General features: G+C 70.6%; 97 protein-coding genes, 5 tRNA genes, 6 pseudogenes and 1 riboswitch (2 of these 109 only partly in view). Of the genes and pseudogenes, 26 read left to right on the top strand and 82 right to left on the bottom strand.

Features of this window, described 5'->3' with window-relative positions:
• Together dxr and ACIP6N_RS23170 are read right to left on the bottom strand one after the other, a co-directional pair.
• Positions 1-891 carry the 5' portion of a 1-deoxy-D-xylulose-5-phosphate reductoisomerase gene (gene dxr, locus ACIP6N_RS23175; protein WP_401818273.1) on the bottom strand. The gene continues 375 nt to the left of window position 1, outside the view, so the window shows 891 of its 1,266 coding nt (coding positions 1-891); its start codon is at positions 889-891; the stop codon falls past the left edge of the window.
• 69 nt (positions 892-960) lie between these two features.
• The gene (locus tag ACIP6N_RS23170; RefSeq protein WP_401818270.1) at positions 961-1,647 is read right to left on the bottom strand and encodes a DUF2848 domain-containing protein; all 687 of its coding nucleotides are present in this window, start codon (positions 1,645-1,647) and stop codon (positions 961-963) included.
• A gap of 159 nt (positions 1,648-1,806) precedes the next feature.
• Here ACIP6N_RS23170 and ACIP6N_RS23165 point away from each other — a divergent pair, with 159 nt between their 5' ends.
• The 3 genes from ACIP6N_RS23165 to ACIP6N_RS23155 are packed head-to-tail and all read left to right on the top strand — an operon-like array spanning position 1,807 to position 4,354.
• Complete coding sequence (locus ACIP6N_RS23165) at positions 1,807-3,174, top strand: MFS transporter (RefSeq protein WP_401818267.1); 1,368 nt, start codon at positions 1,807-1,809, stop codon at positions 3,172-3,174.
• A gap of 29 nt (positions 3,175-3,203) precedes the next feature.
• A complete protein-coding gene (locus ACIP6N_RS23160) occupies positions 3,204-4,007 on the top strand; it encodes a carbon-nitrogen hydrolase family protein (RefSeq protein WP_401818264.1) in 804 nt (267 codons plus the stop codon).
• On the top strand, positions 4,004-4,354 hold the full coding sequence (locus tag ACIP6N_RS23155; RefSeq protein ID WP_401818262.1) for a cupin domain-containing protein: 351 nt from the start codon (positions 4,004-4,006) through the stop codon (positions 4,352-4,354). The genes ACIP6N_RS23160 and ACIP6N_RS23155 overlap by 4 nt, the downstream gene beginning before the upstream one ends.
• Before the next feature lie 106 nt (positions 4,355-4,460).
• Here ACIP6N_RS23155 and ACIP6N_RS23150 read toward each other — a convergent pair whose 3' ends face one another.
• From ACIP6N_RS23150 to ACIP6N_RS23125, 6 genes are all read right to left on the bottom strand, one after another.
• Positions 4,461-5,087 (bottom strand): GntR family transcriptional regulator, encoded by a 627-nt coding sequence (locus ACIP6N_RS23150; RefSeq protein ID WP_401818379.1) that lies wholly within the window; start codon positions 5,085-5,087, stop codon positions 4,461-4,463.
• A gap of 88 nt (positions 5,088-5,175) precedes the next feature.
• Complete coding sequence (locus ACIP6N_RS23145; protein ID WP_401818260.1) at positions 5,176-5,661, bottom strand: nucleotidyltransferase domain-containing protein; 486 nt, start codon at positions 5,659-5,661, stop codon at positions 5,176-5,178.
• Positions 5,662-5,792: 131 nt separating this feature from the next.
• Positions 5,793-7,748 (bottom strand): acyl-CoA dehydrogenase family protein, encoded by a 1,956-nt coding sequence (locus ACIP6N_RS23140; protein WP_401818258.1) that lies wholly within the window; start codon positions 7,746-7,748, stop codon positions 5,793-5,795.
• A 177-nt stretch (positions 7,749-7,925) separates the two neighbouring features.
• The gene (locus ACIP6N_RS23135; protein ID WP_401818256.1) at positions 7,926-9,371 is read right to left on the bottom strand and encodes an aldehyde dehydrogenase family protein; all 1,446 of its coding nucleotides are present in this window, start codon (positions 9,369-9,371) and stop codon (positions 7,926-7,928) included.
• Positions 9,372-10,078: 707 nt separating this feature from the next.
• Positions 10,079-11,689 carry a PucR family transcriptional regulator gene (locus ACIP6N_RS23130; RefSeq protein WP_401818253.1) on the bottom strand — a complete coding sequence of 537 codons (1,611 nt, stop codon included), beginning with the start codon at positions 11,687-11,689 and terminating at the stop codon, positions 10,079-10,081.
• A 301-nt stretch (positions 11,690-11,990) separates the two neighbouring features.
• Positions 11,991-14,177, bottom strand: coding sequence for an ATP-binding protein (locus ACIP6N_RS23125; protein WP_401818250.1), 2,187 nt, complete (start codon positions 14,175-14,177; stop codon positions 11,991-11,993).
• Between the two features lie 259 nt (positions 14,178-14,436).
• Here ACIP6N_RS23125 and gabT point away from each other — a divergent pair, with 259 nt between their 5' ends.
• Positions 14,437-15,771, top strand: a complete 1,335-nt coding sequence (gene gabT / locus ACIP6N_RS23120) for a 4-aminobutyrate--2-oxoglutarate transaminase (protein ID WP_401818247.1) — start codon at positions 14,437-14,439, stop codon at positions 15,769-15,771.
• A gap of 165 nt (positions 15,772-15,936) precedes the next feature.
• Here the strand turns inward: gabT and ACIP6N_RS23115 are convergent, their stop codons facing one another.
• Entirely contained in the window at positions 15,937-16,464 is a 528-nt protein-coding gene (locus ACIP6N_RS23115; RefSeq protein ID WP_401818244.1) for a hypothetical protein, read from the bottom strand.
• Positions 16,465-17,087: 623 nt separating this feature from the next.
• Between ACIP6N_RS23115 and ACIP6N_RS23110 the strand changes: the two genes are divergently transcribed.
• Positions 17,088-17,936: a phosphatase PAP2 family protein gene (locus ACIP6N_RS23110; protein ID WP_401818243.1), complete on the top strand. Its 849-nt coding sequence runs from the start codon at positions 17,088-17,090 to the stop codon at positions 17,934-17,936.
• A gap of 10 nt (positions 17,937-17,946) precedes the next feature.
• Here the strand turns inward: ACIP6N_RS23110 and ACIP6N_RS23105 are convergent, their stop codons facing one another.
• From ACIP6N_RS23105 to ACIP6N_RS23075, 7 genes are all read right to left on the bottom strand, one after another.
• Positions 17,947-18,423 carry a hypothetical protein gene (locus tag ACIP6N_RS23105; RefSeq protein ID WP_401818241.1) on the bottom strand — a complete coding sequence of 159 codons (477 nt, stop codon included), beginning with the start codon at positions 18,421-18,423 and terminating at the stop codon, positions 17,947-17,949.
• A gap of 124 nt (positions 18,424-18,547) precedes the next feature.
• A complete protein-coding gene (locus ACIP6N_RS23100) occupies positions 18,548-19,975 on the bottom strand; it encodes an NAD(P)/FAD-dependent oxidoreductase (protein WP_401818238.1) in 1,428 nt (475 codons plus the stop codon).
• A gap of 48 nt (positions 19,976-20,023) precedes the next feature.
• Complete coding sequence (locus ACIP6N_RS23095) at positions 20,024-20,827, bottom strand: ABC transporter permease (RefSeq protein ID WP_401818236.1); 804 nt, start codon at positions 20,825-20,827, stop codon at positions 20,024-20,026.
• Entirely contained in the window at positions 20,827-21,759 is a 933-nt protein-coding gene (locus ACIP6N_RS23090) for an ABC transporter permease (protein ID WP_401818233.1), read from the bottom strand. Before ACIP6N_RS23090 ends, ACIP6N_RS23095 begins: the two co-directional genes overlap by 1 nt.
• Positions 21,756-22,931 (bottom strand): ABC transporter ATP-binding protein, encoded by a 1,176-nt coding sequence (locus tag ACIP6N_RS23085; protein ID WP_401818230.1) that lies wholly within the window; start codon positions 22,929-22,931, stop codon positions 21,756-21,758. The genes ACIP6N_RS23090 and ACIP6N_RS23085 overlap by 4 nt, the downstream gene beginning before the upstream one ends.
• A gap of 110 nt (positions 22,932-23,041) precedes the next feature.
• Positions 23,042-24,289, bottom strand: coding sequence for a PotD/PotF family extracellular solute-binding protein (locus ACIP6N_RS23080; protein ID WP_401818228.1), 1,248 nt, complete (start codon positions 24,287-24,289; stop codon positions 23,042-23,044).
• A 74-nt stretch (positions 24,290-24,363) separates the two neighbouring features.
• Positions 24,364-25,881, bottom strand: coding sequence for a gamma-aminobutyraldehyde dehydrogenase (locus ACIP6N_RS23075; RefSeq protein WP_401818225.1), 1,518 nt, complete (start codon positions 25,879-25,881; stop codon positions 24,364-24,366).
• Between the two features lie 180 nt (positions 25,882-26,061).
• Between ACIP6N_RS23075 and ACIP6N_RS23070 the strand changes: the two genes are divergently transcribed.
• Positions 26,062-26,580, top strand: coding sequence for an NADAR family protein (locus ACIP6N_RS23070; RefSeq protein ID WP_401818222.1), 519 nt, complete (start codon positions 26,062-26,064; stop codon positions 26,578-26,580).
• Here ACIP6N_RS23070 and ACIP6N_RS23065 read toward each other — a convergent pair.
• A complete protein-coding gene (locus ACIP6N_RS23065) occupies positions 26,570-27,400 on the bottom strand; it encodes a DUF4190 domain-containing protein (protein ID WP_401818220.1) in 831 nt (276 codons plus the stop codon). The two genes, ACIP6N_RS23070 and ACIP6N_RS23065, sit on opposite strands and share 11 nt — an antisense overlap.
• Positions 27,401-27,565: 165 nt before the next feature.
• On the opposite strand from ACIP6N_RS23065, the gene ACIP6N_RS23060 reads away from it, so the two are divergent.
• Positions 27,566-28,591: an adenosine deaminase gene (locus ACIP6N_RS23060; protein ID WP_401818217.1), complete on the top strand. Its 1,026-nt coding sequence runs from the start codon at positions 27,566-27,568 to the stop codon at positions 28,589-28,591.
• Complete coding sequence (locus ACIP6N_RS23055) at positions 28,591-29,304, top strand: glycerophosphodiester phosphodiesterase (RefSeq protein WP_401818215.1); 714 nt, start codon at positions 28,591-28,593, stop codon at positions 29,302-29,304. The genes ACIP6N_RS23060 and ACIP6N_RS23055 overlap by 1 nt, the downstream gene beginning before the upstream one ends.
• A 110-nt stretch (positions 29,305-29,414) precedes the next feature.
• Here the strand turns inward: ACIP6N_RS23055 and ACIP6N_RS23050 are convergent, their stop codons facing one another.
• Positions 29,415-30,854 carry a gamma-aminobutyraldehyde dehydrogenase gene (locus ACIP6N_RS23050; protein WP_401818378.1) on the bottom strand — a complete coding sequence of 480 codons (1,440 nt, stop codon included), beginning with the start codon at positions 30,852-30,854 and terminating at the stop codon, positions 29,415-29,417.
• A gap of 178 nt (positions 30,855-31,032) precedes the next feature.
• Between ACIP6N_RS23050 and ACIP6N_RS23045 the strand changes: the two genes are divergently transcribed.
• From ACIP6N_RS23045 to ACIP6N_RS23025, 5 genes are all read left to right on the top strand, one after another.
• Positions 31,033-31,524, top strand: a complete 492-nt coding sequence (locus ACIP6N_RS23045) for an Lrp/AsnC family transcriptional regulator (protein WP_401818214.1) — start codon at positions 31,033-31,035, stop codon at positions 31,522-31,524.
• Positions 31,509-32,888, top strand: a complete 1,380-nt coding sequence (locus tag ACIP6N_RS23040; RefSeq protein WP_401818212.1) for an aspartate aminotransferase family protein — start codon at positions 31,509-31,511, stop codon at positions 32,886-32,888. Before ACIP6N_RS23045 ends, ACIP6N_RS23040 begins: the two co-directional genes overlap by 16 nt.
• A gap of 223 nt (positions 32,889-33,111) precedes the next feature.
• Positions 33,112-33,843, top strand: coding sequence for an ABC transporter ATP-binding protein (locus ACIP6N_RS23035; protein WP_401818211.1), 732 nt, complete (start codon positions 33,112-33,114; stop codon positions 33,841-33,843).
• Entirely contained in the window at positions 33,825-35,000 is a 1,176-nt protein-coding gene (locus ACIP6N_RS23030; RefSeq protein WP_401818209.1) for a hypothetical protein, read from the top strand. Before ACIP6N_RS23035 ends, ACIP6N_RS23030 begins: the two co-directional genes overlap by 19 nt.
• Positions 35,001-35,150: 150 nt before the next feature.
• The gene (locus ACIP6N_RS23025) at positions 35,151-36,269 is read left to right on the top strand and encodes an LOG family protein (RefSeq protein ID WP_401818206.1); all 1,119 of its coding nucleotides are present in this window, start codon (positions 35,151-35,153) and stop codon (positions 36,267-36,269) included.
• A 25-nt stretch (positions 36,270-36,294) separates the two neighbouring features.
• On the opposite strand, the gene ACIP6N_RS23020 is transcribed toward ACIP6N_RS23025, so the two are convergent.
• From ACIP6N_RS23020 to rpsB, 9 genes are all read right to left on the bottom strand, one after another.
• Entirely contained in the window at positions 36,295-37,359 is a 1,065-nt protein-coding gene (locus ACIP6N_RS23020) for an ABC transporter ATP-binding protein (protein WP_401818377.1), read from the bottom strand.
• A 5-nt stretch (positions 37,360-37,364) separates the two neighbouring features.
• The gene (locus tag ACIP6N_RS23015) at positions 37,365-38,975 is read right to left on the bottom strand and encodes an ABC transporter permease (protein WP_401818203.1); all 1,611 of its coding nucleotides are present in this window, start codon (positions 38,973-38,975) and stop codon (positions 37,365-37,367) included.
• 95 nt (positions 38,976-39,070) lie between these two features.
• Positions 39,071-40,171, bottom strand: coding sequence for a thiamine ABC transporter substrate binding subunit (locus ACIP6N_RS23010; RefSeq protein ID WP_401818202.1), 1,101 nt, complete (start codon positions 40,169-40,171; stop codon positions 39,071-39,073).
• Positions 40,172-40,259: 88 nt separating this feature from the next.
• Positions 40,260-40,385, bottom strand: a riboswitch (TPP riboswitch).
• An 84-nt stretch (positions 40,386-40,469) separates the two neighbouring features.
• A complete protein-coding gene (gene rlmN, locus ACIP6N_RS23005) occupies positions 40,470-41,576 on the bottom strand; it encodes a 23S rRNA (adenine(2503)-C(2))-methyltransferase RlmN (RefSeq protein WP_401818201.1) in 1,107 nt (368 codons plus the stop codon).
• Positions 41,577-41,734: 158 nt separating this feature from the next.
• Positions 41,735-42,808: a phosphatidate cytidylyltransferase gene (locus tag ACIP6N_RS23000; RefSeq protein ID WP_401818199.1), complete on the bottom strand. Its 1,074-nt coding sequence runs from the start codon at positions 42,806-42,808 to the stop codon at positions 41,735-41,737.
• A complete protein-coding gene (frr, locus tag ACIP6N_RS22995; RefSeq protein ID WP_401818197.1) occupies positions 42,808-43,365 on the bottom strand; it encodes a ribosome recycling factor in 558 nt (185 codons plus the stop codon). Before frr ends, ACIP6N_RS23000 begins: the two co-directional genes overlap by 1 nt.
• A gap of 127 nt (positions 43,366-43,492) precedes the next feature.
• Positions 43,493-44,272, bottom strand: a complete 780-nt coding sequence (pyrH, locus tag ACIP6N_RS22990) for a UMP kinase (RefSeq protein ID WP_401818196.1) — start codon at positions 44,270-44,272, stop codon at positions 43,493-43,495.
• 168 nt (positions 44,273-44,440) lie between these two features.
• Positions 44,441-45,283 (bottom strand): translation elongation factor Ts, encoded by an 843-nt coding sequence (gene tsf, locus ACIP6N_RS22985; protein WP_401818193.1) that lies wholly within the window; start codon positions 45,281-45,283, stop codon positions 44,441-44,443.
• Between the two features lie 104 nt (positions 45,284-45,387).
• Positions 45,388-46,308, bottom strand: coding sequence for a 30S ribosomal protein S2 (rpsB, locus tag ACIP6N_RS22980; RefSeq protein WP_401818191.1), 921 nt, complete (start codon positions 46,306-46,308; stop codon positions 45,388-45,390).
• Between the two features lie 341 nt (positions 46,309-46,649).
• Between rpsB and ACIP6N_RS22975 the strand changes: the two are divergent.
• Positions 46,650-47,150, top strand: a pseudogene (locus tag ACIP6N_RS22975) (peptidoglycan DD-metalloendopeptidase family protein); the annotation flags it as partial.
• A 343-nt stretch (positions 47,151-47,493) separates the two neighbouring features.
• On the opposite strand, the gene ACIP6N_RS22970 reads toward ACIP6N_RS22975, so the two are convergent.
• The 18 genes and pseudogenes from ACIP6N_RS22970 to proS all read right to left on the bottom strand — a co-directional run bounded on the left by ACIP6N_RS22970 (position 47,494) and on the right by proS (position 62,504).
• Entirely contained in the window at positions 47,494-48,033 is a 540-nt protein-coding gene (locus tag ACIP6N_RS22970; RefSeq protein WP_401818376.1) for a TetR/AcrR family transcriptional regulator, read from the bottom strand.
• Positions 48,034-48,123: 90 nt separating this feature from the next.
• Positions 48,124-48,960, bottom strand: a complete 837-nt coding sequence (gene whiG / locus ACIP6N_RS22965; protein ID WP_401818188.1) for an RNA polymerase sigma factor WhiG — start codon at positions 48,958-48,960, stop codon at positions 48,124-48,126.
• Between the two features lie 425 nt (positions 48,961-49,385).
• Positions 49,386-50,555 carry a DNA-processing protein DprA gene (dprA, locus tag ACIP6N_RS22960; RefSeq protein WP_401818186.1) on the bottom strand — a complete coding sequence of 390 codons (1,170 nt, stop codon included), beginning with the start codon at positions 50,553-50,555 and terminating at the stop codon, positions 49,386-49,388.
• Positions 50,552-52,180 (bottom strand): YifB family Mg chelatase-like AAA ATPase, encoded by a 1,629-nt coding sequence (locus ACIP6N_RS22955; protein ID WP_401818184.1) that lies wholly within the window; start codon positions 52,178-52,180, stop codon positions 50,552-50,554. Before ACIP6N_RS22955 ends, dprA begins: the two co-directional genes overlap by 4 nt.
• 1 nt (position 52,181) lies before the next feature.
• Positions 52,182-52,550: a YraN family protein gene (locus tag ACIP6N_RS22950; protein ID WP_401818182.1), complete on the bottom strand. Its 369-nt coding sequence runs from the start codon at positions 52,548-52,550 to the stop codon at positions 52,182-52,184.
• Positions 52,551-52,810: 260 nt separating this feature from the next.
• The gene (locus ACIP6N_RS22945) at positions 52,811-53,119 is read right to left on the bottom strand and encodes a DUF2469 domain-containing protein (protein WP_018544766.1); all 309 of its coding nucleotides are present in this window, start codon (positions 53,117-53,119) and stop codon (positions 52,811-52,813) included.
• Between the two features lie 13 nt (positions 53,120-53,132).
• Positions 53,133-53,679, bottom strand: a pseudogene (locus tag ACIP6N_RS22940) (NUDIX hydrolase).
• Between the two features lie 91 nt (positions 53,680-53,770).
• A complete protein-coding gene (gene lepB, locus ACIP6N_RS22935; protein ID WP_401818179.1) occupies positions 53,771-54,541 on the bottom strand; it encodes a signal peptidase I in 771 nt (256 codons plus the stop codon).
• A 61-nt stretch (positions 54,542-54,602) separates the two neighbouring features.
• On the bottom strand, positions 54,603-55,532 hold the full coding sequence (gene lepB / locus ACIP6N_RS22930) for a signal peptidase I (protein WP_401818373.1): 930 nt from the start codon (positions 55,530-55,532) through the stop codon (positions 54,603-54,605).
• Positions 55,501-56,519: pseudogene (gene lepB / locus ACIP6N_RS22925) on the bottom strand (signal peptidase I). Before lepB (ACIP6N_RS22925) ends, lepB (ACIP6N_RS22930) begins: the two are co-directional and overlap by 32 nt.
• Complete coding sequence (gene lepB, locus ACIP6N_RS22920; RefSeq protein ID WP_401818177.1) at positions 56,512-57,267, bottom strand: signal peptidase I; 756 nt, start codon at positions 57,265-57,267, stop codon at positions 56,512-56,514. Before lepB (ACIP6N_RS22920) ends, lepB (ACIP6N_RS22925) begins: the two are co-directional and overlap by 8 nt.
• 57 nt (positions 57,268-57,324) lie before the next feature.
• The gene (gene rplS, locus ACIP6N_RS22915; RefSeq protein WP_401818176.1) at positions 57,325-57,675 is read right to left on the bottom strand and encodes a 50S ribosomal protein L19; all 351 of its coding nucleotides are present in this window, start codon (positions 57,673-57,675) and stop codon (positions 57,325-57,327) included.
• Between the two features lie 133 nt (positions 57,676-57,808).
• Positions 57,809-58,630 (bottom strand): tRNA (guanosine(37)-N1)-methyltransferase TrmD, encoded by an 822-nt coding sequence (trmD, locus tag ACIP6N_RS22910; RefSeq protein ID WP_401818173.1) that lies wholly within the window; start codon positions 58,628-58,630, stop codon positions 57,809-57,811.
• Positions 58,630-59,211, bottom strand: coding sequence for a ribosome maturation factor RimM (gene rimM, locus ACIP6N_RS22905; protein ID WP_401818170.1), 582 nt, complete (start codon positions 59,209-59,211; stop codon positions 58,630-58,632). Before rimM ends, trmD begins: the two co-directional genes overlap by 1 nt.
• Positions 59,212-59,308: 97 nt before the next feature.
• Entirely contained in the window at positions 59,309-59,548 is a 240-nt protein-coding gene (locus ACIP6N_RS22900; protein ID WP_401818169.1) for an RNA-binding protein, read from the bottom strand.
• A 2-nt stretch (positions 59,549-59,550) separates the two neighbouring features.
• Positions 59,551-59,997: a 30S ribosomal protein S16 gene (gene rpsP / locus ACIP6N_RS22895; protein ID WP_401818166.1), complete on the bottom strand. Its 447-nt coding sequence runs from the start codon at positions 59,995-59,997 to the stop codon at positions 59,551-59,553.
• Between the two features lie 232 nt (positions 59,998-60,229).
• Positions 60,230-60,823, bottom strand: coding sequence for a hypothetical protein (locus tag ACIP6N_RS22890; RefSeq protein WP_401818164.1), 594 nt, complete (start codon positions 60,821-60,823; stop codon positions 60,230-60,232).
• 265 nt (positions 60,824-61,088) lie between these two features.
• On the bottom strand, positions 61,089-62,504 hold the full coding sequence (proS, locus tag ACIP6N_RS22885) for a proline--tRNA ligase (protein WP_401818162.1): 1,416 nt from the start codon (positions 62,502-62,504) through the stop codon (positions 61,089-61,091).
• Between the two features lie 223 nt (positions 62,505-62,727).
• On the opposite strand from proS, the gene ACIP6N_RS22880 reads away from it, so the two are divergent.
• Together ACIP6N_RS22880 and ACIP6N_RS22875 are read left to right on the top strand one after the other, a co-directional pair.
• The gene (locus tag ACIP6N_RS22880; protein ID WP_401818160.1) at positions 62,728-63,606 is read left to right on the top strand and encodes a methyltransferase domain-containing protein; all 879 of its coding nucleotides are present in this window, start codon (positions 62,728-62,730) and stop codon (positions 63,604-63,606) included.
• Between the two features lie 319 nt (positions 63,607-63,925).
• Positions 63,926-64,300: a transcriptional antiterminator gene (locus ACIP6N_RS22875; RefSeq protein WP_401818158.1), complete on the top strand. Its 375-nt coding sequence runs from the start codon at positions 63,926-63,928 to the stop codon at positions 64,298-64,300.
• A 79-nt stretch (positions 64,301-64,379) separates the two neighbouring features.
• Here ACIP6N_RS22875 and ffh read toward each other — a convergent pair whose 3' ends face one another.
• The 5 genes from ffh to ACIP6N_RS22850 all read right to left on the bottom strand — a co-directional run bounded on the left by ffh (position 64,380) and on the right by ACIP6N_RS22850 (position 71,916).
• Positions 64,380-65,933, bottom strand: coding sequence for a signal recognition particle protein (gene ffh, locus ACIP6N_RS22870; RefSeq protein ID WP_401818157.1), 1,554 nt, complete (start codon positions 65,931-65,933; stop codon positions 64,380-64,382).
• Positions 65,934-66,049: 116 nt separating this feature from the next.
• A complete protein-coding gene (locus tag ACIP6N_RS22865; protein ID WP_401818155.1) occupies positions 66,050-68,518 on the bottom strand; it encodes a [protein-PII] uridylyltransferase in 2,469 nt (822 codons plus the stop codon).
• A 17-nt stretch (positions 68,519-68,535) separates the two neighbouring features.
• Positions 68,536-68,874 carry a P-II family nitrogen regulator gene (locus tag ACIP6N_RS22860; protein ID WP_037689863.1) on the bottom strand — a complete coding sequence of 113 codons (339 nt, stop codon included), beginning with the start codon at positions 68,872-68,874 and terminating at the stop codon, positions 68,536-68,538.
• The gene (locus tag ACIP6N_RS22855) at positions 68,871-70,154 is read right to left on the bottom strand and encodes an ammonium transporter (protein WP_401818370.1); all 1,284 of its coding nucleotides are present in this window, start codon (positions 70,152-70,154) and stop codon (positions 68,871-68,873) included. Before ACIP6N_RS22855 ends, ACIP6N_RS22860 begins: the two co-directional genes overlap by 4 nt.
• Before the next feature lie 286 nt (positions 70,155-70,440).
• Positions 70,441-71,916, bottom strand: coding sequence for a hypothetical protein (locus ACIP6N_RS22850; protein ID WP_401818152.1), 1,476 nt, complete (start codon positions 71,914-71,916; stop codon positions 70,441-70,443).
• A gap of 426 nt (positions 71,917-72,342) precedes the next feature.
• Between ACIP6N_RS22850 and ACIP6N_RS22845 the strand changes: the two genes are divergently transcribed.
• Positions 72,343-72,948 (top strand): DNA primase, encoded by a 606-nt coding sequence (locus tag ACIP6N_RS22845; protein ID WP_401818150.1) that lies wholly within the window; start codon positions 72,343-72,345, stop codon positions 72,946-72,948.
• 138 nt (positions 72,949-73,086) lie between these two features.
• On the opposite strand, the gene ftsY is transcribed toward ACIP6N_RS22845, so the two are convergent.
• A complete protein-coding gene (gene ftsY, locus ACIP6N_RS22840) occupies positions 73,087-74,310 on the bottom strand; it encodes a signal recognition particle-docking protein FtsY (protein ID WP_401818148.1) in 1,224 nt (407 codons plus the stop codon).
• Positions 74,311-75,052: 742 nt separating this feature from the next.
• On the opposite strand from ftsY, the pseudogene ACIP6N_RS22835 reads away from it, so the two are divergent.
• A pseudogene (locus ACIP6N_RS22835) lies at positions 75,053-76,444 on the top strand (purine-cytosine permease family protein); the annotation flags it as partial.
• Between the two features lie 48 nt (positions 76,445-76,492).
• On the opposite strand, the gene ACIP6N_RS22830 reads toward ACIP6N_RS22835, so the two are convergent.
• From ACIP6N_RS22830 to ACIP6N_RS22815, 4 genes are all read right to left on the bottom strand, one after another.
• Entirely contained in the window at positions 76,493-77,911 is a 1,419-nt protein-coding gene (locus ACIP6N_RS22830; protein WP_401818145.1) for a sugar porter family MFS transporter, read from the bottom strand.
• Between the two features lie 146 nt (positions 77,912-78,057).
• Positions 78,058-81,774 carry a chromosome segregation SMC family protein gene (locus ACIP6N_RS22825; RefSeq protein ID WP_401818143.1) on the bottom strand — a complete coding sequence of 1,239 codons (3,717 nt, stop codon included), beginning with the start codon at positions 81,772-81,774 and terminating at the stop codon, positions 78,058-78,060.
• 197 nt (positions 81,775-81,971) lie between these two features.
• The gene (locus ACIP6N_RS22820) at positions 81,972-82,190 is read right to left on the bottom strand and encodes a hypothetical protein (protein WP_401818139.1); all 219 of its coding nucleotides are present in this window, start codon (positions 82,188-82,190) and stop codon (positions 81,972-81,974) included.
• 383 nt (positions 82,191-82,573) lie between these two features.
• Entirely contained in the window at positions 82,574-82,855 is a 282-nt protein-coding gene (locus ACIP6N_RS22815) for an acylphosphatase (protein WP_401818138.1), read from the bottom strand.
• A gap of 140 nt (positions 82,856-82,995) precedes the next feature.
• Between ACIP6N_RS22815 and ACIP6N_RS22810 the strand changes: the two genes are divergently transcribed.
• Entirely contained in the window at positions 82,996-83,895 is a 900-nt protein-coding gene (locus ACIP6N_RS22810; RefSeq protein WP_401818136.1) for a CAP domain-containing protein, read from the top strand.
• A gap of 46 nt (positions 83,896-83,941) precedes the next feature.
• On the opposite strand, the gene mutM is transcribed toward ACIP6N_RS22810, so the two are convergent.
• From mutM to ACIP6N_RS22765, 9 genes are all read right to left on the bottom strand, one after another.
• Positions 83,942-84,802 carry a bifunctional DNA-formamidopyrimidine glycosylase/DNA-(apurinic or apyrimidinic site) lyase gene (gene mutM, locus ACIP6N_RS22805; protein WP_401818133.1) on the bottom strand — a complete coding sequence of 287 codons (861 nt, stop codon included), beginning with the start codon at positions 84,800-84,802 and terminating at the stop codon, positions 83,942-83,944.
• 118 nt (positions 84,803-84,920) lie between these two features.
• Positions 84,921-85,745 (bottom strand): ribonuclease III, encoded by an 825-nt coding sequence (gene rnc, locus ACIP6N_RS22800; protein WP_401818131.1) that lies wholly within the window; start codon positions 85,743-85,745, stop codon positions 84,921-84,923.
• A 19-nt stretch (positions 85,746-85,764) separates the two neighbouring features.
• Positions 85,765-85,938: a 50S ribosomal protein L32 gene (gene rpmF, locus ACIP6N_RS22795; RefSeq protein ID WP_030753522.1), complete on the bottom strand. Its 174-nt coding sequence runs from the start codon at positions 85,936-85,938 to the stop codon at positions 85,765-85,767.
• Positions 85,939-85,940: 2 nt separating this feature from the next.
• The gene (locus ACIP6N_RS22790) at positions 85,941-86,543 is read right to left on the bottom strand and encodes a YceD family protein (protein WP_401818129.1); all 603 of its coding nucleotides are present in this window, start codon (positions 86,541-86,543) and stop codon (positions 85,941-85,943) included.
• A 233-nt stretch (positions 86,544-86,776) separates the two neighbouring features.
• A complete protein-coding gene (locus tag ACIP6N_RS22785) occupies positions 86,777-87,985 on the bottom strand; it encodes an ATP synthase F0 subunit B (protein WP_401818127.1) in 1,209 nt (402 codons plus the stop codon).
• A gap of 98 nt (positions 87,986-88,083) precedes the next feature.
• On the bottom strand, positions 88,084-88,563 hold the full coding sequence (gene coaD / locus ACIP6N_RS22780; protein WP_401818368.1) for a pantetheine-phosphate adenylyltransferase: 480 nt from the start codon (positions 88,561-88,563) through the stop codon (positions 88,084-88,086).
• Between the two features lie 26 nt (positions 88,564-88,589).
• A complete protein-coding gene (gene rsmD / locus ACIP6N_RS22775) occupies positions 88,590-89,174 on the bottom strand; it encodes a 16S rRNA (guanine(966)-N(2))-methyltransferase RsmD (protein WP_401818124.1) in 585 nt (194 codons plus the stop codon).
• Positions 89,175-89,360: 186 nt separating this feature from the next.
• Entirely contained in the window at positions 89,361-91,580 is a 2,220-nt protein-coding gene (recG, locus tag ACIP6N_RS22770) for an ATP-dependent DNA helicase RecG (RefSeq protein WP_401818122.1), read from the bottom strand.
• Between the two features lie 25 nt (positions 91,581-91,605).
• Positions 91,606-93,237, bottom strand: a complete 1,632-nt coding sequence (locus ACIP6N_RS22765; RefSeq protein WP_401818119.1) for a DAK2 domain-containing protein — start codon at positions 93,235-93,237, stop codon at positions 91,606-91,608.
• Positions 93,238-93,491: 254 nt separating this feature from the next.
• Here ACIP6N_RS22765 and rpmB point away from each other — a divergent pair, with 254 nt between their 5' ends.
• A complete protein-coding gene (gene rpmB, locus ACIP6N_RS22760; RefSeq protein ID WP_078877327.1) occupies positions 93,492-93,677 on the top strand; it encodes a 50S ribosomal protein L28 in 186 nt (61 codons plus the stop codon).
• A 125-nt stretch (positions 93,678-93,802) separates the two neighbouring features.
• Here the strand turns inward: rpmB and thiD are convergent, their stop codons facing one another.
• Together thiD and ACIP6N_RS22750 are read right to left on the bottom strand one after the other, a co-directional pair.
• On the bottom strand, positions 93,803-94,627 hold the full coding sequence (thiD, locus tag ACIP6N_RS22755) for a bifunctional hydroxymethylpyrimidine kinase/phosphomethylpyrimidine kinase (RefSeq protein WP_401818117.1): 825 nt from the start codon (positions 94,625-94,627) through the stop codon (positions 93,803-93,805).
• Positions 94,628-94,637: 10 nt separating this feature from the next.
• Positions 94,638-95,609: a thiamine-phosphate kinase gene (locus tag ACIP6N_RS22750; protein WP_401818114.1), complete on the bottom strand. Its 972-nt coding sequence runs from the start codon at positions 95,607-95,609 to the stop codon at positions 94,638-94,640.
• A 173-nt stretch (positions 95,610-95,782) separates the two neighbouring features.
• Between ACIP6N_RS22750 and ACIP6N_RS22745 the strand changes: the two genes are divergently transcribed.
• Both ACIP6N_RS22745 and ACIP6N_RS22740 read left to right on the top strand, forming a co-directional pair.
• Complete coding sequence (locus ACIP6N_RS22745; protein WP_401818111.1) at positions 95,783-96,016, top strand: Lrp/AsnC family transcriptional regulator; 234 nt, start codon at positions 95,783-95,785, stop codon at positions 96,014-96,016.
• Between the two features lie 80 nt (positions 96,017-96,096).
• On the top strand, positions 96,097-96,537 hold the full coding sequence (locus ACIP6N_RS22740) for a DUF3515 domain-containing protein (RefSeq protein WP_401818366.1): 441 nt from the start codon (positions 96,097-96,099) through the stop codon (positions 96,535-96,537).
• A gap of 46 nt (positions 96,538-96,583) precedes the next feature.
• Here ACIP6N_RS22740 and ACIP6N_RS22735 read toward each other — a convergent pair whose 3' ends face one another.
• The 3 genes from ACIP6N_RS22735 to ACIP6N_RS22725 are packed head-to-tail and all read right to left on the bottom strand — an operon-like array spanning position 96,584 to position 99,557.
• Entirely contained in the window at positions 96,584-97,756 is a 1,173-nt protein-coding gene (locus tag ACIP6N_RS22735) for a D-alanine--D-alanine ligase family protein (protein ID WP_401818109.1), read from the bottom strand.
• Positions 97,757-97,812: 56 nt separating this feature from the next.
• Positions 97,813-98,814 (bottom strand): NAD(P)H-dependent glycerol-3-phosphate dehydrogenase, encoded by a 1,002-nt coding sequence (locus ACIP6N_RS22730; RefSeq protein WP_401818106.1) that lies wholly within the window; start codon positions 98,812-98,814, stop codon positions 97,813-97,815.
• Entirely contained in the window at positions 98,811-99,557 is a 747-nt protein-coding gene (locus tag ACIP6N_RS22725; RefSeq protein WP_401818104.1) for a lysophospholipid acyltransferase family protein, read from the bottom strand. The genes ACIP6N_RS22730 and ACIP6N_RS22725 overlap by 4 nt, the downstream gene beginning before the upstream one ends.
• Before the next feature lie 155 nt (positions 99,558-99,712).
• On the opposite strand from ACIP6N_RS22725, the pseudogene cofC reads away from it, so the two are divergent.
• Positions 99,713-100,366 (top strand): annotated as a pseudogene (gene cofC / locus ACIP6N_RS22720) (2-phospho-L-lactate guanylyltransferase); the annotation flags it as partial.
• Between the two features lie 472 nt (positions 100,367-100,838).
• On the opposite strand, the gene ACIP6N_RS22715 reads toward cofC, so the two are convergent.
• The 4 genes and pseudogenes from ACIP6N_RS22715 to leuC all read right to left on the bottom strand — a co-directional run bounded on the left by ACIP6N_RS22715 (position 100,839) and on the right by leuC (position 104,016).
• Positions 100,839-101,498, bottom strand: coding sequence for an HU family DNA-binding protein (locus tag ACIP6N_RS22715; protein WP_401818101.1), 660 nt, complete (start codon positions 101,496-101,498; stop codon positions 100,839-100,841).
• A gap of 142 nt (positions 101,499-101,640) precedes the next feature.
• A pseudogene (locus ACIP6N_RS22710) lies at positions 101,641-101,867 on the bottom strand (hypothetical protein).
• A 104-nt stretch (positions 101,868-101,971) separates the two neighbouring features.
• A complete protein-coding gene (leuD, locus tag ACIP6N_RS22705) occupies positions 101,972-102,580 on the bottom strand; it encodes a 3-isopropylmalate dehydratase small subunit (RefSeq protein ID WP_401818099.1) in 609 nt (202 codons plus the stop codon).
• A gap of 2 nt (positions 102,581-102,582) precedes the next feature.
• Complete coding sequence (leuC, locus tag ACIP6N_RS22700; RefSeq protein ID WP_401818097.1) at positions 102,583-104,016, bottom strand: 3-isopropylmalate dehydratase large subunit; 1,434 nt, start codon at positions 104,014-104,016, stop codon at positions 102,583-102,585.
• Positions 104,017-104,163: 147 nt separating this feature from the next.
• Here leuC and ndgR point away from each other — a divergent pair, with 147 nt between their 5' ends.
• A complete protein-coding gene (gene ndgR, locus ACIP6N_RS22695; RefSeq protein WP_030361934.1) occupies positions 104,164-104,880 on the top strand; it encodes an IclR family transcriptional regulator NdgR in 717 nt (238 codons plus the stop codon).
• A gap of 143 nt (positions 104,881-105,023) precedes the next feature.
• Here the strand turns inward: ndgR and ACIP6N_RS22690 are convergent, their stop codons facing one another.
• A complete protein-coding gene (locus ACIP6N_RS22690) occupies positions 105,024-105,506 on the bottom strand; it encodes a DUF4188 domain-containing protein (RefSeq protein WP_401818095.1) in 483 nt (160 codons plus the stop codon).
• Positions 105,507-105,590: 84 nt separating this feature from the next.
• Here ACIP6N_RS22690 and ACIP6N_RS22685 point away from each other — a divergent pair, with 84 nt between their 5' ends.
• On the top strand, positions 105,591-106,247 hold the full coding sequence (locus tag ACIP6N_RS22685; RefSeq protein WP_401818092.1) for a MerR family transcriptional regulator: 657 nt from the start codon (positions 105,591-105,593) through the stop codon (positions 106,245-106,247).
• A 40-nt stretch (positions 106,248-106,287) separates the two neighbouring features.
• Here ACIP6N_RS22685 and ACIP6N_RS22680 read toward each other — a convergent pair.
• The 8 genes from ACIP6N_RS22680 to ACIP6N_RS22645 all read right to left on the bottom strand — a co-directional run bounded on the left by ACIP6N_RS22680 (position 106,288) and on the right by ACIP6N_RS22645 (position 109,568).
• Positions 106,288-106,360, bottom strand: a tRNA-Glu gene (locus tag ACIP6N_RS22680).
• An 18-nt stretch (positions 106,361-106,378) separates the two neighbouring features.
• Positions 106,379-106,450, bottom strand: a tRNA-Gln gene (locus tag ACIP6N_RS22675).
• A 15-nt stretch (positions 106,451-106,465) separates the two neighbouring features.
• Positions 106,466-106,538 (bottom strand) — tRNA-Glu (locus ACIP6N_RS22670).
• Between the two features lie 61 nt (positions 106,539-106,599).
• Positions 106,600-106,672, bottom strand: a tRNA-Glu gene (locus ACIP6N_RS22665).
• Positions 106,673-106,692: 20 nt separating this feature from the next.
• A tRNA-Gln gene (locus tag ACIP6N_RS22660) sits at positions 106,693-106,764 on the bottom strand.
• Positions 106,765-106,966: 202 nt separating this feature from the next.
• Entirely contained in the window at positions 106,967-108,439 is a 1,473-nt protein-coding gene (gene gltX, locus ACIP6N_RS22655) for a glutamate--tRNA ligase (RefSeq protein ID WP_401818090.1), read from the bottom strand.
• Complete coding sequence (locus ACIP6N_RS22650) at positions 108,432-109,217, bottom strand: fumarylacetoacetate hydrolase family protein (RefSeq protein ID WP_401818089.1); 786 nt, start codon at positions 109,215-109,217, stop codon at positions 108,432-108,434. The genes gltX and ACIP6N_RS22650 overlap by 8 nt, the downstream gene beginning before the upstream one ends.
• Before the next feature lie 174 nt (positions 109,218-109,391).
• Entirely contained in the window at positions 109,392-109,568 is a 177-nt protein-coding gene (locus ACIP6N_RS22645; protein WP_401818087.1) for a hypothetical protein, read from the bottom strand.
• A 572-nt stretch (positions 109,569-110,140) separates the two neighbouring features.
• Here ACIP6N_RS22645 and ACIP6N_RS22640 point away from each other — a divergent pair.
• Positions 110,141-114,138 carry the 5' portion of a nitrate- and nitrite sensing domain-containing protein gene (locus ACIP6N_RS22640; protein WP_401818084.1) on the top strand. Its footprint extends 100 nt past the window's final position, so 3,998 of the gene's 4,098 nt are visible here — the first part of the coding sequence; the start codon lies at positions 110,141-110,143; its stop codon lies off the right edge, out of view.

Genomic DNA, 114,138 nt, shown 5'->3' with positions numbered 1-114,138 from the left:
GCCGAGGCCGATGGCGATGGGACCGCGCATGTCGGGCGGGGTGGCCTGCGCGAGGGTGGAACCGTCGTTGAACTCCACCATCGAGTGGACGTACGACTGCGGGTGTACGACGACCTCGATGCGCTCGAAGGGGATGTCGTACAGCAGGTGCGCCTCGATCACTTCGAGGCCCTTGTTGACGAGGGTCGCGGAGTTGATCGTGATGACCGGGCCCATCGCCCAGGTCGGGTGCGCGAGGGCGGCTTCCGGGGTGACGCCGGCCAGCTCGGCCCTCGTACGGCCGCGGAACGGGCCGCCCGAGGCGGTGACGACGAGCTTGCGGACCTCCGCGCGGGTACCGGCGGCCAGCCCCTGGAAGAGCGCGGCGTGCTCGGAGTCGACGGGGATGATCTGGCCGGGCGCGGCGGCCGCCTTGACCAGCGGGCCGCCGACGATCAGCGATTCCTTGTTGGCCAGGGCGAGTGTCCTGCCGGCGTCGAGCGCGGCGAGGGTGGGAGCGAGGCCGATGGATCCGGTGATGCCGTTGAGAACCGTGTGGCAGTCGGAGGCGGCCAGTTCGGTGGCCGCCTCCGGTCCCGCGAGGATCTCCGGGAGCGGTTCGCCCGCCCCGTACTCCGCCCGCAGCGCCTCGCGCAGCGCGGGAACGGCGGCCTCACGGGCCACGGCGACCGTCCGGACCCGCAGCCGCCGCGCCTGCTCCGCGAGGAGCGCCACCCGGCCGCCCGCGGCGGACAGCGCGGTGACGCGGAAGCGGTCGGGGTTGCGCAGGACCAGGTCGACGGCCTGGGTGCCGATGGAGCCGGTCGACCCGAGGACGACGACGTCCCTGCGGCCGTCGGCCGGGTCGAAGGCGATGTGCGGGTCCGCGAGAGGGGCTGGGCTGTCGCTCATGGCCCCATTCTTGCCCCATCGGCCGCGCGCGAGGACATCGCGTCCCCGTACACCACTCGTTCCGGCGGTTCAGCCGACCGGTTCGGCCATCCGCACCACGTCGTAGGCCAGTGCGATCGTGTCACCGGTGGCCGGGTCGCCCAGCTCCACGCGCCAGCCCTCGGCGAACTGGTTGACGTCCTCGGCCATCGGGATCGTGCCGGAGATCAGCACGGTGCCCGGCACCAGCTCGCCGCGCTCCTCGAGCACTCCGGCCCAGTAGGCGGGCGTGAGGAGTTCGCCGCAGGTGCCGTTCTGGATCCGGCTCTCCTCGCCGTCATGGGTGACCCACGCCCTGAGGGTCAGCGCGTCCGTGCCGCCCTGGATGTCGTCCAGCCGCCACGCGCGGGTGGCCAGGACGTCGGGGCCCGCGTTCTTGCTCCAGGCCACGCCGTGCACTTCGAGATCCCGGTCGGTGTGGTCGCAGGCCGCCGTCAGCAGCAGCTCGCCGCCGGCGGCCACGACCAGGGCCCATTCGGCCTCGCCGGACGTACGTCCGTGCTGGACGCTGACCCGGCCCGTCTGCTGAGCCAGATAGGGGGAAACCGGGTAGAGGGCGGGGGTCGTGGCGGGGGCCGGGACGCCGAGCGCGGCCAGTTCGGCGACGTGGGCGGCCACCTCGTCCTGACTGCGCCCCGCGTACCCGGCGTTCAGCACCTGGGTCACGACCACGCTGCGGGTCGAGCCGTCGGGAAGTTCGAATATCAGCGTGTTCACGGATCCTCCGAGCGGATGAGGGTGATTCTTCCTGTCCGGTACAGGCGCTTTCGTCTGCTTCGAAGCATGCGACTTCCCGCAGACCCTTGCGCATACGACTGGTATACAGCAAGTATGCCAATGGTTCGAGACCCCTCCCCCCGGACAGGGATGACACGCATGCAGAGCACCAACACGCGGCCGCAGGACCAGCCCGCGGGCAGGAACCCGGTGGGCCGCGCCTTCTTCGCCAGCCTCACCGGCACCGCGCTGGAGTGGTACGACTTCGCCGTCTACTCCGCGGCCGCCGCACTGGTCTTCGGGGATCTCTTCTTCCCCTCGGAGAACCCCTTCACCGGGACGATCCTGGCGTTCTCGACGTATGCCGTCGGGTATCTCTCCCGGCCGCTCGGCGGATTCGTGTTCGGCCGCCTCGGAGACGTCATCGGCCGCAAGAAAGTCCTGATGGCCACGCTGGTGCTGATCGGCGCGGCGACGCTGCTGATCGGCCTGCTGCCGGCCTACGGCACCGTCGGCATCGCCGCCCCCATCGGCCTGGTGGTGCTGCGCTTCGCGCAGGGCGTCGGGGTCGGCGGCGAGTGGGGCGGCGCGGTGCTGCTCTCCAGCGAATTCGGTGACCCGAAACGGCGCGGCTTCTACGCCTCGGCCGCCCAGATCGGACCGCCCGCCGGAAACCTGCTGGCCAACGGTGTTCTGGCGGCGCTCGGTGCCTGGCTCAGCGAGGAGCAGTTCCTCTCCTGGGGCTGGCGGGTCGCCTTCCTGCTCTCCGGCGTCCTGGTCGCCTTCGGCCTCTGGATCCGCACGCAGCTGGAGGAGACCCCGGTCTTCCAGGCCATCGAAGCGGCCCAGAACCGCCCCGAGGCCCCGGTCCGCGAGGTCTTCCGCGACCAGCCGAGGGCGCTCGTCTCCGCGATCCTCAGCCGGGTCGCCCCCGACGTGCTCTACGCGATGTTCACCGTCTTCGTCCTGACGTACGCGACCGGCGAACTGGGCATGTCACGCGGTTCCGCCCTGACCGCCGTCCTCATCGGGTCCTCCCTCCAGATCTTCCTGATCCCGCTGGCCGGCGCCCTGTCGGACCGGATCAACCGGCGCCGCCTGTACGGCTGGTCGGCGGTGGCGGCCGGGATCTGGCCGTTCGTGTTCTTCCCGATGGTCGACGGCGGCAACTGGGGGCTGCTCACGCTCGGCGTGATCGGCGGTCTGGTGATTCACTCGCTCATGTACGGACCGCAAGCGGCGTTCGTGGCCGAGCAGTTCGCGCCCCGGCTGCGCTACACCGGCTCGTCGCTCGCGTACACCCTGGCCGGGCTGATCGGCGGTGCGGTCGCTCCGGTGCTCTTCACCGCGCTGCTCGGCGCGTACGACGCGTGGGTACCGCTCGCGCTGTACATCGCGGTCACCGCGGTGCTCACCGTGACCGGTGTCCGGCTGGGCAGGGACGCCGATCACACGGAGGACGAGGAGTTCGAGCAGGGCAACAAACTCCGCGCGGAGGCCGCCATCCCGTCATCACACCCGTCGTGACAAACGAAGCAGGAAAGGAAGCAGGCAGCGTGCGTATCGCACTCAGTCAGATCACCGCGGACCCCGAGCCCGCGAAGAACCTGGAAACCGTACGGGAGCAGGCGCTGCGCGCCGCCGGGGCGGGGGCCCGGATCGCCGTCTTCCCCGAGGCCACGATGGCGCGCTTCGGCACGCCGCTGGGCCCGCTCGCCGAACCCCTGGACGGCCCCTGGGCCGACGGGGTGCGGAGCATCGCCGAGGAGGCGGGGCTCGTGATCGTGGCCGGCATGTTCACCCCCGCGCCGGACGGCCGCGTGACCAACACGCTGCTGGCGACCGGAGCCGGGGTCGAGGCCGCCTACGACAAGATCCATCTGTACGACGCCTTCGGCTTCGCCGAGTCCGACACGGTCGCGCCGGGCTCCGAGGTGGTCACCATCTCCGTCGACGGCGTCACGATCGGGCTGGCGACCTGTTACGACGTCCGCTTCCCGGAGCTGTTCCGGGCGCACGCGGACGCCGGAGCGGCGCTGTCGCTGCTGCCGGCGTCCTGGGGCGCCGGTCCCGGCAAGCGCGAGCAGTGGGAGCTGCTGGTCCGCGCGCGGGCGCTGGACGCGACCGTGTGGCTGGCCGCGGTGGACCAGGCGGACCCTGCGTCGGTCCCCGGGGGCCCGCCCGCGACCACGGCTCCCACCGGCATCGGCCACAGCGCCGTGGTGGGCCCCGACGGCTCCGTACGGGAGCGGCTGGGCGCGGAGCCCGGCCTGCTGACGGCGGACATCGACGTCGAGGAGGTCGCCGCGGTGCGGCAGAAGGTGTCGGTGCTCGCCAACCGGAGGCTGGGGCGCGCATGAGCAAGCCGGAACTGGAATTCCACGCCCCCTCGGGCCCGTGGGAGAAGCCCCCGGGATCCGCGCCCGGAATCCGGGAGCGCACCCTCGCCGCCGACGCGGACGGCGCTCACCGCACGGCGCTCGTGCGCTGGGCACCGGGAACCGACACCTCGGCGTCGGGCGTGGCGGTGCACGAGCACTGGGAGGAGGTCTACGTCCTCGACGGCGACCTGCACGACCTGACGCTGGGAGAGACGTTCGCGAAGGACACGTACGCGTGCCGGCCGCCGGGGATGCCGCACGGGCCCTGGACCTCGGACGCGGGCGTCACGATGCTCGTGGTCACCTATCCGGATCCGGCCGTCTGACGGCCGTGCGGCCGGCCCGACGGGGCGTGCGGTCCCGACGGGCGCGTGCTCCCGACGGGGCGTCCGGTCCCGACGGGGACGCTCGGACCTACCGGGGCCGGGCCGGTCAGCCGGAGAGCAGGACCTTCAGCGTCGTCTCCAGGTGGCCGCTGATCGCCGCGCACGCGGCCTCGGCGTCACCGGAGGCCAGGGCGTCCAGGATCGCCTGATGCTCATGGAGCACGGCGTCCTGGCGCCCCGCCCTGTTGTACAGGGCCACGATGCCCGCGCGGATCTGCCGGCTGCGGAGCCCTTCGTAGTGCCGGTCGAGAAGTCCGTTGCCGACGGCGGAGACCAGCGTGGAGTGGAAGAGGTGGTCCGCGGCGATGAACTCCTTCGCGTCCTCCTGGCCCTTGAGGCCACGCTGCCGCTCCAGAAGCCCGGCCAGCGCCTCGACGGGCACGGCGTCCGCGCCGATCGTCTGCTGGGCCGCGTAACGCTCGACGATCCCGCGCAGTTCCATGAGTTCGGTGATCTCACGGCCGGACAGTGGTGCGATGTGCGCGCCGCGCTTCGGTACGAGCTGGATCAGATCCTCGGCGGCGAGCATGAGCAGCGCCTCGCGGATCGGAGTGCGGGAGACGCCGATGCGGTCGGCGATCTCCTGCTCGGTGAGGAACCTCCCCTGCATGGCGGGGTCCACCAGCACGATGTCCTTGAGATACGCGTACGCCTTGTCACGGCCCGACAGCACAAGATCCCCCACAGCTCTCGCTCGCATACAACTGGTATACAAAAATTACCACGCGGCGCGGCCCTCCGGCGGGCGCTCGGCGGCGGAGTCAGAAGTGCGTGGCGATCCCGAACGTCTCGCGCAGCAGCGCCATGTCGTGCCGGTCGTGGCCGGCCGGCTCGTACCCCTGATGGAAGGCGACCTGCTGCGCGGCCGAGAGGCACGGCACCCGCTCGCCCCCGATGGTGCCGGCCGTGAAGCAGTCAGCCGGGTAGCGGAAGGGCTCGTCCGGGTCGTGCGAGGACTGGACGGCGGAGCCGTCAGGAGCGAAGACGAGCGGATGCAGGTCGACCGACTCACCGCTCGGACGGGCCATCACGAACCGCACCGGCCGCTGGTCCAGAGTCTCCGTGAACCCGGCCGCCGCCAGCGCCTCGATCACTCGCGGCTCGTGGTCCGCGCGGTGGGCGAGGTCGAGATCGCGGTGCGGCCTGGTCTGCTTGCCCACCAGCGCGTCGATGCCCCAGCCGCCCGCGATCCAGACGTCGGCGCCACGCAGCAGGGTGAGCACGGCCAGCGCGCCGTCAGCTGTCATCACCCGGGGACAGTACGCGCCGGTGCCCGCGGCTCACCACCGGAACAGCGCGTCCGCCCGGATGCTGAGCGGCCGGGCGCGCCCGCCGCGTCCGTACCGTTGACGCGGCGGGCGGGACAACGGCGGCGCTCTCAGGGGATCTTGCGGTGGACGTTCTCCCGTCGCGAGGGGCCCGGGGTCGCGTCCGCGATCCAGGCGCCTTCGCCGCTGGCGTCGATCACACCCTCCTCCAGCCAGGAGTACGTACCGGCCAGGACACCGTTCACCACCCTGTGGTCGATGTCGTCCGTGTTGGACCACAGCCGCCCGAACAGCTCCTCGACCCGGATCCTGGCCTGCCGGCAGAAGGCGTCGGCCAGTTGGTACGCCTCGCGGCCGTGCTCGCCGCTCGTCCGCAGCATCTCGGCCCGTACACACGCGGCGCTCATCGCGAACAGCTCGGCGCCGATGTCGACGATCCGGCCGAGGAAGCCCTGCTTGGTCTCCATCTTTCCCTGCCAGCGCGACATGGCGTAGAAGGTGGAGCGGGCGAGCTTGCGGGAGCCCCGCTCGACGTACCGCAGGTGCGACGAGAGGTCCGTATGGCCCGCCGGGTGGAAGTCGGCGTAAGAGGAAGGCAGTTGGCCCGGGCCCGCGACCAGTTTGGGCAGCCAGCCCGCGTAGAACCGGCCCGCCCGCGCGCCCGCTTTCGCCTTGTCCGAGAGGGACGTGTCCGGGTCGATGATGTCGCCGGCCACCGCGAGGTGGGCATCGACGGCCTCGCGGGCGATCAGCAGATGCATGATCTCCGTCGAGCCCTCGAAGATCCGGTTGATGCGCATGTCGCGGAGCATCTGCTCGGCCGGCACGGCCCGTTCGCCCCGGGCGGCCAGCGAGTCCGCCGTCTCGAAGCCGCGGCCGCCCCGGATCTGGACCAGCTCGTCCGCCATCCGCCAGCCCATCTCGGAGCCGTACAGCTTCGCCAGCGCGGCTTCGATCCGGATGTCGTTGCGGTCCTCGTCGGCCATCTGCGACGACAGGTCCACGACCGCTTCCAGTGCGAACGTCGTCGCGGCGATGAACGAGATCTTCTCGCCCACGGCCTCGTGCCTGGCGACCGGCCTGCCCCACTGCTCGCGCTCCGCCGACCACTCGCGGGCGATCTTCAGGCACCACTTGCCCGCGCCCACGCACATCGCGGGCAGCGAGAGACGCCCGGTGTTGAGCGTCGTCAGCGCGATCTTGAGACCCTCGCCCTCGGCGCCGACGCGGTTCGCCACCGGGACCCGGACCTGGTGGAAGCGCGTCACCCCGTTCTCCAGGCCGCGCAGGCCCATGAACGCGTTGCGGTTCTCGACCGTGATGCCCGGGGAGTCCGCCTCGACCACGAAGGCGGTGATGCCGCCCTTGCGGTCTGCGGTCTTCGGCACGCGCGCCATCACGACGAGCAGATCGGCGACCACGCCGTTGGTCGTCCACAGCTTCACGCCGTCCAGGACGTACGCGTCGCCGTCGGGCACGGCAGTGGTCGCCAGCCGGGCGGGGTCGGAGCCCACGTCCGGCTCGGTGAGGAGGAACGCCGAGATGTCGGTGCGGGCCACCCGGGGCAGGAACCTGTCCTTCTGCTCCTGGCTGCCGAAAAGTTTGAGCGGCTGCGGTACGCCGATCGACTGATGGGCGGAGAGCAGCGCGCCGACGGCCGGGCTCGCCGAGCCGACCAGCGACAGGGCCTTGTTGTAGTACACCTGGGTGAGACCGAGACCGCCGTACTTGGTGTCGATCTTCATCCCGAGGGCGCCCAGCTCCTTGAGGCCGCGCACCACGTCGTCGGGGATCCGGGCCTCGCGCTCGATGAGCGGGCCGTCGATCCGGCTCTCGCAGAACTCCCTGAGCTTGGTCAGGAAGGCCTCGCCCCGCCGGACGTCCTCCGGGGCGGGAAGGGGATGCGGGTGGATGAGATCGAGCCGGAAGCGGCCGAGGAACATCTCCTTGGCGAAGCTCGGTTTGCGCCAGCCCTGCTCGCGGGCGGCCTCGGCGACCTGCCGCGCCTCCCGCTCGGACACCTTGGGCCTGTCCTGCGATGCGGATGCTGTGGATGGGGCGGACATGAAGGACTCACCTCGCCGCGAAATCGGGGACAGAGACGGATGTACCGTCCGGTACTACTCGTCCGTATCTACCCGATTCCGCGGAGCCGCACCACTGGTGGGCCGGCCGATCACTTCTGACGGCCGGCCCGCGTGCGGGCTGCGAGGCGAGAGTCGTGCGGCCCGCGAGTCGCGCGCCTACAGAGCGAGTCCGGTGAGCACCATGACCCGCTCGTAGGTGTAGTCCTCCATGGCGAACCGCACGCCCTCGCGGCCGACACCGGACTGCTTGACGCCGCCGTACGGCATCTGGTCGGCGCGGTAGGAGGGGACGTCGCCGACGATCACACCGCCGACCTCCAGGGCGCGGTGCGCGCGGAAGGCGGCCTGCAGGTCGTTGGTGAACAGCCCTGCCTGGAGGCCGTACTTGGAGTCGTTCACCGCAGCGAAGGCCTCGGCCTCGCCGTCGACCCGGCGGAGCGTCAGTACGGGCCCGAAGACCTCCTCGTGGGAGAGCGTGGCGTCCGCGGGGACGTCGGCGAGCACGGTGGGCGCGTAGCTCGCGCCGTCCCGCTTGCCGCCGGCGAGCAGCTGGGCGCCGCCCTGGACAGCCTCGTCGACCCATGTCTCGACCCGCTTGGCGGCGTCCTCGCTGACCAGCGGTCCCACATCGGTGGCGTCGTCGGACGGGTCTCCGGTGACCTGCGCCCCGACCGCGGCGAGGATCTTGGGCACGAGCCGTTCGTACACGGAGGTGTCGGCGATGACGCGCTGCACCGAGATGCAGGACTGGCCGCCCTGGTAGTTCGCGAACGTGGCGATGCGGGTCGCCGCCCAGTCCAGGTCCTTCTCGCTCGCGTAGTCGGCGAGGACGACGGCGGCGCCGTTGCCGCCGAGTTCGAGCGTGCAGCGCTTGCGCGGGACCGAGTCCATGATCGCGAAGCCGACCTTGTCGGATCCGGTGAACGAGATCACCGGCAGCCGCTCGTCCTGCACGAGGGCGGGCATCCGGTCGTTCGCCACCGGCAGCACGGACCAGCTGCCTTCGGGCAGCTGCGTCTCGGCGAGCAGCTCACCGAGCAGCAGGCCGGACAGCGGGGTCGCGGGAGCGGGCTTGAGGATGATCGGGGCGCCGGCGGCGATGGCCGGGGCGATCTTGTGGGCGCACAGGTTGAGCGGGAAGTTGAACGGCGCGATCCCGAGGACGGCGCCACGGGGGAAGCGCCGCGTCAGCGCGAGGCGGCCGGCGCCGCCCGCGTCGGTGTCGAGGCGCTGTGCCTCGCCGCTGTTGAACCGCCGGGCCTCCTCGGCGGCGAACCGGAACACGGAGACAGCGCGGCCGACCTCACCGCGCGCCCACTTGAGCGGCTTGCCGTTCTCGGCGGAGATGAGCGCGGCGATCTCCTCGGTGCGCTCGATGAGGCGGTGCCAGACGTGGTCGAGCGCGGCGGCGCGTACGTGTGCGGGCGTCGCGGAGAACTCGTCGACGACGGCGTGCGCGGCCGCGACGGCCTGTTCGACCTGTTCGTCGGTCGGCACGGCGACGGTACCGACAAGCCGGCCGTCCCAGGGGGAGGTGACGTCGAACGTGTCCTCGCCGGTGGCCTGGCGGCCGGCGAGCCAGAAGGCGTGGGTGGAAGTCATTGCGTGCCCGGCCCTTCGGTTAGTCGGGGTGTCTGCTGTCCACCGTAGGGGCGCGGAGGCGGAGGGTCGCTTGTCCGGGGTGGAGTGGTGACCTCGGCACGGTGCGCCGCTTTGTCGGGTACGGCGGGGCGGATTCACTCCGCGTCGTACGAAAACGAGCGCCCGGCGTTCGCGGGAGGCGAAATGCGGGCGCCGGAAGCCGGGAGGCCCGCGAGGACGCGCGACCGGCGGGCGGACGGGGCCCGAACCGGCGGAGGCCGAGCAGCAGGCCCTGGCGCGGCTCGACGCACTCAGAACTCAGATCATCCGGTTCCCCGGTCCGAAGGCCGGGCGGCAGGCGAGGGCCGGCACGGTCCCCGGGGCACCGGACCCCGCGCCCGGGCCTCGCCGCGCGCCGCTCTGTGCCGTGCGGCCGGGGCCACCATCCACGCCGCACAGAAACGGGGCCCGTAGAACTCCGGGCCTCCGGGACCCGGGCGACCGGATCCGGCCGCGCGACCAGGCGGGACTGCGCGACCGGCGGGACTGCGGGACGCGCGAGGCCTGTACTCGGGGCGCCCCCGGCCGCAGGCCCTCGCGGGATTCGCGATCAGGTCGTACGGCTGCCACTCCCTGGGTCACCCGACCGGCGCGCCTGCGAGGCCTGCGGTCCCGGACTCGCGGCAACCCGAGCAGCCCATGTCCCCGCAAGGTGCGTCACACTCAGGTCAACTGGAGCCCGGACCTCCCGGGCCTGTCGTCTTCAGGGACAGCCACAGTTCCATCCGCACGTCCGGGTCGTCCAGCGACCGCCCCAGGATCTCCTCCACCCGCCGCATCCGGTAGCGCAGCGTGTGCCGGTGTACGCCCAGGTCCGCCGCAGCCGCGTCCCACTGGCCGTGACGGGACAGCCACGCGCGCAGCGAGGCCACCAGGTCTCCCCGGCCCTTCGCGTCGTGCTCGTACAGCGGGCGCAGCATGCCGTCCGCGAAGGCACGCACGGCGTCGTCGCCGAGCAGGGGGAGGATCGAGCCCGCCGCCAGTTCCTCGTGTTCCACCAGGGCGCGCCCGCGCCTGCGGGCCACCGAGAGAGCCTGTTCGGCCTGTTTGTACGCGCCCGCCGCGGCGATCGGGCCGGCGGGCGCCGACAGGCCGACCACGACCCCCACCTCTACCGCGTCCCGCTCCGCGTAGTCCCCGGCAGCCGTGACCACCGCTCCGTCGTCCGCGGCCAGTACCACGAGCCGTCTCCCGCCGTCCGGTACGGCCAGCACCGATTCGCCGGCCCGCGCGCCCGCCGCCTCCAGCGCCTCGGCCAGTGAATCCAGCGTTTCGAGCGGGGAGCCGTCCGCCGGTTCCGACGTCCCGGCCGGCGACCCGCTCGACGACCCCGCCGACGATTCCGCCGGCTCCGCGATCAGCAGCCTGAACGGCGCGTCCAGGAGGGCCCCGTACAGGTCGCCCGCCACCGCCCGCGCGTGGTCCGTCTGTCCCGACAGCAGCATCCTCAGCACGGCGGAGCCCACCCGCCGCTCGGCCTCCTGAAGCGCCCGGGACCGTTCTGTCGTCAGCGTCAGCAGCGCGACCGCCGAGTGGACGGCGTACCGCTCCGCGGTGCCCAGCGCGGAGCCTGTGCCCACCGCCAGCGCGCCGCGTGCCCGGCGGCCCGTGCCCAGTGACTGGAGTTCCACCCGGTCGTCCGCGCCGCCCACCACGGTGCTCGCGGGGGCGGGCCGCTCGCCCAGTCTGGCGACGTCAGCGGCCAGCCGTGCCGCGCGCCGCGCGGCCCACTCGGGCTGGGCCGCGACGACCGCGCCGGAGGCGTCGTACAGCGCGGCCCAGCCGTCGACGTACCCCGCCAGCCGGCCGAGCAGCGCCGAGGAGCCTTCACTCAGCGCCGCGCGGGTCAGCTCGCGCTGGGCCTCGAACCCGGCCGTCACCGACCGGTACTGGTCGGCGGCCACCGCCTTGGAGACCGCCTTGCTGATGGCGAGGAACGGGGTCGGGCGCGGCACCTCCAGCAGCGGCAGTCCCTCCGCGCGGGCCGCCTCGACCAGTTCCTCCGGGACATCCGGGTACGTGACGCCCACCGCGAAGCCGAGCCCGACGACCCCGGCGCACACCAGCCTCCGTACATAGCGCCGCATCGCCTCGGAATCCTCGGCGTCCAGCGTCGTCGCGGTGATGAGCAGCAGTTCGCCGCCCTCCATGTACGGCACGGGGTCGGCCAGCTCGCTGGCGTGCACCCAGCGCACGGGCGTCCCGAGCCGGTCCTCCCCGGCGCGCACGGTGAGCTTGAGCGCCGAGTGCTGGACGAGCGCGGCGAGCGTGAGCGGCATGGTGGGAACCGTGGCCTTCGGCAGCGGACGGGGAACGGGGCGGTGTACCGGACAGGAGGGGCACGAGCGGGGACGGAGAGGGGGGCACGGCGGTACGCCGGACACGTACGCCGCCATGTCCTCACAGAGGACCCCAATTCTGCCACTCTGGCACGCCGGGGCGGCAGACCCGTGCGGGGATCCGTACGCCGGACACGCCGGACACGCCGGACACGTACACGGGAGCCGTACACCGGACACGTACGCCGGAGCCGCCCGGCGGTCCGTGCGCCGGAGCCGCCCCACGCGTTCGTTACGCCGGTCAGTCCCGCAGGTCCACCAGCACCGGCGGCGCGTGCTCTCCGCCCACCGTCCGTACCGACAGCACCGCGTGCCCGGCCGGTACCGAGTGCGCCAGCTCGGAAGCCGACCACCGCTCGCGCTCGACCTGCCGAACGGTCACCGCGTCCGTCGTGACCGCCTTGCCGGTGACCAGCTTCCTGAACGAGTGGATGGCCCGGGTCAGCGGCTGGTCGGCGAAGACCGTGCGCTGGGTGACGTCCCGCGTCTCCACCCACTCCGTGCCCCACGCCTCCGCGAAGCGCTTACCGTCCCAGGTCGTGATCCCGGCGAACGCCATCCGGCACCCGACGGCGCCCAGCAGCGCCGCGTGCAGCGCCTCCGGTACGTCGTCCAGGCTGCGCAGCGTGAGCACCGCCCCGGCGTTCACGGACCGCAGCCGCTGCACTCCGCGCAGCGTCTCGGGGGTGAGGGTGCGCGTCGCGTCGTCCAGGACCAGGCACGCGAAGAGCGAACGGTCCGCGCGGACCGCCGCGTTCGCCGTGAACTGCGCGAGCAGGAGCCGGGCGAGCATCCGGGACGCCTCGGCGTGCCCGCGCTCCGGCAGGTCGATACGGACCCGCAGCGGGTGCTCCAGGGTGCGCAGCGAGAACGGCCGGGTGCGGCCGGTCGTGTCGAAGAACCCGGCGAACGCGGGCCGGTCGAGGAGCGCGATCCGGTCGGCGAGCGCACGGCCGGGGTCGCCGGGCGCGCCCTGCTGGCGTTCACGGACGTCGAGTTCGCGCCGCATGGCGTACTGGCCCTCGGCGTCAAGGCCCTCGCGCAGCGCGGCGAGCGCCGTGGGTGTTCCGTCGAGGAGTTCGCGCAGCTCGGGTACGGAGGGCAGGCGGCCGTGCGCGGCCCGGAACGGGCCGAGCAGCTGGGCGAGCACGGTGGTGGCGCGCCGGCTGTCGGTGTCCGGGAGGTCTCCGACCAGCCCCTCGGCGAGTACGGCGGCGGCCTCGTCCGGGTCGCTGGTCCCGCCGTACAGGTCGAGGTCGTAGACCGAGTCCGGGTCGCCGATCCTGACGACCACGTCGTACGCGTCGTCGGGGCCCAGCCGGGTGCCGGCCGCGCAGACGGCGATGACGGCGGCCTGTCCGGCGAGCGCCTGGAGCGAGAGCGATTCGACGACGGGCCTGACGACGGCGTGCGTCTTGCCCGCTCCGGGCGGTCCTACGGCCAGCAGGGACGTGCCGAGCAGGGCCGGTTCCAGGGCGAGACCGGAGCCGCGCCGCGCGTAGGGGTTCCGCTCGCCGTCGTGGACCGTGCCGATCCTGACCTGCTGGACGAGCAGGTCGTGCCGGGCCGCGCGCACGGGCAGGTCACGCCTGCCGGAGGGGTGGACGCAGGCGCCCGCGCCCTGGGTCCGTACGGCTTCCGCGAAGGCGGGCAGCCGGGAGGGGTCGGCCCGTACGGTCTGCCAGGCGCGCCGGATGCGGGCGTAGTCGACGTCGTTCATCCGTCCGTCCCGTACCTCGGCCGCGAGCCGCGCGGCGCTCTCGCCCTGGCCGGCCGCCCGTAGCTCGGGCCACTCGGCGAGGTCGTCCTCGGGTTCGGGGTGCGCGGGCAGGACGGCGGCCGCCTCGGCCGTGTGGCGGTCGAGGCCGAGGATCCGGCGGGCCAGTTCGGTCCAGCGGCCGAGCCGGCCGAAGACGACGATCAGCACGGCGGCCATGAGGACGTAGTAGACGTTCAGGGCCGTCGTCCCGGTCTCCGTACCGGGCCAGGAGTCGGGGGTGAGGACCAGGAGCGGCCAGACCCAGAAGCTGCCGAGGTAGCCGTTGCGGATCAGGGACCAGAGCAGCAGCCCGGCGAGGAACGAGATCAGCGCGCCGGTGACGAGCTGGCGCAGCGGCGTGCGCTCCGGTTCCACCGCGGCCCGTGCCACATGCCCGTACGCCCAGGTGCCCGGCGCCGCCGCGGCCCGCGGGATGTGCAGCCAGTCGCGCAGTGTGGGCCCGGTGGTGGGCGGGTGGCCGGGCGCGGGAGGAAGACCGGCCGCTCCCGGGTAGCCGCTCGCTTCTGGGTAACTGCCCGCTTCCTGGTACGGGGGCGGCCCCGCCGGCGCCGAGTGCGGCGCGGCCGCCGGCATGGGTGGTGGCCCTGCCGGGCGTGGCACGGGGTTGGCGCGTGTACCCCGCGGGTCCTGCGTGCCGTCGGTCTCCATCTGCCCCTGCCCCCTGACCAGCCAAGTCCGCTCCGTACGCGCCCCAATGTATTGCCACTGCAATACATCGGGGGGAAGTTCAGCGTTCCACAATGGCTCGGTGTCGCCCGCCCCGCGTCCGCGACGATCACGGCGCTTGTCCGCAGCGGACAACGACACACCCCGCAACACTCCCGAACGGTGCATGCCCGGCCCGCTCCCCCGCCCCTAGCCTGCGAAGAAGAGACCAGCGTCCGCGCCCACCCCTCAGGAGCCCCTCATGACCGCAATCCCGCAGGAGCGCCGCCTCGTCACCGCCATCCCCGGCCCCAAGTCGCAGGAGTTGCAGGCCCGCCGCAGCGCCGCCGTCGCCGGTGGCGTGGGGTCCGTGATGCCCGTCTTCGCCGCCCGCGCCGGCGGCGGTGTCCTGGAGGACGTGGACGGCAACCGGCTGATCGACTTCGGTTCCGGTATCGCCGTGACCACGGTGGGCAACAGCGCCGAGGCCGTCGTGCGCCGGGCCTCCGCCCAGCTCGCGGACTTCACCCACACCTGTTTCATGGTCACCCCGTACGAGGGGTACGTGGAGGTCTGCGAGCAGCTGGCCGAGCTGACCCCCGGTGACCACGCCAAGAAGTCGGCGCTGTTCAACTCGGGCGCCGAGGCCGTCGAGAACGCCGTGAAGATCGCCCGGATCCACACCAAGCGCCAGGCGATCGTCGTGTTCGACCACGGCTACCACGGCCGTACGAACCTGACCATGGCCCTGACCTCGAAGAACATGCCGTACAAGAACGGCTTCGGACCGTTCGCGCCGGAGATCTACCGCGTGCCCGTCGCGTACGGCTACCGCTGGCCGACCGGTCCCGAGAACTGCGGTCCTGAGGCATCCGCCCAGGCCATCGACCAGATCAACAAGCAGATCGGTGCCGAGAACGTCGCGGCGATCGTCATCGAGCCGCTTCTCGGCGAGGGTGGCTTCATCGAGCCGGCCAAGGGCTTCCTGCCCGCGCTGGCGAAGTTCGCCAAGGACAACGGCATCGTGTTCGTGGCGGACGAGATCCAGTCCGGTTTCTGCCGTACCGGCCAGTGGTTCGCCTGTGAGGACGAGGGCATCGTCCCCGACCTGATCACCACGGCGAAGGGCATCGCGGGCGGCCTGCCGCTGGCCGCCGTCACCGGCCGCGCCGAGATCATGGACGCCGCGCACTCCGGCGGCCTCGGTGGCACGTACGGCGGCAACCCGGTGGCCTGCGCCGCCGCGCTCGGCGCCATCGAGACGATGAAGGAGCTGGACCTCCCCGCCAAGGCCAGGCGCGTCGAGGAGATCATGAAGGGCCGGCTCTCCGCGATGCAGGAGAAGTTCGACATCATCGGTGATGTGCGCGGGCGCGGCGGAATGCTCGCGCTCGAACTGGTGAAGGACCGGGAGACCAAGGAGCCCAACCCGGAGGGGACGGCCGCGCTCGCCAAGGCGTGCCACTCCGAGGGTCTGCTGGTCCTGACCACCGGCACCTACAGCAACGTGCTGCGGTTCCTGCCGCCGCTGGTGATCGGCGAGGACCTGCTGAACGAGGGCCTGGACATCCTGGAGCAGGCGTTCACCACGGTCTGAGACCGCCGGGGCGCTTCGTGTCGCGCTTCCCGCCGGTCGGCGCTTCCGTGTGTGCCGGTGTCCTGCGCCTGAAACCCTGCTCTCGACTCGTCAGGGTTTCAGGCGCGGGCGACCAGATCCCGGATCTTTCCGTTCCGTGCTCTTACTCCTCGCAGGCCAGGGAAATCACTTGCGGACCCGGCCCCACGGCTTGAAGACCGAGATCACCATGGCGAAGCTCAGGAAGCTCATGGCGGTGGCGGCGAGGAACGAGACGAACCAGATGTCCTCCAGCGGCTGTTCGCCCGAGGCGAGTTCGGTGAAGGGGCCCAGGAATGCCAGCATCATCGCGAGGGCTGCGACATTGAGGACCAGCTTCACCGCGACCCACCAGTAGCGCACGAGTCCCCACTTGGTCGCCATCCCCAGCAGGAGACCGGTGACGAGGCAGATCGCCCCCGCTATGAGAGCCGCCACCAGGAGGGGGACGACGAAGTAGTCCGCGAGCGCCCGGTAGGCGGAGGTACGGGCCTCGCCCTCGCGCACCCAGCCGATCGCCACCGTAATGATCGAGACGACATCGATGCCGATCCAGATTCCCGCCGACGCGACGTGCGTGACCAGGATGCTCTTGCGCAGTCGGGCCGGGATGCTCCAGCGGATCCGGTTGGCCCGGGGCGGCGGGGTGGTTCGGGGCGTGGAAAGAGTGGTCATGGCTGTCCTGTCTGTGGATCGTCTCGGGTACGGGTCGGCAGCCGGAGCCTCTGACGGGGCTCACCCTGGGGGGCGAAGCGGCTGTGCACTGCCGTCCCGCCGATTCCGCTTGCCGTCCAGGTGGGTGACGGTGCCCGGCCATGGCACTTTCCCTGGATTCCATTGAAAGCGGGGCGACTTGGGCGCTGCCCCGTCCCCGCACCTCGACGTTAGAAGCGTCGACCATTAACAACAAGTGCATGGTTGTTACTTGTACAGTTACCGCCACGCAACTGGAATCGAATCCGCTCGCCGCCCCGGACGCACTCAGGACGCACTGCCGAAGGGGGCGGCGCGCCCGGCGGCGCGGTACGCCTCCCGAACCGCCGCCGAAGTACTGTTCGCTCGTGGACGGAGCCGGCGCGCCGGTGCCGCGAGCGCGCCGCCCCGGCCCGGAGTTCTCCGGGCCGCCACGCGACCCCTTCTTCCATGAGGTGACGTATGCGGGGCCAAGCCGTACCGGACGCTTCGGACCGGCCCTCGTGCGTCCGTCCGAGTCACGCTGTGAAGAAGGTGTGCGAGGGCGATGGCGGGGTCCGTTTCCCGCTGTCGGTCCCCTCGCCGCTGACGTACGGTTTCCGCAGATGAGAGAAACACCCCGTCCGCAGGGGACTGCGGACGATTCCGGAGCGGAGCGTCCCCAGCGCCGTTCTGGCCGTGCCATCGCGCACACCACCGGGGCCTCGGGCTCCGGAACTCCTCACCGGTCGGATGGCCGCCCGCTCCACACCCCCCGGGGCGAGCGGCACACCGATCTTGTCGGCCGTCCCGGAACCATCCCCCCCGTTCCGGGACGGCCGAACCTCCTCTCCCGGGCCTTCGCGCTCTGCGTGGTCCTCCTCGCGCTCTTCGCGCTCGTGACGTGGCAGGCCGCTGCCGGTGGTCCGCTGCGTACGGCCGACGAACGGCTGGACCGCGCGCTCGTCGGGCACGGCCCGCGCGCCCTGACGGAAGCACTCGCCGACCTCGGCAGCATGCCGGTCGCCCTGCCCGTGCTGGCCCTGGCCGCCGGGTACGCGCTGTGGCGCGGGCAGCGCGCCCGCGCGCTGGCGGCCGCCGTCACGATGGCCGTGGTCCCCGCGCTCGTCGTACCGCTCAAGATCTGGACCGACCGGCCGGGTCCGCTCACCGACGCGACCGGCTACTACCCGTCGGGGCACACGGCGACGGCGATGGTGGCGTACGGCGCCGCCGCGCTGCTGCTCACCCCGTACGCGGGGGCGCGCGGAACGGCGCCCGCCGCCGCGGTGCTCACGGTCGCGACGGGCACCGGTCTGATCCTGCGCGGCTACCACTGGCCGCTGGACGTCCTCGGCAGTCTGCTGCTGTGCGGGATCCTGCTGCTCCTGCTGGCGCTCGTCCTGAACCGCATCGGCCCGGACGGCGCCGGCCGGCGTACGCGGCGCGGTACGCCGGGAACGCCGGCCGGCTGACGGCCCTGCGTCACGGCCCGTCGTCCCCGCTCGCGCCGCCCGGGGCCGCGAGCCCGGCCGCCGCCTCGTGCATCGCCAGCTCCAGCAGCGACGGGTCGGTGAGCGTGCCCGACCCGTCCGGCGGGACCAGCCAGCGCGTTCCGACACCGGTGCGCCCCGGGTACGGCACGACGATCCAGGTACCGCTCCCCGCGCCCCGCACCCCCGTGCCGAGCCAGTGCGAGACCGTGCCGGGCGGTACGAAGAAGCCCATGCGGGCGTCTCCGAAGCCCGCCAGTACCGGGCCCGTCCGCTGGATCAGTCTGGTCAGTACGTCGAGTGTGGGATAGCCGAGGCCGGCCGTCAGGATCAGGACATCCCAGCGTTTACCGGCGGGAAGGAGCGCCACCCCGTAGGGGTTGCGCTCCCACTCCCACCGGCAGACACCGGGATCCGGCGCCACCGATGCCAGCCATTCCACCGCTCTGTTCGCCCCCGCGCCCGTCATCCGCCCGGCCTCCATCCGTGTCGGCAGACTTTCTGTCCACAAGAGGAGAAGGCGTTCGGGCCGAACTATGACGAGACTTCGGACCACGAAAACGGAGAGAGCGGTCGAGGGAGAAGGGCGGCGCTCAGCTGTCGAAGCCGAGTCCCAGGCTGTCCATCGTCCGCAGCCACATGTTGCGCTTGCCGCCCCGCGCGTCGGCGCGGGCCAGTGACCACTTGGTCAGACCGATACCGGCCCAGGCCACCGGCTCCGGCGGGAACGGCAGCGGCTTGCTGCGGACCATCTCCAGCGCGGTGCGTTCGGTGCGCTCGGCCGCCAGCAGGTCGAGCATCACGTCCCCGCCGAAGCGGGTCGCCCCGACGCCGAGCCCGGTGTACCCGGCTGCGTAGGCGACCCGGCCCTCGTACGCCGTACCGAAGAAGGGCGAGAAGCGGGAACAGGTGTCGATCGCACCGCCCCAGGCATGGCTGAACCGCACGCCTTCCAGTTGCGGGAAGCAGCGCAGGAAGTGGGTCGCGAGCTTCAGGTACGTCTCCGGGCGGTGGTCGAGACCGGCGCTGAGCCGGCCGCCGTACGGATAGACCGCGTCGTAACCGCCCCACAGGACACGGTGGTCGGCGGTGATCCGGAAGTAGTGGAACTGATTCGCGGTGTCGCTGAGCCCCTGCCGGTTGCGCCACCCGATCGCGGCCAGTTGCTCGTCCGTCAGCGGCTCGGTCGTCAGGGCGTAGTCGTAGACCGGCACGGTGTACGGGCGCACCCGCTTGACCAGCGAGGGGAAGACGTTCGTGCCGAGGGCGACCCGGCGCGCGAAGACCCTGCCGTACGGCGTACGGACGGCCATGCCCGCGCCCGACCTGGCCAGCTCCAGACCGCGCGTGTGCTCGTAGATCCGTACACCGAGGTCGAGGCAGGCCCGCTTGAGGCCCCAGGCCAGCTTGGCCGGGTGGAGCATGGCCACACCGCGACGGTCCTGGAGGCCGCCGAGGAACGTCGGTGAGTCGACCTCGGCACGGACCTCGTCACGGTCGAGCAGTTCGAGTCCGCCGAAGCCGAGCTTCGCCGCCTCGTCCCGCAGCTCGCGAAGCGCGTCGAGCTGGTGCGGTTCTGTGGCGACGTCGATCTCGCCGCTGCGCTCGAAGTCGCAGTCGAGGGAGTACCGGGCGACGGTCGCCTCGATGGCGTCGAGGTTGCGCGCGCCCAGGTCCTCCAGCGCCGCCAACTCGTCCGGCCAGCGGGCGAGGCCGTTGCTGAATCCGTGCGTCAGGGAGGCGGCGCAGAAGCCGCCGTTGCGGCCGGAGGCCGCCCAGCCCACCTCGTGGCCCTCGATCAGTACGACGTCCCGTGCGGGATCGCGTTCCTTGGCGAGCAGCGCGGTCCACAGTCCGCTGTAGCCGCCTCCGACGACGAGCAGATCGGTGCGCTCGTCCCCGGTGAGGGCGGGCAGGGCCTTGGGCCTGCCCGGGGCGTCCAGCCAGAAGGAGCCCCGCTGGACGTCGTTGAGCGACGCCGCGGCCGCCGCGGCGGTGGTGCGCATGGCGCTTGCGGCCATGTCTTCCAACTCCTTCAGTTCGTGTCCGGCTCGTACTCAGGGCGGTTGTCAGGGGGTGGCGGTCTTCTTCCGCCGGTTGCTGACCAGTTGTGCCGCCACGACCACGGCTACGGCAATGATGAACATCGCTGTCCCGATGACGTTGATCTGCACCGGCGTGCCGCGCTGCGCGGAGCCCCAGACGAACATCGGGAAGGTCACGGTCGATCCCGCGTTGAAGTTGGTGATGATGAAGTCGTCGAAGGACAGGGCGAAGGCCAGCAGCGCGCCGGCCGCGATGCCCGGCAGCGCGATCGGGAACGTGACGCGCAGGAAGGTCTGCACGGGACCCGCGTAGAGGTCGCGCGCCGCTTCCTCGAGCCGCGGGTCCATGGACATGACCCGCGCCTTGACGGCGGTCACGACGAAGCTGAGGCAGAACATGATGTGCGCGATCAGAATGGTCCAGAAGCCCAGCCGCGCGCCGAGGTTGAGGAAGAGCGTGAGCAGCGAGGCGGCCATCACGACCTCGGGCATCGCCATCGGCAGGAAGATCAGCGAGTTGATCGGGCCGCGCGCCCGGAAGCGGTAGCGGACGAGCGCGAAGGCGATCATCGTGCCGAGCGCGGTGGCGGCGAGGGTGGCCCAGGCGGCGATCTGGAGCGAGAGCCCCAGCGAGCCGCAGAGGTCGGCGACGCCGCAGGGGTCCTTCCAGGCGTCGAGGGAGAAGCGCTGCCAGGAGTAGTTGAAGCGCCCGGCGGGCTTGTTGAAGGAGAAGACCATGACGACGACGTTCGGCACGATCATGTAGCCGAGCGTCAGCAGTCCGGCGACGACGACCAGGTTGCGGCGGATCCAGCGCGTCACACTCATCAGACCAGCTCCTCCGTTCCCGCTCGGCGGATGTAGAACGTGACCATCAGCAGGACGACGGCCATCAGGATGAAGGAGAGCGCGGCTGCCGTCGGGTAGTCGAGGACCCGCAGGAACTGCGTCTGGATGACGCTTCCCACCATCTTGGTGTCGGTGGAGCCGAGCAGTTCGGCGTTGACGTAGTCGCCGCTCGCCGGGATGAACGTGAGCAGCGTGCCGGAGACGACCCCCGGGAGCGACAGGGGGAACGTCACACGGCGGAAGGTGGTCAGGGGCCTCGCGTACAGGTCGCCCGCGGCCTCGTGCAGCCGGCGGTCGATGCGCTCCAGCGAGGTGTAGAGCGGCAGGATCATGAACGGCAGGAAGTTGTACGTCAGTCCGCAGACCACGGCCATGGGCGTGGCGAGGACGCGGTCGCCCTCGGTCCAGCCGATCCAGCTGGTCACGTCGAGGATGTGCAGGCCGTTGAGTACGGAGACGACCGGGCCGCCGTCCGCGAGGATCGTCTTCCACGCGAGCGTACGGATCAGGAAGCTGGTGAAGAACGGCGCGATGACCAGGACGAGCAGCAGATTGCGCCACCGGCCTGCCCGGAAGGCGATGAGATAGGCGAGCGGGTAACCGACCAGCAGGCACAGGATCGTGGCCGTACCGGCGTACAGCAGGGAGCGCACGAACTGCGGGTAGTACTCCTGGAGCGCGTCCCAGTAGGTCTGGAAGTGCCAGGTGACCTGGAATCCGTCTTCGAGGGACCCGGTCTGCACGGAGGTCGACGCCTGGTAGACGAGCGGCAGCGCGAAGAAGACGAGCAGCCAGAGGATGCCGGGCAGCAGCAGCCAGTACGGTACGAGCCGCCGGCGCGCGGAGGGCCTGCGCGGCGGGAGACCGGTCTCTTCCTGGGCCGGGACGGGCGGTGCCTGCGTGGCGGTCATGACACCTCCTCGTCCACCGCGCCGACACCCACGGTCCCGGCGAGCGGCGACTGTTCGGCGTCGAGGCCGAAGCTGTGCGCCGGGTTCCAGTGCAGGACGACCTCGGCGCCGGGAACCAGCCGCGTGTCGCGTTCGATGTTCTGCGCGTACACCTCGAGGCCGGGGCCGACCGGGCTGTCGATCACGTACTGCGTCGAGACGCCGATGAAGCTGGAGTCGGCGATCCGCCCGGTGACCCGGTTGCGGCCGGCGGGGATCACGCCGGCGTCGTCGGCGTGGGTCAGGGAGATCTTCTCGGGGCGTACGCCGATCAGCAGCTTTCCGCCGCTCGCGGTGGGCGCCGCGCACCGGCCGGCGGGGAGCAGCAGCTTGGCGCCGCCCGCGGTGACCACCACGTCGTCCCCGTGCTTCCCGGCGATCTCGGCCTCGATGAGGTTGGAGGTGCCGAGGAAGTTGGCGACGAAGGTGGTCTTCGGGTTCTCGTACAGATCGGCGGGGGCGCCCAGTTGCTCCACCCGGCCCGCGTTCATCACCGCGACGGTGTCGGCCATCGTCATGGCCTCCTCCTGGTCGTGGGTGACATGGACGAAGGTGATGCCCACCTCGGTCTGGATGCGCTTGAGTTCCAGCTGCATCTGCCGGCGCAGCTTGAGGTCGAGGGCGCCGAGCGGTTCGTCGAGCAGCAGCACCTGCGGGCGGTTGATCAGCGCCCGGGCGACGGCGACGCGCTGCTGCTGGCCGCCGGAGAGCTGGTGCGGCTTGCGCTTGGCGAAGTCGCCGAGCTGGACGAGGTCGAGCATCGCGCCGACGTCCTCGCGGACGGACTTGATGCCCCGGCGGCGCAGGCCGAAGGCGACGTTCTCGTAGATGTCGAGGTGCGGGAAGAGCGCGTAGCTCTGGAAGACGGTGTTGACCGGGCGCTTGTAGGGCGGCAGATCGGTGACGTCCTTGTCACCCAGGTGGACCGTGCCGGTGGTCGGGTCCTCCAGACCCGCGATCATCCGCAGGGTCGTGGTCTTGCCGCAGCCCGACGCGCCGAGGAGTGCGAAGAACGAGCCCTGCGGCACGGTGAGATCGAGCGGCCGGACGGCCTGGAAGGAGCCGTATGTCTTGCTGATCCCGGTGAGGCGGACGTCGCCGCCGCCCCGGCTGGTGGATGCGGTCTCTGTCATGGGTAACGGTCCCGGGGGCTGGAGAGATGTGGACGGGCGTGCGGATCGGGCGGCGGAGGGATTCCGGCACCGCGCGGATCGTGCATCGCGCGGGCCGGGCGCCGCGCGGGTCAGGCGCCGATGAGCTTGGCGAACTTCGCTTCGTACGCCGTCTCTTCCTTGCTGCTGAGGGAGCGGAAGGCGTGTGACGTGGCGGCCATTTCCGCGTCCGGGATGATGAGCGGGTTGTCCGCCATCGTCTTGTCGATCTTCGCGAGCTCCGGACGCACTCCGTCGACGGGACAGACGTAGTTGATGTACGCGGCCAGCTCGGCGGCGATCGGCGGCCGGTAGTAGTGGTCGATCAGCATCTCGGCGTTGGTCTTGTGCCGCGCCTGCGCCGGGACCAGCAGATTGTCGCTGGAGATCATGTAACCGGTCTTCGGGAGCGTGTACTTGATGTTCGGGTTGTCCGCCTGCAACTGGACGATGTCCCCGGCCCAGGCCAGACACGCGGCGATGTCGCCCTTGTCGAGGTCCGCCGTGTAGTCGTTGCCGGTGAAGCGGCGTATCTGACCGGTGTCGGCGCCCTTCTGGAGCCGCGCGATCGCGGCGTCGAAGTCGTCGTCGGTGAAGTCCGCCGGGTCCTTGCCGAGGTCGAGCAGGGTCATGCCGACGCTGTCGCGCATCTCGGTGAGGAAGGAGGTGCGTCCCTTGAGCCTGGGGTCCTCCAGCAGCTGGGAGACGGAGGTGACCGCGCGTCCGCCGGTCGCCTTGGCGTTGTAGGCGATGACGGTGGGGATGCCCGTCCACGGGTACGAGTAGGCACGGCCGGGGTCCCAGTCGGGCATCCGGAACTGCTCGGCCAGGTTCGCGAACGCGTGCGGCAGATTCGACGGGTCGAGCTTCTGCGCGTAGCCGAGCCTGATCATGCGGGCGGCGAGCCAGTCGGTGACGCAGATGAGGTCACGGCCGGTGTCCTGCCCGGCCGCGAGCTGCGGCTGGATCTTGCCGAAGAACTCGACGTTGTCGTTGATGTCCGCCGTGTACTTCACCGTGATCCCGGTGCGTTTCGTGAACGCCTCCAGGGACGGATAGTGCTTCTCGTCCTCGCTGGTGTCCATGTACTCGGTCCAGTTGGAGAAGACGATCCGCTTCTCCTTCGCCGAGTCGTCGATGGACGCGGGCCCGTTCTCGTCCCGTTTCGCGGGCGGGATCCCGCAGCCGCTCAGACCGGCCAGTCCGCCGATCGCGAGCGCGCCGGCACCGGAGGCGCGCAGCATCGAGCGGCGGGTGAGGGCGCCCCTGCCGCTGGTCACGCTGCGCCGCATCGCGGCCAGTTGGGCCCCGGACAGACGGCCGGGCTCGTACTGCTCCATGCGCTGTGCCCTTTCGGGTGGGTGATCAGGGCCGAGGGTGTTTTCTGGGGAGTGTGCCTCGATGACCTGTGCCGTCAGGAACGGTCCCCGAAGATCGTGCGGTGCCAGTCCTTCCTGGCCTCCGCGGTGTTGTCGTACATCACGTGCTTGAGCTGTGTGTACTCCTCGAACGAGTACGCCGACATGTCTTTTCCGAAGCCGCTGGCCTTGTAGCCGCCGTGCGGCATCTCGCTGATGATCGGAATGTGGTCGTTGACCCAGACGCAGCCCGCCTTGATCTCGCGCGTCGCCCGTCCTGTCCGGTAGACGTCACGGCTCCAGACCGAGGCGGCGAGGCCGTACGGGGTGTCGTTGGCAAGGCGCAGGCCCTCGTCGTCGGAGTCGAAGGGCAGCACGACCAGCACCGGGCCGAAGATCTCGGACTGGACGATCTCACTGTCCTGTGCGGCGCCGGTGATGAGCGTGGGCAGGTAGTACGCGCCTGCCGCGAGGTCACCGCCGGGCGCGGCGCCTCCCGTGACGACCCGGGCGTAGCCGCGGGCCCGGTCCACGAAGCCCGCGACCCGGTCGCGCTGGACGTGCGAGATCAGCGGTCCGAGGTCGGTGGCCGGGTCGAAGGGGTCGCCAAGACGTACGGTCTCCATCAGCTCGGCGACACCGCTCACGAAGGCGTCGTACAGCGGGCGCTGGACGTAGGCGCGGGTGGCGGCGGTGCAGTCCTGGCCGGAGTTGATGAGCGAGGCGGCGACCGCGCCGTGGACGGCGGCTTCCGGGTCGGCGTCGTCGAAGACCAGGAAGGGCGCTTTGCCGCCGAGTTCGAGGTGCAGGCGGGTGACGGTCGCGGCGGCGATCCCGGCGACGCGCTTGCCGACGGAGGTGGAGCCGGTGAAGGAGGTCATCACGACGTCGGGGTGGCCGACCAGGTGTTCGCCCGCGTCCGGGCCCGCGCCGTTGACGATGTTGATGACACCGTCCGGGATTCCGGCCTCCTGGGCGGCCTGGGCGAACATCAGCGAGGTGAACGGGGTGATCTCGGCGGGCTTGAGCACGATGGTGTTGCCCGCGGCGACCGCCGGGAGGATCTTCCAGGCGGCCATCTGGAGCGGGTAGTTCCACGGTGCGATGGAGCCGACGACCCCGATCGGCTCCCTGCGCACGCAGGAGGTGTGGTCGCCGCTGTACTCACCGGCGGAGACACCTTCGAGGTGGCGGGCGGCGCCGGCGAAGAACGCCGCGTTGTCCACCGTCCCCGGTACGTCGAACTCGGTGGAGAGCTTGATGGGCTTGCCGCACTGGAGCGATTCGGCGTACGCGAAGTCGGCGGCCTGCCCGGCCAGTACGGTCGCGAAGCGGTGCAGGGCGTCGGAACGCTCGCCGGGTGTCGCGCCCGCCCAGCCGGGGAAGGCCTCGCGCGCGGCGGCGACGGCCGCGTCGACATCGGCCGTGCCCGCGAGTTCGTACGTATGGATCGGCTCGCCGGTGGCCGGATCCACCACGTCCTGCGTGCGTCCCGAGGTGCCGGCCCGCAGCTGTCCGCCGATGAACTGCGCACCGGCCGCGAAGCGGTCCCGTACCTGGAAGCCGTTGCCCATACCGCTCTCCGTTGCTCCAGCTGTGATTGAGTGCCGATCCTGACAGAGCAGCTTGCCCCCAACAAGTGATTCCGTTGTTGCCTTTTGGTTACGCGACGGAATCGGTGGACCATGTGTCCAGTTGGCGCGCGGTTCGGTTCGGCAGACGGGCTGTCAGTGGTGGCTGCCAGAATCGCGTGCATGAGAGAGAAGTATCTGTACTTCTGGGGACACACACCGGCTCGGGACGGCGCTCTCGGGCCGCACTGTCTGAGCCAGTGGTGGTCCGCGCCGTTCACGGTCGACGGCGTCCGGTACGCCACGGCCGAACACTGGATGATGGCCGCCAAGGCACGGCTTTTCGGCGACGGGGAGGCGGAGCGCAACGCCGTCGGGGCGGCGCACCCCTCGCTGGCCAAGAAGGCGGGGCGGCTGGTGCGTGATTTCGACGCGGCCGTGTGGGAGCGCGAGCGGTTCGGCATAGTGGTCGAGGGCAGCGTCCACAAGTTCGGCCAGGACCCCGGACTGCGCGGCTATCTGCTGGCCACCGGCGACCGGATACTCGTCGAGGCCAGCCCGATGGACCGGATCTGGGGCATCGGACTGGCCGCGGGCGACGAGCGGGCGCAGGACCCCGCGCGCTGGCGCGGGCTCAATCTGCTCGGGTACGCCCTGGTGGAGGCGCGCAAGCAACTGCGGGCGGAGGTCGCTACCGGCTGACGCCGTGTACGACGAGCGAGGTCTCGTACGAGTCGTCATACACGGTCGAGTCGTAGCCGTCGTCGTGGTTCGCCGTCCAGAGGATCAGGGCGAGGAAGGCCGCACTCGCCACGACGCCGATGGGCCCGAGGATGACGCCCGCGAGCGCCACACCGCTGTTGCTCGCCTCGCCGCGGCGGGCCTTGCGCAGGCCGACGGCTCCGAAGATCAGCGCGAGGATGCCGAGGACGATGCCCAGCCCGACGAACCAGAACAGCACCACGGACAGGATGCCGAGCACCATCGCGGTGACGCCCAGGCCGTTCGACTGGCCTTGAGGAGCCGGCGGCCATCCGCTGTTGCCGTAGGCGGGGTAACCGCCACTCGGATATTCCGAACCGGGGTAGCCGGTCCCGGCGTAACCCGTCCCGGGATAACCGGGCGCGGCGGGCGGCGGCCCATAGGTGGCGCCGGGGGCGTAGGGATCGGGGTACGGCGGGACGCCGGAAGGCGCGGTCTGTGGCGCGCCCGGGTAGCCGTACGGTCCGGGAGCGGGCTGGGCCGGTCCCCCCGGCGCGACCGGCGGCGGCGGTACGGCGCCGGACGCGGGGCCCTTGCCGGGATCCGGGCTGGGTATTCCGACGACCGTCGGCTGGTCGTGCACCGATCCGGGAGGCGGTGGAGCCTGCGGCGGATACGGCTGGGGCGCTTGCCACTGCGGCTGCTGACCCGGCCGGGGCGGCTGTGACGCGGATGCGTCCTGCGCCTGCCCGCGCCCGGGCGGAGCCCAGGGATCGTGCGGCTCGTAGCCGCTCGGCGGCTGCTCGCTCTTCTCAGACATGGTCCTCCCCCATCATGATCCCGTCATGCTACGGCCTCGGCTCCGTGCCGATCCGGCCCGGCCTACGATGATCCCCGACCCCGGGCGGCCCCGGGCAGGGGGCGACCCGGCGCCCTGCCGACCACGCTCCACCGGGCGCCATGCCCCAGCACCGGAGGACCTCACATGACCGATCTGCACCCCTTCATCGCGGGGCTGCCCAAGGCCGAACTGCATGTGCACCATGTCGGCTCCGCGTCCCCGCGCATCGTGTCCGAACTGGCCGCGCGGCACCCGGACTCCAAGGTGCCCACCGACCCCGAGGCCCTGGTCGACTACTTCACCTTCACGGACTTCGCGCACTTCATCGAGGTCTATCTCTCGGTCGTGGACCTGATCCGCACCCCGGAGGACGTCCGGCTGCTGACTTACGAGGTCGCCCGTGACATGGCGCGGCAGAACATCCGCTATGCGGAGCTGACGGTCACGCCGTTCAGCTCCACCAGCCGGGGCATCGCCGGAGAGGCGTTCATGGAGGCGATCGAGGACGCGAGGAAGGCCGCGGAGTCCGAACTGGGCGTCGTCCTGCGCTGGTGCTTCGACATCCCGGGCGAGGCGGGACTGCTCTCCGCGGCGGAGACCACGCGGCTCGCGCTGGACCTGCGCCCCGAGGGCCTGGTCTCCTTCGGGCTCGGCGGTCCCGAGATCGGTGTGCCCCGGCCGCAGTTCAAGCCGTACTTCGACCGGGCGATCGACGCGGGCCTGCATTCCGTGCCGCACGCCGGGGAGACCACGGGCCCCGAGACCATCTGGGACGCGCTCACGTCGCTGCGCGCGGAGCGCATCGGCCACGGCACCAGCTCCGTCCAGGACCCGAAACTGCTGGCGCACCTCGCCGAGCACCGCATCCCGCTGGAGGTCTGCCCCACCTCGAACATCGCTACGCGCGCGGTGCGGGACCTCGATGAGCACCCGATCAAGCAGATGGTCGCCGCGGGGGTGCTCGTGACGGTGAACAGCGACGACCCGCCGATGTTCGGCACGGACCTCAATCAGGAGTACGGCGTCGCGGCCCGGCTGCTGGGCCTGGACGAGCGGGGTATCGCCGATCTCGCCAAGAACGGCGTGGAGGCGTCCTTCCTCGACGAGGCCGGCAAGACGCGCATCGCGGCGGAGATCGACGCGTACACCACCGACTGGCTTGCCGGGTAATGGCGTTCACCGGCCTCCGGGGCCCCGCGCGCACCGTTGTCGCCGTCGGCCACCGCGGTGATCCCTACCGCGTCCGCGAGAACACCCTCGCCTCACTCCGCTCCGCGCTGGAACGGGGCGCCGACGCGGTCGAGACCGATGTCAGGCTCACCCGGGACGGCGTGCCCGTGCTGCTGCACGACGCCTCGCTGAAGCGGCTCTGGGGGCATGAACGGCTCCTCGCGGAGGTGACCCACGACGAGTTGCGCGAGCTGACCGGCGGCGGCGTGCCCACACTGCGGGAAGCGCTCGCGGCCATGGCGTCCACCCGCGTGATGATCGATCTGCCCGGCGCCACTCGGGAGGCGGTCCGTGAGGTGGTCGGCACCGTCCGCGCGTGCGGCGCGGCCGAACGCGTCTACTACTGCGCCTCGCCCACCACGATGCTCGCCGTCCGCGAGACGGACCGGGACGCCGAGATCGCGATGACGTGGACGACCGTCGCGCCGCCGCGCCCCGAGCTGCTTGCTGCCGTGCGGCCGCGCTGGCTCAACTACCGCTTCGGCCTGGTCGGTAGCGAGCTGACGGACCGCAACCACCGCGACGGCCTGCTGGTCTCCGCCTGGACGGTGGACACCGGTCGCTCCATGCGCCGGCTGATCAGGGACGGGGTCGACTCGATCACCACCAACCGGATCGACGTCCTGTCCCGCGTGCGGGGACCGAGGCCCTGACGTACGGGCACCGAAGCGCCGACGGCGCGCGTCTCCGGTGCGCGGACGGGCGGTGGACACCAGGTCCACCGCCCGTCGCTCTGTTCATCAGCCCGCTCGCGGACGCTCCGTCAGCCGTCGAGCGACGTCATCACGTGCTTGATGCGCGTGTAGTCGTCGAAGCCGTACGCCGAGAGGTCCTTGCCGTAACCGGACTGCTTGAAGCCGCCGTGCGGCATCTCCGCGACCAGCGCGATGTGGGTGTTGATCCACACGCAGCCGAAGTCCAGCGACCTCGACATCCGCATCGCGCGTCCGTGGTCCTTCGTCCACACGGAGGAGGCGAGGGCATAGGGGACGTCGTTCGCGTACGCCAGGGCCTGCGCCTCGTCCGTGAAGGACTGGACGGTGATGACCGGGCCGAAGACCTCGTGCTGGATGATCTCGTCGTCCTGCTTGAGTCCTGAGACGACCGTCGGCGCGTAGAAGTAGCCCTGGTCACCGACCTGGTGGCCGCCCGCCTCGACCCGGGCGTGGGCAGGCAGGCGCTCGATGAAGCCCGAGACGTGCTTGAGCTGCGTCGCGTTGTTGAGCGGGCCGTACAGCACGTCCTCGTCGTCGGCGGCGCCGGTCTTCGTCTCCTCGGCGGCCTTCGCGAGCGCCGCCACGAACTCGTCGTGGATGGACTCGTGCACGAGGACCCGGCAGGCGGCCGTACAGTCCTGGCCCGCGTTGAAGTACCCCGCCACGGAGATCTCCTCGACGGCCTTGGCGATGTCGACATCCTCGAACACGACGACGGGCGCCTTGCCGCCCAGCTCCAGGTGGACCCGCTTGAGGTCCTTCGCCGCGGACTCCGCGACCTGCATCCCGGCGCGTACGGAGCCGGTGATGGACGCCATCGCGGGCGTGGGGTGCTCGACCATCGCGCGGCCGGTGTCGCGGTCGCCGCAGATGACGTTGAAGACGCCCTTGGGCGCGATCGCACCGATGATCTCGGCCATCAGGACCGTCGAGGCGGGGGTGGTGTCCGACGGCTTCAGCACGACGGTGTTGCCCGCGGCGAGCGCAGGAGCGAACTTCCACACGCCCATCATCATCGGGTAGTTCCACGGCGCGACCTGCGCGCAGACGCCGATCGGCTCGCGCCGGACGATGGAGGTGAGCCCTTCCATGTACTCGCCGGCCGAGCGTCCTTCGAGCATCCGGGCCGCGCCCGCGAAGAAGCGGATCTGGTCCACCATCGGCGGGATCTCTTCGGTACGGGTGAGCCCCAGCGGCTTGCCGGTGTTCTCCGACTCGGCGGCGATCAGGTCCTCGGCGCGCTCCTCGAAGGCGTCCGCGATCTTGAGCAGAACCTTCTGGCGCTCGGCCGGGGTCGTGTCGCGCCAGGCGGGGAAGGCGGCCTCGGCGGCCTGCATCGCGGCGTCGACGTCGGCCTGGCGCGAGAGCGGTGATGTGGCGTACACCTCGCCCGTGGCCGGGTTGACCACGTCGATGGTCCGCCCGTCGGCCGCGTCCCTGAACTCCCCGTTGATGTAGTTACGCAGACGGCGCAGCTCGGTGGTCACTGCCACCCCTCCTGTCAGATGTCCGATGGGTGAGACACCCACCATAAGGGCTCAGTCGACGCTTTCGACAGACCCGACGCTCGGCAACTGCGGATTCGGTTATATTTGAGTCCCAGAACAACGAATTTCATCGGTGCGGGGTTGCGTGACAGACGAGTCGCAGGGCACAGTGAAACGTGTGGCCAGTCGCAGCGCAGATTCCAGGACCGGAAACGGACCCTCCTCGTCGATCGATGCCGTCTCCCTCGCCATCATCGAGCAGCTCCAGGAGGACGGCCGGCGCCCGTACGCCGCGATCGGCAAGGCCGTGGGCCTCTCCGAAGCGGCCGTGCGCCAGCGCGTCCAGAAGCTGCTCGACCAGGGCGTGATGCAGATCGTCGCCGTCACCGACCCGCTCACCGTGGGGTTCCGGCGCCAGGCGATGATCGGCATCAATGTCGAGGGCGACATGGACGCGGTCGCCGACGCGCTGACGGCCATGGACGAATGCGAGTACGTGGTGATGACCGCGGGCTCCTTCGACCTGATGGTGGAGGTCGTCTGCGAGGACGACGACCACCTGCTGGAAGTGATCAACAAACGGATCCGCGCACTCCCCGGCGTGCGCTCCACCGAGAGCTTCGTCTACCTCAAGCTGAAGAAGCAGACCTATATGTGGGGAACCCGATAGCCGTGAGCAAGGACCTCTCCAAAACCGCGTACGACCACTTGTGGATGCACTTCACCCGCATGTCGGACTACGAGAACGCGCCCGTGCCCACCATCGTGCGTGGCGAGGGCACTTACATCTACGACGACAAGGGCAAGCGTTACCTCGACGGCCTCTCGGGCCTGTTCGTGGTCAACGCCGGTCACGGCAGGCACGAACTCGCCGAGACCGCCTACAAGCAGGGCCAGGAACTGGCCTTCTTCCCGGTGTGGTCCTACGCCCACCCCAACGCGGTCGAGCTGGCGGAGCGGCTGGCGCACTACGCGCCCGGCGACCTCAACAAGGTCTTCTTCACCACCGGCGGCGGCGAGGCGGTCGAGACCGCCTGGAAGCTCGCGAAGCAGTACTTCAAGCTCACCGGCAAGCCCACGAAGTACAAGGTCATCTCGCGTGCGGTCGCCTACCACGGCACTCCGCAGGGAGCCCTGTCGATCACCGGCCTGCCGGCCCTGAAGGCGCCCTTCGAGCCGCTGGTCCCCGGCGCGCACAAGGTCCCGAACACCAACATCTACCGCGCGCCGATCCACGGCGACGACCCTGAGGCGTACGGCCGCTGGTGCGCGGACCAGATCGAGCAGGAGATCCTTTTCGAAGGCCCGGAGACGGTCGCCGCGGTCTTCCTGGAGCCGGTGCAGAACGCGGGCGGCTGCTTCCCGCCCCCGCCCGGTTACTTCCAGCGGGTCCGCGAGATCTGCGACGAGTACGACGTCCTGCTGGTCTCCGACGAGGTCATCTGCGCGTTCGGCCGGCTGGGCACGATGTTCGCGTGCGACAAGTTCGGCTACGTACCGGACATGATCACCTGTGCCAAGGGCATGACGTCGGGTTACTCCCCGATAGGCGCGTGCATCGTCTCCGACCGGCTGGCCGAGCCGTTCTACCAGGGGGACAACACCTTCCTGCACGGCTACACCTTCGGCGGCCACCCGGTCTCCGCGGCCGTGGGCCTCGCCAACCTCGACATCTTCGAGCGCGAGGGCCTGAACCAGCACGTCCTCGACAACGAGGGCGCCTTCTTCGACACGCTGAAGAAGCTGCACGACCTGCCGATCGTGGGCGACGTCCGCGGCAACGGCTTCTTCTACGGCATCGAGCTGGTGAAGGACAAGGCCACCAAGGAGACCTTCACGGACGAGGAGACGGAGCGCGTGCTGTACGGCTTCCTCTCCAAGGAGCTGTACGAGAACGGCCTGTACTGCCGGGCCGACGACCGCGGCGACCCCGTCGTCCAGCTGGCGCCGCCGCTGATCTCCGACCAGTCGACGTTCGACGAGATCGAGGGAATCCTCCGGTCGGTGCTGACGGAAGCCTGGACGAAGCTGTAGGCAGCGTCGCGGAGCCGGAAGCCGGAATGCGGAGGACGAAACGCGGAGGCCGGAAGCCGGAACGCGGAAGGCTCCCTCCGCACGCTTGTTTTCCACCCGGCCCGGGTGCCCTCTTTCGAGTGAGAAGGAGGCCGCCCGGGCCGTGTGCTGTACCCACACCCGGCGCGCGTTGCCTAGCGTGCCCAGGGACCGGTTCGATCGGATCCGAGGTGAGGTGTACGCGATGGTGGCCCCGCCGGACAACGACGTGCTCTGGGCGCGTTCCCTGCACTACTCCCACTGCGGCTCGCCCGCCCTCACCGGCGTCTCGCTCGGCGTGCGCGAGGGCGAGATCCTGGCCGTGAACGGCGCCCGTGGCAGCGGCAAGACGACCCTGCTGCGCTGCCTGTCGGGCCAACTGGTTCCGCGCGAGGGCGAGGTCTGGTTCAACAGCTCCCCCGTCCACACCCTGAGCGCACAGGGGCGGGAGCGGCTGCGCCGCGACCGCTTCGGCTGGATCGACGCCGCACCCGCGCTCGTCCCCGAGCTGACGGCGTGGGAGAACGCGGCCCTGCCGATGCTCCTGCGCGGCACCCCGCGCCGGGCCGCCAAGACCGCCGCGCTGGAGTGGCTGGAACGGCTCGACATCGGCGCCTGCGCCCGCAAGCGTCCGCACGCCATGCTCCACTCCGAGCGGCAGCGCGTCGCCGTCGCCCGCGCTCTGGTCACCACCCCCACCGTGCTCTTCGCCGACGAGCCGACCGCCGCGCTGCACGAGAAGGAGCGCGCGCAGGTCCTCCGTACGATCACCACGGCGGCCCGCTCACACGCCATCACCGTCGTCCTCGCGACCCTGGATCCAGAGGCCGCGGCGCTCGCCGACCGTACGGTGTCACTGGTCGACGGCCGCCGCACGGGCGCGCTGCGGCCGTTCGAGGCGGAAGGCCGGGCCGCCGCGTGCTCGCTCTCCGTCTAGCCCGCGGGTCCCGTCCGCTCGTCCTGCTGCGCCGGCTGCTCGTCGCGGTGGCGTCCGCGGGCGCCGGTTTTCTGCTGCTGTGCACGCTCGGCTCCGCGATGGGCCATCCGGACGGATCCCTCGTGCGGCTGCTGTGGTGCCTGATCCCGGTGGCGGCGACGACGCAGTTCGCGGTCGCGGTGGCCCGTACGGATCCGGGAACCCGGCCGCGGCACGGTCTGTCGGCGATCGGCTACGGCCCCGCCCGGCTGGCCGCGGTGGCCGCCACGTCGACGGCGGTGTCCTGCGCCGTCGGCAGCGCGGTGGCGCTGCTCGTCTTCCTGCGGCTGCGCGGCGGGCTGTCCGGCAGGGCGCCCGACGGCGCCGCGGAACTCCTGGCCGCGGACCGGCCGCTGCCGCTCGGCGCGGCGCTGACGCTGCTGGCGGTCGTGCCCGCGCTGGCGTCGGGCGCCGCCGCGCTCGCGCTGCGCCCGCGCCGCCGGGCGGCGGCCCCCGAGGCCGTCGCTCCCCCCGGCGAGCCGGAACGCCCCGACGCGTTCGCGGAGGCGCCCGCGCCGACCGGGCTGCCGTGGGGCGTCGCCCTCACGGCGGCGGGTCTCGCCGTCGAGACGTACGCGAGCCGGGGCGGCGGCGGTTCGCCGGTGCCGCTGCCCGGCGGCTTCGGCGGCAGCCAGGCCGGTGTGCTGGCCGGCTGGTCGCTGACCGCGCTGGGGCTCGCCCTGGCCGGCCCGGGCCTCACCCACCTGAGCGGCCGGCTGCTCCAGGCCGTGCGCCCGGGCACGATCCGCCTCCTCGCGGGACGCATCCTGATGACCGAGGCGCGCGGCATCGGCCGCCCGCTGGGCGTGCTGTGCGCGGTGATCGCCGGGATCTTCGCGGCGACGGCCCTGTACGGCTCCGGCGGCGCGCGCCCGTACGGTCTCCTGACCGGTCTCGGCGCGACGCTGGTCATCGGCTGTACGGCGGCGACGCTGCTGACGGCGACGCTGGAATCGAGGCAGGCCCGCGCGGACACGATGGCGACCCTGGCCCATCTGGGCGCTCCGGCCGGGACGCTCCGTACGGCGGCGGCGGTGCGGGCGACAGCGCTGCTCGCTGTCTTCATCCCCCTGACGTGGGCCGTCTCGGCGCTGGCCGCTATCCCGCTGTCCGCCTGACAGGCGGATACGCGGGATACGCGGGCGGCTCGACGGGAGCGGTCCCGGCGGCGGGCGGGGTCTGCGGCGGGCAGGGCCCGCGCCGGGCTGGGCCCGCGCCGGGCGGGGCCTGCGGGATCAACTCCCTTGGCCAGGGCCTATCGTGACCGCATGGCGAATAGCGAGCAGATACCCGCGGACGACGACCGCGAGATCGAGTCCCTTGACGAGTTCGACGTGACGGTCCGGCGCGGAGGGCTCGGCGGATTCCGCCTCCAGTCCGTCGACCTGACCGGCCGTACGTCCGTCCTGCTCGACACCGACACCACCGGCGCCGTCTTCCTCGGCTGCCCGATGGAGCCCGAGGGCCTCGCCAAGGTGCGGGCGGACGGCGCCCTGGTCTTCCCGCCCGTGCCGGACCTGCCCTTCGATCCGTACCGGGGGCTGCTCTACTCCCCCGACCAGCTCTTCGACGGCCTCGCGGACGGGTACGAGACGACCCCGGACGCCCTCGCCTACGAGTGGTTCCGGCGGACCAGGTCCGACGGCGACATCTTCGCGTCCATGCTGCGCTCCATCCACGACGACGCGATCTCCGACGCCCTGGACGAACTCCTCGTCGGCGCACGGGTCGTGGGGGTCATGGGCGGCCACGCGATGGCGCGCGGCACCGACGCGTACACCGGGGCGGCCCGGCTCGGCCGGTCCCTGGCGCGCACGGGACTGACGGTCGCGACCGGCGGCGGCCCCGGCGCCATGGAGGCCGCCAATCTCGGCGCGTACGCCGCGCCCCACCCGGACGAGATGCTGGACGAGGCGCTGGAACTCCTCGGCAGGACACCGTCGTTCGACCCGTCCATCGCCGACTGGGCGCGCGCCGCGTTCGATGTGCGGGCCAAGTGGCCGCAGGGCGGCGCGTCCGTGGGCATACCCACCTGGTTCTACGGCCACGAGCCGCCCAACGCGTTCGCGGAACACATCGCGAAGTACTTCGCGAACGCGACCCGCGAGGACGGCCTGCTGGCCCGCTCCAACGCCGGCGTGATCTTCCTGCCGGGCGCCGCGGGCACCGTCCAGGAGATCTTCGACAACGCCACGCCGAACTACTACCAGTCGCACGGCGAACCGACCCCGATGGTCCTCGTCGACCGCGAACACTGGACGCGGAAGCTGCCCACCTGGCCGCTGCTCCAGGCGCTGGCGAAGGAGCGTCCGATGGAGGCACGTATCGCGCTGGTCGACACGGTCGAGGAAGCCCCCGGCGCGCTGGCCCGGCTGACCGCCGCCTGACGGCCGGACCCGGCGAGCGGGGCGTTCAACTCGCGCCCCGCTCGCCCTCCTCTCGCGGCAGTACCACCACGTCCTCCACGCCGAAGGTGACCCCGACCGCGGCCCCTTCCTCGGGCGCCTCGTGCAGACCGCACTCCGCCTCCAGCACCGGGCCGCTGTCGGGGCGCAGCAGTACGGCGACCCGGCTGCCGCGGAACGTACGGGCCTCCACCGTGCAGCGCAGTCCGCCGGCGGCCTGCGCCGGCGCGACCAGCCGCACCCCCGCCGGGCGTACCAGCAGCGTCTGTTCGCCCTGCGGGGAGCCCGCGGGCACCGGAATTCTGCCCCAGACCGTGTGGGCGGCCGCGCCGCCGACGGTCGCGGCCACGACGTTGTCGAAGCCGAGGAAGCGCGCGACGAAGGCGGACGCGGGACGCTGCCAGACCTCCAACGGGGCGCCGGACTGGGCGATCTGGCCGTCGCGCATCACCACCACCCGGTCGGCCAGCGCGAAGGCCTCGCCCTGGTCGTGCGTGACGGCCAGCACGGTCGTACCCAACCGGCCGAACAGCAGGCGAAGTTCGACCACCAGCCGTTCGCGCAGACCGCGGTCGAGCTGGCCGAGCGGTTCGTCGAGCATCAGCAGCCTGGGCCGGGGCGCGAGCGCCCTGGCCAGCGCGACCCGCTGCTGCTCACCGCCCGACAGCGCGGCGACGGCCCGCCGACGGGCGCCGGGGAGGCCCACGAGGTCAAGCAACTCCTCGACCCTGCGCCGCTGTTCGTCTCGCGGCACTCCGTGCATACGCAGTCCGAAGGCGACGTTGCCGCCGACGTCGCGCTGGGGGAAGAGCTGGTGGTCCTGAAACATCAGGCCGACCCCGCGCCGGTGCACGGGTACACCGGCCTGGTCGGCTCCGTCCAGCAACACCCGTCCCCCGTCGAGAGGTTGCAGCCCTGCGACGACCCGCAGCAGTGTCGATTTGCCGCTGCCGCTCGGTCCCAGCACGCAGACGATCTCGTGCTCGGCGACCTCCAGGTCCACCGCGTGGAGCGCGGTACGCGCGTCCTTGCGCTCTCCGAACCGTACGGTGACGTCCGCCAGGGTCAGCAAGGCCATCAGAACTCTCCGGTGCGGTCGGTGCGGATACGTTCGAGGACCAGGAGCGACGCGGCGCACACGATCATCAGGACCGTGCTCAGCGCCATCGCCTGGCCGTAGTTCATCTCGCCGGGCCGTCCGAGCAGCCGGGCCACGGCGACCGGAAGCGTCGGACTGTCGGCGCGCGCGATGAAGACCGTCGCGCCGAATTCGCCCAGCGACACGGCGAAAGCGAACCCCGCCGCGACGAGCAACGCCCGCCGCACGAAAGGCAGATCAACCTCGCGCCAGGCGCGCAGCGGCGAAGCGCCGAGCACCGAGGCCGCCTCGCGCAGCCGTCCGTCCACCGCGCGCAGCACCGGCAGCATGGTCCGCACCACGAACGGCACGCCGACCAGCGCCTGCGCGAGCGGCACCAGGATCCATGACGTACGCAGGTCCAGCGGGGGCTTGTCGAGCGTGATCAGGAAGCCGAAGCCGACGGTCACCGCGGAGACGCCGAGCGGCAGCATCAGCAGCGCGTCGAAGCCCCGTACGAACCGGCCGGCCCTGCGGGTGAGCGCCGCCGCCGCGAGCCCGCCCACCAGCAGGGCGATGGCCGTCGCGACCACGGCGTAGCGCAGTGAGTTCCACACCGCGTCGATCGGCGGTACGGGGAAGGTACCGCTCGTGTCGACGGAGACGAGCGCCCGGTAGAACGCGAGGCCGTACCCGCCGGGCCCTTCGAAGGACCGCTCGACCAGCACGCCGAGCGGCAGCAGGATCAGCAGCGTCACGCTCACGAGGACGCCGCCGAACAGCGTCCACTGGCCGGCGCCGCGCGGCCTGCCCGCGGTGGTCGCGGGGTCGACCAGCCTCAGAGCGGTTTCCCGGCGCCGTACGGTCCACGCGTGCAGGGCGAGGATCGCGCCGACGGCGGCGAACTGGACGAGTGTCAGCACGGCCGCTTCCGGCAGGGCGAGCAGCTGTGCGGTCTGCCGGTAGATCTCCACCTCCAGGGTGGAGTACGCGGGACCGCCCAGGATCTGTACGACGCCGAAGGAGGTGAAGGTGAAAAGGAAGACCATCAGGGCGGCGGCCGCGACGGCCGGGCCGAGGGCGGGCAGCGTCACCCGGCGCCAGGCGGTGAACCGTCCGGCGCCCAGTACCCGCGCGGCCTCTTCCTGCCGCGGATCGAGCTGGGACCACAGGCCGCCCACGGTCCGTACGACCACCGCGTAGTTGAAGAAGACATGCGCGAGCAGGATCGCCCAGACCGTGGTGTCGAGCCGTACGCCCCACAGCTCGTCCAGCAGCCCGCCCCGGCCGAGCAGCGCGAGGAAGGCCGTACCGGCGACGACGGTCGGCAGGACGAACGGCACGGTGACCACGGCGCGCAGCAGCTGCTTGCCGGGGAACTCGAAGCGCGCGAAGACATACGCTCCGGGCAGCGCGATCAGCAGGGTGAGGGCGGTGGAGGCGAAGGCCTGCCAGGTGGTGAACCACAGGACGTGCTGGATGTCGGGGCGGCCGAGCACGTCCCCGATCCGGCCGAACTGCCAGGCGCCGCCGGTCTTCAGCCCGCGGCCGACGATCGCGGCCACCGGATAGGCGAAGAAGACCGCGAAGAACACGAGCGGGCCGGCCATCAGCCCCAGCCGCACGGCGTTCGCGCGAACGGCCGCCCGGGAACGGGCGGCTGTCCGGGCGTCCGGGGACGGCTGGGGACCGGTGGGCGGTCCGGTTACTTCACGACGAGTGAGGTCCACGACTGGATCCACTGTTCACGCCCGGCCGCGATCCTGTCCGGAGTCACGGTCCACGGCTTGTCGACGCTCGCGCCGAACTCGGTGAAGACGTCCGGCAGCTTCACTCCCCTGACCACCGGGTCCACGAACATGTTGAGCGGCATGTCCGCCTGGAACTCCTTGCTGATCATGAAGTCGATCAGCGCCTTGCCGCCCGCCTCGTTCTTCGCGCCGTCCAGCAGCCCGGCGAACTCGATCTGCCGGAAGCAGGTGCCCGTGGCGACACCGGTCGGTGCCTGCGCCGGCCGCGGTTCGGCGTACACGACCTCCGCCGGCGGGCTGGAGGCGTACGAGACGACGAGCGGCCGGTCGGCCTTGGCCTTCTTGCCGCCGGCGGATCCGGAGAAGTCCTCGTTGTAGGCCTGCTCCCAGCTGTCCACCACGCGCACGCCGTTGGCCGTGAGCTTCTTCCAGTAGTCCTGCCAGCCGTCGTCGCCGTACCGCGCGACCGTGCCGAGCAGGAAGCCGAGGCCAGGTGAGGAGGTCGCGACGTTCTCGGTGACGAGGAGGTTCTTGTACTGGGGCTTGATCAGATCGTCGAAGGACGCCGGCGGCGCGAGCTTCCTGTCGGCGAAGTACTTCTTGTCATAGTTGACGCAGAGGTCGCCGGTGTCGATCGGGGTGACGCGGTTCTTGTCCTTGTCGAGCTGAGCGGCCGGCTCGACCTGGTCGAGGCCCTTGGCCTTGTACGGCGTGAACAGGCCGTTGTCGAGGGCGCGCGAGAGCAGGGTGTTGTCGACGCCGAAGAAGACGTCGCCCTGCGGCGAGCCCTTGGTGAGAACGGCCTTGTTGACCGCCTCGCCGGCGTCACCGCTCTTGATCACATGGACCGTGTAACCGGTCTCCTTGGTGAATTCCTTCAGCACGGCCGGAGAGGCGGCGAAGGAATCGTGGCTGACGAGCGTGACGTCCTTGGACTTCGCGCCGTCACCGGACGCCGACGAGCCGCCGGAGCCGCCCGAGCCGCAGGCGGCGAGGGTCGAGACGCCGAGCGCGGCGGCGACGGCGGCCAGCGTGATCTTTCTGGTGGTGCCCACTGAAATTCCTCCTGGGATGACCAGGAGAAGACGCGGCCCTGCCCGGATTCCGCTCGCGGGCGAGCGGAATCCGGGCAGGGCGCAACAGCTTGAGTGATGTCCGAACTTCCTACCCAGAATGACCTGGGCAAGGTTCAGAGGGTCTGCGGCCGCTGCCCGTTCTCACGGACATGTGCCGCACTCTCAGCGCTGTGGCGCTCCCCTGTCGGAATATGTTTTTCGTTCGAACCAAGGCTACAGGGGGCCGCGAGCCACCGGCCCGTCGGCGCTCCCGTAAGAGATGCCCTGGCGAAACGCTCTACTGCTCGGCCGCCGCCAGCTGTCCGCACGCGCCGTCGATCTCCTGGCCGCGGGTGTCCCGTACGGTCACGGGCACGCCGTGGGACGCGATCGCGTCGACGAACGCCTTCTCGTCCTCGGGGCGCGACGCCGTCCACTTCGATCCCGGAGTCGGGTTGAGCGGGATCAGGTTGACGTGCACCCGCTTGTTCTTCAGCAGCCGGCCCAGCAGATCGCCGCGCCACGCCTGGTCGTTGATGTCCCGGATCAGTGCGTACTCGATGGAGACCCGGCGGCCGGACTTCTCCGCGTACTCCCACGCGGCGTCCAGCACTTCGCGGACCTTCCACCGGGTGTTGACCGGCACGAGGGTGTCGCGCAGCTCGTCGTCCGGCGCGTGCAGCGAGACGGCGAGACGGCATTTGAAGCCCTCGTCGGCGAACCGGTGCATCGCGGGGACCAGACCGACGGTCGAGACCGTGATCCCGCGCTGGGAGAGACCCAGCCCGTCGGGCTCGGGGTCGGTCAGCCTGCGGACCGCTCCGACCACCCGCTTGTAGTTGGCGAGCGGCTCGCCCATGCCCATGAAGACGATGTTGGAGAGCCGGGCGGGCCCGCCGGGGACCTCGCCGTCGCGCAGCGCGCGCATGCCGTCCACGATCTGGTGCACGATCTCGGCGGTGGAGAGGTTGCGGTCGAGGCCGGCCTGTCCCGTCGCGCAGAACGGGCAGTTCATCCCGCAACCCGCCTGCGACGAGATGCACATGGTGACCCGGTCCGGGTAGCGCATGAGCACGGACTCGACCAGCGTGCCGTCATGCAGCCGCCACAGCGTCTTGCGGGTGGTGTCGTCGTCGGTCGAGATGTGGCGCACGACCGACATCAGGTCGGGCAGCAGTTCGTCGGCGAGCTTCTGGCGCGAGGCGGCCGGGATGTCCGTCCACTGCTCGGGGTCGTGGGCATAGCGCGCGAAGTAGTGCTGGGACAGCTGCTTGGCGCGGAACGCCTTCTCCCCGACCGCGGCGACGGCCTCGCGGCGCTCGGCGGGGGTGAGGTCGGCGAGATGCCGCGGGGGCTTCTTGGCTCCGCGGGGCGCGGCAAAAGTGAGTTCTCCGGGTACAGGCATGGTCGTACCAGTGTCGCAGACGCACGAGAAAGGGTCCGCTGCCCTGTGGACAACGGACCCTCTGCTCCAACGTGCCTGGTCAGGCGCGGTCCTGGTGACAACCGATGAACTCAGGAACGGACGAAACCACCAACCGAACCACCCAGGGACCGGACAGCTCAGGAACCGACGAACAGCACCAGCAGCAGCCAGACCACCGGAGCGGTCGGCAGCAGGGAGTCGAGCCGGTCCATGATGCCGCCGTGTCCCGGCAGCAGCGTGCCCATGTCCTTGATGCCGAGATCCCGCTTGATCATGGACTCGCCGAGGTCACCGAGGGTGGCGCTGACGGCGACTCCGAGGCCGATCAGCAGCCCCTGCCACCAGATCCCGCCGTCGATGAGGAACTCCATGCAGAGCGCACCGGCCGCCATCGAGAAGGCGATCGCCCCGAAAAGACCCTCCCGGGTCTTGCCGGGACTGATGCGCGGCGCGAGCTTGTGCCGGCCGAAGCGCCAGCCGACGGCGTACGCGCCGGTGTCGCTGACGACCGTCAGCACCAGGAACATCAGGACGCGCCGGGGGCCGTCGTCCGCCGTGAGCAGCAGTGCCACGAACGTGGCGAGGAACGGCACGTAGAACGCGGCGAACACGCCGGCCGTGACGTCCTTCAGATAGCCCTCGGGGGGCTCCGTCATCCGCCAGATCAGTACGGCGAGCGCGGTGAGGGCCATCGCGACCCAGGCACCCTCCGCGCCGCGTACGTATCCGGCGACGATCATCGCGGCGCCGCCCAGCGCCAGCGGGACGAGCGGGGCCTTGATGCCCTTCTTCTCGTCCAGCCGGGACGTCAGCTCCCACAGACCGACCACGGAGGCGACCACGACGACGCCGACGAACACGGCCTTCACGATGAAGAGCGCGGCCACGACGACCACACCGAGCCCGAGGCCGACCCCTATGGCCGCGCGCAGGTCACGGCCCGCCCGCTTCTTCTCAGGCGGGGGCGGCGGAGGGGCTGACATGGACTCCTGCGGCCTCTCGTCGCGGAACAGGGGGGCGCCCGGCGGCCGGACAGCTCTCCGGGCGGCGTCCTGGTCCCCGCCGTTCACGGGTCCTTCGGGCACGATGGGCATGGGACGAGTCTGCTGTGCGTCCGGCTCATCGTATGCGGGACCCGCCGAGGGAGCCCCCGGGTCGGGCGGTCCCCAGGAACCGGCTGTCGGCGGGGCACCCCAGGAAGAGTCGTTCATCAGACTTCGAGCAGCTCGGCTTCCTTGTGCTTGAGCAGGTCGTCCACCTGGGCGACATACTTCGCGGTGGTGTCGTCGAGTTCCTTCTCCGCGCGGCGGCCCTCGTCCTCGCCGACCTCGCCGTCCTTCACGAGCTTGTCGATCGTTTCCTTGGCCTTGCGGCGCACGGCACGGATCGAGATCTTCGAGTCCTCGGCCTTGGTCTTGGCGACCTTGATGAACTCCTTGCGGCGGTCCTGCGTCAGCTCGGGGAACACCACCCGGATGATGTTGCCGTCGTTGCCCGGGTTGACCCCGAGGTCGGAGTCCCTGATCGCCTGTTCGATATTGCGCAGCGCGCTCTTGTCGAACGGGGTCACCACGGCCATCCGCGGCTCGGGCACGGAGAACGAGGCGAGCTGGTTGATCGGGGTGAGGGCACCGTAGTAGTCCGCCACGATCTTGTTGAACATCGCCGGGTGCGCCCGCCCTGTGCGGATCGCGGCGAAGTCGTCTTTGGCGACCAGGACGGCCTTCTCCATCTTCTCCTCGGCCTCGAGGAGGGTCTCTTCGATCACCACTTGCTCCTGCGTGTCTTGAGCGGTCCGGCCTGCTACCGGTCCTTGCGGAACCTGCGTCGCGTCTTCTCCTGCACGGTGTCCGACCGGCAGGGCTTTGTCCATCCCCGTGCGGGGCAGCCCAGGATCAGTCCCTGGTGCCCTGGTCGCTCACGAGAGTGCCGATCTTCTCACCCTTGACCGCACGCGCGATATTGCCCTCGGCCAGCAATTCGAAGACGAGGATCGGCAGTTTGTTGTCCTGGCACAGCGTGATCGCGGTCATGTCCGCGACCCGCAGGTCACGGCCGATGACCTCGCTGTACTCCAGCGCGTCGAACTTGACCGCCTGGGGATGCGTCTTGGGGTCGGAGTCGTACACCCCGTCCACGCCGTTCTTGCCCATCAGCAGCGCCTCGGCGTCGATCTCCAGAGCACGCTGGGCCGCCGTCGTGTCCGTGGAGAAGTACGGCATGCCCATACCGGCGCCGAAGATGACGACGCGCCCCTTCTGGAGGTGGCGCACGGCGCGCAGCGGGATGTAGGGCTCCGCGACCTGTCCCATGGTGATGGCGGTCTGGACGCGGGAGTCGATGCCTTCCTTCTCCAGGAAGTCCTGGAGCGCCAGGCAGTTCATCACCGTGCCGAGCATGCCCATGTAGTCAGAGCGTGCCCGGTCCATACCGCGCTGCTGAAGCTCGGCGCCGCGGAAGAAGTTCCCACCGCCGAGTACGACCGCGATCTGTGCGCCGTCGCGTACGACGGCGGCGATCTCGCGGGCGATGGCGTGTACGACGTCGGGGTCGACTCCGAGTCCTCCCCCGCCGGCGAACGCCTCACCGGAGAGCTTCAGCATGAAGCGTCCGGTCCCTTTGCCGGGGTCGATCCTGTAGTCGGCAGACTGGTTGGCGTCCGCGCCCTTGTTCATCGAGATCTCCTCATGCACATACGAAGAAGGCCATTGCCGTTGGGTAGTGGTGTCCCTCGCGGCAATGGCCTCCTCGTCAGATCTGCGGTCGTCCGGCACGTGCACGGCCGACGACTGCACCCGACCCTAGCGGGGTCCGGCGTCGTTCGCGTACAACTGCGCTGACGGTCAGGCGCCGACGCGGATGCGCGAGAAGCGCTTCAGCGTGACACCGGCCTCGTCCAGAATCTTCTTGACGCTCTTCTTGTTGTCCTTGGCGAACGGCTGGTCGAGGAGGGTGACCTCCTTGAAGAAGCCGTTCACGCGACCCTCGACGATCTTCGGGAGGGCGGCCTCGGGCTTGCCCTCCTCGCGCGAGGTGGCCTCGGCGACACGGCGCTCGTTCTCGACGACGTCGGCCGGCACCTCGTCACGCGTGAGGTAGCGCGGGGCGAACGCGGCGATGTGCTGCGCGATGTCCTTGGCGACCTCGGCGTTCTCCTTGTCCAGCTCGACGATGACGCCGACCTGCGGCGGAAGGTCGGGCATGGTGCGGTGCATGTAGGTGGCCACGAAGCCACCGTCCGCGGGGAACTGCGCGAAGCGGTCGAGGACGATCTTCTCGCCGAGGTTGGCGTTGGCCTCGTCGACGTACGCCTGGACGGTCTTGCCGGCCTCGATCTCCGAGGCGAGCAGGGTCGCCAGGTCGGCCGGGGTGGTGGCGGCGACGTGCGCGGCGAGCGTGTTGGCGACGGCCTGGAACTTGTCACCCTTGGCGACGAAGTCCGTCTCGCACTTCAGCTCGAGCAGCACGCCGGAGGCGTTGTCGTCGGCGATCAGGGAGACCACGGCGCCGTTCTCGGCGTTGCGGCTCTCGCGCTTGGCGACGCCCTTCTGGCCCTTGACGCGCAGGACCTCGACGGCCTTGTCGACGTCGCCGTCGGCCTCGACCAGGGCCTTCTTGCAGTCCATCATGCCGGCGCCGGTCAGCTCACGGAGCTTCTTGACGTCAGCGGCGGTGTAGTTCGCCATGTCTGTGAATCTCTCTCGGAAGTCGAAGATCTACGGGTGGACGGCGGGGGCTGTGACCGTGTGACCGGCAAGCCCCCGCCGTCGGCAACCGAACCGTGTGAAGGTCAGGCCTTCTCGGCGTCCGCGGCCGGCGCCTCGGCAGCGGCCTCGGCCGGAGCGGCGGTCTCTTCGGCCTGCTCGGCGTCGGCGACCTTCTCCGTCTCGGCGGACGACTGAACCTCGGCCTCGGCCGGCTTCTCGGCGTCGTCCTTCTTCTCGAGGAGGTCGCGCTCCCACTCGGCGAGCGGCTCGCCGGCGGCCTTCTCGCCCGGCTTCGAGTCACCGGTGGCGGCACCGGAACGGGCGATGAGGCCCTCGGCGACGGCGTCGGCGATCACGCGGGTGAGCAGGGTGACGGAGCGGATCGCGTCGTCGTTGCCCGGGATCTTGTAGTCGACCTCGTCGGGGTCGCAGTTGGTGTCGAGGATCGCGACGACCGGGATGTGGAGCTTGCGCGCCTCACCGACGGCGATGTGCTCCTTCTTGGTGTCCACGATCCAGACGGCGCTGGGCACCTTCTGCATCTCGCGGATACCGCCGAGGGTCTTCTCCAGCTTGGCCTTCTCGCGGGAGAGGACAAGCAGCTCCTTCTTCGTGAGGCCGGAGGCCGCCACGTCGTCGAAGTCGATCTGCTCAAGCTCCTTGAGCCGCTGCAGGCGCTTGTAGACGGTGGAGAAGTTGGTCAGCATGCCGCCGAGCCAGCGCTGGTTGACGTAGGGCATGCCCACGCGCGTCGCCTGCTCGGCGATCGCTTCCTGCGCCTGCTTCTTGGTGCCGATGAACATGATGGAGCCGCCGTGGGCGACGGTCTCCTTGACGAACTCGTAGGCGCGGTCGATGTACGACAGCGACTGGAGCAGGTCGATGATGTAGATGCCGTTGCGCTCCGTGAAGATGAAACGCTTCATCTTCGGGTTCCAGCGACGGGTCTGGTGACCGAAGTGGACGCCGCTTTCCAGCAGCTCCCGCATCGTGACGACGGCCATGGCCGCACTCCTTGAGGTACTCGGTTGTCGCGTCCGCCGGACGGCGGTCGCGCCTGACGCCCCGATGCGCTCTGCCGCGAAGGACCGAGTAGCGCGAGCACCGGCACGAAGAGGCCGATGACGGGGCGTGCGAAGTCGACCCGGTGACCCGGATCGCCACAAGAAGTGTACGGGACCGACACACCGCCGGGTGACGGCGTTGTCCACAACAGGTCACTCGTCCACAGAACCAGCCCATGATCAGCGCGATCGGACCGTTCCGGGCGAGAGTGAGCCGCATGATCACTGTCCGTTTTCTGTGCTGTCTCGTGGCGGCTTTGCTGTGGATGCCCACGTTGTGGATGTCCGCGGCCTCCGCCACCGCCGTGGCCGCCCGGTCTCCGGTGGGCGAGCCCGCCGGGCGCGTCTGGCCGGTGGGCTCGCGCCCCGCCGTGGAGCGGGGATGGGAGCCGCCGGATTCCGCGTACGGACCGGGTCACCGAGGTGTGGACCTCAAGGGCGCCCCGGGCGCACCGGTGCGTGCCGTGACGGCGGGGCGGGTCTCCTTCGCGGGGCGGGTGGCGGGACGCGGGGTGCTCTCGGTCGCGCTCTCCGGCACGGGCGATCCGCCGCTGCGTACGACGTACGAGCCGGTGGAGCCGCTGGCCGCCGAGGGGGACGAGGTGGCGGCGGGGCAGGTGGTGGCGAGGCTCGCGGCGGCGCCTTCGCACTGCGCGGCCGGCTGTCTGCACTGGGGGCTGCTGCGGGGCGAGACGTATCTGAACCCGCTGTCGCTGCTCCCGCCCGAGCTGCTGCGCCGGCCGCCGTCACGGCTGCTCCCCGTCTCGGGGGTCCCGGAGCCGCCCGCGCGTCCGCTGCCCGCGGCCCTTCCGCCCCCGCGCGGGGCGTCCATGGCCCCGGACGCGGCGCGGGGTACGGCGCTGCTGATGGCGGCCGCCCTCACCAACGGCACTTCACGCCACCGGCGACGCCCGCCTCACGCACCCGGGCACCGGGCCTGGCGTGCAGGGGCCCGGAGACGGTGTGGTCGGAGGCGGTGAGGCTTGGAGGCAGCGGGGTCGGAGGCGGGGAGACGGGAGGCAGTGAGGCCGGAGACGGTGGGGCTCGGTGTCCGGGGGCCCGGCCCGGAGACGGTGAGGTCGGGGCCGTGAGGCCTGGAGGCAGTGGACTCGGGAAGCGGTGGCGTCAGCCCCGTACTCCGCGCAGGGCCATGGACACCGCGGCCTCGGCGATCTCCGTCGGCTCCTCGGCCGCGCCCAGCTCGATACGGCGCACCGCCGCGTCCACGACACCCTGCAGCATCATCGCGGCGAGGCGCGGCTGCCGGTGGCCCAGCGCTCCCAGGGCATCCACGATGATCGCGATCAGCCCGCCGTGCGCTGCGCGGATCTTCTCGCGGGCGCCGGGGTCCAGCTCACTGGCGGAGATGGCGACGACGGCGCGGTGACGCCGGTCCCCGACAAGCGCCAGCTGCTGTCGCACATACGCCTCGACCTTGGCTTCCGGCGTGTCGGCCCCGGTCATCGCCGCCTCGACCTCCGCCGCCCACACGGGGAAGTCGACGGCGCACAGCTCCTCGACGACGGCGGCGCGGGAGCGGAAGTATTCATAGACCGAGGACCTGGCAAGGCCCGTGCGCTCGGCGAGTGCGGGGAAGGTCAGCGCTTCCGTACCGCCTTCTGACAGGAGGGAGCGCGCGGCGTCCAGCAGGGCGCCTCGCTGCATGGTCCGGTGCTCGGCCACGGAGGCCGCTCGAATCCTGGGCACGCGTCCACTGTACGGATGAGCGGGCGGCGATTCAGCCCCAGCTCGGCATCAGCGTCCGACGTCGGCCAGCTTGGCACGCAGCTGGAGCACGGACTTTGTGTGGATCTGACTGACCCTGCTCTCGGTGACGCCGAGGACGTTGCCGATCTCGGCGAGCGTCAGGCCCTCGTAGTAGTACAGCGTCACCACGGTCTTCTCACGGTCGGGGAGGGTGTTGATGGCGCGGGCCAGCAGCCGCCGCAGCTCGCGGCCTTCGGCCACCTCCACCGGATTGTCCGCGGCGGTGTCTTCCAGGGTGTCCATCAGGCTGAGCCGGTCGCCGCCCTCGCCTCCGACGTGCAGCAACTCCTCCAGGGCCACCACATTGGCGAGGGACAACTGGCTGAAAACCGCGTGCAGTTCCTCCATCGTGACGCCCATCTCCGCGGCGACCTCGGCCTCGGAGGGGGTGCGCCGGAGCTGGGCCTCCAGCGTGGCGTAGGCGCGCTCGACGGCCCGCGCCTTCTGCCGCACGGACCGCGGGATCCAGTCCAGGGCCCTGAGCTCGTCGATCATCGCGCCACGGATCCGGGTGATCGCGTAGGTCTCGAACTTGATGGACCGTTCGATGTCGAACTTCTCGATGGCGTCGATGAGACCGAAGACCCCGGACGAGACGAAATCCGCCTGCTCGACGTTGGAAGGCAGTCCCACACTCACCCGGCCCGCGACGTACTTCACCAGGGGTGAGTAGTGCAGGATCAACTGCTCGCGCAGCCGCTCGTCGCCCGTTGACTTGTACGACCTCCACAGCTCGTCGAGCGACGAGGGCGGAGGGGGCCGCACGGCTCCCCGGGCAGCGGGAGGCGCTGCCGCGCGGTCAGACCCGGAGGTGTGCTGGGGCATGCGTTGCCTTGAGCCGTTCTGCTGTGAAGTGCTGGAGGACGTCTGTCTGGGCCGGAATCCAGGTGAGCGTAGCGTGACTGAAGCGTCGCGGTACGCGAGGAACCGGCGACGACGACCGCCCCGACAGGCCCCCGGGGCCACGCCTTCGGCCCGGGGCGTGTTGCGAAAGTAGCGCCGTCCGCCCGGAGGGCGGGGCTTGCGGCGTCCGGTGCGTGCGATCGCAAGGCGGAGAATCAGCGTCTTCGATGGCCCGGACGTACTCGGATGACTCCGACGACGCGGCGAGTATGCGTGCCGGGCGTCGCGAGCCGGGCGGGACTTTCACAACACGCCCCAGGGCCGACACCGCTCGCGCCGGCTCCCGGAGTGTCACTGATGGGATTAAAAAGGTCATCGTCAACACCCTTTCACCCGATTACTCCACGTCAAGCACCGCCTCGCCGCGCCCCGCCCGCCGTCGGCGCGTCGTGCGCCAACTGCCACGCGTCGCCGCACCGTTCGACAAACCCCAACGAGTGGAGTTCGTACAGCCTGCCCAGGGCCTCGTCCTCGGTCGTCCCGGCTCCTCTGGCGATCTCCCTTCCCTGGGCGGCGCCCCGTCCCGGCAGCGCTTCGAGGACCCGCAGCACGGTGGGATCCAGCAGATCCCGGGGAAGGACGGGACCCTCGCGCTGCGGCGCGAGATCACCGATGTCCCCGACCAGTTCGGCGACTTCCGCCGCGTCCGTGACCAGCACTCCCTCGCCTCTCAGCAGTTCGTGTACGCCGGCCGAGAGTCCGCTCGTGGCCGGCCCCGGCACCCCCATCGTGAAGCGGCCGAGGCGTTGGGCGTCGCGCGCCGTGGCCAGGGATCCGCTGCGGTACTGGGCTTCCACCACGACGGTGCCCCGGGTGAGCGCGGCGATCACACGGTTGCGCAGCACGAATCTGCTGCGGGTCGGGTGGTCGCCCGGTGGTAATTCACCGATGACCAGACCCTGTTCGGCGATGCGTGCGATCAACTCGGCATGACCGCGCGGATAGACGACATCGACACCGCAGGCCAGCACGGCGACGGTGGCTCCGCCCGCCGCCAGCGCCCCCCGGTGCGCCGCGCCGTCCACCCCGAAGGCCGCGCCCGACGTCACGACCCAGCCGCGCTCGGCCAGCCCGGAGCCGAGGGCCGCCGCCATATGTGCCCCGTACGGGGTACACGCCCGTGCCCCGACCACGGCGACGGAGCGCAGCGCCCACATCCGCAGATCCGGTCTGCCGCGGACCCAGAGGCCGATGGGCCTGGCATCGCCCAGGTCGTCGAGCTGACTGGGCCACTCCTGGTCGCCGGGGCAGACGAACCGTCCGCCGACGGCCGTCACCGCCGCCAGGTCGCGTTCCGGATCGGCCGCCTCGGCGCGTAACCGATAGCCGCCGAGCCGCTGGGCACGCACTCCGGTGAGCGAGGTCCGGCCCGTCTCCCGGGCGGTGAGCCGCGCGAGCAGCCCCGGGGCGCCGAACCGTTCCAGCCACCGGCCGCCGGTCTCGTCCCCCGGCTCGAAGATCCGGGTGAGCGCCGCCCGTGCCAGCCGCTCCCGTGAGGTGATCCCGCCGGACGTCATGAGACACCCCCGGCGGCGGCCAGGCTGCCGCGCGCGACGCCGGTGCGCAGCTCCAGTGCGAGCGCCACCTCACGGGCGCCCGGCCGGTCACGCCCCGCGAGGTCGGCGACCGTCCACGCCACCCGCAGCACCCGGTCCAGACCGCGGGCGGTGAGCAGCCCGCGCTCCAGATCCCGCTCGGCCACGTCGAGCGCTCCGGGGGCGAGGCACCAGCGGGTACGCAGCTCGTGCCCGGGAACCTCGCTGTTGACGGACCACGGTGTGCCGTCGAGGCGGGCGGCCGAGCGCTGTCTCGCGTCCAGCACCCGCGCGGCGACCGCCGCCGTGGACTCGCCTCTGCCGCTCTGGCCCAGCAGGTCGGCGCGGTGCACCGGCTGAACGCCGACCCGCAGATCGACCCGGTCGAGCAGGGGCCCCGACAGGCGCGCCTGGTAGCGGCGGATCACGGAGGGCGGGCACTCGCATCCCGCGCCCTCCAGCGTGTGCCGCCCGCAGGGGCACGGGTTGGCCGCCAGGATCATCAGGAAGCGGGCGGGCAGCCGCACCACTCCCGCGCTGCGCGCCACCACCACGTGCCCCGATTCGAGCGGCTGGCGCAAGGCGTCCAGCGCCCGTCCGGAGAACTCAGGAGCCTCATCCAGAAAAAGCACTCCCCGATGAGCGAGGGAGACCGCTCCCGGTCTGGGGAGCCCGTTTCCGCCTCCGACCAGGGACTGCATCGTCGCCGAATGGTGCGGCGCGCAGTAGGGCGCCGCGTGCACGAGCGGTTCCCCGGGCGGGAGCAGGCCCGCCACCGAGTGCACGGCGGTGACCTCCAGGGATTCCTGTCTGGTCAGGGGCGGCAGGATGCCGGGCAGCCGCTCCGCGAGCATCGTCTTGCCCGCTCCCGGCGGGCCGTGCAGCAGCAGGTGGTGTCCGCCCGCCGCTGCCACCTCCAGGGCCGTGCGTGCCGCCGCCTGGCCCGCGACGTCCGCCAGGTCGGGGCGGTGTCCCGCCCGCGGTCCGGCCCCGCCGGACAGCCCCGTGCCGACCCCGGCGCCCGGCACCATCAGACCGGCCAGCATCGGGTCGGGGCGCCCCGGCACGGGCTCCTGCGGCTCGTCCGGAACCGGTTCTCCGGTCAGCACGGCGATGAGCTGCCGCAGGCTCCGCACTCCGAGGACCGAGACTCCCGGCACCAACGCGGCTTCGCCCGCCGTCTGTTCCGGGACGACGACCTGCCGGTAGCCCGCCTCGGCCGCCGCGAGGACGGCGGGCAGGACGCCGCGTACCGGTCTGACTCTCCCGTCGAGGCCGAGTTCACCGATCAGCACCAGGTCGGCGATGGCCCGCGGATCGATACGCTCCGCCGCCCCGAGCACCGCCGCCGCGACGGCGAGATCGAATCCGCTGCCGCCCTTCGGTACGGAGGCGGGGCTCAGGCCGACCGTGAGTTTCTTCTGCGGCCACTCGCCGCCCGAGTTCACCACCGCCGCACGCACCCGGTCCCGGCTTTCCACCAGGCTCTTGTCCGGCAGCCCGACCAGAGTGAAGGCGGCCACCCCGGGCTCCAGATCTGCCTGGACCTCCACCACCACGCCCTCGACGCCCACCAGCGCCACCGCACACGCTCGCGCGAAACCCATGTCAGGCCACCCCCCGCGCGTGCTCGACCACGGGCGCGCCGCGCCGGGGCAGCAGCACACCGATCAGATCGATGCGCACCCCACCGGGCGGCGGCCCGCCCGACCGCTCCAGCCAGCAGGCCGCGAGCCGTCGCAGCCGCTCGGCCTTGGCCGGCGTGACCGCCGCCATCGGGTGTTCGAACGATCCGTCCCTGCGGGTCTTCACCTCACAGATGACCAGCGCGTCCGCGTCCCGCGCCACGATGTCGATCTCACCGGCCCTGCCGCACCGCCAGTTGCGCGCCAGCAGGGTCATTCCGGCCGCGATCAGCCGCCGCGCCGCCAGATCCTCGCCGTACCGTCCCAGTGCGCCCGTCGCGTTCGCGTTCATGTCGGCACCACCTCCGGCACCGACTCTGCCGCGACCGTCCGGAACTAGTGGATCTTGGTGGAAAACTCACCAGTTGTGGACAACTCGGCCACCCGTACGCGTGGCCGGCCCACGTCGCACACCGCAGTCACCGGGACGGGCGTCACGCTCCACCGGGGCGGGCACCACGTACTCCCGAGCAGGCGCCGGGCGCCCCCAGGGCAGGCACCCCAGGGGTCCCAGGCACCCGGGTCACCCGCCGTATGCCCAGGTCAGGCGCTTCAGCCGCTGGGCAGTTCGAGGTCGCTCTTGTTCAGCTCCTCGATGTTCACGTCCTTGAACGTGAGCACCCGTACCTGCTTGACGAATCTCGCCGGCCTGTACATGTCCCAGACCCATGCGTCCGCCATGGTCACTTCGAAGAAAACTTCACCCTGAACCGAGTGCACCTGCATCTCGTAGTCATTGGTGAGATAGAAGCGACGCTCGGTCTCGATCACATATTTGAACAGACCGACGACATCGCGGTACTCCCGGTAGAGCTTCAGCTCCATCTCGGTCTCGTACTTCTCGAGGTCCTCGGCGCTCATGGCATGTTCCCCTTCAGCCGTGCGTCCCCCTATTGTGCTCCCGCGCTCCCCGCCCCTGGACGATTTCGGGGGCGAGGACCACCGGCGCATCCCGGAGGACCCTCGTCGAGCAGCGTGCGCAGCAGCCCGGCGAGCCTGGTCGGATACACCGTCTCACGCGCCGCGAGAAGTTCGGCGGAAGTCCACCACCTCAGGCCCGCGACACTGCGCCGCTCCAGCTCGGTCAGGCCGTCGGAAGAGGTCTCGGTCTGCGTCGTACGCGCCAGGAAATACCACTCGTCCTGGTCCCAGCGCCGCCCGTCGAACGGAAACGAGCAGATCCGGCGCCACAGCACGGGCCCGAGGTCGACCTGTGTGATTCCTGTCTCTTCGGCCAGCTCGCGCAGCGCCGCCTCTTCGCGCGTCTCGTCGCCCTCCAGCCCGCCGCCAGGGGTGAACCACCAGGTCCTGGACGGATCGTCGGGCTCGTATCCGCGCATCAGCAGGATCCGGTCGGCGGGGTCGAGCAGCACCACCCGTGCGACCTTCCGCAGCGCACCACCGCCGTCCGGCACCGGCACGCCACCGCCATCCGTGCCCGGAACGCCGTAGCCCCCGCCGTCGCCGTCGGGCCGCAGCAGGTCACCGCCGTCGGCGTCCCTCGACGGTTCCTCAGACACCGGCCGAGACTCCGTCGCCCGCCCTGCGGCCGTCCCGCTCCACCGGCCTGCGGCGGCGCGCCAGCGGTCCGTACGCCGCCCCGCCCAGGATCAGCACCGCACCGGCCACCATCGCTCCGGCCACCAGCTTCAGCGGCCCCGGCTCGGACACCCCGCCGGGCAGCGCCGCGAAGCCCGCCGGCCGGTCGATCAGGCTCCCCATCGGCCAGACCACGGCGTCCACCCGGGCGTTGACCTCCGAGCGCGCTACGGCACCCTGGCTCGGGTCCTGGAGGTGGACGCGCGAGTCGAGCGAGCCGCTGCGTTCGTCACCGAGCAGGAACAGCCGGCCCTCGGGGACCGACGACGTGAAGGTCTGCATGGAGGCGGGCCCGCCGAGCGACTTCGCCAGATACGGCTCCGCGATCGGCTTGCCGTCGACCGTGAGCCGGCCGTCCCGGTCGCAGCAGGCGACCTTGTCGCCGCCGACGCCGACCACCCGCTTCACCATCGGCATGTTGCCCCACACCGGGTCCGTGAAGACCACCACGTCACCGCGCCGGACGTCATCGCCGGATATCCGCTGCGCGAGCACCCGCTCCCCCGCCTTGATGGTGGGGGTCATCGAATCGGTCGGCACCGTGTACGGCTGGTACGTGAAGGCGCCCCAGCCGAAGCCTCCGAGGAACAGAACGCAGCCGACGGCCACGGCCGCCCCCGACAGAACACTGCCGAGGCCGCCGCGGCCGCCGTTCGTACCGTTCGTACGCGGTGTCCCGCTCATCCCAGCGCTCCCCCGTTCCGGAGATAACGATCCTCGGAGATCGACGATCTGGGACGGCACCCTACCCGGCGGTACGTCCGCCGGTCAGCTTCCTCCTGCGCCACAGGACGAGCGGCACCGCACCCGCCACACCCATCGCCGCCGGAGCCGCCGCGGCGGCCGCGCTGCTCAGTCCCGACTGGTCGAACGTGCCGGGAACGGACAGCACCGACCAGCGGTTGACCGGCCAGGCCACGACGAACGCGCGGCCGACGACCTCGTTGACGGAGACCGTCCCGTTGCCGGGCAGCTCCTGGTGGTAGCGCGAGTCCAGCGAGTTCTGCCGGTGGTCGCCCATCACCCAGATGCGGTCCTTGGGGACCTTGATCGGACCGAAGGGCTTGTCGTCACAGGGCGTGTTGCCGGGGTAGATGTACGACGACTCCTGGAGCGCGGTCCCGTTGACCTCGACCTTGCCGCCCTCCTTGCACTCCACCGTGTCGCCGCCGACCGCGATGACCCGCTTGATCAGGTCCTTCTCCTCGGCGGACGGCATGAGCCCGATGAAGCTGAGGAACTTCTGCGCCACGTTCGGCGTGGGCGTCGCGGTGTCCTCCAGCCAGCCGCCCGGATCGTGGAAGACCACGACCTCGCCGCGCTTCGGCTCGGCGCCGAACCAGGGCGTGAGCTTGTCCACCAGCACCCGGTCGCCCCGCTGCAGGGTGTCCTGCATGGAGTCGGACGGGATCGAGAAAGCCTGCACCAGGAAGGTCTTGATCAGCAGCGCCAGGATCAGCGCGATACCGATCAGCAGCGGCAGTTCCTTCCAGAAGGAACGCTGCTTCTTCGGCACCCGACCGCCGTTGTCCAAGGTTCCGCTCTCGCGTTCCTGCTCCGTCGCACTTCCCAGCGGCTCATTCGTCATGCTGTCCGTCGGGGCTGCGGGCGACTGGGCGAGCTGCTCGTGTCCCTCCTCGGGATCATCGTGTCCGAATCGTGCGCCGACCGCCACGTCCCCCACATCCACTCCTTCACTCCGTGCGATTGACTCCGTGTGCGCGCCTGCCCCGATATGCGACAGACCCATCACTCCCCTAACGAGCGGGAGTTCCGCAGGGCTCGGGAGTTGGACCAATCCATGCCGATCCTGGGAAGACAGACTATTCGACGCCGCCGCGCCCTACGGCGGCCCGGCGCGCGGCTCGGGGACGCCGGAGAATGTCCCGGGCTCCTCCAGCCTGCGCCAGTGAGCGAACGGCCACCCGATGACGACAGCCCGTCCGACCACCTCGTTCTCGGAGACTGTCCCGTTGAAATCCTCGGTGAGATGAAAGCGGGAGTCGGCGGAAAGAGCCCGGTGGTCCCCCATGACGAAGATGCGCCCTGTGGGCACTTTCACCTCGAATGGGAGAGTCGAGGGCACATTCCCCGGGTAGAGATACGGCTCGTCGAGCGGGAATCCGTTGACGGTGATTTTGCCGTCCTTGTCACAACATTTGACCGTGTCACCGCCGATGGCGACGACCCGCTTGATCAGATCCTGCTCTTCCGCGGACGGCAGCAGCCCGATGAAGGTCAGCCCCTGCTTGATCTGCCTGACGACCACCGGCGAATCGTCCGGGGCCGCCTCCTCGCCCTTGAGCCAGGTCCCCGGGTCCTTGAAGACGACCACGTCGCCGCGGGTCGGCTGCCGGCCGAACCATGGCGTCAGTTTGTCCACGAGAACCCGGTCGCTGATCCTGATCGTCTGCTCCATCGAGCCCGACGGGATCACGAACGCCTGCACCAGGAACGTCTTGAGCACGAGCGCGATCAGCAGCGCCACCATGATCAGTACGGGTATTTCGAAGATGGCGGAGCGACGGCGCTTGCGCTTCACCTTGCGCGCGAGCTTGCGCCGCTCCGCGCGCCCGGGCAGCGTTCTGGTGCTCTCCGGCGTGGTGCCGGCCGGCGGGCCGTCTTCGGGGAGGCTGCCCGGTGGGCGGCCTCGCTTACCCATGGGCGCCGTCCGGGGACGGCACGGTGCTGAAGGTGCCGGTGGGCTCCACCGAGGACCACCGGCCGAAAGGCCAGCCGATCCAGTCCGCCCGCCCGACGACCCTGCCCACGGGGACCATGCCGCCGCCGGGACTGCCGAGATGATCGCGGGAGTCACGCGAGTTGCCGCGGTGATCACCCATGACCCAGAGGGTCCCTGGCGGTACGACGATGTCGAAAGGGACGCTGGAGGGCACGTCACCCGGATACACGTACTGTTCCTCGACCGCCCGGCCGTTCACCTCGACCATGCCCCCCTTGTCGCAGCAGACCACGCGATCGCCGCCCACACCGACCACGCGCTTCACGAAGTCGGTCTCGGCGGGCTCGGCGAGACCGAGGGCCGCGGCCGCCCCGCGCAGCAGAGCGGTGACGGGGTTCTGTCCCGGCGGCTCCTGGACGAAAGATCCGGTGCCGTCGAAGACGACCACGTCACCGCGGTGCGGCTCGGCACCGAAACGGTACGCCAACTTGTTGACCAGCACACGGTCCCCGACCTGGAGAGTTGGCTCCATCGAGCCGCTCGGGATCAGGAAGGGCTGGATCACGAAGTGGCTGAACAGCAGCGCGAAGAGGGCGCAGGCGCTGCCGAGCAGAGCCGTCCTGCGCCACGAGAGTCCGGTGGAACGCATGAAGCGCGACCCCTCTTCCGCCCTGGTCGGGGTTGCGGAAGAGGAGCCGCGCTCTCTGTGCTGTGCTTCGGTGTCCATCGGGCCCAGAGCTTATCCGGCCGCCCTGTGGACCCGGCAGCGCGCGCGAGCCGTGGCTCAGCGGTCGCGCTTCTCCTTGATCTTCGCGGCCTTGCCGCGCAGCTCACGGAGGTAGTACAGCTTGGCGCGACGGACGTCACCGCGGCTCACCAGCTCGATCTTCTCGAAGATCGGGCTGTGCACCGGGAAGGTGCGCTCGACACCCACGGAGAACGAGACCTTGCGGACCGTGAAGGTCTCACGGACGCCCGAGCCCTGGCGGCGGATGACAACGCCCTTGAACTGCTGGATACGGGAGCGGTTGCCTTCGATGACTCGTACGTGCACGTTCACCGTGTCGCCCGCGCGGAAGGCGGGGAGGTCGGTGCGCAGCGATGCGGCATCGACGCTGTCGAGCAGGCTGGTCATGTTGATCTGCTTCCTCGCTGATGCCACAGGTCATCAACGGAATCTCGAGAGGAGAGTGTGAGGTGTGCCGTTCGCGTCGGGCGGGCGTCGTTCCCCCTGTGGCAGGGGCGCACACCGGACGTACGGCAACGGCTCATTCTTCCACGGCCGCGGGCCTGCGCCAAAATCGTCCACCGGGCTCGGGCGACCAGCCCAGGATGGACAGCGTCTCGCGGTCCTTCTTGTCGAAGGCCGACGCGTCGCAACGCTCGATCAGATCAGGCCTGTTGAGGGCGGTACGGCGGAACGCCTCGTCCCGTCGCCAGCGCGCGATCTTTCCGTGGTGACCGCTGAGGAGTACGTCGGGAATCCCGCGTCCGCGCCACTCCGGCGGCTTGGTGTAGACGGGACCCTCCAGCAGATCGGCCATCGCGCCGGGAGCGAACGAGTCGTCGCGGTGCGACTCCGCGTTGCCGAGGACACCGGGCAGCAGCCGGGCGACGGCCTCGGTGATCACCAGTACGGCGGCCTCACCGCCGGCCAGTACGTAGTCGCCGATGGACACCTCGTGGACCGGCATCCGGGTCGCGTACTCGTCCACGACCCGGCGGTCGATGCCCTCGTAACGGGCGGGGGCGAAGATCAGCCAGGGGCGCTCGGACAGCTCGACGGCCAGTTCCTGGGTGAACGGGCGTCCGCTGGGCGTGGGCACGACGAGGACAGGGCCGTGGGCGCCGGACTCGTATCCGCTCGCGAGGGTTTCGTCCAGGGCGTCGCCCCAGGGGCCGGTCTTCATGACCATGCCGGGGCCGCCGCCGTAGGGGGTGTCGTCCACGGTGTTGTGCCGGTCGTACGTCCACTCCCGGAGGTCGTGCACGTGTACGTCGAGCCGCCCGCTCACACGCGCCTTGCCGACCAGCGAGACGTTCAGCGGTTCCAGGTACTCGGGGAAGATCGTGACGACGTCGAGGCGCATCAGACGTCGTCCTTGCCGGGCGAACCCGTCTCGGAGGCCTCGGGCGCGCCCGGCGCGGCGATCTCGGCGGCGCCGTCGTCGAGAAGTCCCGGCGGCGGGTTCACGACGGCCTTCTGCTCCTCGAGGTCGATCTCGGTGACGATCTCCTCTACGAAGGGGATCATCACCTCGCTGCCGTCGGGGCGCTCCACGATGAACAGGTCCTGCGAGGGCAGGTGCGTGATCTCGGTGATCCGGCCGATCTCCGTGCCGTCGGCGAGGACCACGTCCAGGTCCATCAGCTGATGGTCGTAGAACTCCTCCGGGTCCTCGGGCAGCTGTTCCGGGTCGACCTCGGCGATGAGCAGGGTGTTGCGCAGCGCCTCCGCTCCGGAACGGTCGCTGACCCCCGCGAACCGCAGCAGCAGCTTCCCGCTGTGCACCCTGCCCGTCTCGATCGTCAGCGGGCCGGCCGAGGCCGGTTCGGTGGCGAGTACGGCGCCGGGGCCGAGCCGCTGCTCGGGCTCGTCCGTACGCACCTCGACGGTGACCTCGCCCTTGATCCCATGGGCGCGGCCGATACGCGCGACTACCAACTGCAACTGACTACACGCCCCTTTACGGTCACACACAGCACAAACCAAACACGGGCCGGAGAAGGCGAACGCCCTCCCCGGCCCGTGCCGGTGTACAACTCAGTCAGCGGACCTGGTCCACGTCGATCAGATCGACGCGGATGCCACGGCCGCCGATGGCGCCCACGACGGTACGCAGAGCACGCGCGGTGCGGCCGTTGCGACCGATCACCTTCCCGAGGTCCTCGGGGTGAACCCTGACCTCGAGAACGCGCCCACGGCGCAGGTCACGCGAGGCGACCTGCACTTCGTCCGGGTTGTCGACGATGCCCTTCACGAGGTGCTCGAGAGCCTCCTCGAGCATGATCAGGCCTCGGTCGACTCGGCGGCGGCCGGGGACTCGGTCCCGGCGTCGTCCGCCTTCTTGTCGGACTTCTTGGCCTTCTGAGTGATCGCCTCGCCCTTGGGCTCGTCGCCGGCGTCCTTGGCGGCGGCCTCGAAGAGGGCGCGCTTGTCGGCCTTCGGCTCCGGCTGAAGCAGCGGCGCGGGGGCCGGCAGGCCCTTGTGCGCCTGCCAGTCACCGGTGAGCTTGAGGATCGCGAGAACCGGCTCGGTCGGCTGGGCGCCGACAGACAGCCAGTAACGCGCGCGGTCCGAGTCGACCTCGATACGCGAGGGGTTCTGCACCGGGTGGTACAGACCGATCTCCTCGATGGCCCGGCCGTCGCGGCGGGTACGGGAGTCGGCGACGATGATGCGGTAGTGAGGCGAACGGATCTTGCCCAGACGCTTCAGCTTGATCTTGACTGCCACTGGAGTGGTGTCTCCTGGATCTTGACGTGGTTGAGCACAGCGGGATGCCGCGTGGGGTTGCGGTACCCGATCCGCCCGATGGACGCGTCAGCCGGAGGAGAGAGGGGTCCTGTGCGACTGTCGAGTACAGCTGGCCATTGTGCCACATCGCTGCGGCTCGGCTTGACCCGGCCGAGGTCAGCCGCCTTGACGGGGCGGCCCTCCGCTCGCGGAGCCGCCGTGGTCGCCGCTCTCAGCTCGCAGCGGCGACCACGTCCGGGATACGGAACGGCTTGCCGCATCCGCCGCAGACGATCGGCGCCTGGGCGAGCACGGAGGGAACGACCCGCACGTTACGGCCGCAGTCGCAGACGGCCTTGACGCGGACGCCGCCTCCTGACGAACCGTGCCGGGCGGCGGGCCCGCGGAAGCTGCGTTTGGTGTCGGCTGCCGTCGCGACCGTGTGGGCCTTGAGGGCGCGCTGCAGCCGCTCCATCGTGGGGCGGTACCGCCGCTTCGCCTCAAGGCTGAGCGTGACCAGCGAGAAACCGCTGCTCGGATGCGGCTCCTCGGCATGATCGAGGCCCATCTCCTCGGCGATCGCGAGGAATCGGCGGTTGTGGTAGCGGCCCGCGCGCGAGGTGTCACGGACGCCTCTGGCCGCGGCGATGCCATGGACCGCTTCATGAAGCAGTCGTTCGAAAGAGAGCTCCGCGCCGCATGCGGACGAGGACTCTCCGATCAGGGACTCTGGCGCGGCAAGATCCGGCAGCTCGGGGTGGGACCTCTGAATATCGGCCCACGCCTGCGCCAGCTCTGCGGCGAGAACAGGTGGTGTCGTGCTCACGTCGTGAATAACGAGCCGGAGCGCTCCCGGGTTCCATTCCGGGGCATCCCAAATAATTTGCACGTACCCGTCAGTTGCCCTTGATGCGTCCGGACGAGGGCGGGTGCGCCGATCTGCGGAGAAGCCTCGCAGCTCCTCCCAAGGTGGTACGTAGTGACGGCTACGCAACGAGGCGTAGATGATCTACGCACAGGCCCCCTCCCCCGAGGGAGGGGGCGCACGGAGAGGCGCGTGGACGGCGCTCGCGCGACGCGGGAAAAGCCGCTCAGTAGGCGCGGGCCACGAGTGCGACAGTACCCGGGGCGTCGTCCGTTTCCGGCACCGACCCGTCCTCGGCGACCAGACACCGGACGGTCACTCCGTGTTCGGCGAGCGCGGCCTCTCCCCCGGCGCCGAGCGTCGCCCAGGGGATGCGCGCCCAGCCGCCGGCGACGGCCGCCTCCGCGGCCTCCGCGACCGTGCTGACCTCGCTGGTTCGCGCCACACGGCGCTCCCGCGACTGCCTCAGCAGCAGCGCCTGGTCCTCTTCCAGGAGGGCGGGCAGCAGCCCGGCGAGGGCGTCGACGGCGACGGGCTCCTTGCCGCCGGGGATCCGCCTTGCCAGCATCGCCGTACCGTTTTCCAGGTCGCGGGGGCCGATCTCGACCCGTACGGGCACGCCCTTCAGCTCCCAGTCGACGGCGCGGCGGCCGAAGGGCACGTCCGTACGGTCGTCGACCTGGACGCGCAGGCCCGCGGCCCTGAGCCGGTCGCCGGTCTCCCTGACCTTGGCCAGGACGGCGTCGTCGCCCTTGATCGCCAGGACGACGACCTGAACGGCGGCGAGGCGCGGCGGAACGCGCAGGCCGTTGTCGTCGCCGTGCATCATCACCAGGGCGCCGATCATGCGGGTGGTGGCGCCCCAGGACGTCTGCCAGACGTACTCCTGCCCGCCGTCCCTGGACAGGTACTGGGTGTGGAAGGCCTTGGCGAAGTTCTGGCCGAGTTCGTGGCTGGTTCCCAGCTGGAGCGCCTTGCCGTCACCCATCATCCCTTCGAGCGTCAGGGTGTTGAGGGCGCCGGCGAAGCGCTCCTTGGGGGTTTTGCGCCCGAGCACGAAGTCCATGGCGAGCACGTTCTCCATGAAGTCGCCGTATACGTCCCGGTGGATGCGGGCGGCGAAGTCGCGCGCGTCCTCGTAGGAGGCGTGCGCGGTGTGGCCCTCCTGCCACAGGAACTCCGACGTGCGCAGGAAGAGCCGGGGGCGCAGTTCCCAGCGGACCACGTTCGCCCACTGGTTGATGAGCAGCGGCAGGTCGCGGTAGCTCTGCACCCACTTGGAGAAGTACTCGTTGACGATCGTCTCCGAGGTGGGCCGGACGACGACCGGCTCCTCCAGTTCCTTCCCGCCCGCGCGGGTGACGACGGCGAGTTCCGGCGCGAAGCCCTCGACGTGCTCGGCCTCCCTGGACAGGTACGCCTGGGGGATGAGCAGGGGGAAGTACGCGTTCTGGGTGCCGGTCGCCTTGATCCTGGTGTCCAGGTCCGCCTGCATCCGCTCCCACAGGCCATACCCGTATGGCCTAATCACCATCGTGCCGCGCACGGGACCGTTGTCGGCCAGCTCGGCTTTGTTGATCAGATCCTGGTACCAGCGGGGGAAATCGTCCGCCCGCGGTGTGAGAACGGGTGCTTTGGCCATGGCGGGCATCGTACGGCGGTCGCGCACGGGGAAAGGAATCAGCCGTGTGCGCCGGGGCGTACTCCGGGGAGCACAACCGGGGTTCACGGACGCTTTGCCAAGCGCCCACTGGACGCGGGCACGGATGCGGAGTTCCCTGGCATACGGGGGATGCGGGAGCGCATGCACACGGGGGTTGCCATTCAGGGCGGTAAGGACCTCTCGGCGGATTGGGGCGCTATCCATGACACATACGCTCGTCCAGCACCACCAGTACGGGGTGAACGCGGCCCCGGACCCGGCGGCTGGCACGGACACGGAGGGCCGGGCGCGCGACTGGGCCGAGATTCAGGAACGGATGCTGGTGCCGCTCTACGAAGCGGTGTACGAGCGCCTTGAGGTGAACGCCGGGACCAGGCTGCTCGGTCTCGGCTGCGGCTCGGGGCTGGCCCTGCTGCTCGCCGCCTCCCGGGGCGCGCGGGTCACCGGCGTGGACTCCGACGGCGAACGGCTCGCGCTGGCCCGCGAGCGGCTGCACACAGACGGCGCGCGCGACCGCACTCCAGTGCGTCCGAGCCCCACCGGCACCCTGCTGGCGACGGACCACCTGGCGGAGGCGGCGGAGCCGGGAGAACCGGCGTACGACGTGATCACCGCGTTCCAGCCGATCGGCGGCGCGGAGGGCGACGGCAAGGGGCTCGGTCCCGAACTGGACGCGGCCATCCCGCTGGCGAAGCGGGGCACACCGGTGGTGCTGGCGTCCTGGGGGCCGCCGGAGCGCTGCGCCACGGCCGCCGTCCTGCGGGTGGCGGGCCGGCTGACCGACCGGCTGCGCAAGGGCGGCTGGCGCCCGGCGCACCGTGACGAGCTGGAGGATGTCGCCGCGCGGGCCGGTCTGAAGCCGGACGGTTCGGGGCGGGTCGCCTGCCCCTTCGGTTACGCGGACCGGGAGAGCGCGGTCCGCGGGCTGCTGTCGACCGGGGTGTTCGACGGGGCGGTACGGGCGACGGACCGGCGGCAGGTGGAGAAGGAGATCGGTGAGGCGCTGCATCCGCACCTGCGCCGCGACGGCACGGTCTGGATGCCGAACGTCTTCCGGTACCTCATCGCCAGGACGCCCTGAGCGGACATGAGCGCGCAGCGCCCTGACGCGTGCCGGCGCGGGGCGGCCGGCGGGAACGCCGTGCACGAACGAACCCTTCGCCGGTGTCCCTCGCGGCCCGGCAGCCCGCGGTGCTCATGCGGAGCCGCGAGCCCTGAGCCGGACACCTGTCCGCCCAGCGTGCGGAACGTGGACAACGGCACCGTTCAGGCCGTTGCCCCGACTGCGGGAGAAGGCCGCCGCCATGGAGACCTCGGCGCGCGGTCGTCCCGGCGCGATCCTCCCCCGGCCCCTCGTACCGACGCGTTCTCCTCGGTGCGGAAGGAAAGCAAGGAACCTCATGGACGATCAGCTCGCCCTCCGGATCCGGCTCTTCCGCGAGGGCGGCCGCGTCAGGCCCGAAGTCGCCGCGTTCGTGGCCGACGAGCTGAACATCCTGACCGCCGAGGGCCAGACCGTCACCGAGAACACGGCGGGCATGCTCACCAGTCATCTGATGATGGCGCTCACCCGTCTCCTCGACGGCGAACCGGTCGAGCAGTTCCGGACCGACGCGCAGGTCGCGGCCCAACTCGCCGAAAACCCCGAGGCGGTGGCCCGGGCGCGCGCCCTGTCGGTGCGGGCGGGAAGGGAGTTGGGCGCCCCGCTGCCCGCCTCCGAGATCGGCTTCCTCTCCCTGCATCTCGCCGTGCTCGCCCAGCACTCCCCCGCCTGATCAACCCACGGGCCCCCATCGCGCCGGACGGAGAGGAGGGGGAGCCAAGCGCCGTCCGTCACTCCGGACGGCGAGCCCGTCAGCCCATGAACTTCTTGAACTCGTCGGGCAGTTCGAAGTTCTTGTCCTGCTCCCCGGCCGGCAGGCCGAACGCGTTGCCCGACTGCGCCGATTCCTCGCGGCGCGCCAGTGCCGCCTGCTCCTCGGCCTTGCGCTTCATCGGGTTGCCCGAGCGCTGCTTGCCCTTGGCCTTCTTCTGCTGCTTCTTCTGGCGGCCGGGGCCGCCGCCCATGCCCGGCATGCCCGGCATCCCGGGCATGCCGCCGCCCTGCGCCATCCTCGACATCATCTTGCGGGCCTCGAAGAACCGCTCCACCAGGTTCTTCACCGCACTGACCTCGACGCCGGAGCCACGGGCGATACGGGCCCGGCGTGAGCCGTTGATGATCGTCGGTTCCTGGCGCTCGCCGGGGGTCATCGACTTGATGATCGCGGCGGTGCGGTCGACGTCACGCTCGTCCAGGTTGGCGATCTGGTCCTTCATCTGGCCCATGCCGGGCAGCATCCCGAGCAGCTTGGAGAGGGAGCCCATCTTCCTGACCTGCTCCATCTGGGCCAGGAAGTCGTCGAGCGTGAAGTCCTTGCCCTTGCTGCTCGCCAGCTTGGAGGCCATCTTCTCGGCCTCGTCCTGGCTGAACGTCTGCTCGGCCTTCTCGATCAGGCTGAGCAGGTCACCCATGTCGAGGATGCGGGACGCCATGCGGTCCGGGTGGAACGCGTCGAACTCGTCCAGCTTCTCGCCGTTGGAGGCGAACATGATCTGCTTGCCGGTGACGTGCGCGATGGAGAGCGCGGCGCCACCGCGGGCGTCGCCGTCCAGCTTGGAGAGGACCACGCCGTCGAAGCCCACGCCGTCGCGGAAGGCCTCCGCGGTGTTGACCGCGTCCTGGCCGATCATCGCGTCGACGACGAACAGCGTCTCGTCGGGCTGGACGGCGTCCCGGATGTCCGAGGCCTGCCGCATCAGTTCCTGGTCGATGCCGAGGCGGCCCGCGGTGTCGACCACGACCACGTCGTACTGCTTGGCGCGGGCGTGCTCGATGGAGTCCTTGGCGACCTTGACCGGGTCACCGACACCGTTGCCCGGCTCCGGCGCGTAGACCGCGACGCCCGCGCGCTCCGCGACGACGGAGAGCTGGGTCACGGCGTTGGGACGCTGGAGGTCACACGCGACGAGCAGCGGGGAGTGGCCCTGGCTCTTGAGCCAGAGGCCGAGCTTTCCCGCGAGGGTGGTCTTGCCGGCGCCCTGGAGACCCGCGAGCATGATGACGGTCGGCGCCTGCTTGGCGAAGCGCAGCCGGCGGGTCTCGCCGCCGAGGATGGTGACCAGTTCCTCGTTGACGATCTTGACGACCTGCTGGCTGGGGTTCAGCGCACGCGAGACCTCGGCGCCGTTCGCGCGCTCCTTGACCTTCGCGATGAAGGCCCGGACGACGGGCAGGGCAACGTCGGCTTCCAGCAGGGCGATACGGATCTCGCGGGCCGTGGCGTCGATGTCCTCCGGGCTGAGGCGCCCTTTGCCCCGGAGGCTCTTGAAGGTGGCTGCGAGGCGGTCGGAGAGAGTATCGAACACGGTGGTCGCGGATCCTCAGGTCGGGGGCGGGCGGACAGGTCGTCCTCAAGGATATCCGGCCCGGGCAAGCGCGAGCCCCCTGCCCGGGGACGAATACCGCTCCGCGTACGCCGGGGTCACCCCCGCAGCAGTTCCTCCAGTTCCCCGGCGAGGCCGGCCGCGTCCGCCTCGGGCAGCCGGGAGCCGTCCTCACGGGTGACGTAGACGGTGTCGACGGCGTTCGCTCCCAGCGTCGAGACGTGCGCGCTGCGCACCCGTACCCCGGCCGATTCCAGCGCGTGCCCGATCCGGTGCAGCAGACCGGGTGCGTCCTGGGCGCGCACCTCGATCACGGTCGCCTGCCGGGAGGCGGTGGGGGCGACGGTCACCCGGGGCGGCGGGGCCTTCACACCCCGGCGGCGCGGGTACGCGGCCTCGCGTTCCGCGAGCCTGGAGCTGATGTTGAGCGAGCCGTCCAGGGCGCGTACGAGATCGGCACGCAGGCGGTCGGCGTGCGGCAGCGAACCGTACGCGGCCGCCACCCGCCAGCTCAGCAGCAGGACTTCGGCGGGCTCTCCGAGACCGGTGGGGAGTTCGACGGCGCGCAGGTCGGCCGCCCGGACGGTGAGCCGGTGCAGGGCCAGCACACCGGCGGCCGCGGGCAGCACACCCGGCTGGTCGGGCACGGCGATGAGCAGTTCGACGCCGACGGGTTCGAGACCCTCCGTGCCGGCCGCCCCGTCCTCCTGCGAGGGCTCGTTCTGGGTGTGCAGCGCCAGGACGGGTCCGCCGGTACGAAGCGCCTCGACGGCCAGCCGTTCCTGCTCGGCGCTGGGCGCGGTGGTGTCGGGTTCCGGGACGGCGTCGCCCGTGAGGACGGCGGCGACGCGGCTGACCAGCTCGTCCACGAGCGAGGCGCGCCAGGACGACCAGGCGGCGGGCCCGGTGGCGAGGGCGTCGGCCTCGGTGAGGGCGTGCAGGAGTTCCAGGGTGGCGGGCGAACCGATCCGGGAGGCCACGGCGTCGACGGTGGCCGGGTCGTCGAGGTCGCGCCGGGTCGCGGTGTCGACGAGCAGCAGGTGGTGGCGTACGACGGTCGCGATGACGTTCATGTCGTCGTGGCCGAAGCCCATCCGGGCGGCGACGTCGCGGGCGATGACCTCACCGGCCACCGAGTGGTCGCCGGGCCAGCCCTTGCCGATGTCGTGCAGCAGCGCGCTGACGAGCAGCAGGTCGGGGCGGCTCACCCGGCGGGTGAGCGAGGAGGCCTGGACCGCGGTCTCGACCAGGTGGCGGTCGACGGTCCAGGTGTGGACGGGGTTGCGCTGAGGGCGGCAGCGGACCCGTTCCCAGTCGGGCAGGAGCCGGCTGATCAGGCCTTCGGCCTCCAGGGCCTCCCAGACGGGGACGGTCGACTCGCCCGCGCCGAGCAGGGTGACGAGTTCGTCGCGGGCCTCCGCCGGCCAGGGCACGGGCAGGGGTTTCGCGGCGGCGGCGAGGCGCCGGACGGCGTGCAGGGAGATCGGCAGGCCGGCCTGCGCGGCGGCGGCCGCGGCGCGCAGGGGCAGGACGGGGTCGCGTTCCGCGCGGGCCGAGCGGGCGAGGACGACTTCGCCGTCCTGTTCGACCACGCCTTCGGCGAGCGGGTTGCGTTCCGGGGCGGGCCTGCCGCCGCCGAGCATGGTGCGCAGCCTGGGCCGTCCCGCCCGGGCGCGCAGCACCCGGTTCACCTCGCGCCAGGTGACGTCGGACGCGTAGGAGACCGTGCGGGCCGCTTCGTACACCTGGCGCAGGAGTACGTCGGCGTCCAGCAGGCCGAGTTCCTCGGCGACGGGGTCCTGCTCCTGGAGGGAGAGCCGGTCGGTGGCGCGTCCGGTCGTCAGGTGCAGGGCGTCACGGGTGTCGAGGAGACTGCGGCGGGCCTCGGCGAGGCCTTCGCGGGGCGCGTCGGCGAGCCAGGAGGCGGCGACGGCGCGCAGCACGGTGGCGTCGCGCAGCCCGCCCCTGGCTTCCTTGAGGTCCGGTTCGAGGAGGAACTGCAGCTCGCCCTGGCGCTCGGCCCGGTCCCTGCACAGTTCGTGCAGTTCGGGCAGGCGCTTGGCCGCGGAGTTGCGCCAGTCCGCGAGGACCGTGGTGCGCAGCCCCGTCAGCAGCCCGAGGTCGCCCGCGATGTGGCGGGCGTCGAGGAGGCCGAGCTGCACCTTGAGGTCCTCGCCGGCTGCCTTGCGCACCTCGGCGGGGGTGCGGACGGAGTGGTCGAGTGCCACTCCGAGGTCCCAGACGGGGTACCAGACGCGGTCGGCGAGGGCGGCGACGGCGGCGGGTCCCGCCTTGCCGTCGTGCAGGAGCAGCAGGTCGAGGTCGCTGCGCGGGGACAGTTCACCGCGTCCGTAGCCGCCGACGGCGACGAGCGCCGCGCCGCGTACGCCGGCTTCCCGGGCCGCGGTGGTGAACAGTGCGTTCAGCCAGTTGTCGGTCAGCCGGGCCAGGGCGGAACGGCGCGGCGGCCCGGGCTGTGCCTTCTCCTGGAGGAGGCACAGCCGGGCCGCCGCGTAACCGCTGGGTCCCGAGTCTGTCTGGTCGGTCGTCTCTTCGAGGCTCGTCACCCAGGTGTTCCCGTCTCTCAGAGTGCGTCCGGGCCGCGTTCGCCGGTCCGTACCCGGACCGCCGTCTCGACCGGCACGCTCCATACCTTGCCGTCACCGATCTTGCCGGTCCTGGCGGCCTTGACCACTACGTCGATGAGCTGTTCCGCGTCCTCGTCCTCGACCAGCACCTCGATGCGGATCTTCGGTACGAGGTCGACGGTGTACTCCGCACCCCGGTAGACCTCGGTGTGGCCGCGCTGCCGGCCGTATCCGCTGGCCTCCGTGACCGTGAGCCCCTGTATGCCGAAGGCCTGGAGAGCCTCCTTGATCTCGTCGAGCCTGTGGGGCTTCACGACTGCGGTGATGAGCTTCATGCGTCCACCTTCTTGATCGTCGCCGGGGAGGCGTCCTGGCCGGGGGCGAGCACGCTACCGCGGCTCGAAGGGGAGCCGCCCAGCGCGCTGAAGTCGTATGCGGACTCCGCGTGGTACGCCATGTCGACACCGCTGGTCTCGTCGTCCTCGGAGGACCGGAACCCGATCGTCGCCTGGACGATCTTGGCGAGGATCCAGGAGACCACGAACGAGTACGCCATCACGGAGAACGCTCCGACGGCCTGCTTGCCGAGCTGCGAGATGCCGCCGGCGCCGTCGATCGCGAGGACTCCGACGAGCAGGGTGCCGATCACACCGCCGACGAGGTGGACGCCGACCACGTCGAGGGAGTCGTCGTAGCCCAGCTTGTACTTGAGGCTGACGGCCCAGGAGCAGACGGCACCGGCGAGGACACCGATGAGCAGCGCGCCGAACGGGTTGACGTTGGCACCGGAGGGCGTGATGGCGACCAGACCGGCGACCGCGCCCGAGGCGGCGCCCAGCGTGGTGAACGCGCCGTGCCGGATGCGCTCGTAGGCGAGCCAGCCGATCATCGCGGCGGCGGTGGCGATCTGCGTGTTGAAGGCCATCAGGCCGGCGGTTCCGTCGGCGGCCAGCTCGGAGCCCGCGTTGAAGCCGAACCAGCCGAACCACAGCAGTCCGGCGCCGAGGACGACGAGGGGCAGGCTGTGCGGGCGCATCGGGTCCTTCTTGAATCCGATGCGCTTGCCGACCACCAGGACCGCGGCGAGGCCGCCGATGCCCGCGTTGATGTGGACCGCCGTACCGCCGGCGAAGTCGATCACGCCGAGGGTGTGCAGCCAGCCGTCCTCCGACCAGACCCAGTGGGCGACCGGGAAGTACACGACGGTGACCCAGAGCGCGATGAACAGCGTCCAGGCACTGAACTTCACGCGGTCGGCGAGCGCACCGCTCATCAGCGCGGGGGTGAGGACGGCGAACATCATCTGGAAGAGCGCGAAGACGAAGACCGGGATGCCGGTCTTGCCGCCGGTGAGCGTGTCGGCCGAGATGCCCTGGAAGCCGACGTGGTCGAAGTTGCCGAGCAGCCCCGCGCCCAGGTCGTCACCGAAGGTCAGCGAGTACCCGTAGAGCACCCACAGGACGCTGACGACGGCGAGCGCGATCATGGACATCATGAGCATGTTGAGGGCGCTCTTCACCCGCACCATGCCGCCGTAGAAGAATGCCAGGCCGGGCGTCATCAGCATGACGAGCGCGGCACTGATCAGTACGAATGCGGTATCTGCGCCATTCAAGGCCAGCGTCTCCTCGTGGTCGGAACGGCCCGTGCGGATGCTCACGAAGTTATGGGCCGACTGTGCTGAGGAGATTCGCGCAACGCCGTTTCCGTCAGTGCCGCTGCATGTTTCACACCAGTGACGAAGGCGCGCCGCGTGTTACGGGCCGATGAACCGGCGGGGGCGGTGCGGAGCCGCGCCGCCCCGTCCGCGAGGGTCGGAAACCGGCCGCGGCACCCACCCGGTGAACCTGGCGCGGGGGAGCCGCATCGGGCGGTACGGGGTGGGGACCGCGGCCGGAGTGTCAGACGGCTTCCGCGGATTCCGGAAGCCGGTCGGTGAGCAGGTCGGTGAGGTCGGTGACCCGGGCGACGTCCCCGAAATCCCTGGCGGCGGTGTCGACGGTCTTGCGCAGCCGGGTGTTGACGCGCTCGGAACGGACCTTGCCCGCCACGTCGAGCGCCTGCCGGGCCAGCTCCGTGGCGTGTTCCGGCTCCCGCTTGAGGAGGTGGACGGTGGCCATGCCGACCAGGTTCAGCGCGTACGACCGCTGATGTTCCGTGTCCTTCTCGAACAGCTCGACGGCGCGCTCCATGAGCGGTTCCGCGAGGGAGGCGTACGTGGGGCTGCGACCGGCGACGTAGGCGAGGTCGCGGTAGGAGTGGGCGTTCTCCCCGTTCAGTTCGGCCTCGGAGAAGAAACGGATCCAGTCGGGCTCCGCCTCGCCGTCGTGGCCGGCGTCGGAGAAGGTGTCCTCGGCCATCCGCACGGCGCGCTTGCACTTCCCCGGCTGGCCCATGTTGGCGTACGCGCGCGCCTCCATCGCATACAGCATGGCCTGGGTGCGGGAAGTCGCGCAGTCCCTGCTGCCGTACTGCGCGAGGTGGATGAGTTCCAGCGCGTCGTCGGGCCTGCCCAGATGGATCATCTGGCGGCTCATGGACGACAGGATGTACGAGCCGAGCGGTTTGTCACCCGCTTCCTTGGCCGCATGCAGGGCGAGGACGAAGTACTTCTGGGCGTTGGGCTGGAGGCCGACGTCGTAGCTCATCCAGCCGGCCAGCTCGGCCAGTTCGGCAGCGCAGGTGAACAACCGCCGTGCGGTGGGCTCCGGTTGCGTCTCCTGGAGCAGGTCGGTCACCTCGTGGAGCTGTCCGACGACCGCTTTGCGGCGCAGTCCGCCCCCGCACTGCGCGTCCCAGTGGCGGAACATCACGGTGGTCGCCTCCAGCAGGTCCAGCTCGGGTCCGGAGAGCGCGGAGGACCGGTCCGTCACGGCGGTCTCGGGCGGCCGTGGCGGTTCACCGGCCGGGGCCGGCACCAGCCAGCGCTGAAGGGGCTCCACCAGGGCGGGGCCCGCGGCGAGACCGAGCGAGGTCCCGAGGAAGCCGCGCCGCGCCAGCATCAGATCGCTGCGGGAGAACTCGCTGAGCAGCGCGACGGTCTGCGGCCCGGCCCACGGCAGGTCGATGCCGGACTCCGAAGGGGACTGGTGGGCCGAGCGCAGACCCAGCTCCTCGACGGCGACGCCGACACCGAAGCGCTCGGAGAACAGCTCGGAGAGGATGCGCGGGATGGGTTCACGTGGCTGTTCGCCGTCGAGCCAGCGCCGTACCCGCGAGGTGTCGGTGCTGATGTGGTGCGCGCCCATCTGCCGCGCCCTGCGGTTGACCTGGCGCGCCAGCTCGCCCTTCGACCAGCCGCTGCGCACGAACCACGAGTCCAGCCGCCCGTTCGGACGCCTGCCGGAATTCGTGCCGTCTGCGCCGCTGCCGCCCACTGAACGCCCCCATTCGATCAAGCCCCTGTCGCGCGATCCGCTATCAGAATGCCGCGCAATGTCGCTCTCTGTCCGGTGATTGCCACCCCTCGAACAGGAAACCGAGATGCCTCCGGCATACCCACGAGCGCGCCGCCCCAGAGGGGTTGTGCACTGAAAGTAATCCTACGATCACCCCTTCGGCGAGGGGGAGCCCACAAACGCCACCATTCGCCACCCCTTCGAATGAACGCACCTACGGCGAGGCGCGATTGACTTGACACGTCGGATCAGGCATGGGCGGAGCGCTGTACGCCGGGGCGCGCGATGCGGGCCGAAACGCCCCCAACGCTTCCGCGCGCCGCCGTAAGCGCCCCTCGGTCGACGGAGAGTAACGGGCACACTGCGACACGTAACCACCGGCGAGTTCGACCCGTTGGAGGGGGCATGGGCTTCACGATCGGCGGCACGCGGCGTCGCGGCCGAACGGCCGAGTGCACCGCGGTGGCGGAGTACACAGGGCTCTGGGGATGGGACGTCGCCCCCGGCGCCAGGATCGCGGGCGGACACTGCTCCTGCGGCGCGAAATCCTGCCCCGCACCGGGCGCGCACCCGCTCGGCCCCGACATCCCGGCGGGCGCCACCCTGGACGACGTCACGAAAGCGTGGTCCGACGGCGCGGCGGTCCTGCTCCCCGTCGGCCGCACCTTCGACATCCTGGACGTGACGGAAACGGCTGGCAGCCGCGCGCTGGTACGACTGGAGCGGATGGGGCTGCCGCTCGGGCCCGTCCTGGCCACCCCCGAGGGCCGCGCGCTCTTCTTCGTCGCGCCCGGCGCCTGCGCCCAACTCCCCGAGCTGCTGTACCGGATGGGCTGGGACGACGCGGACCTGGATCTGCGCTGCCTGGGACCGGGGGCACGGGTGCCGGCGCCACCCTCCGGGCCTGCCCGCTGGCTGCGTCCTCCCACCCTGGACACCGCGCAACCGCCCCAGGCCAGGCTGCTGCTGGGCACACTCGCCTACATCACACACCGCTCACAGGCGGGATAGCGCGCCGGCGGCCGCTTCCCGGCCCCGGACACGCGGGCGGGCGCAACGGAACCGGGCGAGACCCCGCCGCGGTTCATGGTCCCCCGACACGCGTGCGGGCGGGTGCGCGGCCCGCACCCGCCCGCACCTCCGTACATCTCAGTCGCCGATCAGCGCGTCCACGAACGCCCCGGGCTCGAACGGCGCCAGATCGTCCGGCCCCTCGCCAAGACCGATCAGCTTCACCGGCACTCCCAGCTCACGCTGCACCGCGATCACGATGCCGCCCTTCGCCGTACCGTCCAGCTTGGTCAGCACGATGCCGGTGATCTCCACGACCTCCGCGAACACCCGCGCCTGCACCAGCCCGTTCTGCCCGGTCGTCGCGTCCAGGACCAGCAGCACCTCGTCCAGCGGGCCGTGCTTCTCCACGACGCGCTTGACCTTGCCCAGCTCGTCCATGAGCCCGGTCTTGGTGTGCAGCCGTCCCGCGGTGTCGATGAGGACGACGTCCGCGCTTTCCGCGATGCCTTCCTTGACGGCATCGAAGGCGATCGAGGCCGGGTCGCCCCCCTCGGGTCCGCGTACCGTACGCGCGCCGACCCGCTCGCCCCAGGTCTGCAACTGGTCGGCCGCCGCCGCGCGGAACGTGTCCGCCGCGCCGAGCACGACCGACTTGCCGTCCGCGACGAGCACCCGCGCCAGCTTGCCCGTCGTCGTGGTCTTGCCGGTCCCGTTCACGCCGACCACCATCACGACGCCCGGGGTCTCCAGGCCGCCCTCGGTCTTCACCTCGCGGTCGAAGTCCGTGCCCAGGAGCGTGATCAGCTCCTCGCGCAGCAGGGCGCGCAGCTCGTCCGGCGTACGCGTGCCGAGCACGCGTACCCGCTCGCGCAGCCGCTCGACCAGCTCCTGCGTCGGCATGACGCCCACGTCCGCCGTGAGCAGGGTGTCCTCGATCTCCTCCCATGTGTCGTCGTCGAGGTGTTCCCGCGAGAGCAGCGTGAGCAGCCCCTTGCCGAGGGAGTTCTGCGAGCGCGCGAGCCGTGCGCGCAGCCGGATCAGCCGGCCCTCGGTCGGCTCGGGTACCTCGATCTCCCGCGCGGGCGCCTCGCCCACGACGGGGTCCTCGACGGCGACCGGCGATCCGGTCGCCTCGTCGGCGTCCGGGAGGCCGACCTCTTCGATGGTGCGGCGGGGTTCGTCCCGCGGCGTCTCCGCCTCGTCGCCGACATGCGGCTCTGCGGGCGGAGCTGTGATGGTCGGCGTGCTCGACGGTGACGAGGGCGGCAGCTGCTTCTTCTTGCGGCTGCCGACCACGAGCCCGCTGATCGCGCCGACCGCTACCAGGGCGATGACTACGACAAGGATGACAATTTCCATCCCTCGATCTTCGCAGGGAATCACGGCGTTCAGGCCGGGCGGAATGTGATCTTTGCTCCGGAGGCGCGATGCGCCGGAGTTCTCCGCGTCCGAGGGGCGACGGTCGGACCCAGAGCCCGGTGCAGGAAATGACCGCCCGCCCGCACGCCACAGCCGCGGTGAACGAGGTGCGTACCCGGGCTCTGGAGGTCAGCACGTCCCGGCCGAGCGCCGTGGCGCCCTGAGACACCGGGCTCATGGGCAAGCACTCCCGACCGGGCCCGCCGGACCAGCCGAGTCGCGTGGTCCCGCACATCGATTCCGGTGATCCGCTCGCCGCGTTCGACCGCCGCCGTCCCGCTCCGATGGATCAGAGGCGGCGCCACCGGCCGCTGGGGGGCGGCGCGCGCCATCTCAGGCCCGGCGAGCCCCGCGTCCCGGAGGAAGGGGATGGCTACTTGTACGTTCCGGTCGGAACGGCGCCGGACCTCGCGACCGCGTGGATGTGGGACAACGAATCAGCCCCGGATACGGGGGCCGATTCGTGACCGAGGCCGTCCGGCGAGACACGCACCCCCCACGAGTGTGTGCGACGCGCGTCCTCCGAGGGGTGACGGGTCACGCCCGACCCCGGCCCCGGCGGACCACCCACCACGCATGGGCGCCATTTGTACCTTTTGCATACCGAACGTACGATGCTCGCGTCTCTGGGTTACCCCAGCGGCCCCTCCCCAGGAGCCCCCACCTCTGTACGGAGCCCCTCATGCCTGACGTCTCCGCTTCCGAAGGCGCGGTGGAGACACGTGGCCTGGAACCCGTCCCGGCGAGCGGGCGTACCGGCCATGTCCGGGAACTCTTTCCCACCTGGATCGCGGCCAACATCACCGTGCTGCTCCTCACCATCGGCGCCGGCCTGATCGTCTTCGAGGGGCTGAACTTCTGGCAGGTGCTGGTGGTCGCGACCGTGGCGCCCGTCGTCGCCTTCGGCATCGTCGGGCTGGTGTCCCTGGCAGGCCCGCGCGGCGGCGCACCCGGCATGGCGCTCTCCAGGGCGGTCTTCGGACAGCGGGGGAATCTGCTGCCGGGTTCACTCATCTGGGTGGCCCGCTGGGGATGGGAGACCATCAACGCGGTGACCGGCGCCTACGCCCTGCTGACCGTGCTCAATCTGGCGTTCGGTGTCCGGAGCACCGATCCGCTGATCGGCGTCACCCTGCTCCTCTTCGTCGCCTGCACCTTCCTGGTGTCGGGGCTCGGCATCAGGGCGCTGCGGGTGTGCAGCAGGTGGTCGATGTACCTCTTCGGCGGCTTCAGCGTGCTCGTGCTGATCTACCTGATCATGCACACCCGGTGGGCGGCGGTCTTCGACCGGCCGGCCGGTCCGACGGCCGCCATGATCGCGGGCATCGGCACGCTCGCGGCCGGCGGTATCAGCTGGGCGCCCACAGGACCTGACTTCACGCGCTATCTCCCCATCCGCTCCCCGGGCCGGGCACTGGTCCTCTCGGCGGTCGGCGGCGCGGGGGTCGTGATAGTGCCGTTGGTACTGATGGGCGCGGTGATGGCGGTCGGCACGCCGGACCTGGCACGGGCGAAGGACCCGATCGCGTTCATCGGCGATCTGCTGCCCGTCTGGCTCTCGGTGCCGTATCTGCTGACCACCCTGGTCGGGATGGTGCTGATCAACGCGATGTCGATGTACTCGGCGGGCTTCACCGCGCAGACCCTGGGGATCAGGCTCCCCCGGGTCTGGGCGGTGAGTGTGAACGCGGTGATCAGCCTCGTCCTGGGCTTCCTGCTGATGGTGGTGGCGACGAGTTTCATCAGCTCGTTCGTCTCGTTCCTCACCCTGCTCGGGGTGACGTTCTCCGCGTGGATCGGGGTGTTCGGCGTCGACATGCTGCGGAGGCGTGCGTACGACGCGACGGCGCTGATGGACACCGGCCGCACCAGCGGTTACTGGTACCGGCGCGGCTTCGCGGTTCCGGCGACGGTGTCGTGGGCCGCCGCGCTGGTGGCGGGGCTGCTCTTCACCCGCGTCGAGTGGTTCGCGGGACCGCTCGCCAGGACCTGGCTCGGCAGGAACGGACTCGCCTGGGCGGTGACCATCGTGGTCGGGGCCGTGCTGTACGCGGCGCTGCCGCACCCCCGCGCGGACTCCGGACGGCGGACGGCGGCCGGAGCGCGCGGGGGCCGTTCGTCGTCAGCCCATCTGCTCCAGCGTCTTGCCCTTGGTCTCCCTGACGAACAGCAGCACGAAAGGGAGGGAGAGCGCGGCGAAGCAGGCGTAGATGATGTACGTCCCCGAGAGGCTCCAGTCAGCGGAGAGACTCGGGAAGCTCGCGGTGATGGCGTAGTTGGCGATCCACTGCGCGGAGGCGGCGATACCCAGCGCGGCGGCGCGGATCCGGTTGGGGAACATCTCGCCGAGGAGGACCCAGACGATGACTCCCCAGGACAGCGCGAAGAACAGCACGAAGACATGGGCCGCGATGAGGGCGGTGGTTCCCTCGGTGGTCGGCAGCTTTCCGTGCACGAGCTTCGCGGAGAACGCCCATGCCTCGAGGGCGAGGGCGACGGTCATTCCGCAGGAGCCGGTGATCGCGAGCGGCTTACGGCCCACCCGGTCCACCAGCACGATCGCGATCACGGTGCCGACGATGTTCACGATGGAGGTGGTGAACGAGTAGAGGAAGGAACTTGACGGATTGATACCGACGGACTGCCAGAGCGTCGCCGAGTAGTAGAAGACGACGTTGATGCCGACCAGCTGCTGAAAGGCCGAGAGGCCGATACCGACCCACACGATGGGCAGGAAGTTCCGTCCGTTCAGCAGGTCCCTGAAGGACGACTTGTGTTCGCGCCGCATCGCCAGTTCGATTTCGCGGACCCGTTCCTCCAGGTCGACGTCTTTGTTCTCGACACGGGCGAGCACTTTCTTGGCATCGGCCTCCTTGCCCACGGAGATCAAATAGCGCGGCGACTCGGGAATCGTGAAGGAGAGCACGCCGTAGCTCACCGCCGGGAGAACCATCACACCGAGCATCCACTGCCAGGCTTCGAGGCCGGCGAGATTGCCGCGCTGGTTCCCGTCGGCCAGCTGGAGAATGCCGTAGTTCACCAGCTGGGAGATCGCGATACCGAGCACGATCGCGCCCTGCTGAAAGGAACCGAACCGGCCGCGATAGGCGGCCGGAGACACCTCGGCGATATAGGCGGGGCCGATCACCGACGCCATACCGATCGCGAAACCGCCGATCACGCGCCAGATCGCCAGGTCGTAGATGTCGAAGGGCAGCGCGGAGCCGACCGCGCTGATGGTGAAGAGGAAGGAAGAGATCCGCATGCAGTACAGCCGGCCGATCCGGTCGGCGATCCGGCCCGCGACCGCCGCCCCGATCGCCGAGCCGAGCAGCGCGACGGCCACGACCTGGGCCAGCGGGAGGGACCCGATGTGGTAGCGGCTCCGGATCGCCTGAACGGCGCCGTTGATCACGGAGCTGTCGTAGCCGAAGAGGAAACCGCCCATCGCGGCGGCCGCCGTGATGTACACGACATGACGGAGGTGGTCCGGACGGGGCGCGCGGCCCTCGGCCGGCGGCACCTGCGCTGTGCTGGTCACATGAACTCCCTGGAGCCCCGGGCGACATCGCCGGGCGTGAGATGGGGGAGCCCTTACAGTGGCCCATAACGTGCCATCACTCGCTATTTCGACACCCCTCTGTTGGGTGAAAAAACAGCGCAGGCAGGCAGCGGGCAGGCGGCAGTTCAGCGCAACCGCTGGCTGATGACCTTGGACACCCCGTCGCCCTGCATGGACACGCCGTACAGCGCGTCCGCGACCTCCATCGTGCGCTTCTGATGCGTGATCACGATCAGCTGTGAACTCTCCTGGAGCTCCTGCATGATCCGGATCAGCCGCTGGAGGTTGGTGTCGTCGAGCGCCGCCTCGACCTCGTCCATCACGTAGAACGGGCTGGGCCTGGCCTTGAAGATCGAGACCAGCATCGCCACCGCCGTCAGGGACCGTTCACCGCCCGACAGCAGCGACAGCCGCTTGACCTTCTTGCCCGGCGGCCTGGCCTCGACGTCCACGCCCGTGGTCAGCATGTTCTCGGGATCCGTGAGGATCAGCCGGCCCTCGCCGCCGGGGAAGAGCCGCGAGAACACGCCCTCGAACTCCCTGGCCGTGTCGCGGAACGCCTCGCTGAAGACCTGCTCGACGCGCTCGTCGACCTCTTTCACCACGTGGAGCAGATCGGCCCTGGTCTTCTTCAGGTCCTCGAGCTGTTCGGAGAGGAACTGGTGCCGTTCCTCCAGCGCGGCGAACTCCTCAAGGGCGAGCGGGTTCACCTTCCCGAGCTGCTGATAGGCCCGTTCGGCCGATCTGAGCCGCTTCTCCTGCTCGGCCCTGGCGTACGGCTTCGGCCGGTTGCGCGGGTCCTCCGGGTCCTCGGACAGTTCCTCGCCCTCGGCCGGCGGCGAGGGCGGTACGAGCTGGTCAGGGCCGTATTCGGCGATCAGCCCGGCCGGCTCCACCCCCAGCTCCTCCAGGGCCCTGGCCTCCAGTTGCTCGATCCGCAGGCGCTTCTCCGCGCCCAGCACCTCGCCCCGGTGGACCGAGTCGGTGAGCTTGTCCAGTTCGCCCTTGAGGTCGCGGCCCCGGCCGCGCTCGGCGACCAGGTCCTGTTCGCGCTCCGCCTTGGCCGCCTCCGCGGCGGCCCGCTCGGTCCCGGCCCGTACGACCGACACCTCCACGTGCGCGAGCAGTTGCCGGGCGCCGTCCGCGACGGCGGCGGCGACCCGCGCCTCGTGGCGCAGCCGCGCCCGGCGCTCTTCCGCGCGCGCCCGCGCCTCGCGCTCGGCGCGCGCCCCGCGGTCGAGGGAGTCGGCACGGCCGGCCAGGGCCTTCACCCGCTCCTCGTGCGTACGGACCTGAAGGCGCGCCTCCATCTCGGTCTGCCGGGCGTTGGCCCCGTCGGCGGCGAGGCGGTCCCGTACGGAGGTGTCGGGCTCGGCCTCGCTCCCGTCTCCGAAGGGGGTGGTCTCCTCCGCGACCAGCAGCCGCTCCGCCAGTTCCCGTGCCTCCTCGGTGGCGCGCTCCAGCGCGTCCCGCGCCGTGGCGACGGCGGAGGACGTCCGTTCGGCCTCGCCCGCCGCGCCGCGCGCCTGTCCGGAGAGCCGTCCCAGCTGCCCGGACACGGCGGACTTCTCCCGGTCGGCGGCCCGCCTGCGCTCCCCCAGCTCCTCGACGAGCGCGGCGCGTTCGGCCCGCTGTTCCGTGGCGGCCCGCTGCGCGGCGGCCAGTTCCTCGCACCGTACGGCCAGCTCCGCCAGCCGCCCGGCTGCCTCGTCCACGGACGCCTGCACCTCCAGCAGACTCGGCGCGCCCGCCGAACCGCCGTGGGCGAAATGCGCCCCGAGGACGTCGCCCTCGGCGGTGACGGCGGTCAGGGAAGGCCGCGCCGTGACCAGGTCCTCGGCGTCCTCCAGCGTCCCGACCACGACCATGTCCCGCACCAGCCTGCGCACGGCCGCCATCAGCGGGGCCGGGCCCCGGACGAGGTCCACGACGTACGGCGAAGCCGTATCCGCTGTGCGTACGGTCTCCCCGGGCGCCGCTTCCTCCTGTGCGGCCTCGGCGGAGGCGCCGCGTCCCGGCGCGTCGCCCGGTGTGGCCGCCTGAGCGGGAAGCGCGGCGGCCGCGGGTCCTGGCCGCCGGGTCTCGGCGCTCTGCGCGGGCGGCGGGACGGCCGCGCCCGCGGCGCCGTCGGCCAGCAGCAGGGAGGCCCGTCCGGCGTCCTGGTCGCGGAGGAGGCGGAGCGCGTTCGCCGCCGTGGCGGGGTCCGCGACCGCGACCGCGTCCGCCGCGACGCCGAGCGCGGCGGCCACCGGGATCTCGAAGCCGGGGGTGACGGTGAGCAGTCCGGCGGCCGGACCGAGCAGGCCGCTGAGCTTGTCGCGGGCGCCGAGCAGGGCGCCCGTGCCGTCCTTGCGGCGCAGGCCCAGGGCCAGGGCCTCGTGGCGGGCGGCGAGCGCGGCCCGGTCGCGTTCCGCCGCGGTGGCCGCCTCGCGCGCCGCCGACAACGCGGCCTCGGCGTCCGCGAGCGTCCGTCTCGCCGTGTCGTGACGGTCGGCCAGGTCGTGGTCGTCCGCGTCCAGGGCGTCGACCTCGGCCTTGAGCTGCTCGTACTCCTCCCGCGCGGTGGCCGCGCGCCGGACCGCCTCGTCGCGGGCGTCCGCGAGGCGGCCGATCTCCGCCTGCGCGGAGGCCGCGCGGCCGCGGGCCGCGTTGACCTGGCCGTGCAACCGGGCCAGCCCTTCGCGGTGGTCGGCGATGGCGCGGGCCGCGTCCTTGAGGCGGCGCTCCTCGTCGGCGAGCGACCTCTCCAGCGCGGCCCGGTGCGTGGCCGTGTCCTCCAGGGCGAACTCGGCCGCTTCGAGCGCGGCCTCCAGCTCCGCCTCCTGCTCGCGGATCCTGGCGGCCTCGCGCTCCATGTCGTCGGGGTCCCGGCCCGGTCTCTCCTCGGTGGGGGCCATGGTCGCGCTCTTCACGCGCGCGTCCGCCAGTGAGATCGTGCCGCGCACCCGCTCGGCCAGCTGGGACAGCTCGTACCAGGTCTGCTGCGCGCGCTGGAGCCTCGGCGCGAGCCGCCGTACCTCGTCCTCCAGCGCCGTCTCACGGGCCAGCGCCGCCCTGAGCGCGGCCTCCGCAGTCTCCTTGCGCTGCTTCAGCTCCGCCTCGTCGGCGATCTCCGTACGCAGCGCCTCCCGCAGTGTCACCAGGTCGTCGGCGAGCAGCCGCAGCCGCGCGTCGCGCAGGTCGGCCTGGATGACGGCGGCCCGCCGGGCGACGGCGGCCTGTCTGCCCAGGGGTTTGAGCTGGCGGCGCAGTTCGTCGTTGAGGTCCTGGACGCGTGCGAGGTTCGCCCGCATCGCGTCGAGCTTGCGCAGCGCCTTCTCTTTGCGTTTGCGGTGCTTGAGAACGCCCGCGGCCTCTTCGATGAAAGCCCTGCGTCCCATCGGGTCGGCGTGCAGGACGGAATCGAGCCGGCCCTGACCGACGATGACGTGCATCTCCCGGCCGATACCGGAGTCGGAAAGCAGTTCCTGGATGTCGAGGAGCCGGCACGTATCCCCGTTGATCTGGTATTCGCTGCCGCCGTTGCGGAACATGATCCGCGTAATGGTCACTTCGGCGTAGTCGATGGGCAGCGCGCCGTCGGAGTTGTCGATCGTGAGTGAGACCTCGGCCCGGCCGAGCGGCGGGCGGCCCGTGGTCCCGGCGAAGATCACATCTTCCATCTTTCCGCCGCGCAACGACTTCGCGCCCTGCTCGCCCATGACCCAGGAGAGCGCGTCCACCACATTGGACTTTCCCGAGCCGTTCGGGCCCACGACACAGGTGATTCCGGGCTCGAAACGCAGCGTCGTGGCGGAGGCAAAGGATTTGAAACCGCGCAGGGTCATGGCCTTGAGGTGCACGCCGCCGGACTCTACTCCGCTCCGATCGCCCCCGGCGGTTTCATTACTCCACCCGCAGGGCAGATCAGACGTGAAGAAAGAGGCCCAGTCGTCCAAAGACCCGTCGTACTACGGGAGATGAAAAGAAAGAAGGGACGCCGAAGCGTCCCTTGCATATCTTGCGAGAGTGTCTCTCACCTGCCCCGAAGGGTTTGACGTCAGGTGAGCGCGGGCTCCGCCTGGGGTACGTCAAGATCGATGCTGTCGAACAGCGACTCGCCAGAGTGCTGTGCGACGGCGGCATTCAGCGTGTCATTCTCGGACTGGATCCGTACAAGCTCGGATTCGAGGTCCTGGACGCGCTGCTGAAGCCGTCGCATCTCGGCGAGAAGTCGCGGGTCGGAACCGCCGACGTAACCGAGAAGCGCCTTTGCCATGATGGATGGTCCTCCACACTGAGTGACCGACCGAAAGCGGTGCTGGTCATAGGGGATATCGCACCCGCCGTGCCTGGCAGTTCTTGTCAATCCCTGCTGTTCCTACTGCCAAACAGCTGAGGTGCGCGGGGATTCCAGAGTCTCACCAAAAAGTTTGACGGTCAACACGATCACGCTTCGTGGCGGCGGGCAGCCCGGGGTGCGGCACGGCGGCGGACGCGGTGCCGGCGCCGCTCCGGGGGCGCTGAGGCGTCGGGATCTTCGTTGACCGGGAAGCGTCGCACGGACCGCCTCATCTTGGCAACCGCCAGGTCATCGCGGGCGGGCGCGGTTGCTTCCGGCTCCTCGGCCGACCCCCGGAGAGCCGCCTTCCGGGCGGACCGTCAGCGGATCGCGAAGGACTCGTACCCGCCTCGCGGCGTGTCCCAGATCTCAGTGACTCCGTCCACCTTCCCGGGTGTGTCGCCGGAGCGGAGCCAGTCGAGCAGACGGTGGCAATTCTCACCCGGCCCCTCGGCGACGACCTGCACCCTGCCGTCCTCCAGGTTGAGGGCGAACCCGGTGAGGCCCCCGATCTCCAAAGCGTTTGCCCTGGTGAACCAGCGGAAGCCCACTCCCTGCACACGGCCGCGTACCCAGACGGTGAGGCGTACATCTTTTTTCATGTACGCAAGCTAACCGCTGGATTGCTCACGGATCCCAGCAGCCCCAGACGTCATGGCGTACTGTCCTGTCGAAATGAGCCTCACTCGTATGGGTGAAGCAGAGGAACATTCACGTCGAGTGCACGAGGAAGGCACAGCGCATGGGACGCCACGGACGCTCCGCTGTCCCGCCCGTACCTGAAGAGACCGGCTCCGCGGGACGGCACAGAGCCGGCGCACGTGCGAAGAAGCGGTTCGGCACGCCTGTCCGCACCGGGCTGCTGGGCGCTTCGGCCGCCGTGGCGGTGGGCGCCGTCGCGGTCGCCTCGGGTCTGCTGCCCGGCGGAGGCGGCAACCCCTTCGGCACGAGCGACACGAGCGCCACGGGCGGCGGCCAGGTGCGTACCGAGGTCGCCCCGCAGCTTCCGCAGCAGCGGGCCGCCGGCACCGACGAGACCGGCCGGCCCTCGGTGTCGCCGAGCCGGAGCAGCGCGCGTCCGCAGGGCCCGAGCGCGTCCCCCTCCCCCACGCCCGCCAAGCCGTCCGCCACGCCTTCGAAGGAATCGAAGGCTCCGGCCGCCCCGCCGAAGGCGAAGCGGAGCGAGACTCCGTCGAGCCAGCCCCCGGCTCCGGCTCCGGCGCCCACACGGACCGAGAACCACACCGTCGAGGCCCCGTCCGCGCCCGTCTCCGCCGAGAACGCGGTACTCGCCCTGGTCAACCAGGAGCGGGCGAAGGTCGGCTGCGCCGCGCTGACGGCGGACGCCTCGCTCGGCGCGCTGGCGCAGGACTTCAGCGACGACATGGCGGCGCGGGACTTCTTCGACCACACCGACCCCGACGGACGGACCCCGTGGGACCGCGCTGACGCGGCCGGCGTGTCGAATCTGGGCGGCGAGAACATAGCCCGCGGCCAGGCCGACGCCCAGGCGGTGATGGACGCGTGGATGAACAGCGAGGGCCACCGCGCGAACATACTGAACTGCGACTACACCCGCATAGGCGTCGGTGTGCACACCGGCCCCGGCGGCCCGTGGTGGACCCAGGACTTCGGCTTCTGACCGGGGCGGTGCGGGCGCTCCCGGGGCGCCCGGCCACCGGAGCGCCCTACCGCACGGTTCGCGGCGGGCGCTGGCAGCGCGGGCAGAAGTAACTGGAGCGGTTCATCCAGGGCCTGCGCCGGATCGGGGTGCCGCAGCGGTGGCACGGCTCGCCCTCGCGTCCGTACGCGTCGAGCGAGCGGTCGAAGTAGCCCGATTCGCCGTTCACGTTGACGTAGAGGCTGTCGAAGCTGGTCCCGCCCACGTCGAGGGCCGCGCCCAGCACATCCCTTACGTGGCCGAGCAGTTCGGCGGCGCGCGTTCTGGGGAGGGTCGCGGTGGGGCGTTCGTAGTGGAGCTTGGCGCGCCACAGCGCCTCGTCGGCGTAGATGTTGCCGACGCCGCTGATCAGGGACTGGTCGAGCAGCGCGCGCTTGACGGTCGTACGGCGCAGGCGCAGCGCGGCGAAGAACGCGTCGTCGTCGAAGTCCGGGTCGAGCGGGTCGCGGGCGATGTGCGCGATGACGTCCGGCAGGCCGTCCGGGGTGTTCTCGTGCAGGGAGAGCCCGCCGAAGGTGCGCTGGTCCACGAAGCGCAGTTCCGTACCGAGCGTGTCGGCGAAGCGGACACGGATCCGCAGATGCTTCTCGTCGGGCGCGTCCTCGGACTTGATGAGCAGCTGACCGCTCATCCCCAGGTGGCCGAGGACCGACTCGTCGGTGTCGGCGAGCGGCAGCCACAGGTATTTGCCGCGCCGCCGCGCACCCGCGATGCGGTGCCCGGTGAGCCGGGCGGCGAAATCCTCGCCGCCCGCGAGATGGCGTCGTACGGCTCGGGGGTGCAGGACATCGGTCCGGGCCACGGTACGGCCGCTGACCCAGCGTTCGAGTCCACGCCGTACGACTTCGACCTCGGGCAGCTCGGGCACGGCGGGCTCCTCCTGGGATTGCGGAAATCCAGAAACTGCACAGACACGACGGGAAACGGAAGACGCCCCTCGCGGCAGACGACGCGAGGGGCGCACCAGGAAGACGAGCGCGGACCGCTCAGGCGGTGGCTGTGTCCGTGGAAGCGGACTCCGACGGGACCGGGGAGGCCGGAGCTTCCCCCGCGACGGCCTTGCCGGCCGCCGCTTCCCGCTCGTCCGCCGCGGCCTTGATCGACCGCCACGCGGACTCGGCGGCCTGCTGCTCGGCTTCCTTCTTGCTGCGGCCGGTGCCGGTGCCGTACGAGACACCACCGACGCGAGCGGCAGCAGTGAAGGTCTTCTCGTGATCCGGGCCGGTTTCCGTGACCAGATACTCGGGAACGCCGAGTGTCTGTGCCGCGGTCAGCTCCTGGAGGCTGGTCTTCCAGTCCAGGCCGGCGCCGAGGTTCGAGGACTTCTCGATGAGCGGGTCGAAGAGCCGGTGCACCAGCTCGGACGCCGTTTCGAGGCCCTGGTCGAGATAGACAGCGCCGATCACCGCTTCAAGGGTGTCGGCGAGGATGGAGGCCTTGTCCCGGCCACCCGTGCCCTCTTCGCCCCGGCCGAGCCGGATGAAGGAGCCGAGTTCGAGGCCGCGGCTGACTTCCGCAAGCGCACGCGAGTTGACCACAGCGGCCCGCAATTTGGCCAGCTGGCCTTCAGGCAGGTCGGGGTGGGTGCGGTACAGCGTGTCCGTGACCACCAGGCCGAGCACCGAATCCCCGAGGAATTCGAGCCGTTCGTTGGTGGGAAGACCGCCGTTCTCGTACGCGAACGAACGATGGGTCAGCGCACGCACCAGAAGGGCGGACTCGAGCTGGTAGCCGAGCCGCCCTTCCAGAAGCGTGTGGGACGAGGCTGTACTGACGTCTGTCTGCTTCTTGGCATTCGACAGTTCAGACATAGCGCCTCTCACCAGCCGCTCAGACCTCGAGGACCTGGCGCTTGTTATAGGTGCCGCAGCTCGGGCACGCGATGTGCTGGAGCTTCGGCTCCTGGCAGCGCTCGCACGCAACCAGGGTGGGGACCGCAGCCTTCCACTGCGACCGGCGGTGGCGCGTGTTGCTGCGCGACATCTTCCGCTTCGGAACAGCCACGGCTACTTCTCCTGCTTCTCGTCGACGCCAGCTGCGGCGCCGCCCATGTTGTCCTTCTCGCCGTCCTTGACGGTTTCGGCGAGTCCTTGCAGTGCCGCCCAACGGATGTCGACGGCGTCGTGGTGGTGGCCGGGATTCTCGTCCAGCCTGATTCCGCATTCGGAACACAGACCGGCACAGGTCTCCCGGCACACCGGCTGCATCGGCAGTGCGAGCACCACCGCATCACGCAGCACCGGTTCGAGGTCGAACAGGCCGTCCTCGATGAAGAGCGTGTCCTCGTCCTCGGCGTCGTCGGCCGGCTCCGCACGGGTGCGGCCCCGGTCATCGGCGTCGTGGTACGAGAACATCTCCTGGAAGTCCGCCTCCACCTCGCGGCTCAGCGGCTCCAGACACCTTACGCACTCCCCCTCGACCGACGCACGGGCGGTACCGGTGACCAGTACGCCTTCCATGACCGATTCGAGACGGAGGTCCAGCTGTACGGGCGCGCCCTCGGGCGTTCCGATGACGTCGGCGATACCGAAATCAGCGGGGGCGGGCACCGAGCGGTTCAGCTTCTGGAGCGCACCGGGACGCCTCCCCAGCTCGTGTGTGTCGAACACGAGGGGGTTGCGGTGGTCGAGGCGCGCGTTCAGAACTGTCCCTGCTTTCGGTTCGTGGGGTGGGCCGCCGATGTCGCGGAAACGAAGCGGGCAGCCGGGATCGCGGACATACACGCGACCGAAGGACCAGGATACTGGAACGGCCGCTGTAGGCCCAATCCGGTACGTCCCGGCCGCTTCCCGGCGCTGTTCCGGGCGCCCGCGACACCTGTGACCCCCGCGAACCGCGCGTGTCAGAGGCCCTGTTCGTACCGGCGCAGCTGTTCGAGGTCGATCATGCTCGTGTCGAAGAGGCTGGTCTCGTCGAGGGCGCTCTGCTGCTCGGGGATCTGCGGCTGCTGGGGCTGACCGCCCTGCTGCTGGGGGTGGCCGCCCTGCTGCTGCCAGCCGTAGTTCGGGTCGTATCCCTGGGCGGCCTGGTCGTAGCCCTGCTGCTGGTACGCGTACGGGTCCTGCTGATAGCCGTACGCGTCCTGCTGCTGGTATCCGGCATAGGTCGGCTGCTGCCCGGCCTGCCCGGCGTACGCGGGATCCGCGTAGCCGGTCTCCGTGTAGCCCGTGTCCTGGTAGCCGGCGCCGCCCTGGGGGTAGCCGGCGGGGTCCGCGTACGGCTGCTGGACGGCGGCCGGGACCTGGTCCGGCATCGGGGGCGTGGACTGGCCGCCCGGCACCGGGAGCCGGTCCGGCGCAGAGGGCCCGGAACGCTCGCGCGGCGTTCCCGCGAGGTCCGCGAGGTAGTCCTCGTCGCTGGTGTGTCCCTGGCGTCCCGCCGCGTCCTGGGCCGCCATGTGGGCGCCGAGGGCGTCCGCGGCGGTCCTGCCGTGCAGCTTCTGACGGCCGCGGCCCACCGCTTCGAGGGTCTTGGACAGGACGGCCTCGAAGGCGCCGAGTTTGGCGTCGACGTAGTCGTCGGCGCGTCCGATCAGTGTGCCGGGGTCCTCGCTGTGCTCCGGGGCGTCGTCGTCCTCGGCGCTGTCGTACGCGCGGTCCGGGTCGGGGGCGCGGCCGAGCAGCTTCTCGCGGCCGCGGTCGACGGAGCCGATGGTCTTGGTGAGGACGACCTCGAAGTTCGCGAGCTTGGAGTCGACGTAGTCGTCGGCCTCCGCGCGGATCTCCTCGGCCTCCCTGCGGGCCTCGGAGAGGATGCGGTCGGCCTCCTCCTGGGACCTGCGGGCGACCGCGGTGTCGGAGATCAGCGTGGAGCGCTGCGCGTGGGCACCCTCGATGATGCGCTCGGCCTCCTGGCGGGCCTGCTCGGCGAGCTGTTCGTGACCGCCGATCAGCTCCTGTGCCTGGGCCAGGGAGCCCGGCAGGGCGTCCCGTACCTCTTCGAGCATGGCGAGCAGTTCGGCGCGGTTCACCACGCAGGACGCCGACATGGGCATGGAGCGGGCGCTACCGACCGTGTCGACGATGTCGTCGAGCTTCTTCTGCACGTCCACCGTGTGCTCGCCACTCTCTCAGCTGGTTGGGAGACGGACGCAACGACTGTACGGCCACCGCGCGCCCCTCGGACACCGGATGACGTCCTGTCAGTCCCTCAGCGTTCGCCGAGGCGCTCGGTGAGAGCCGCGTGGACGACGGGCGGCAGCAGGTGCGCGACGTCTCCGCCCCAGGCTGCGACCTCTTTCACCAGCGACGACGAGAGGAAGCTGTAGGTGGGGTTGGTGGGGACGAAGAGGGTTTCCACGCCGGAGAGACCATTGTTCATCTGCGCCATCTGGAGTTCGTAGTCGAAGTCGCTGACGGCACGCAGGCCCTTCACGATCGCCGGGATGTCGCGCTGCTTGCAGAAGTCGACGAGGAGTCCGTGGAAGGACTCGACCTCGACGTTGCCGAACTCGGCGGTGACCTCACGGATCAGCTCGATCCGCTCGTCGACACTGAACAGCCCCTTCTTGGACTGGTTGATCATCACCGCCACGTGTACGACGTCGTACAGCTTGGAGGCGCGGCCAATGATGTCGAGGTGTCCGTTGGTGATGGGGTCGAAGGACCCGGGACAGACGGCTCGGCGCAACTGAATTCCCTCAATTTCCGGTCCGGTCATGGTGCGTCTTCACGCACCGAGGCGGCGCGACCGTACCAAAGCGTTCCCTCGCCGTAGCGACGGGACCGCAGTGGCTCGAATCCCTTGGGCCAGCTGAATTCTCCGCCTCTGGTGCTGCGTTCAACGGTGGCGACGGCGTCGTCCGTGAGCCAGCCCTGAGCCCGGAGTGTGAGGAGGATCTCCCGAAGATCGTCATCCGTGACGGTGTACGGCGGGTCCAGGAAAACCAGGTCGTAAGGGACGCCGGGGACCGGTCCCGTCACGATCTGCTCCGCTTTGCCCGCGCGGACCTCGGCCCCGGGGAGCCCGACCGCGCGGACGTTGTCGCGGACGGTCCGTACGGCCCGGGCGTCGGCCTCGACGAGCAGGGCGTGGGCGGCGCCGCGCGAGAGCGCTTCGAGGCCGACGGCGCCGGAGCCCGCGTACAGATCGGCGATACGGATGCCGTCGAAGGTGCCGAGGATCGACTGCCAGCTGGAGAAGAGGCCTTCGCGCGCACGGTCGGAGGTGGGGCGGGTGCCGTTGCCGGGCGGGACGGCGAGACGGCGTCCGCCGGCTTCACCGGCGATCACGCGGGTCATGGTGTCGGGTCCTCGGTTCGTGAGCGGAGCGGGTTGGACGGTGTCCGAGCTGTCTGAGCTGTCTGAAGGTTTCTGCCCACGATATGGCGTACGCGGCGACCGGGCGCGGGCGGAGGGCCCGGCAGAGAGGATGCCCGGCGCAGCGGAACAGGCTCGCGACCGCCTCGACGCCTTCCTCAGGCCCTCTCAGCCCTTGTCGAGGTACTGCTCCCGGTCGGCGTCCAGCAGCGCCTCCAGGGCGGTACGCAGCTCCGGGAGGCCGGTCAGCTCCGGGTCCTCCCGGACGACGGCGACGGCTTCCTCGCGGGCCGCCGCGATGACTTCCTCGTCCTCGATGACCGCGAGCATCCGGAGCGAGGAGCGCACACCGGACTGGGCCTGGCCCAGGACATCGCCCTCACGGCGCTGTTCGAGGTCGATACGGGACAGCTCGAAGCCGTCCAGGGTGGCCGCCACGGCGGCGAGCCGGGCCCGCGCGGGCGCGGCTTCCGGCGCGTCGGTGACCAGCAGGCAGAGCCCCGGGGCCGAGCCGCGGCCGACCCGGCCGCGCAGCTGGTGCAGCTGGGAGACGCCGAACCGGTCCGCGTCCATGATCACCATGGCGGTGGCGTTCGGCACGTTCACCCCGACCTCGATGACCGTGGTCGCGACGAGGACGTCCACCTCGCCCGCCGCGAAACGGCGCATCACCGCGTCCTTGTCGTCGGGCGGCATACGGCCGTGCAGCACCTCGATGCGCAGCCCGGCCAGCGGTCCGGCCGCGAGTTGCGCGGCGACGTCGAGCACCGCAAGCGGCGGGCGCTTCTCCGCGTCGTCCGCCTTCTCCGCCTTGTCCGTCTTGCCTGCGGACGCCGATGTCTTCTTTTTCTTCGGCTCGTCGTCGCCGTCGCCGATCCGCGGGCAGACCACGTACGCCTGATGGCCGCCCTCGGCCTCCTCGCGCACCCGTTCCCAGGCGCGCTCGAAGAAGCGGGGCTTCTCCAGGGCGGGGACGACATGGCTGGCGATCGGCGAGCGCCCGGCCGGCAGTTGGTCGAGTACGGAGGTCTCCAGATCACCGAACACGGTCATCGCGACCGTACGGGGAATGGGCGTCGCCGTCATGACCAGCAGATGCGGGGGCTGATTGCCCTTGGAACGCAGGGCGTCGCGCTGCTCCACGCCGAAGCGGTGCTGCTCGTCCACGACGACCAGACCGAGGTCGTGGAACCGCACCTTGTCCTCGATCAGGGCATGCGTGCCGATCACGATCCCGGCCTCGCCCGTGACCAGATCGAGCAGCGCCTGCCGGCGCGCGGGCACCCCCATGGAGCCGGTGAGCAGCACGACCTTGGTGGCGTTCGCCGCGCCGCCGAGCATGCCGCCCTGCGCCTGCTCCCCCATCATCTCGGTGATCGACCTGTGGTGCTGCTGCGCGAGGACTTCGGTGGGCGCGAGCATGGCGGCCTGTCCGCCGGCGTCGACGACGGTCAGCATCGCCCGCAGCGCCACGAGCGTCTTGCCGGAGCCGACCTCGCCCTGGAGCAGCCGGTGCATGGGGTGTTCGGTGGCGAGGTCGGCGAAGATCTCGGCGGTGACCTTCCGCTGGCCTTCGGTGAGGGTGAAGGGCAGCTTGGCATCGAAGTCGTCGAGCAGCCCTCCCCCGACCGGTTTCCGCGCCACGGCGGGGAGTTGCGCGTCCGCGTGCCGCCGCCGCGCGAGCGCGACCTGGAGCACGAACGCCTCGTCCCACTTCAGCCGCTGCCTGGCGGTCTCGACGTCCGCCCAGTTGTCGGGCCTGTGGACCTTGAGCAGCGCCTCGGGCAGCGAGGAGAAGCCGCGTCCCTCGCGCAGCGCCGGCGGCAGCGGGTCGACGGCCTCGGGCGCCCTGGGCAGCACCGCGTCCACGGCTTTGGTGATCTTCCAGGACTCCAGGCCCTTGCAGGCCGGGTAGATGGGAATCAGCTTGCCCGCGAAGGAGTCCACGGCGTCCTCCCCGCTGTCCGTGCCCAGGGGGACGTACGTCGGGTGCGCGAGCTGGAGTCTGTGGTTGAAGACGGAGACCTTGCCGGCGAACATCCCCCGGCTGCCGGGCGGCAGATCCTTCTGCGGCTTGTGGATCCCCCTGCCGAAGAAGACGAGCTGGAGCCGGCCGCTGCCGTCCGTGAGGGTGACTTCCAGGCGCCGGCCCGTGCCCCCGTTGAACGTGTGCACGCGGGCGTCCGCGACCTGGGCGACGACGGTGACGTCCTCGTCCAGCGGGAGGTCGGCGAGCTTGGTCAGCCGGCCGCGCTCCTCGTACCGCCTCGGGTAGTGGTGCAGCAGATCGCCGACCGTGTGCAGGCCGAGGTGTTCGGCCATCACCTTCGCGGTGGCGGGGCCGAGCGTCTTCTTCAGGGGTTCATCCAGCGCGGACACGCCCTCCATTGCACACCACGGCACTGACAGGCTGCTACTCCACGCCGATGAGCAGCGGTACGGATTGCCCGCCGCCCCGGTAGATCACCGTGTCGACGGCCAGGTGCACATCGCGTACGTACGCCTCCAGATCGTCGGCGAGGGTGCCGGGCACGTCCTCGCCGATCACCAGCGTCACCAGTTCGCCGCCGGCCGAGAGCATCCGTGTCAGGACGGCCCGCGCGGTGGCGGCGAGGCCGGCGCCGATGACGGCCACGTCCCCGTCGATCAGTCCCAGGACGTCCCCGGCCTGGCAGACGCCCACCGTGGTCCAGGACTGCCGTTCGGCGACGGCCAGTTCGGCGTAGCGGGTGGCTCCGGCGGCGGTGGTCATCGCCACCACGTCCTCGTCGAAGCGGCGGTCCGGCTGGTGCACGGCGAGCGCGGCGATGCCCTGGACGGCGGCCCTGGTCGGGATGAGCGCGACCCGTACTCCTTCGGCGCGGGCCTGTTCGGCGGCGGCCGCCGCGGTGTGCCGCAGCTCGGTGTCGTTGGGCAGCAGCACCACCTCGCGGGCGTGCGCGCGCCGGATCGCCTCGACCAGTTCGCCGCTCGCGGGCGGTTCCCCGGGGCGCGCCAGTACGGTCGTCGCACCGGCCTCGGCGCACAGTTCGGCCAGGCCCTCGCCCGTCACCACCGCGACGACGGCCCGCTGGGCCTGCTCCCTGGCCGGCGCCGCCGCGGCGGCGAAGTGGGTGACGCGGATGCGGTACGGGCGTCCCGCCTCGACCCCCGCCTCCACCGCGGCGCCCGCGTCGTCGGTGTGGATGTGCACGTTCCACAGACCGTCGCCGCCGACGACGACGAGGGAGTCGCCGATGGCGTCCAGCCGCTCGCGGAGCCGGGCCACGGCGTCGTCCCCGGCCTCCAGGAGGTAGATCACCTCGAAGGCGGGGCCGCCCTCGGCGGCGCAGGACTCCGTGGCGGCGGGCGACTCATGGGGGCGGTGGCCGGTCGGGAAGGCGGCCGGGGCAAGGCCGGTGACGGTCTCCACCAGCGCGCCGAGCACCGCGAGCAGCCCGCGCCCGCCCGCGTCGACCACACCCGCGCGGCCGAGTGCGGCGAGTTGTCCCGTGGTCGCGTCGAGGGCGGCGCGGGCGCCGGCGTGCGCCGCGCGTGCGGTGACAGCGGTGAGGTCACCGGCCTCCGTGGAAGCGGCCCCGGAGGCCGGCCCGCAGTTCTCCGCGGCTTCGGCGGCGGCGGAGGCCACGGTGAGGATCGTGCCCTCCACCGGGTGCGCGACGGCCTCACGGGCCAGTTCCGCGGCCCGGCGCAGCGCCGGTGCGAGCGCGGCCCCCTCGCCGGCCGTCAGTACTTCGGCCATACCGCGCAGCAACTGAGCCAGGATCGTGCCCGAGTTGCCCCGCGCACCGATCAGCGCGCCGTGCGCCATCGCCCGTACGGCGTCGGCCGCCGCGGGCTTTGACGGTCCTGTTCCGTGCGCGGCGAAGACCGCTTCGACCGCCTGCGCCGCGGACTCCACGGTCAGGTAGAGGTTGGTGCCCGTGTCGCCGTCCGCGACGGGATAGACGTTGATCGCGTCGATCTCCTCGCGCTCACGTCCCAGGGCCTCCAGCGCCAGTGAGCACCACGTACGTACCGCTGCGGCGTCGAGGGTCTGCGGCACCTGGTGGTCCTCCTTGAGCGGCCTGAGCTGGGCTGCACGCAGGGTAGTCCCCGTCCGGGAGGCTCCGTGGGGGCAGCGGGCCCGGGACGGGAGCGCGGCAGGTCATGCTAGTTTCGTAGTACCTGGGCAGCCGTTGTATGCTGCTTCGGTTGCCCGACGAAAGTCGGGGCATTTCCCCCGGCAATGCCACATCATTCACACGTTGCAGCTCGCCGGGATTCCTGTAAGTACATCTGAAGTCTTTGGAGTGACCCGTGGCTGCCAACTGCGACGTCTGCGGCAAGGGGCCGGGCTTCGGCAACAGCATTTCGCACTCGCACCGCCGTACGTCCCGTCGCTGGAACCCGAACATCCAGCGCGTGCGTGCCGTGGTCGGTCGGACGCCGAAGCGCCTCAATGTCTGCACCTCGTGCATCAAGGCCGGCAAGGTCTCGCGCTGACGCCTGCGTCGTAGCGCAGCCCCTGCGGTTGCCTTGAAAAGCCGGTCCACCTCGGTGGACCGGCTTTTTGCCGTGCCCTGATGCCCTGATGCCCCGAGGCCCCGAGGCCCCGAGGCGACTCACCCTCACCGCAGGCGCCAGGCGTGGTCCACCGGGCCGATGCCGCCGCCCAGCGGGAAGCCGTGCGCGATCGCGCCCGTCACATACGTCTTCGCCTCCTGGACGGCCCGCACCACGTCCTGACCGCCGGCGAGCCCGGCGGCGATCGCCGAGGCGAGGGTGCAGCCCGTGCCGTGCGTATGCCGGTTGCCGTGGCGCGGGGCCCGCAGCCAGTGCTCCTCCACGCCGTCCGTCAGCAGGTCCACGGCCTCGGTGGTGCCGGGCAGATGCCCGCCCTTCACGAGGACCCAGCGGGGCCCGAATTCACGTACGGCGTCCGCCGCGCGCCGCATGTCGGCCTCGGTCCGCACCTGTACGCCGGTGAGTTGTGTCACCTCGTCCAGGTTGGGGGTGGCGACCGTCGCGACCGGCAGCAGCTTCGACCTGACGCCGTCCAGCGCGCTGGCGGCCAGCAGGGGATCGCCGTGTTTGGAGGCGCCCACCGGGTCGACCACCACGGGCGCTCCGGTCTCCGCGAGCAGTCCGGCGACGGCCGCGACGAGTCCGGCCGAGGAGAGCATGCCGGTCTTCACCGCCTGCACACCGATGTCCTCGACAACGGCGCGGAACTGCGCGCGCACCGCCTCGACAGGCAGGTCCCAGATCCCCCGCACCCCCAGGGAGTTCTGAGCGGTGACGGCGGTGAGCACGCTCATGCCGTGCGCTCCGAGCGCCAGCATCGTCTTCAGATCGGCCTGGATTCCCGCACCGCCGCCGGAGTCGGAACCGGCGACGGTGAGAACGCGGGGAGGAACACGTACGGGCGCGGACGGGGAACCGGTCGGAGGCATACCGCCGAATCTAACGCGCGTCCTCGATGTCCCCGAAGTGGTCCCAGCCGCCCTTGCTGGTCCAGGGCGCTCCGTCGACCGTGACCTGGGGCAGCGCGGAGGGTTTCAGGACTTCGCCGATCACCTTCCAGCGGGCCGGCAGCTTCGTGTCCGGGGGGAACGTGGCGACGATCGCGTGGTCCTCCCCGCCGGTCAGCACCCACTGGAGCGGGTCGACGCCGACCGCCTGGCCGATGTCGTTCATCTGCGAGGGGATGTCGATGCGGCCCGACCGCAGATCGATCCGGACATCGCTGGCGTCCGCGATGTGCCCGAGATCGGCGACGAGTCCGTCGCTGACGTCGGTCATGGCGGTGGCGCCGAGTCCGGCGGCCGCGGGACCCGCGTGGTATGGCGGTTCCGGCCTGCGGTGCGCCTCCACGAAGGCGCGCGGTGAGCGGAATCCACGCGAGAGCACCGCGTGCCCGGCCGCCGACCAGCCCAACCAGCCGGTGTACGCGACGAGATCGCCGGGCCGGGCGCCCGATCTGAGCACCGGCTCGTGGTCGCGCAGATCCCCGAGCGCGGTGATGGCGATGGTGATGGTGTCGCCGCGTACGACATCTCCGCCGACCACGGCCGCGCCCGCGACCTGGCACTCGTCACGGATGCCGTCCATCAGCTCGGCGGGCCAGGTGACGGGGAGTTCGGCCGGGACGATCAGGCCGAGGAGCACCGCCGTGGGGACCGCGCCCATCGCCGCGATGTCGGCGAGGTTCTGCGCCGCCGACTTGCGGCCCACGTCGTACGCCGTCGACCAGTCCCGGCGGAAGTGCCGTCCCTCCAGCAGCAGGTCCGTACTCGCCACGACCCTCCGGTCGGGCGCGGCCACCACCGCGGCGTCGTCGCCCGGCCCGAGCCGGACCGCCGGGGTGGTGGTGAGCCGGGAAGTCAGCTCTCTGATGAGGCCGAACTCCCCCAACTCGCCCACGGTTCCCTTCACCGAGTCTCCCCTCTCAAGAGTTACGTCAACTTCTGTTTTCCGTACGCGGACCCTGCCCGTACGCCGGACCGCGGGCGCCACCAGCTTCCCGGGTCTCCCCGTGGCCCGCGGTGACGCGATAACGTGGCGTCCCTTTCCCCCCACACGATCCTCGTGGCCGTCCTGGAGGTTCCGTGGTACAGGCGTACATCCTCATCCAGACCGAAGTGGGCAGGGCGACCGCCGTCGCCGAGACCATCGCCCGGCTTCCCGGCGTGATACAGGCGGAGGACGTCACCGGGCCCTATGACGTCATCGTGCGCGCGCAGGCCGACACCGTCGACGAACTCGGCCGGATGGTGGTGGCCAGGATCCAGCAGGTGGACGGCCTCACGCGTACGCTGACCTGTCCGGTCGTGCACCTGTAGCCCCCGTCTACGCTGGGCCGGTGATACGTATCCGCCGACCGCTCTCCCGCCGCAGGCTATCCGGCCGTCCGCCCGTCTGGTTGCCCGGTGTCGTCCTGCTTTCAACAGTCGTCGGCTGTTCTTCGGCGGACCCGGCGGCGCGCGTGCCGGTCCCGGGTCCGCCCGCAGCGCAGGCGAAGCTCTGCCGGGCCCTGCACGAGGAACTGCCGAAGACTCTCGCGGGGCTCGGCAGGAAGGACCCCGAGCCGGGGTCCGAACTGACCGCGGGGTGGGGGGACGCCGCGATCGTACTGCGCTGCGGTGTCCCCCGCCCGGCGGAGATGGCCGACCCCGAGTCTCTGGCGGTGGAGGCGAACGGCGTCAACTGGATGGTGGAGCAACGGGACTCGGGGCCCCGGTTCACCACCACCTACCGCGAGACGTATGTCGAGGTCACGATGGACGCGCGGTTCGCTCAGGACTCCACACCGCTGGCGGCGCTCGCCGAGCCCGTCAGGAAGACGGTCCCGTCGAGCCTCTGACGCGCCGGGGCCGCGCTGGAGACCCTCGCCCCGGCGCCCCGGGGCGTCAGCGCAGACCGGTCGGGCGGCGCAGCGCGGCCTCGATCAGCCGGTCCACGAGTTCGGCGTAGCCGACCCCGCTCTCCTGCCACATCCGCGGGTACATGGAGATCGGGGTGAAGCCCGGCATGGTGTTGATCTCGTTGATCACGAACCCGCCGTCCTCGGTGAGGAAGAAGTCCGCACGGACCAGGCCCTCGCAGGACGCGGCCTCGAACGCCTCGACCGCGAGCCGCTGCACCTCGGCCGTCTGCTCGGGGGTGAGCGGCGCGGGCACCATTCCGGCGGCCGAGTCGATGTACTTCGCCTCGAAGTCGTAGAAGTCGTGGGACGTCACGGGCGGGATCTCGGCGGGCACGCTGGCGCGCGGCCCGTCCTCGAACTCCAGCACACCGCACTCGATCTCGCGGCCGCGCAGCAGCGACTCCACGATGATCTTGGGGTCGTGGCGCTGTGCCTCCTCGATCGCCGCGTCGAGTCCCGAGAGATCGTCGACCTTGGTGATGCCGATGGAGGAGCCGGCGCGCGCCGGCTTCACGAACAGCGGCCAGCCGTGTTCGCCCGCGAGGTCCACGATCTTCTTGCGGGCCGCCGCGCCCTTGGCGCCTTCGGGGCCCTGCTCCCACTCGCGGGGGCGGATCACCACGTACGGGCCTACGGGCAGCCCGAAGGAGAGGAACACCCGCTTCATGTAGTCCTTGTCCTGGCCGACCGCGGAGGCGAGGACACCGGCGCCGACGTAGGGGACACCGGAGAGTTCCAGCAGACCCTGGAGGGTGCCGTCCTCTCCGTACGGGCCGTGCAGCACCGGGAAGACGACGTCGACCTCGCCCAGCGCCTTGGGCACGGAGCCCGGTTCGCTGTAGACGACCTCGCGGTTGCCGGGGTCGACGGACAGGACGATGCCGCCCTCCGTCGACTCGGCGATCTGCTCGACGGTCGGCAGGGTCCGGCCGCTGATGGCCATCCGGTCCGGCTCGTCGGCGGTGAGGGCCCAGCGGCCGTCGGTGGTGATGCCGATCGGCAGGACGTCGTACTTCGTACGGTCGATGGCTCGCAGGACGGCGCCGGCCGTGACCACCGAAATGGCGTGCTCGGAGCTGCGGCCGCCGAAGACGACCGCCACGCGCGGCTTGCGGAGCTGCTGCTCAGGGCTCTGGGAGGGGTTCTCGCTGCTCATATCGCGATGAGCGTACCTGCTGGTGTCGCACACGTCAGCGGTCGCGCCCCGGCGCGTCAGTGACGCTCGGCCTTGGCGCTGCGCGACATCAGCTCCTTGACCGCGACGAGCGGCGACTTGCCGTTGTGGACGATGTCGACGACGGTCTCCGTGATCGGCATCTCCACGCCGTGGCGCCGGGCCAGATCCAGCACGGACTCACAGGACTTGACGCCCTCCGCGGTCCTGCTGGTGACCGCCATGGTCTCCTGGAGCGTCATCCCGCGGCCGAGGTTGGTGCCGAAGGTGTGGTTGCGCGAGAGCGGCGACGAGCAGGTCGCGATGAGGTCGCCCATGCCGGCGAGGCCGGAGAAGGTGTGCGGATCCGCGCCCATCGCGAGGCCCAGTCGGGTGGTCTCGGCGAGGCCACGCGTCATCAGCGACGCCTTGGTGTTGTCGCCGAGCTTCATGCCGTCGGCGATGCCCACGGCGAGCCCGATCACGTTCTTGACCGCACCGCCGAGTTCACAGCCGACGACGTCGGTGTTGGTGTACGGGCGAAAGTACGGGGTGTGGCAGGCGGACTGGAGCCGTTGGGCGACGGCCTCGTCCTGACAGGCGACGACAGCGGCGGCCGGCATGCGGGCGGCGATCTCACCGGCGAGGTTGGGCCCGGTGACGACGGCGACACGTTCGGCGGGCACCTTGGCGACCTCCTGGATCACCTCGCTCATCCGCTTGGCCGTGCCGAGTTCGACGCCCTTCATCAGCGAGACGAGCACGGTGCCGGCGGGCAGCAGCGGCGCCCACACGGCGAGATTCTCGCGCAGCGTCTGCGAGGGCACCGTGAGCACGGTGAACTCGGCGCCGTGCGCCGCCTCCTCCGGGTCCGTCGTGGCCCGCACGCCTTCGGGGAATTCGAGGCCCGGCACGTAGTCGGGGTTGGTACGCGTGGTGTTGATCACCTCGACGATGTCGGGACGGCGGGCGCAGAGGGTCACCTCGCATCCCGCGTCGGCGAGGATCATGGCGAACGCCGACCCCCACGACCCCGCTCCGAATACGGCGACCCGCGTCACATCGACCCCTCTTCCGCGGCCTTGCGCCGCTTGTCCGCCCTGACCTTGCGGTGGTCGTAGGGCACCAGGGGCGCGGGCTCTCCGCGCAGCTCCACCAGCAGTTCCGTGATGGCGGCCATGATGACCTCTGTGGCCTCCCGCAGCACGTCGGGCGTCATCTCCCTGTCGTAGAAGCGCGAGAGATCGACGGCTTCACCGACCCGTACGTGATGCGTCTTGCGCGGGAGGAGAGCGGGCTTCTTGGCGTACGGCGGCAGTACGTCGTTGGCACCCCACTGGGCGACCGGGACGACGGGGCACTTCGTCTGCAACGCCACCCTGGCGGCGCCGGTCTTCGCGGTCATCGGCCACAGATCGGGGTCGCGCGTGAGGGTGCCCTCGGGGTAGAACGCGACGCACTCCCCGCGCTCCACCGCGTCGATCGCGGCCCGGAAGGCGCGCAGTGCGTCGGTGCTCTCGCGGTAGACGGGAATCTGTCCTGTGCCGCGCATCACGGCTCCGACGAAGCCTTTGGTGAAAAGGCCGTCCTTGGCCAGGAAGCGCGGAACGCGGCCGGTGTTGTACTGGAAGTGGCCGTAGAAAAGCGGGTCGAGATGCGAATTGTGGTTGACCGCGGTGATGAATCCACCCTCGGCCGGAATACGCTCCCAGCCCTGCCAGTCCCGTTTGGAAAGAACGATCAGCGGGGGTTTAGCGATGGCCGCCGCCAGGCGATACCAGAAGCCGATTCTGCGGCGGGACACTCGGACACCTTCCTCTTGAACCGGGCTCGCTGCCCGGCTGCTGGGGGTCAAGTGTCGCCCCAGGCCCCTGGTCTGTCGAGGACACCGTACGCCCGGTCCGGGAATGTGACCTGCGAGTGACAGCGCTGTCGGGCAACAATAGGGGGCCGCTACACATGGACGGAGAGTTCGCCACGAACACCGACCCGATCGCCCGGTGGTCCCTGGTGGTCCCGCTCAAACCGCTCCGGCTGGCCAAGAGCAGGCTCGCCCTGGCCTCGGGCGAGGTTCTGCGCCCCCGGCTCGCCCTCGCGTTCGCGCAGGACACCGTGGTCGCCGCGCTGGCCTGCCGGGCTGTACGCGATGTGGCTGTTGTCACGGACGATCCGGCCGCCGCCGCCGCGCTGGCCGCGCTGGGCGCGCACATCGTGCCCGACACTCCGGCCTCGGGTCTCAACGCCGCGCTGGCGCACGGCGCGCACACGGTGCGCTCGCGCAGGCCGCACGCGGCCGTGGCCGCGCTCAACGCGGATCTGCCCGCGCTGCGGCCCGCGGAACTGGCCCGGGTACTCGACGCGGCCTCCGCCTTTCCGCGCGCTTTTCTCGCGGATGCCGCGGGAATCGGTACGACATTGCTGGCTTCGCGCGGCGGTACGGAATTGAGCCCCGCATTCGGCGGCCCGTCCAGGCAGCGGCATTTGTCCTCGGGCGCGGCGGAAATACTGCTGGCCGGGGTGGATTCCGTACGCCGGGACGTGGACACCGGCGAGGACCTGCTGGTGGCCGCGGCGCTCGGCCTCGGTCCGCACACGGCCCGGCGGTACGCTGCGGGTATGCAGGCGACCGCGTACACATACGAATCCGAGTCCCGCAGCGGAAGCGTGCTGCTGGACGACGGCACCCCGGTGGAGTTCGACGCCCAGGCTTTCGACGCCGGCGGACTGCGGCTGCTCAGGCCGGGCCAGCGGGTGCGCATCGAGACCGAGGGCGAGGGCGCGTCGCGCCGGATCACGCTGGTGACGCTGGGAACGCTGTGAGCGCGGCTTCCTGAGCACAAGCACGGCTTCCCGAACGCGATCACGGCTTCTTGGAACAGGCTTTCCGGAACACGCTTCCAGGGGCTCGCTCCCTGAACACACCGGACGGCTTCCCGAACGCACCGGCCGCGCGCGGCCGCTGATCGGGCTCGCCGGCCCCACGCCACGAACGCGCGACGGCACATCCGGCAGGACATCCTCACAACGCCGCGGGCCGGGCTCCCCGAGGGGAGCCCGGCCCGGTGCGTGAGTGGCCTTGTGCCGCTTACTTCTTCCTCGCCACTGCCTTCTTGGCGGTGGTCGTACGGGCGGTGGCCTTGCTGGCCGGCGCCTTCTTCGCGGCGGCCTTGGTGGCCGGCGCGGTCTTCTTCGCGCTCGCCTTCTTGGCGGTGGCCGTGGCCTTCTTGGCGGGCGTGTTGGCCGCGGCGCTGGTCTTCTTCGCCGTGGTCTTCTTCGCCGTCGCGCTGGTCTTCTTCGCCGTGGCCGTCTTCGCGGCCGAGGCCCGCGTACCGGTGGCCTTCTTGGCCGCCGTGGCCTTCTTGGCGGTGGCCTTCTTCGCCGCGGCCTTGGTGGTCGTCCGGGTGGAAGCACCGCCCGAGAGGCTGCCCTTGGGCGCCTTCTTCACGGCCACGTCGTTCTTGGGAAGCTTCTTCGAGCCACTGACGAGGTCCTTGAAGCCCTGGCCCGCGCGGAAACGCGGCACCGACGTCTTCTTGACCCGTACGCGCTCACCCGTCTGCGGGTTGCGGGCGTAACGGGCCGGGCGGTCGACCTTCTCGAACGAGCCGAAACCGGTGACCGAGACCCGGTCGCCGGCGACCACCGCGCGGACGACCGCGTCGAGTACCGCGTCGACCGCGTCCGCGGCCTGCTGGCGGCCGCCGACCTTGTCCGCAATCGCTTCTACGAGCTGCGCCTTGTTCACGTCTTCCCCTTCGGAGACATTGCCAGAACGAAAGTGTTCAAGCCTTTTCGCACGTTAGGCAGATATATACCGCAAATCAAACACGAAACGGGCTAATCACCCTAGTGCCGCAACGAAGTCGACCGGGCGAAGATCCGCGCGGTCAGTCACCTTCCGGAAATCGACCCTCGTCGAGGCCTTCATCAACCAGCCCAGACGCCTTGCCGCATCCGGGAGATCGTGCTTCGCCGCGGCCGTGACGACCGGCGACTCCCTGGGGAGCGCCATGCGTACGCCTGCCGTGACTTGCGGTCCGCGCACAGTGGTGTGCGCTTCTTCCTGTTGTTCGGCGACCAACCCGCAAAGCTTGAGTTGATTGTCGCCTTCCATGCACCGATTGTGCCATCTGGGGCGAGTTGTCGCCCGACAGGGGCTCAACAAGCAACTGCACCCCCTGCCGGACGGCAGGGGGTGCAGTGGGGGAAACGCGCTGATCAGGCGGTAATCGTGCGTGGTTTGAAGGCCGGTCGGGCGGCCTCGTAAGCGGCGATGTCACCTTCGTTCTGAAGGGTGAGGCTGATGTCGTCGAGGCCGTTCAGCAAGCGCCACCTGGCGTTGTCGTCAAGGTCGAAATCAGCCGAGAGTTCGGCCCCGTCGGGCGCGGTCGCGCGGACCTGCCGCCGCTCCAGGTCCACGGTGATCTCGGCCTTGGGGTCGCTCTCCGAGATCGCCCAGAGGCGGTCCACCACGGACTGTTCGAGAACTACCGTCAGCAGGCCGTTCTTGAGCGAGTTGCCGCGGAAGATGTCGGCGAACCGGGAGGAGATGACGGCCTTGAAGCCGAAGTTCTGCAGCGCCCAGACGGCGTGTTCGCGGGACGACCCGGTACCGAAGTCGGGTCCGGCGACCAGGACCGTGGCCCCGGCGTACTCCGGGCGGTTGAGCACGAACTCCGGGTCCTTGCGCCACGCCTCGAAGAGTCCGTCCTCGAATCCGTCGCGGGTGACCTTCTTGAGCCAGTGCGCGGGGATGATCTGGTCGGTGTCGACGTTGCTGCGGCGCAGCGGCACGGCCCGGCCGGTGTGTGTGGTGAACGCGTCCATGGTTATCGGGCTCCAGCGGGCGTACGGGCGTCGGCGTCGGACAGGTCGGCGGGCGAGGCCAGATGGCCCAGCACGGCGGTGGCGGCGGCGACCTGCGGCGAGACCAGGTGGGTACGGCCGCCCTTGCCCTGCCTGCCCTCGAAGTTGCGGTTGGAGGTGGACGCGGAGCGTTCGCCGGGCGCGAGTTGGTCGGGGTTCATGCCCAGACACATCGAGCAGCCCGCGTGCCGCCATTCGGCTCCCGCGGCGGTGAAGACCTTGTCCAGGCCCTCGGCGACGGCCTGGAGGGCGACCCGTACGGAGCCGGGAACCACCAGCATCCGTACACCGTCGGCGACTTTGCGGCTCTCCAGGATCGAGGCGGCCGAGCGCAGGTCCTCGATACGGCCGTTGGTGCAGGAACCTACGAAGACCGTGTCGACACTGATGTCACGCAGCGCCTGCCCCGCGGTCAACCCCATGTATTCCAGGGCCTTTTCGGCGGCGTGGCGGTCCGAGGCGTCTTCGTACGAAGCCGGGTCGGGGACGTTCGCGGAGAGCGGCGCGCCCTGGCCGGGGTTGGTGCCCCAGGTGACGAACGGGGCCAGTGCGGAACCGTCGATGAGGACCTCGGCGTCGAAGACCGCGTCGTCGTCGGTGCGCAGCGTCTTCCAGTACGCGACCGCCGCGTCCCAGTCCTCGCCCTGCGGGGCGTGGTCGCGGCCCTTGAGGTAGTCGAAGGTGGTCGCGTCCGGGGCGATCATGCCGGCCCTGGCGCCCGCCTCGATCGACATGTTGCAGATGGTCATCCGGGCTTCCATCGACAGCTTCTCGATGGCGGAGCCGCGGTATTCGAGGATGTAGCCCTGACCGCCGCCGGTGCCGATCTTCGCGATGATGGCGAGGATCAGGTCCTTGGCGGTGACGTCGTCGGGCAGTTCGCCCTCGACGGTGATCGCCATGGTCTTCGGGCGGGCCAGCGGCAGCGTCTGGGTGGCGAGGACGTGCTCGACCTGGCTGGTGCCGATGCCGAACGCCAGCGCGCCGAAGGCGCCGTGGGTGGACGTGTGGCTGTCACCGCAGACCACGGTCGTGCCGGGCTGCGTCAGACCCAGCTGCGGGCCCACGACGTGCACGACGCCCTGCTCGACGTCGCCCAGCGGGTGCAGCCGTACGCCGAAGTCCGCGCAGTTCTTGCGCAGGGTCTCCAGCTGGACGCGCGAGACGGGGTCCGCGATGGGCTTGTCGATGTCGAGGGTGGGGGTGTTGTGGTCCTCGGTCGCGATGGTGAGGTCCAGCCGCCGCACCTTCCGCGCGTTCTGGCGGAGACCGTCGAAGGCCTGGGGGCTGGTCACCTCGTGCAGGAGGTGCAGATCGATGAAGAGAAGGTCGGGCTCGCCCTCCGCGCGCCGGACGACATGGTCGTCCCAGACCTTCTCCGCGAGTGTCCTACCCATCGCTTTCCCTCCGGCCGGCTCTCACAGCCGGCACTCCTAGAGATATGGGGGCCCACGTCCGTGCCTCACGGGCCTGTACACACAGGTTGGCAAGTCCGCCGGAAAAAGGAACTTGCGTTTCACAGAGTGAGACGCGAGTATCGTTGCATGGACAACTCTAGCGGCGTCGGCGTTCTCGACAAGGCTGCTCTCGTACTGAGCGCTCTGGAGTCCGGTCCGGCCACCCTTGCCGGGCTGGTCGCGGCGACCGGACTCGCGCGGCCCACGGCCCACCGGCTGGCCGTGGCTCTGGAGCATCACCGGATGGTGGCGAGAGACATGCAGGGCCGGTTCATCCTGGGGCCGCGGCTGGCCGAGCTGGCCGCCGCGGCGGGCGAGGACCGGCTGCTGGCCACGGCCGGGCCCGTACTGACGCATCTGCGGGACGTGACGGGCGAGAGCGCGCAGCTCTACCGCAGGCAGGGTGACATGCGGATATGCGTGGCGGCGGCGGAGCGGCTCTCCGGGCTGCGGGACACGGTGCCCGTGGGCTCCACGCTCACCATGAAGGCGGGCTCCTCGGCCCAGATCCTGATGGCCTGGGAGGAGCCGGAGCGGCTTCACCGGGGCCTCCAGGGGGCCAGGTTCACGGCGACGGCGCTCTCGGGCGTACGGCGCAGGGGCTGGGCCCAGTCGATCGGCGAGCGCGAGCCCGGGGTGGCCTCGGTGTCCGCGCCGGTACGCGGCCCGTCGAACCGCGTGGTCGCGGCCGTCTCGGTATCCGGACCGATCGAGCGCCTCACACGCCACCCGGGCCGCATGCACGCCCAGGCGGTCATCGACGCGGCGGGACGCCTGAGCGAGGCCCTGCGCCGCACGAGCTGAGCCTCGCGGCGCCCGACAGGCCGCCCGTGAGCCCTTCGGCCACGACGGGAGGCCGGCCCGGTGTCCCCGGCCCGGCCTCCCGTCGCACCCGGGCTCCAGGGGCCGGGGCAGACGCCCCCGGCCCTTCCGGTCGTTCCCTTCGTTCAGATCCCGAGCCGGCCGGCGGCCCGGTCACCGCGCCTGCCGACCGGCTCGACCCCTCCGACGGCACCGAGCCCGAACGCGGGCATGCTGTCGTAGACGGACTCGTAGTGACCGGCCGGAACGGCATAGGTCTCGTGCCATATGCCTACGCTGCCTCTGCCGTCCCGCGCACGGCGGTTGAAGGCCGCCCACGCGGGGTGGTGCTCCTTGCCCGGGTCGGAGGCGTACGCGAGGAGCTTCTGCGTCGACTCCCAGTACTGGACGACGTAAAAGATCCGCACCCCCCGCCTGAGCATCCGGTAACCGAGCATTCCGCTCTCCCGGTCCCGCGACAACTCGCGCAGCATGCGCGGCATGGCCCGCAGCGTGGGCAGCCAACTCCACGGAGCCGAAAGACGGTTGATCCGCATCCCGATGAGAAAGACGACCACGTCACCTTCCACCGCCGCGGTCATGCGCGCCTTGACCGGTTTGTCACTCATGATGATCCCCCTGACGACACTGATGGGATAGTGAAACTATCCATGCTTGGATAGTTTCACTATCCAAGGAGAGGCGCAAGGGATATGAAACTCGCGGAGCTGAGCGAGCGCAGCGGTGTGTCCACGGCGACGATCAAGTACTACCTGCGCGAGGAGTTGCTGCCTCCCGGCCGCCGGATCAGCGCCACCAGGGCGGAGTACGGCGAGGAGCATCTGCGCCGGCTGCGGCTCGTGCGCGCGATGATCCAGGTGGGACGGATGCCGGTCGCCAAGGCGCGTGAGGTGATCGCCGCCCTGGACGACGACTCCCTCGACCACCACGCGCGCCTGGGAGCGGCCGCCTGGGCCCTTCCGCACGGCCCCGAGCCGAAGGACGACGCACAGAACACGGAGGACACCGGAGCGGCGCGCGCGACGGCCGACGCGTTGCTGGAAAGCCTCGGCTGGGATTACAGCCGTGAACTCGGTGCGGAGTCACCCGCGTACGGAATGCTGATCGACGCGATCGGCACGATGCGCCGCCTCGGCTACCCCTGCGATGTCGGACAACTGCTGCCGTACGGGCGCCTCACGGCCCAACTCGCCGTCACCGAACTGGATCTGGTCGAGCGGTACGAGACGCCGGAGGGCCAGGTGGAGGCGGCGGTGGCGCTGACCGTGCTGCACGAGCCGATCCTGCTGAGCCTGCGGCGCCTGGCACAGGCGGAGGAGTCCAACCGGCGTTTCGTCGAGAGCACATGAGAAAGGCCCTCCCCGATGGGGAGGGCCTTTCCGTGAAACGTACCCCCGACCGGATTCGAACCGGCGCTACTGCCGTGAGAGGGCAGCGTGCTAGGCCGCTACACAACGGGGGCGAGGACCAAGAGGTCCAGCTGGGCTACCAGGACTCGAACCTAGAACAACGGAACCAGAAACCGCCGTGTTGCCAATTACACCATAGCCCATGGTGGTTGAGACCGTACCCCCGACCGGATTCGAACCGGCGCTACTGCCGTGAGAGGGCAGCGTGCTAGGCCGCTACACAACGGGGGCCCTAGCGATCCTGCATCAACGTGTCCGGGTGCGACCCGAAAACGTCGGAGAGAAGGATCTGTACCCCCGACCGGATTCGAACCGGCGCTACTGCCGTGAGAGGGCAGCGTGCTAGGCCGCTACACAACGGGGGCGTCGCAGAAACAATCTGCAGCTGGGCTACCAGGACTCGAACCTAGACTAACGGAACCAGAAACCGTCGTGCTGCCAATTACACCATAGCCCACCAAAACTGAACCCCCTGAAGGGGGTTTGTTTGGCTTGCGCCTTCCGACCGGGCCTTTCGGCCTACTCGGGCGGCGCAGAAAGAACATTACCCGAAGGTGGACAACGGTCCAAAACGAGTAACAGCGCGGGGCCGGGCCTCCGTACGCGACGTACCGGGACGTGGCGTACGGAGGCCCGGGGCCCCGCGCGGACCTCAGCCGTCAGGCCGCCAGCTTCGCCAGCGCCGCGTCGATACGGGACAGCGTGCGCTCACGGCCCAGAATCTCCAGGGACTCGAAGAGCGGCAGGCCCACCGTGCGGCCGGTGACCGCCACGCGGACCGGCGCCTGGGCCTTGCCCAGCTTCAGGCCGTGTTCCTCGCCGGCCGCGAGGACCGCCTCCTTGAGCGCGTCAGCGGTCCACTCCGCCTCGGCGATCTTCGTACGGGCGGTGACGAGCAGCGCGTCCGCACCCGGCTTCATCGCCTTCGCCCAGGACGCCTCGTCCTGGGCCGGCTCGTCGAGGAAGAGGAAGTCGACGTTGGCGGTGATGTCCGAGAGGACCGTGACCCGGGTCTGGGCCAGCGGGGCCAGCGTCTCGAAGGCCCGCTCGTCGAAGGACTCGGGCGCCCAGGGCGCGAACGGCGCGGTCAGCCAGGGCCCGCAGGCCTCGATGAACGTCTTGACGTCCAGCTGCCTGATGTGGTCGGCGTTGATCGCCTCGGCCTTCTTGAGGTCGAAGCGGGCCGGGTTCGCGTTCACGTCCTCGATGCCGAACGCGGCCACCATCTCCGCCATCGAGAAGATGTCCCGGTCCGCCGCCAGCGACCAGCCCAGCAGCGAGAGGTAGTTGAGCAGCCCCTCGGGCAGGAAGCCGCGCTCGCGGTACAGGTTGAGGCTGGCCTGCGGGTCACGCTTGGAGAGTTTCTTGTTGCCCTCGCCCATCACGTACGGGAGGTGGCCGAACGCGGGCACCTCCTTGGCGAGACCCAGCTCGATCAGCGCCTTGTAGAGCGCGATCTGGCGCGGGGTGGAGGAGAGCAGGTCCTCACCGCGCAGTACGTGCGTGATCTCCATCAGCGCGTCGTCGACCGGGTTGACGAGCGTGTAGAGCGGGGCGCCGTTGGCGCGGACGATGCCGTAGTCCGGCACGTTCTCCGGGGTGAACGTCAGCTCACCGCGGACCAGGTCGGTGAAGGTGATCGGCTCGTCGGGCATCCGGAAGCGGACGATCGAGGTCCGCCCCTCGGCCACGTACGCGTCCCGCTGCTCGGAACTCAGGTCGCGGCAGTGGCCGTCGTAGCCCGAAGGACGGCCGGCCGCGCGGGCGGCCTCGCGGCGGGCGTCCAGCTCCTCGGTGGTGCAGTAGCAGTGGTACGCGTGACCGGCGGCGAGCAGCTTGTCCGCGGTGTCGCGGTAGATGTCCATCCGCTGCGACTGGCGGTACGGCTCGTGGGGGCCGCCCACCTCGGGGCCCTCGTCCCAGTCCAGGCCCAGCCAGCGCATCGAGTCGAGGAGCGCGTCGTACGACTCCTCGGAGTTGCGCGCCGCGTCGGTGTCCTCGATGCGGAAGACCATGGTGCCGCCGTTGTGGCGGGCGAACGCCCAGTTGAACAGGGCGGTGCGGACCAGGCCCACATGGGGGTTGCCGGTCGGCGAGGGACAGAAACGTACACGGACAGGAGCGTTAGCCACGCTTGATCACCTTGTTGGTGAGAGTGCCGATGCCTTCGATGGTGACGGCGACCTCGTCGCCGACACTGAGGGGGCCCACCCCGGCGGGGGTGCCCGTGAGAATGACGTCACCGGGGAGCAGGGTCATGGCCTCGGTGATGTTGACGATCAGGTCCTCGATGGAGCTGATCATCTCGCTCGTACGGCCCAGTTGGCGCTGTTCGCCGTTGACCGTGCACTGGATGGTGACGTCGGAGGGGTCGAGTTCCGTCTCCACCCAGGGACCCAGCGGACACGAGGTGTCGAAGCCCTTGGCGCGCGCCCACTGCTTCTCGCTCTTCTGGGTGTCGCGCGCGGTGACGTCGTTGGCGCAGGTGTATCCGAAGATGACGTCCTTGACGCGCTCGCGCGGCACCTCGCGGCACATCCGCCCGATCACCACGGCCAGTTCGGCCTCGTAGTGCACCTCGCTGGAGAAGGCGGGGTACTCGATCGCGTCCCCGGAGCCGATCACCGAGGTGGTCGGCTTGAAGAAGGCGAACGGTGCCTCGGGGACCGCGTTGCCCAGCTCCGCCGCGTGCTCCGCGTAGTTGCGGCCGAAGGCCACGACCTTGTTGGGGAGTACCGGCGGGAGCAGCCGGACCTTGCTCAGCGGGACCTTGGTACCGGAGAGCTCGAAGTCGGCGTACGGAATGCCCTTGATGATGTCGAGGACGAGGCCGGCGGGGTCGCCGCTGCCTTCGCCCTCGACCGCGCCGAAGGCGACATTGCCGTCGATGGAGAATCTGGCGATGCGCACGGGATGCTGTCGCCCCTCACTTGCTGGCTGGTCTGGAGACTGACGCTCCAGGCTAGCCCGTGTCCGCGCGCCGCGAGAGGCCGTGCCGGACGCGGCGCACAGGAGTGACCTCGCGCGCCGCGGGCAGACGGACCGGAGTGAGTCCGCAGGTGTGAATCCCCGCGCGCGGGGAACCTACTCGGCCGTGGGGACGTCCATCAGCTTCGTACGGCGGGGGTTGGCGGTGACGGCGGGCAGGTCGACGGAGTGCTCGGCCCACTCGGCGGGAAGAAGGGTCCCGGCGTCCTCGAGGTGGGCGAGGGTGGTGCGCTTGGGGTTGGCGGTGGAGCGGAACGGCGTCGTCGTCTTCATGGGTGGTGTCAGACCCTGTCGCTTCTCGGGGCGCCTGTGGAGCGCGAGTTGTCGGATATGCCGTAGCTGTAAAGCGTCAGGCTAAACATCCAATTCCCCGCGAAAACCGGGATCCACCGGCACTTCAGGTGTGAGTTTGCTCACGAAAGCAAGGGCATTCACCTCATTTCGGACAGCGTTCGAGGCTCACTGAAACGGGCATTACGTGACGGAATGCAGCATTCCGCCGCCGATCGCAAGGTCTGGGACACCCTTTACCCGTAAGTAGCTCGTCAACAAAAGTCCGTTTCCTCCACGAAGACTTTCTACGACTGGTAACGCCCCGCTCACACGCTGTCATGGAGATCGCGGGCCGGGAGGAGGCCCTTGTTGGAGATCCTGCTCTGTGCTGGAATTCCCCCCACCGCCGCGGGATTCCGAACCGGCGCACAGGGCGCAGTGAAGCGCCGAGTGGCGGGGAAGAGGAGCAGCGCCGGTCACTCACGACCACCATGGGGAGCTTTCCGCGCCCCAACGCCCACACCGTCCTGCCGTTTCCCGGCGGGACGCCTGGTCCAGAGGTTGCGACGCTAGTGCAGGGACGTTCTAAGAGGGATAGCAGTGCCGCGGCGGAGCAGGAGCCCCGCGGCGGATCCGACCGCGGCTCCTCGCCCCAGCACACCCAGAACGCGGGCCCGGCGCCGTCCGGCGAGGGCGGCGACCACACCACCGGGTCCGCGACGACGGGCGACGACCGGGCCACGGCCCCGGCGAAGCCGGCGGCGACGGGCGACGCGGGGTCACGAATAGCGCTGCGTAACTGGCGCATCAGTACCCGCCTGGTGGCTCTGCTCACCCTGCCCGTGGTCGCGGCCACCACGCTGGGTGGACTGCGCATCAACGACTCCCTCAACGACATCCAGCAGCTGGAGCACATGCAGCTGCTGACCAAGATGACGAAGGAGGCGACCAGCCTCGCGGCCGCGCTCCAGGCGGAGCGCGACGAGTCGGCCGGTCCGCTCACCAACGACTCGAACGACGCGGACTACAAGGTCCAGAACCGCCGCGCGCAGACGGACCGGGCCAAGAAGGCGTTCCTCGACGCCACGGTGGACATCGGCAACACCGACAACGACGAGGCGCTGGAGTCGATCCGGTCGAACGTCAACCAGATCGCCAACCAGGTCAACAAGATCAACAACATCCGCAAGGACGCGTACAAGTCCAAGGACGCGGACTCGCTGACGGTTGACGCGTACAGCGGCCTGATCGTGTCCCTGCTGAGCCTGTCCCAGGACATGGCCCAGGCGACCAGCAACCCGGACATGATCAAGCGGACCCGTGCGCTGGCCGCGTTCTCGTCCGCGAAGGAGTACGCCTCCATCCAGCGGGCGGTCATCGCCGCGGCCCTGCCCGCCGACCCGAACAAGAAGGGTCATCTCAGCGACAACGACCGCCTGTACGGTCTTGCCGCGTCCACCAAGGAGGGGAACGCCCTCACCTCCTTCAGTTCGCTCTACGAGTCCATGGGCGGCGACGCCGAGGACCTGATGGCCCCGCTCAACGGCCAGGGCAACCCCGAGATCCAGTCCGCCGAGAACTACGCGGACCGGGTGCTCGGCAAGCCCAGCGGTATGGCGAGCGAGCGCAACTACTCGTATCTGGACTGGACCGACCAGGCGTCCACCCGGATCAACGCGATGAAGACCATCGAGGCCACGCTGCTCGGTGAGATGGAGAGCAAGGCCCGCGAACTGCGCCAGCAGGCGCAGCGCGACGCGATCATCAACGCCGCCCTGATCGTCCTCGTCCTCGGCGTCTCGCTGGTCGGCGCGTACGTCGTGGCACGTTCCATGATCCGCTCGCTGCGGCGCCTCCAGGACACCGCGACCAAGGTCGCCCAGGAACGGCTGCCCGAACTGGTCAAGCAGCTCTCCGAGTCGGACCCGCAGGACGTGGACACCTCCGTCGAGTCGGTCGGTGTGCACTCCAGGGACGAGATCGGACAGGTCGCCACGGCCTTCGACGACGTGCACCGCGAGGCCGTACGACTCGCCGCCGAGCAGGCTCTGCTGCGTGGCAACGTCAACGCGATGTTCACCAACCTCTCGCGCCGCAGCCAGGGCCTCATCCAGCGTCAGCTGTCCCTGATCTCCGAGCTGGAGTCCCGCGAGGCCGACCCGGACCAGCTGTCCTCGCTGTTCAAGCTGGACCACCTCGCGACCCGTATGCGCCGTAACGGTGAGAACCTGCTGGTGCTCGCCGGTGAGGAGCCGGGCCGCCGCTGGACCAGGCCGGTTCCGCTGGTCGACGTGCTCCGTGCCGCCGCCTCCGAGGTGGAGCAGTACGAGCGCATCGAACTCGCCGCGGTTCCCGCGACCGAGGTCGCCGGCCGCGTCGTCAACGACCTCGTCCACCTGCTCGCCGAGCTGCTGGAGAACGCCACGTCGTTCTCCTCGCCGCAGACGAAGGTGCGGGTCACCGGTCACGCGCTGCCCGACGGGCGGGTGCTCGTCGAGATCCACGACACCGGTATCGGCCTCTCCCCCGAGGACCTCGCGGCGATCAACGAACGGCTCGCCTCGCCGCCCACCGTGGACGTCTCGGTCTCGCGCCGCATGGGTCTGTTCGTGGTCGGCCGCCTGTCGCTGCGGCACGGCATCCGGATCCAGCTGCGTCCCTCCGACTCCGGCGGTACGACCGCGCTGGTCATGCTGCCCGTCGATGTCGCCCACGGCGGCAAGAAGGTTCCGGGCAAGCCCGGTGCCGGTATCGGTGGTCCCGGCGGTGCGGGCCAGCCGCCCGCCGTGGGCAACAGGCAGCAGGGCGGCCCCGGTACGCAGAACGGCGCACGCGCCGGTCTCGACGCGGGCACGGGCGGCCCCGGTGGCTCCGGCGCTCCCGGCAAGACCGGTACGGGGACCGCGCGGGCCGCGCTCCCGGCCCGTGGCAGCGCCCAGGGCGGCGGACCGCAGGGCGGGCCGCAGGACGGTTCCCAGCCCGGCCACGCGCAGGGCGGCGACCGGCAGCAGGGGTTCGCGCAGGCCGGCGGCAGGCAGGACCAGCAGCGCCAGGACCAGCAGGGCCAGGGTTCCGACCAGGGCAGCATCTTCGGTCAGAACGCCTTCGGCTCCCAGGGTCCCGGTCAGCAGAACCAGAACCGCGCCCCGGGCCGTCACCAGAACCCGAACCAGAACCAGGCCCGTACGGACACGCCGGGCACCCCGGCCGACCAGAACGGCCGACCGGGACAGGGACAGGACAACAGGAACGGCCAGGGCGGCCGGGGCGGCCAGAACGGCTTCAGCGGCCGTGCCCAGAACGCCTTCCAGCAGGGCGGCGCCCCGCAGGCCGACCGCGGCAGGCAGCTGCCGCCGCCCGGCGGACCGCGCGCCGAGCTGCCCGGCGGCACCCCGCAGCGTCCGCAGCAGCCGCAGACCACCAGTTGGGGAGCCGACCAGCAGCCCGTGCGGCAGCGGCCGTCGCTGGACGCCCCGCGCGGTCACGACGAGCACGAGCCCACCGGCCAGTACCCGATGCCGGCGGCCGGACAGGACGGCCCCGGCTCCACGTCCGAGTTCCAGCGCCCGGACTTCAACGGGCCGCCCCCCGGCGGTATGCAGGACACCGGAGCCACGGCGCAGTTCCCCCGGCCCGACTTCAACGCCCAGCCGGACTACAACGCACAGCGGAACTACTCCGGCCAGTCCGGCAGCCAGTCCGGTTACGGCTCGCAGCCCGAGTACAACGCGCAGGCGGACTACAGCAACCAGCAGGGCTACAACGCCCCGCAGGACTACCGGGCGCCCTCCGACTACCGCGCCCCGGCCGACTACAGCCAGGGCCAGGGCAGCCAGGGCCAGGGCAACCAGGGGCAGGGCAACCAGGGCCAGGGCGTCCCCGGCAACCAGGGAAACCTCGGCAACCAGGGTTACCAGCCCCAGCAGGACTTCACCGGGCAGCGTCCGCAGGCCCCCGGCCCGCAGCAGGACGGTTTCCCCGCCCGCCGTCAGGACACCCGGGACAACGGCGGTTACGGTGCCCAGCCCCGGCAGCCGGGCCTGCCCTCCCCGTCGCAGCCCGACGCACTGCCCGCGGCCGGTCCCGGCGACGGCAGCACACCGCTGTTCGACAGCCTGGAGACCAACTGGTTCCACGGGCCGCCGAGCAACGGGCAGCAGCAGGGCGGTGGCCAGCAGCAACCGCAGGCACCCGCCGGGCCGCAGCAGTCCCCGTCCTCCGGGCCCGCCATGCCGCAGCGCCAGACGCCGCAGCGGCATGAGCCGATGCCGCAGCGCGAGCCCGTCAACGGCTCGGGCGCGGGCGGCGGCGCCTTCGGCATGGGCAGCGAGAGCAACGGCCCGGCCACCATGAGCCCGGGCGCCACATCCTCCTGGCGCACGTCTCCCAATGACGAGCTGGTACGCCAGGCAGAGCGGGTCAGGAAACCCGCGGCAGGCGGTATCACCACCTCCGGTCTGCCCCGCCGTGTACCGCGCGCCAATCTGGTGCCCGGTACCGCGCAGGAACAGAACAGCCAACCCGGTCCGCAGGTCTCACGTGCACCCGCTGACGTGCGCGGCCGGTTGAC

This window comes from Streptomyces sp. NPDC088725 (genome assembly GCF_044751305.1).
Classification (GTDB): Bacteria; Actinomycetota; Actinomycetes; order Streptomycetales; family Streptomycetaceae; genus Streptomyces.
Note: the sequence above shows the minus strand (reverse complement) of the source record. Positions and strands in the feature narration are given on the sequence as shown.

Bases quoted from the DNA above. Each gene is read 5' to 3' on its own strand.
- ACIP6N_RS23165 (WP_401818267.1), top strand. From the start codon at position 1,807: ATGCAGAGCACCAACACGCGGCCGCAGGACCAGCCCGCGGGCAGGAAC.
- ACIP6N_RS23155 (WP_401818262.1), top strand. From the start codon at position 4,004: ATGAGCAAGCCGGAACTGGAATTCCACGCCCCCTCGGGCCCGTGGGAG.
- ACIP6N_RS23145 (WP_401818260.1), bottom strand. From the start codon at position 5,661: ATGACAGCTGACGGCGCGCTGGCCGTGCTCACCCTGCTGCGTGGCGCC.
- ACIP6N_RS23140 (WP_401818258.1), bottom strand. From the start codon at position 7,748: ATGTCCGCCCCATCCACAGCATCCGCATCGCAGGACAGGCCCAAGGTG.
- ACIP6N_RS23135 (WP_401818256.1), bottom strand. From the start codon at position 9,371: ATGACTTCCACCCACGCCTTCTGGCTCGCCGGCCGCCAGGCCACCGGC.
- ACIP6N_RS23130 (WP_401818253.1), bottom strand. From the start codon at position 11,689: ATGCCGCTCACGCTCGCCGCGCTCGTCCAGCACTCGGCGCTCAAGCTC.
- ACIP6N_RS23125 (WP_401818250.1), bottom strand. From the start codon at position 14,177: ATGGAGACCGACGGCACGCAGGACCCGCGGGGTACACGCGCCAACCCC.
- gabT (WP_401818247.1), top strand. From the start codon at position 14,437: ATGACCGCAATCCCGCAGGAGCGCCGCCTCGTCACCGCCATCCCCGGC.
- ACIP6N_RS23115 (WP_401818244.1), bottom strand. From the start codon at position 16,464: ATGACCACTCTTTCCACGCCCCGAACCACCCCGCCGCCCCGGGCCAAC.
- ACIP6N_RS23110 (WP_401818243.1), top strand. From the start codon at position 17,088: ATGAGAGAAACACCCCGTCCGCAGGGGACTGCGGACGATTCCGGAGCG.
- ACIP6N_RS23105 (WP_401818241.1), bottom strand. From the start codon at position 18,423: ATGACGGGCGCGGGGGCGAACAGAGCGGTGGAATGGCTGGCATCGGTG.
- ACIP6N_RS23100 (WP_401818238.1), bottom strand. From the start codon at position 19,975: ATGGCCGCAAGCGCCATGCGCACCACCGCCGCGGCGGCCGCGGCGTCG.
- ACIP6N_RS23095 (WP_401818236.1), bottom strand. From the start codon at position 20,827: ATGAGTGTGACGCGCTGGATCCGCCGCAACCTGGTCGTCGTCGCCGGA.
- ACIP6N_RS23090 (WP_401818233.1), bottom strand. From the start codon at position 21,759: ATGACCGCCACGCAGGCACCGCCCGTCCCGGCCCAGGAAGAGACCGGT.
- ACIP6N_RS23085 (WP_401818230.1), bottom strand. From the start codon at position 22,931: ATGACAGAGACCGCATCCACCAGCCGGGGCGGCGGCGACGTCCGCCTC.
- ACIP6N_RS23080 (WP_401818228.1), bottom strand. From the start codon at position 24,289: ATGGAGCAGTACGAGCCCGGCCGTCTGTCCGGGGCCCAACTGGCCGCG.
- ACIP6N_RS23075 (WP_401818225.1), bottom strand. From the start codon at position 25,881: ATGGGCAACGGCTTCCAGGTACGGGACCGCTTCGCGGCCGGTGCGCAG.
- ACIP6N_RS23070 (WP_401818222.1), top strand. From the start codon at position 26,062: ATGAGAGAGAAGTATCTGTACTTCTGGGGACACACACCGGCTCGGGAC.
- ACIP6N_RS23065 (WP_401818220.1), bottom strand. From the start codon at position 27,400: ATGTCTGAGAAGAGCGAGCAGCCGCCGAGCGGCTACGAGCCGCACGAT.
- ACIP6N_RS23060 (WP_401818217.1), top strand. From the start codon at position 27,566: ATGACCGATCTGCACCCCTTCATCGCGGGGCTGCCCAAGGCCGAACTG.
- ACIP6N_RS23055 (WP_401818215.1), top strand. From the start codon at position 28,591: ATGGCGTTCACCGGCCTCCGGGGCCCCGCGCGCACCGTTGTCGCCGTC.
- ACIP6N_RS23035 (WP_401818211.1), top strand. From the start codon at position 33,112: ATGGTGGCCCCGCCGGACAACGACGTGCTCTGGGCGCGTTCCCTGCAC.
- ACIP6N_RS23025 (WP_401818206.1), top strand. From the start codon at position 35,151: ATGGCGAATAGCGAGCAGATACCCGCGGACGACGACCGCGAGATCGAG.
- ACIP6N_RS23015 (WP_401818203.1), bottom strand. From the start codon at position 38,975: ATGGCCGGCCCGCTCGTGTTCTTCGCGGTCTTCTTCGCCTATCCGGTG.
- rlmN (WP_401818201.1), bottom strand. From the start codon at position 41,576: ATGCCTGTACCCGGAGAACTCACTTTTGCCGCGCCCCGCGGAGCCAAG.
- ACIP6N_RS23000 (WP_401818199.1), bottom strand. From the start codon at position 42,808: ATGAACGACTCTTCCTGGGGTGCCCCGCCGACAGCCGGTTCCTGGGGA.
- pyrH (WP_401818196.1), bottom strand. From the start codon at position 44,272: ATGAACAAGGGCGCGGACGCCAACCAGTCTGCCGACTACAGGATCGAC.
- tsf (WP_401818193.1), bottom strand. From the start codon at position 45,283: ATGGCGAACTACACCGCCGCTGACGTCAAGAAGCTCCGTGAGCTGACC.
- rpsB (WP_401818191.1), bottom strand. From the start codon at position 46,308: ATGGCCGTCGTCACGATGCGGGAGCTGCTGGAAAGCGGCGTCCACTTC.
- ACIP6N_RS22970 (WP_401818376.1), bottom strand. From the start codon at position 48,033: ATGCAGCGAGGCGCCCTGCTGGACGCCGCGCGCTCCCTCCTGTCAGAA.
- whiG (WP_401818188.1), bottom strand. From the start codon at position 48,960: ATGCCCCAGCACACCTCCGGGTCTGACCGCGCGGCAGCGCCTCCCGCT.
- dprA (WP_401818186.1), bottom strand. From the start codon at position 50,555: ATGACGTCCGGCGGGATCACCTCACGGGAGCGGCTGGCACGGGCGGCG.
- ACIP6N_RS22955 (WP_401818184.1), bottom strand. From the start codon at position 52,180: ATGGGTTTCGCGCGAGCGTGTGCGGTGGCGCTGGTGGGCGTCGAGGGC.
- ACIP6N_RS22950 (WP_401818182.1), bottom strand. From the start codon at position 52,550: ATGAACGCGAACGCGACGGGCGCACTGGGACGGTACGGCGAGGATCTG.
- ACIP6N_RS22945 (WP_018544766.1), bottom strand. From the start codon at position 53,119: ATGAGCGCCGAGGACCTCGAGAAGTACGAGACCGAGATGGAGCTGAAG.
- lepB (WP_401818179.1), bottom strand. From the start codon at position 54,541: ATGAGCGGGACACCGCGTACGAACGGTACGAACGGCGGCCGCGGCGGC.
- lepB (WP_401818177.1), bottom strand. From the start codon at position 57,267: ATGGACACCGAAGCACAGCACAGAGAGCGCGGCTCCTCTTCCGCAACC.
- rplS (WP_401818176.1), bottom strand. From the start codon at position 57,675: ATGACCAGCCTGCTCGACAGCGTCGATGCCGCATCGCTGCGCACCGAC.
- trmD (WP_401818173.1), bottom strand. From the start codon at position 58,630: ATGCGCCTCGACGTCGTCACGATCTTCCCCGAGTACCTGGAACCGCTG.
- ACIP6N_RS22900 (WP_401818169.1), bottom strand. From the start codon at position 59,548: ATGCTCGAGGAGGCTCTCGAGCACCTCGTGAAGGGCATCGTCGACAAC.
- proS (WP_401818162.1), bottom strand. From the start codon at position 62,504: ATGGCCAAAGCACCCGTTCTCACACCGCGGGCGGACGATTTCCCCCGC.
- ACIP6N_RS22880 (WP_401818160.1), top strand. From the start codon at position 62,728: ATGACACATACGCTCGTCCAGCACCACCAGTACGGGGTGAACGCGGCC.
- ACIP6N_RS22875 (WP_401818158.1), top strand. From the start codon at position 63,926: ATGGACGATCAGCTCGCCCTCCGGATCCGGCTCTTCCGCGAGGGCGGC.
- ACIP6N_RS22860 (WP_037689863.1), bottom strand. From the start codon at position 68,874: ATGAAGCTCATCACCGCAGTCGTGAAGCCCCACAGGCTCGACGAGATC.
- ACIP6N_RS22845 (WP_401818150.1), top strand. From the start codon at position 72,343: ATGGGCTTCACGATCGGCGGCACGCGGCGTCGCGGCCGAACGGCCGAG.
- ftsY (WP_401818148.1), bottom strand. From the start codon at position 74,310: ATGGAAATTGTCATCCTTGTCGTAGTCATCGCCCTGGTAGCGGTCGGC.
- ACIP6N_RS22820 (WP_401818139.1), bottom strand. From the start codon at position 82,190: ATGGCAAAGGCGCTTCTCGGTTACGTCGGCGGTTCCGACCCGCGACTT.
- ACIP6N_RS22815 (WP_401818138.1), bottom strand. From the start codon at position 82,855: ATGAAAAAAGATGTACGCCTCACCGTCTGGGTACGCGGCCGTGTGCAG.
- ACIP6N_RS22810 (WP_401818136.1), top strand. From the start codon at position 82,996: ATGGGACGCCACGGACGCTCCGCTGTCCCGCCCGTACCTGAAGAGACC.
- rnc (WP_401818131.1), bottom strand. From the start codon at position 85,745: ATGTCTGAACTGTCGAATGCCAAGAAGCAGACAGACGTCAGTACAGCC.
- rsmD (WP_401818124.1), bottom strand. From the start codon at position 89,174: ATGACCCGCGTGATCGCCGGTGAAGCCGGCGGACGCCGTCTCGCCGTC.
- recG (WP_401818122.1), bottom strand. From the start codon at position 91,580: ATGGAGGGCGTGTCCGCGCTGGATGAACCCCTGAAGAAGACGCTCGGC.
- thiD (WP_401818117.1), bottom strand. From the start codon at position 94,627: ATGCCTCCGACCGGTTCCCCGTCCGCGCCCGTACGTGTTCCTCCCCGC.
- ACIP6N_RS22735 (WP_401818109.1), bottom strand. From the start codon at position 97,756: ATGAGCAGCGAGAACCCCTCCCAGAGCCCTGAGCAGCAGCTCCGCAAG.
- leuD (WP_401818099.1), bottom strand. From the start codon at position 102,580: ATGGACGCGTTCACCACACACACCGGCCGGGCCGTGCCGCTGCGCCGC.
- leuC (WP_401818097.1), bottom strand. From the start codon at position 104,016: ATGGGTAGGACACTCGCGGAGAAGGTCTGGGACGACCATGTCGTCCGG.
- ndgR (WP_030361934.1), top strand. From the start codon at position 104,164: ATGGACAACTCTAGCGGCGTCGGCGTTCTCGACAAGGCTGCTCTCGTA.
- ACIP6N_RS22690 (WP_401818095.1), bottom strand. From the start codon at position 105,506: ATGAGTGACAAACCGGTCAAGGCGCGCATGACCGCGGCGGTGGAAGGT.
- ACIP6N_RS22685 (WP_401818092.1), top strand. From the start codon at position 105,591: ATGAAACTCGCGGAGCTGAGCGAGCGCAGCGGTGTGTCCACGGCGACG.
- ACIP6N_RS22645 (WP_401818087.1), bottom strand. From the start codon at position 109,568: ATGAAGACGACGACGCCGTTCCGCTCCACCGCCAACCCCAAGCGCACC.